The 111,944-nt window shown below is 59.1% G+C and carries 118 protein-coding genes and 2 tRNA genes (1 of these 120 running past the window's edge); 53 read left to right on the top strand and 67 right to left on the bottom strand.

The annotated features are described in order from the left end of the window. From VXL81_RS18315 to VXL81_RS18325, 3 genes are all read right to left on the bottom strand, one after another. Nucleotides 1-560 (bottom strand): GTP-binding protein (locus tag VXL81_RS18315; protein ID WP_416552717.1); only part of this gene is annotated, 560 nt, incomplete at its 3' end. Nucleotides 561-836: 276 nt separating this feature from the next. Beyond that, on the bottom strand, nt 837-1,448 hold the full coding sequence (locus VXL81_RS18320) for a hypothetical protein (RefSeq protein WP_416555542.1): 612 nt from the start codon (nt 1,446-1,448) through the stop codon (nt 837-839). 128 nt (nt 1,449-1,576) lie between these two features. Further along, a complete protein-coding gene (locus VXL81_RS18325; protein ID WP_340546568.1) occupies nt 1,577-3,925 on the bottom strand; it encodes a DNA topoisomerase IV subunit A in 2,349 nt (782 codons plus the stop codon). A 313-nt stretch (nt 3,926-4,238) separates the two neighbouring features. Between VXL81_RS18325 and VXL81_RS18330 the strand changes: the two genes are divergently transcribed. The 6 genes from VXL81_RS18330 to VXL81_RS18355 all read left to right on the top strand — a co-directional run bounded on the left by VXL81_RS18330 (nt 4,239) and on the right by VXL81_RS18355 (nt 8,660). Further along, nucleotides 4,239-4,952 carry an SH3 domain-containing protein gene (locus tag VXL81_RS18330; RefSeq protein WP_340546567.1) on the top strand — a complete coding sequence of 238 codons (714 nt, stop codon included), beginning with the start codon at nt 4,239-4,241 and terminating at the stop codon, nt 4,950-4,952. Between the two features lie 33 nt (nt 4,953-4,985). Next, nucleotides 4,986-5,816, top strand: a complete 831-nt coding sequence (locus tag VXL81_RS18335) for an SDR family NAD(P)-dependent oxidoreductase (RefSeq protein WP_340546566.1) — start codon at nt 4,986-4,988, stop codon at nt 5,814-5,816. Nucleotides 5,817-5,882: 66 nt separating this feature from the next. Beyond that, nucleotides 5,883-6,089, top strand: coding sequence for a twin transmembrane helix small protein (locus VXL81_RS18340; protein ID WP_040176068.1), 207 nt, complete (start codon nt 5,883-5,885; stop codon nt 6,087-6,089). Nucleotides 6,090-6,092: 3 nt separating this feature from the next. Further along, on the top strand, nt 6,093-6,665 hold the full coding sequence (locus tag VXL81_RS18345; protein WP_340546565.1) for a cob(I)yrinic acid a,c-diamide adenosyltransferase: 573 nt from the start codon (nt 6,093-6,095) through the stop codon (nt 6,663-6,665). A gap of 310 nt (nt 6,666-6,975) precedes the next feature. Further along, nucleotides 6,976-7,734: an electron transfer flavoprotein subunit beta/FixA family protein gene (locus tag VXL81_RS18350; protein WP_340546564.1), complete on the top strand. Its 759-nt coding sequence runs from the start codon at nt 6,976-6,978 to the stop codon at nt 7,732-7,734. After that, nucleotides 7,734-8,660, top strand: a complete 927-nt coding sequence (locus VXL81_RS18355; protein WP_416555544.1) for an electron transfer flavoprotein subunit alpha/FixB family protein — start codon at nt 7,734-7,736, stop codon at nt 8,658-8,660. The genes VXL81_RS18350 and VXL81_RS18355 overlap by 1 nt, the downstream gene beginning before the upstream one ends. A gap of 79 nt (nt 8,661-8,739) precedes the next feature. Here VXL81_RS18355 and VXL81_RS18360 read toward each other — a convergent pair whose 3' ends face one another. Beyond that, nucleotides 8,740-9,561 carry a DUF6473 family protein gene (locus tag VXL81_RS18360; protein ID WP_340546562.1) on the bottom strand — a complete coding sequence of 274 codons (822 nt, stop codon included), beginning with the start codon at nt 9,559-9,561 and terminating at the stop codon, nt 8,740-8,742. A gap of 155 nt (nt 9,562-9,716) precedes the next feature. Between VXL81_RS18360 and VXL81_RS18365 the strand changes: the two genes are divergently transcribed. Beyond that, on the top strand, nt 9,717-10,592 hold the full coding sequence (locus tag VXL81_RS18365) for a 3-hydroxybutyryl-CoA dehydrogenase (protein ID WP_340546561.1): 876 nt from the start codon (nt 9,717-9,719) through the stop codon (nt 10,590-10,592). A 120-nt stretch (nt 10,593-10,712) separates the two neighbouring features. On the opposite strand, the gene VXL81_RS18370 is transcribed toward VXL81_RS18365, so the two are convergent. From VXL81_RS18370 to VXL81_RS18400, 7 genes are read right to left on the bottom strand one after another with little or no spacing between them, the layout of a single operon-like run. Next, complete coding sequence (locus VXL81_RS18370) at nt 10,713-11,603, bottom strand: lysophospholipid acyltransferase family protein (protein ID WP_416534634.1); 891 nt, start codon at nt 11,601-11,603, stop codon at nt 10,713-10,715. A gap of 34 nt (nt 11,604-11,637) precedes the next feature. Then, a complete protein-coding gene (locus tag VXL81_RS18375; RefSeq protein WP_340546559.1) occupies nt 11,638-11,907 on the bottom strand; it encodes an HPr family phosphocarrier protein in 270 nt (89 codons plus the stop codon). Next, nucleotides 11,908-12,315 carry a PTS sugar transporter subunit IIA gene (locus VXL81_RS18380; RefSeq protein WP_340546558.1) on the bottom strand — a complete coding sequence of 136 codons (408 nt, stop codon included), beginning with the start codon at nt 12,313-12,315 and terminating at the stop codon, nt 11,908-11,910. A gap of 9 nt (nt 12,316-12,324) precedes the next feature. Further along, on the bottom strand, nt 12,325-13,215 hold the full coding sequence (rapZ, locus tag VXL81_RS18385) for an RNase adapter RapZ (protein WP_416540988.1): 891 nt from the start codon (nt 13,213-13,215) through the stop codon (nt 12,325-12,327). Then, the gene (locus VXL81_RS18390; RefSeq protein WP_340546556.1) at nt 13,208-13,645 is read right to left on the bottom strand and encodes an HPr kinase/phosphorylase; all 438 of its coding nucleotides are present in this window, start codon (nt 13,643-13,645) and stop codon (nt 13,208-13,210) included. The genes rapZ and VXL81_RS18390 overlap by 8 nt, the downstream gene beginning before the upstream one ends. A 3-nt stretch (nt 13,646-13,648) precedes the next feature. After that, nucleotides 13,649-15,361, bottom strand: a complete 1,713-nt coding sequence (locus VXL81_RS18395; RefSeq protein WP_340546555.1) for a sensor histidine kinase — start codon at nt 15,359-15,361, stop codon at nt 13,649-13,651. A 33-nt stretch (nt 15,362-15,394) separates the two neighbouring features. Then, a complete protein-coding gene (locus VXL81_RS18400; RefSeq protein WP_340546554.1) occupies nt 15,395-16,096 on the bottom strand; it encodes a response regulator transcription factor in 702 nt (233 codons plus the stop codon). A 348-nt stretch (nt 16,097-16,444) separates the two neighbouring features. Here VXL81_RS18400 and VXL81_RS18405 point away from each other — a divergent pair, with 348 nt between their 5' ends. Further along, on the top strand, nt 16,445-18,043 hold the full coding sequence (locus VXL81_RS18405; protein ID WP_340546553.1) for a phosphoenolpyruvate carboxykinase: 1,599 nt from the start codon (nt 16,445-16,447) through the stop codon (nt 18,041-18,043). Between the two features lie 70 nt (nt 18,044-18,113). Here the strand turns inward: VXL81_RS18405 and VXL81_RS18410 are convergent, their stop codons facing one another. Together VXL81_RS18410 and VXL81_RS18415 are read right to left on the bottom strand one after the other, a co-directional pair. Further along, nucleotides 18,114-19,013: a cation diffusion facilitator family transporter gene (locus tag VXL81_RS18410; protein WP_416555546.1), complete on the bottom strand. Its 900-nt coding sequence runs from the start codon at nt 19,011-19,013 to the stop codon at nt 18,114-18,116. Nucleotides 19,014-19,070: 57 nt separating this feature from the next. Continuing rightward, on the bottom strand, nt 19,071-19,859 hold the full coding sequence (locus VXL81_RS18415) for a sulfite exporter TauE/SafE family protein (RefSeq protein WP_416555548.1): 789 nt from the start codon (nt 19,857-19,859) through the stop codon (nt 19,071-19,073). Nucleotides 19,860-20,005: 146 nt separating this feature from the next. Between VXL81_RS18415 and VXL81_RS18420 the strand changes: the two genes are divergently transcribed. Together VXL81_RS18420 and VXL81_RS18425 are read left to right on the top strand one after the other, a co-directional pair. Next, nucleotides 20,006-21,691, top strand: a complete 1,686-nt coding sequence (locus VXL81_RS18420) for an acyl-CoA dehydrogenase family protein (RefSeq protein ID WP_416555550.1) — start codon at nt 20,006-20,008, stop codon at nt 21,689-21,691. A 119-nt stretch (nt 21,692-21,810) separates the two neighbouring features. Further along, nucleotides 21,811-22,215: an META domain-containing protein gene (locus tag VXL81_RS18425; protein ID WP_416540992.1), complete on the top strand. Its 405-nt coding sequence runs from the start codon at nt 21,811-21,813 to the stop codon at nt 22,213-22,215. On the opposite strand, the gene recO is transcribed toward VXL81_RS18425, so the two are convergent. The 11 genes from recO to folK all read right to left on the bottom strand — a co-directional run bounded on the left by recO (nt 22,199) and on the right by folK (nt 30,976). Then, nucleotides 22,199-22,924, bottom strand: a complete 726-nt coding sequence (recO, locus tag VXL81_RS18430; RefSeq protein WP_340546548.1) for a DNA repair protein RecO — start codon at nt 22,922-22,924, stop codon at nt 22,199-22,201. The genes VXL81_RS18425 and recO overlap by 17 nt on opposite strands. Before the next feature lie 2 nt (nt 22,925-22,926). Beyond that, on the bottom strand, nt 22,927-23,256 hold the full coding sequence (locus VXL81_RS18435; protein WP_416534640.1) for a DUF1491 family protein: 330 nt from the start codon (nt 23,254-23,256) through the stop codon (nt 22,927-22,929). A gap of 6 nt (nt 23,257-23,262) precedes the next feature. Further along, a complete protein-coding gene (era, locus tag VXL81_RS18440; protein WP_340546546.1) occupies nt 23,263-24,168 on the bottom strand; it encodes a GTPase Era in 906 nt (301 codons plus the stop codon). After that, a complete protein-coding gene (rnc, locus tag VXL81_RS18445; RefSeq protein ID WP_340546545.1) occupies nt 24,165-24,851 on the bottom strand; it encodes a ribonuclease III in 687 nt (228 codons plus the stop codon). The genes era and rnc overlap by 4 nt, the downstream gene beginning before the upstream one ends. Further along, entirely contained in the window at nt 24,848-25,684 is an 837-nt protein-coding gene (gene lepB, locus VXL81_RS18450) for a signal peptidase I (protein ID WP_416534641.1), read from the bottom strand. Before lepB ends, rnc begins: the two co-directional genes overlap by 4 nt. 63 nt (nt 25,685-25,747) lie before the next feature. Continuing rightward, nucleotides 25,748-26,179: a holo-ACP synthase gene (gene acpS / locus VXL81_RS18455; protein ID WP_340546543.1), complete on the bottom strand. Its 432-nt coding sequence runs from the start codon at nt 26,177-26,179 to the stop codon at nt 25,748-25,750. A gap of 59 nt (nt 26,180-26,238) precedes the next feature. Next, the gene (locus VXL81_RS18460; RefSeq protein WP_416538338.1) at nt 26,239-27,000 is read right to left on the bottom strand and encodes a pyridoxine 5'-phosphate synthase; all 762 of its coding nucleotides are present in this window, start codon (nt 26,998-27,000) and stop codon (nt 26,239-26,241) included. A 99-nt stretch (nt 27,001-27,099) separates the two neighbouring features. Continuing rightward, nucleotides 27,100-27,753: a DUF2062 domain-containing protein gene (locus VXL81_RS18465; protein WP_340546541.1), complete on the bottom strand. Its 654-nt coding sequence runs from the start codon at nt 27,751-27,753 to the stop codon at nt 27,100-27,102. Nucleotides 27,754-27,786: 33 nt separating this feature from the next. Continuing rightward, on the bottom strand, nt 27,787-29,919 hold the full coding sequence (locus VXL81_RS18470) for a RelA/SpoT family protein (RefSeq protein ID WP_340546540.1): 2,133 nt from the start codon (nt 29,917-29,919) through the stop codon (nt 27,787-27,789). Nucleotides 29,920-29,959: 40 nt separating this feature from the next. Then, nucleotides 29,960-30,313 carry a DNA-directed RNA polymerase subunit omega gene (rpoZ, locus tag VXL81_RS18475; protein ID WP_061049565.1) on the bottom strand — a complete coding sequence of 118 codons (354 nt, stop codon included), beginning with the start codon at nt 30,311-30,313 and terminating at the stop codon, nt 29,960-29,962. A 93-nt stretch (nt 30,314-30,406) separates the two neighbouring features. Further along, the gene (gene folK, locus VXL81_RS18480) at nt 30,407-30,976 is read right to left on the bottom strand and encodes a 2-amino-4-hydroxy-6-hydroxymethyldihydropteridine diphosphokinase (protein ID WP_416544482.1); all 570 of its coding nucleotides are present in this window, start codon (nt 30,974-30,976) and stop codon (nt 30,407-30,409) included. Between the two features lie 139 nt (nt 30,977-31,115). On the opposite strand from folK, the gene VXL81_RS18485 reads away from it, so the two are divergent. From VXL81_RS18485 to VXL81_RS18515, 7 genes are all read left to right on the top strand, one after another. Next, nucleotides 31,116-31,685 (top strand): NYN domain-containing protein, encoded by a 570-nt coding sequence (locus VXL81_RS18485; protein WP_340546538.1) that lies wholly within the window; start codon nt 31,116-31,118, stop codon nt 31,683-31,685. 188 nt (nt 31,686-31,873) lie between these two features. Further along, nucleotides 31,874-32,824, top strand: a complete 951-nt coding sequence (gene ispH / locus VXL81_RS18490) for a 4-hydroxy-3-methylbut-2-enyl diphosphate reductase (RefSeq protein WP_416555552.1) — start codon at nt 31,874-31,876, stop codon at nt 32,822-32,824. A 131-nt stretch (nt 32,825-32,955) separates the two neighbouring features. Next, nucleotides 32,956-33,573: a LysE family translocator gene (locus VXL81_RS18495; RefSeq protein WP_416555554.1), complete on the top strand. Its 618-nt coding sequence runs from the start codon at nt 32,956-32,958 to the stop codon at nt 33,571-33,573. After that, nucleotides 33,570-34,022, top strand: a complete 453-nt coding sequence (locus VXL81_RS18500; RefSeq protein ID WP_416555556.1) for a DUF3429 domain-containing protein — start codon at nt 33,570-33,572, stop codon at nt 34,020-34,022. The genes VXL81_RS18495 and VXL81_RS18500 overlap by 4 nt, the downstream gene beginning before the upstream one ends. Next, nucleotides 34,019-34,618, top strand: coding sequence for a class I SAM-dependent DNA methyltransferase (locus VXL81_RS18505; RefSeq protein ID WP_416544485.1), 600 nt, complete (start codon nt 34,019-34,021; stop codon nt 34,616-34,618). Before VXL81_RS18500 ends, VXL81_RS18505 begins: the two co-directional genes overlap by 4 nt. Then, on the top strand, nt 34,611-35,078 hold the full coding sequence (gene rnhA / locus VXL81_RS18510; RefSeq protein WP_416555558.1) for a ribonuclease HI: 468 nt from the start codon (nt 34,611-34,613) through the stop codon (nt 35,076-35,078). The genes VXL81_RS18505 and rnhA overlap by 8 nt, the downstream gene beginning before the upstream one ends. After that, complete coding sequence (locus tag VXL81_RS18515; RefSeq protein WP_416555560.1) at nt 35,075-35,698, top strand: trimeric intracellular cation channel family protein; 624 nt, start codon at nt 35,075-35,077, stop codon at nt 35,696-35,698. Before rnhA ends, VXL81_RS18515 begins: the two co-directional genes overlap by 4 nt. Nucleotides 35,699-35,718: 20 nt before the next feature. Here the strand turns inward: VXL81_RS18515 and VXL81_RS18520 are convergent, their stop codons facing one another. The 5 genes from VXL81_RS18520 to def (VXL81_RS18540) all read right to left on the bottom strand — a co-directional run bounded on the left by VXL81_RS18520 (nt 35,719) and on the right by def (VXL81_RS18540) (nt 38,541). Further along, nucleotides 35,719-35,955 (bottom strand): hypothetical protein, encoded by a 237-nt coding sequence (locus VXL81_RS18520; RefSeq protein ID WP_416555561.1) that lies wholly within the window; start codon nt 35,953-35,955, stop codon nt 35,719-35,721. A gap of 11 nt (nt 35,956-35,966) precedes the next feature. Beyond that, on the bottom strand, nt 35,967-36,872 hold the full coding sequence (fmt, locus tag VXL81_RS18525) for a methionyl-tRNA formyltransferase (protein WP_416555563.1): 906 nt from the start codon (nt 36,870-36,872) through the stop codon (nt 35,967-35,969). Between the two features lie 71 nt (nt 36,873-36,943). Next, on the bottom strand, nt 36,944-37,441 hold the full coding sequence (gene def, locus VXL81_RS18530; RefSeq protein ID WP_340546529.1) for a peptide deformylase: 498 nt from the start codon (nt 37,439-37,441) through the stop codon (nt 36,944-36,946). Continuing rightward, nucleotides 37,438-37,947: a peptide deformylase gene (def, locus tag VXL81_RS18535; RefSeq protein WP_416555565.1), complete on the bottom strand. Its 510-nt coding sequence runs from the start codon at nt 37,945-37,947 to the stop codon at nt 37,438-37,440. The genes def (VXL81_RS18530) and def (VXL81_RS18535) overlap by 4 nt, the downstream gene beginning before the upstream one ends. Nucleotides 37,948-38,019: 72 nt before the next feature. Next, nucleotides 38,020-38,541: a peptide deformylase gene (gene def / locus VXL81_RS18540; RefSeq protein ID WP_416543465.1), complete on the bottom strand. Its 522-nt coding sequence runs from the start codon at nt 38,539-38,541 to the stop codon at nt 38,020-38,022. A 97-nt stretch (nt 38,542-38,638) separates the two neighbouring features. Here def (VXL81_RS18540) and VXL81_RS18545 point away from each other — a divergent pair, with 97 nt between their 5' ends. After that, nucleotides 38,639-39,811 (top strand): MalY/PatB family protein, encoded by a 1,173-nt coding sequence (locus VXL81_RS18545; protein ID WP_416555567.1) that lies wholly within the window; start codon nt 38,639-38,641, stop codon nt 39,809-39,811. A gap of 119 nt (nt 39,812-39,930) precedes the next feature. Here VXL81_RS18545 and VXL81_RS18550 read toward each other — a convergent pair whose 3' ends face one another. After that, on the bottom strand, nt 39,931-40,293 hold the full coding sequence (locus VXL81_RS18550; RefSeq protein WP_340546525.1) for a hypothetical protein: 363 nt from the start codon (nt 40,291-40,293) through the stop codon (nt 39,931-39,933). A gap of 315 nt (nt 40,294-40,608) precedes the next feature. Here VXL81_RS18550 and VXL81_RS18555 point away from each other — a divergent pair, with 315 nt between their 5' ends. The 4 genes from VXL81_RS18555 to VXL81_RS18570 all read left to right on the top strand — a co-directional run bounded on the left by VXL81_RS18555 (nt 40,609) and on the right by VXL81_RS18570 (nt 45,065). Continuing rightward, on the top strand, nt 40,609-41,583 hold the full coding sequence (locus VXL81_RS18555; protein ID WP_416534655.1) for a glutathione S-transferase family protein: 975 nt from the start codon (nt 40,609-40,611) through the stop codon (nt 41,581-41,583). A gap of 408 nt (nt 41,584-41,991) precedes the next feature. Then, nucleotides 41,992-42,945: a threonine-phosphate decarboxylase gene (locus tag VXL81_RS18560; protein WP_416555569.1), complete on the top strand. Its 954-nt coding sequence runs from the start codon at nt 41,992-41,994 to the stop codon at nt 42,943-42,945. Next, on the top strand, nt 42,942-43,853 hold the full coding sequence (gene cbiB / locus VXL81_RS18565; protein WP_416538330.1) for an adenosylcobinamide-phosphate synthase CbiB: 912 nt from the start codon (nt 42,942-42,944) through the stop codon (nt 43,851-43,853). The genes VXL81_RS18560 and cbiB overlap by 4 nt, the downstream gene beginning before the upstream one ends. Nucleotides 43,854-43,892: 39 nt before the next feature. Next, nucleotides 43,893-45,065: a lytic murein transglycosylase gene (locus tag VXL81_RS18570; RefSeq protein ID WP_340546521.1), complete on the top strand. Its 1,173-nt coding sequence runs from the start codon at nt 43,893-43,895 to the stop codon at nt 45,063-45,065. Between the two features lie 25 nt (nt 45,066-45,090). Here the strand turns inward: VXL81_RS18570 and VXL81_RS18575 are convergent, their stop codons facing one another. The 3 genes from VXL81_RS18575 to VXL81_RS18585 all read right to left on the bottom strand — a co-directional run bounded on the left by VXL81_RS18575 (nt 45,091) and on the right by VXL81_RS18585 (nt 49,519). Continuing rightward, nucleotides 45,091-45,462 carry a hypothetical protein gene (locus VXL81_RS18575; RefSeq protein WP_340546520.1) on the bottom strand — a complete coding sequence of 124 codons (372 nt, stop codon included), beginning with the start codon at nt 45,460-45,462 and terminating at the stop codon, nt 45,091-45,093. Nucleotides 45,463-45,537: 75 nt separating this feature from the next. Then, complete coding sequence (locus VXL81_RS18580; RefSeq protein WP_416555571.1) at nt 45,538-46,005, bottom strand: YbjN domain-containing protein; 468 nt, start codon at nt 46,003-46,005, stop codon at nt 45,538-45,540. Between the two features lie 58 nt (nt 46,006-46,063). Continuing rightward, nucleotides 46,064-49,519 carry a chromosome segregation SMC family protein gene (locus VXL81_RS18585; protein ID WP_416555573.1) on the bottom strand — a complete coding sequence of 1,152 codons (3,456 nt, stop codon included), beginning with the start codon at nt 49,517-49,519 and terminating at the stop codon, nt 46,064-46,066. A gap of 620 nt (nt 49,520-50,139) precedes the next feature. Between VXL81_RS18585 and VXL81_RS18590 the strand changes: the two genes are divergently transcribed. Continuing rightward, nucleotides 50,140-50,910 (top strand): FadR/GntR family transcriptional regulator, encoded by a 771-nt coding sequence (locus tag VXL81_RS18590; RefSeq protein ID WP_340546517.1) that lies wholly within the window; start codon nt 50,140-50,142, stop codon nt 50,908-50,910. Nucleotides 50,911-50,943: 33 nt separating this feature from the next. On the opposite strand, the gene VXL81_RS18595 is transcribed toward VXL81_RS18590, so the two are convergent. From VXL81_RS18595 to VXL81_RS18625, 7 genes are all read right to left on the bottom strand, one after another. Continuing rightward, nucleotides 50,944-51,693 carry an N-acetyltransferase gene (locus VXL81_RS18595; RefSeq protein WP_416555575.1) on the bottom strand — a complete coding sequence of 250 codons (750 nt, stop codon included), beginning with the start codon at nt 51,691-51,693 and terminating at the stop codon, nt 50,944-50,946. 195 nt (nt 51,694-51,888) lie between these two features. Further along, nucleotides 51,889-52,449 carry a F0F1 ATP synthase subunit B gene (locus VXL81_RS18600; protein ID WP_260082157.1) on the bottom strand — a complete coding sequence of 187 codons (561 nt, stop codon included), beginning with the start codon at nt 52,447-52,449 and terminating at the stop codon, nt 51,889-51,891. 4 nt (nt 52,450-52,453) lie between these two features. Further along, nucleotides 52,454-52,999, bottom strand: a complete 546-nt coding sequence (locus VXL81_RS18605; RefSeq protein WP_260112726.1) for a F0F1 ATP synthase subunit B' — start codon at nt 52,997-52,999, stop codon at nt 52,454-52,456. 86 nt (nt 53,000-53,085) lie between these two features. Then, complete coding sequence (locus VXL81_RS18610; protein ID WP_008562443.1) at nt 53,086-53,310, bottom strand: F0F1 ATP synthase subunit C; 225 nt, start codon at nt 53,308-53,310, stop codon at nt 53,086-53,088. Between the two features lie 57 nt (nt 53,311-53,367). Then, entirely contained in the window at nt 53,368-54,171 is an 804-nt protein-coding gene (locus tag VXL81_RS18615; protein WP_340546514.1) for a F0F1 ATP synthase subunit A, read from the bottom strand. A gap of 27 nt (nt 54,172-54,198) precedes the next feature. Next, nucleotides 54,199-54,543, bottom strand: a complete 345-nt coding sequence (locus VXL81_RS18620) for an AtpZ/AtpI family protein (RefSeq protein ID WP_374015478.1) — start codon at nt 54,541-54,543, stop codon at nt 54,199-54,201. Between the two features lie 197 nt (nt 54,544-54,740). Further along, nucleotides 54,741-55,634, bottom strand: a complete 894-nt coding sequence (locus VXL81_RS18625; protein WP_340546512.1) for a DMT family transporter — start codon at nt 55,632-55,634, stop codon at nt 54,741-54,743. 96 nt (nt 55,635-55,730) lie between these two features. Between VXL81_RS18625 and VXL81_RS18630 the strand changes: the two genes are divergently transcribed. Next, entirely contained in the window at nt 55,731-56,078 is a 348-nt protein-coding gene (locus tag VXL81_RS18630; protein WP_340546511.1) for an ArsR/SmtB family transcription factor, read from the top strand. On the opposite strand, the gene VXL81_RS18635 is transcribed toward VXL81_RS18630, so the two are convergent. From VXL81_RS18635 to VXL81_RS18650, 4 genes are all read right to left on the bottom strand, one after another. After that, nucleotides 56,067-56,993 (bottom strand): DMT family transporter, encoded by a 927-nt coding sequence (locus tag VXL81_RS18635; protein ID WP_340546510.1) that lies wholly within the window; start codon nt 56,991-56,993, stop codon nt 56,067-56,069. The two genes, VXL81_RS18630 and VXL81_RS18635, sit on opposite strands and share 12 nt — an antisense overlap. Continuing rightward, complete coding sequence (locus VXL81_RS18640; RefSeq protein WP_340546509.1) at nt 56,990-57,868, bottom strand: LysR family transcriptional regulator; 879 nt, start codon at nt 57,866-57,868, stop codon at nt 56,990-56,992. Before VXL81_RS18640 ends, VXL81_RS18635 begins: the two co-directional genes overlap by 4 nt. Before the next feature lie 107 nt (nt 57,869-57,975). After that, the gene (locus tag VXL81_RS18645; RefSeq protein ID WP_416555577.1) at nt 57,976-58,503 is read right to left on the bottom strand and encodes a YbaK/EbsC family protein; all 528 of its coding nucleotides are present in this window, start codon (nt 58,501-58,503) and stop codon (nt 57,976-57,978) included. Between the two features lie 135 nt (nt 58,504-58,638). Next, nucleotides 58,639-60,609, bottom strand: coding sequence for an elongation factor G (locus tag VXL81_RS18650; protein WP_416555579.1), 1,971 nt, complete (start codon nt 60,607-60,609; stop codon nt 58,639-58,641). A gap of 463 nt (nt 60,610-61,072) precedes the next feature. On the opposite strand from VXL81_RS18650, the gene ffh reads away from it, so the two are divergent. The 8 genes from ffh (at nt 61,073) to rimM (ending at nt 66,644) form a co-directional block, all read left to right on the top strand. Next, on the top strand, nt 61,073-62,602 hold the full coding sequence (gene ffh, locus VXL81_RS18655) for a signal recognition particle protein (RefSeq protein WP_416555581.1): 1,530 nt from the start codon (nt 61,073-61,075) through the stop codon (nt 62,600-62,602). Between the two features lie 5 nt (nt 62,603-62,607). Next, the gene (locus VXL81_RS18660; protein WP_416538322.1) at nt 62,608-63,123 is read left to right on the top strand and encodes a GNAT family N-acetyltransferase; all 516 of its coding nucleotides are present in this window, start codon (nt 62,608-62,610) and stop codon (nt 63,121-63,123) included. Between the two features lie 67 nt (nt 63,124-63,190). Beyond that, nucleotides 63,191-63,937 (top strand): GNAT family N-acetyltransferase, encoded by a 747-nt coding sequence (locus VXL81_RS18665; RefSeq protein ID WP_340546504.1) that lies wholly within the window; start codon nt 63,191-63,193, stop codon nt 63,935-63,937. A 37-nt stretch (nt 63,938-63,974) separates the two neighbouring features. Continuing rightward, nucleotides 63,975-64,577 (top strand): GNAT family N-acetyltransferase, encoded by a 603-nt coding sequence (locus VXL81_RS18670; RefSeq protein ID WP_340546503.1) that lies wholly within the window; start codon nt 63,975-63,977, stop codon nt 64,575-64,577. A 57-nt stretch (nt 64,578-64,634) separates the two neighbouring features. Continuing rightward, nucleotides 64,635-64,943, top strand: coding sequence for a chorismate mutase (locus VXL81_RS18675; RefSeq protein WP_416534663.1), 309 nt, complete (start codon nt 64,635-64,637; stop codon nt 64,941-64,943). 41 nt (nt 64,944-64,984) lie between these two features. Then, nucleotides 64,985-65,344 carry a 30S ribosomal protein S16 gene (gene rpsP, locus VXL81_RS18680; RefSeq protein WP_340546501.1) on the top strand — a complete coding sequence of 120 codons (360 nt, stop codon included), beginning with the start codon at nt 64,985-64,987 and terminating at the stop codon, nt 65,342-65,344. A gap of 4 nt (nt 65,345-65,348) precedes the next feature. Then, a complete protein-coding gene (bluB, locus tag VXL81_RS18685) occupies nt 65,349-65,990 on the top strand; it encodes a 5,6-dimethylbenzimidazole synthase (protein WP_416534664.1) in 642 nt (213 codons plus the stop codon). A 150-nt stretch (nt 65,991-66,140) separates the two neighbouring features. Continuing rightward, nucleotides 66,141-66,644 carry a ribosome maturation factor RimM gene (rimM, locus tag VXL81_RS18690; protein ID WP_416541010.1) on the top strand — a complete coding sequence of 168 codons (504 nt, stop codon included), beginning with the start codon at nt 66,141-66,143 and terminating at the stop codon, nt 66,642-66,644. Nucleotides 66,645-66,649: 5 nt separating this feature from the next. Here the strand turns inward: rimM and VXL81_RS18695 are convergent, their stop codons facing one another. Next, the gene (locus VXL81_RS18695; protein WP_416541011.1) at nt 66,650-67,762 is read right to left on the bottom strand and encodes a phosphotransferase; all 1,113 of its coding nucleotides are present in this window, start codon (nt 67,760-67,762) and stop codon (nt 66,650-66,652) included. Between VXL81_RS18695 and trmD the strand changes: the two genes are divergently transcribed. The 5 genes from trmD (at nt 67,746) to xrtE (ending at nt 72,101) form a co-directional block, all read left to right on the top strand. Beyond that, nucleotides 67,746-68,546 carry a tRNA (guanosine(37)-N1)-methyltransferase TrmD gene (trmD, locus tag VXL81_RS18700; RefSeq protein WP_416538318.1) on the top strand — a complete coding sequence of 267 codons (801 nt, stop codon included), beginning with the start codon at nt 67,746-67,748 and terminating at the stop codon, nt 68,544-68,546. The genes VXL81_RS18695 and trmD overlap by 17 nt on opposite strands. Before the next feature lie 299 nt (nt 68,547-68,845). Then, nucleotides 68,846-69,217 (top strand): 50S ribosomal protein L19, encoded by a 372-nt coding sequence (rplS, locus tag VXL81_RS18705; RefSeq protein ID WP_014876109.1) that lies wholly within the window; start codon nt 68,846-68,848, stop codon nt 69,215-69,217. An 11-nt stretch (nt 69,218-69,228) separates the two neighbouring features. Next, nucleotides 69,229-69,450 carry a 50S ribosomal protein L31 gene (gene rpmE / locus VXL81_RS18710; protein ID WP_340546496.1) on the top strand — a complete coding sequence of 74 codons (222 nt, stop codon included), beginning with the start codon at nt 69,229-69,231 and terminating at the stop codon, nt 69,448-69,450. A 223-nt stretch (nt 69,451-69,673) separates the two neighbouring features. After that, complete coding sequence (locus VXL81_RS18715) at nt 69,674-70,483, top strand: division plane positioning ATPase MipZ (protein ID WP_340546495.1); 810 nt, start codon at nt 69,674-69,676, stop codon at nt 70,481-70,483. Further along, a complete protein-coding gene (xrtE, locus tag VXL81_RS18720) occupies nt 70,470-72,101 on the top strand; it encodes an exosortase E/protease, VPEID-CTERM system (RefSeq protein WP_416534668.1) in 1,632 nt (543 codons plus the stop codon). Before VXL81_RS18715 ends, xrtE begins: the two co-directional genes overlap by 14 nt. Before the next feature lie 44 nt (nt 72,102-72,145). On the opposite strand, the gene VXL81_RS18725 is transcribed toward xrtE, so the two are convergent. From VXL81_RS18725 to VXL81_RS18735, 3 genes are all read right to left on the bottom strand, one after another. Beyond that, a complete protein-coding gene (locus tag VXL81_RS18725; RefSeq protein ID WP_340546493.1) occupies nt 72,146-72,439 on the bottom strand; it encodes a VPEID-CTERM sorting domain-containing protein in 294 nt (97 codons plus the stop codon). Nucleotides 72,440-72,578: 139 nt separating this feature from the next. Continuing rightward, nucleotides 72,579-73,838 (bottom strand): adenylate/guanylate cyclase domain-containing protein, encoded by a 1,260-nt coding sequence (locus tag VXL81_RS18730; protein ID WP_416555583.1) that lies wholly within the window; start codon nt 73,836-73,838, stop codon nt 72,579-72,581. Between the two features lie 57 nt (nt 73,839-73,895). Further along, nucleotides 73,896-74,336 carry a MarR family winged helix-turn-helix transcriptional regulator gene (locus tag VXL81_RS18735; protein WP_340546491.1) on the bottom strand — a complete coding sequence of 147 codons (441 nt, stop codon included), beginning with the start codon at nt 74,334-74,336 and terminating at the stop codon, nt 73,896-73,898. 73 nt (nt 74,337-74,409) lie between these two features. Between VXL81_RS18735 and hmgA the strand changes: the two genes are divergently transcribed. The 13 genes from hmgA (at nt 74,410) to VXL81_RS18800 (ending at nt 90,728) form a co-directional block, all read left to right on the top strand. Then, nucleotides 74,410-75,765: a homogentisate 1,2-dioxygenase gene (hmgA, locus tag VXL81_RS18740; protein WP_416555585.1), complete on the top strand. Its 1,356-nt coding sequence runs from the start codon at nt 74,410-74,412 to the stop codon at nt 75,763-75,765. Nucleotides 75,766-75,871: 106 nt separating this feature from the next. After that, nucleotides 75,872-77,128 (top strand): fumarylacetoacetase, encoded by a 1,257-nt coding sequence (fahA, locus tag VXL81_RS18745; RefSeq protein WP_416555587.1) that lies wholly within the window; start codon nt 75,872-75,874, stop codon nt 77,126-77,128. 11 nt (nt 77,129-77,139) lie between these two features. Beyond that, entirely contained in the window at nt 77,140-78,090 is a 951-nt protein-coding gene (locus tag VXL81_RS18750) for an MBL fold metallo-hydrolase (protein ID WP_416534672.1), read from the top strand. 150 nt (nt 78,091-78,240) lie between these two features. Then, complete coding sequence (locus tag VXL81_RS18755; RefSeq protein WP_416544509.1) at nt 78,241-79,851, top strand: FAD-dependent oxidoreductase; 1,611 nt, start codon at nt 78,241-78,243, stop codon at nt 79,849-79,851. A 5-nt stretch (nt 79,852-79,856) separates the two neighbouring features. Next, nucleotides 79,857-80,072 (top strand): DUF2783 domain-containing protein, encoded by a 216-nt coding sequence (locus tag VXL81_RS18760; RefSeq protein WP_271907643.1) that lies wholly within the window; start codon nt 79,857-79,859, stop codon nt 80,070-80,072. After that, a complete protein-coding gene (locus tag VXL81_RS18765) occupies nt 80,069-80,611 on the top strand; it encodes a VOC family protein (RefSeq protein ID WP_416555589.1) in 543 nt (180 codons plus the stop codon). Before VXL81_RS18760 ends, VXL81_RS18765 begins: the two co-directional genes overlap by 4 nt. A gap of 58 nt (nt 80,612-80,669) precedes the next feature. Continuing rightward, nucleotides 80,670-81,356 carry a maleylacetoacetate isomerase gene (maiA, locus tag VXL81_RS18770; protein ID WP_416543481.1) on the top strand — a complete coding sequence of 229 codons (687 nt, stop codon included), beginning with the start codon at nt 80,670-80,672 and terminating at the stop codon, nt 81,354-81,356. 44 nt (nt 81,357-81,400) lie between these two features. Further along, entirely contained in the window at nt 81,401-82,096 is a 696-nt protein-coding gene (locus VXL81_RS18775) for an NnrU family protein (RefSeq protein WP_416555591.1), read from the top strand. 52 nt (nt 82,097-82,148) lie between these two features. After that, on the top strand, nt 82,149-83,504 hold the full coding sequence (gene hemN / locus VXL81_RS18780; protein WP_416555593.1) for an oxygen-independent coproporphyrinogen III oxidase: 1,356 nt from the start codon (nt 82,149-82,151) through the stop codon (nt 83,502-83,504). A 146-nt stretch (nt 83,505-83,650) separates the two neighbouring features. Further along, a complete protein-coding gene (locus VXL81_RS18785) occupies nt 83,651-85,201 on the top strand; it encodes a cryptochrome/photolyase family protein (protein WP_416555595.1) in 1,551 nt (516 codons plus the stop codon). A 172-nt stretch (nt 85,202-85,373) separates the two neighbouring features. Continuing rightward, the gene (locus VXL81_RS18790; RefSeq protein WP_340546480.1) at nt 85,374-85,928 is read left to right on the top strand and encodes an ImuA family protein; all 555 of its coding nucleotides are present in this window, start codon (nt 85,374-85,376) and stop codon (nt 85,926-85,928) included. Continuing rightward, a complete protein-coding gene (locus tag VXL81_RS18795) occupies nt 85,870-87,348 on the top strand; it encodes a Y-family DNA polymerase (protein WP_416555597.1) in 1,479 nt (492 codons plus the stop codon). Before VXL81_RS18790 ends, VXL81_RS18795 begins: the two co-directional genes overlap by 59 nt. Continuing rightward, nucleotides 87,345-90,728: an error-prone DNA polymerase gene (locus VXL81_RS18800; protein WP_340546478.1), complete on the top strand. Its 3,384-nt coding sequence runs from the start codon at nt 87,345-87,347 to the stop codon at nt 90,726-90,728. The genes VXL81_RS18795 and VXL81_RS18800 overlap by 4 nt, the downstream gene beginning before the upstream one ends. Before the next feature lie 403 nt (nt 90,729-91,131). On the opposite strand, the gene VXL81_RS18805 is transcribed toward VXL81_RS18800, so the two are convergent. The 15 genes from VXL81_RS18805 to VXL81_RS18875 form a co-directional block, all read right to left on the bottom strand. After that, nucleotides 91,132-91,206: transfer RNA gene (locus VXL81_RS18805), tRNA-Phe, on the bottom strand. A gap of 81 nt (nt 91,207-91,287) precedes the next feature. After that, on the bottom strand, nt 91,288-91,470 hold the full coding sequence (locus VXL81_RS18810) for a DNA gyrase inhibitor YacG (protein ID WP_416555599.1): 183 nt from the start codon (nt 91,468-91,470) through the stop codon (nt 91,288-91,290). Beyond that, nucleotides 91,467-92,489 carry a ribonuclease E/G gene (locus VXL81_RS18815; RefSeq protein ID WP_340546476.1) on the bottom strand — a complete coding sequence of 341 codons (1,023 nt, stop codon included), beginning with the start codon at nt 92,487-92,489 and terminating at the stop codon, nt 91,467-91,469. Before VXL81_RS18815 ends, VXL81_RS18810 begins: the two co-directional genes overlap by 4 nt. Beyond that, nucleotides 92,486-93,067: a Maf family protein gene (locus VXL81_RS18820; protein WP_416544523.1), complete on the bottom strand. Its 582-nt coding sequence runs from the start codon at nt 93,065-93,067 to the stop codon at nt 92,486-92,488. The genes VXL81_RS18815 and VXL81_RS18820 overlap by 4 nt, the downstream gene beginning before the upstream one ends. 175 nt (nt 93,068-93,242) lie before the next feature. Further along, the gene (gene infA / locus VXL81_RS18825) at nt 93,243-93,461 is read right to left on the bottom strand and encodes a translation initiation factor IF-1 (protein ID WP_005978431.1); all 219 of its coding nucleotides are present in this window, start codon (nt 93,459-93,461) and stop codon (nt 93,243-93,245) included. A gap of 84 nt (nt 93,462-93,545) precedes the next feature. After that, nucleotides 93,546-94,424: a carbon-nitrogen hydrolase family protein gene (locus tag VXL81_RS18830; RefSeq protein ID WP_416555602.1), complete on the bottom strand. Its 879-nt coding sequence runs from the start codon at nt 94,422-94,424 to the stop codon at nt 93,546-93,548. Nucleotides 94,425-94,483: 59 nt separating this feature from the next. After that, on the bottom strand, nt 94,484-95,074 hold the full coding sequence (locus VXL81_RS18835; protein ID WP_416555604.1) for a GNAT family N-acetyltransferase: 591 nt from the start codon (nt 95,072-95,074) through the stop codon (nt 94,484-94,486). Then, a complete protein-coding gene (locus VXL81_RS18840) occupies nt 95,074-95,469 on the bottom strand; it encodes a ketosteroid isomerase-related protein (RefSeq protein ID WP_340546472.1) in 396 nt (131 codons plus the stop codon). Before VXL81_RS18840 ends, VXL81_RS18835 begins: the two co-directional genes overlap by 1 nt. Further along, the gene (locus VXL81_RS18845) at nt 95,466-95,924 is read right to left on the bottom strand and encodes a low molecular weight phosphatase family protein (RefSeq protein WP_416555606.1); all 459 of its coding nucleotides are present in this window, start codon (nt 95,922-95,924) and stop codon (nt 95,466-95,468) included. Before VXL81_RS18845 ends, VXL81_RS18840 begins: the two co-directional genes overlap by 4 nt. A 3-nt stretch (nt 95,925-95,927) precedes the next feature. Next, nucleotides 95,928-96,407 carry a UPF0262 family protein gene (locus tag VXL81_RS18850; protein ID WP_340546470.1) on the bottom strand — a complete coding sequence of 160 codons (480 nt, stop codon included), beginning with the start codon at nt 96,405-96,407 and terminating at the stop codon, nt 95,928-95,930. Between the two features lie 158 nt (nt 96,408-96,565). Further along, entirely contained in the window at nt 96,566-97,867 is a 1,302-nt protein-coding gene (gene hisD, locus VXL81_RS18855) for a histidinol dehydrogenase (RefSeq protein WP_416555608.1), read from the bottom strand. Between the two features lie 69 nt (nt 97,868-97,936). Beyond that, nucleotides 97,937-98,479 (bottom strand): GNAT family N-acetyltransferase, encoded by a 543-nt coding sequence (locus tag VXL81_RS18860; protein ID WP_416538301.1) that lies wholly within the window; start codon nt 98,477-98,479, stop codon nt 97,937-97,939. Next, complete coding sequence (locus VXL81_RS18865; RefSeq protein WP_416538300.1) at nt 98,476-98,952, bottom strand: DUF2948 family protein; 477 nt, start codon at nt 98,950-98,952, stop codon at nt 98,476-98,478. Before VXL81_RS18865 ends, VXL81_RS18860 begins: the two co-directional genes overlap by 4 nt. Then, a complete protein-coding gene (gene murA / locus VXL81_RS18870; protein ID WP_340546466.1) occupies nt 98,952-100,223 on the bottom strand; it encodes a UDP-N-acetylglucosamine 1-carboxyvinyltransferase in 1,272 nt (423 codons plus the stop codon). Before murA ends, VXL81_RS18865 begins: the two co-directional genes overlap by 1 nt. A gap of 6 nt (nt 100,224-100,229) precedes the next feature. Then, nucleotides 100,230-100,409, bottom strand: a complete 180-nt coding sequence (locus VXL81_RS18875; RefSeq protein WP_416555610.1) for a hypothetical protein — start codon at nt 100,407-100,409, stop codon at nt 100,230-100,232. An 85-nt stretch (nt 100,410-100,494) separates the two neighbouring features. Here VXL81_RS18875 and VXL81_RS18880 point away from each other — a divergent pair. Next, nucleotides 100,495-100,569, top strand: a tRNA-Thr gene (locus VXL81_RS18880). A gap of 1,111 nt (nt 100,570-101,680) precedes the next feature. Then, complete coding sequence (locus VXL81_RS18885) at nt 101,681-102,301, top strand: hypothetical protein (protein WP_416543498.1); 621 nt, start codon at nt 101,681-101,683, stop codon at nt 102,299-102,301. Nucleotides 102,302-102,327: 26 nt separating this feature from the next. Here VXL81_RS18885 and VXL81_RS18890 read toward each other — a convergent pair whose 3' ends face one another. Next, on the bottom strand, nt 102,328-104,721 hold the full coding sequence (locus VXL81_RS18890; protein ID WP_416555612.1) for a DUF3131 domain-containing protein: 2,394 nt from the start codon (nt 104,719-104,721) through the stop codon (nt 102,328-102,330). Nucleotides 104,722-105,050: 329 nt separating this feature from the next. Here VXL81_RS18890 and VXL81_RS18895 point away from each other — a divergent pair, with 329 nt between their 5' ends. After that, complete coding sequence (locus VXL81_RS18895; RefSeq protein WP_416555614.1) at nt 105,051-108,461, top strand: glycosyltransferase; 3,411 nt, start codon at nt 105,051-105,053, stop codon at nt 108,459-108,461. A 174-nt stretch (nt 108,462-108,635) separates the two neighbouring features. Here the strand turns inward: VXL81_RS18895 and VXL81_RS18900 are convergent, their stop codons facing one another. The 3 genes in view from VXL81_RS18900 to VXL81_RS18910 are tightly spaced (at most 13 nt apart) and all read right to left on the bottom strand, a layout consistent with a single transcriptional unit that may run on beyond the window. Further along, the gene (locus tag VXL81_RS18900; RefSeq protein WP_416555616.1) at nt 108,636-109,952 is read right to left on the bottom strand and encodes an ABC transporter permease; all 1,317 of its coding nucleotides are present in this window, start codon (nt 109,950-109,952) and stop codon (nt 108,636-108,638) included. Beyond that, the gene (locus tag VXL81_RS18905; RefSeq protein WP_340546460.1) at nt 109,949-110,869 is read right to left on the bottom strand and encodes an ABC transporter permease; all 921 of its coding nucleotides are present in this window, start codon (nt 110,867-110,869) and stop codon (nt 109,949-109,951) included. Before VXL81_RS18905 ends, VXL81_RS18900 begins: the two co-directional genes overlap by 4 nt. Nucleotides 110,870-110,882: 13 nt before the next feature. Continuing rightward, nucleotides 110,883-111,944: the 3' portion of an ABC transporter ATP-binding protein gene (locus VXL81_RS18910; protein ID WP_340546459.1), read on the bottom strand. Its footprint extends 51 nt past the window's final position; only the last 1,062 of its 1,113 coding nucleotides appear in the window; the start codon falls outside the window, past its right edge; the stop codon is at nt 110,883-110,885.

The following is a 111,944-nucleotide window of genomic DNA, read 5'->3' on the forward strand; positions in this document are numbered from 1 at the left end:
TTGATCTTGTCGGCGCCGATCGCGTCGTCACGGCCTTCCATCGCCGCCAAAGCGGACCCTGCGATGATCGGGATATCGTCGCCCGGGTAGTCGTAGGAAGACAGCAGTTCGCGGATTTCCATCTCGACCAGCTCCAGGAGCTCTTCGTCGTCGACCTGGTCCACTTTGTTCATGAACACGACCATCTTCGGGATGCCAACCTGGCGGCCCAGCAGGATGTGCTCGCGGGTCTGCGGCATCGGGCCGTCAGCAGCGTTCACAACCAGGATCGCGCCGTCCATCTGCGCCGCACCGGTGATCATGTTTTTCACATAGTCGGCGTGGCCGGGGCAGTCGACGTGGGCGTAGTGACGGCCTTCGGTCTCATATTCCACGTGCGCGGTCGAGATGGTGATGCCGCGGGCTTTCTCTTCAGGTGCGCCGTCGATCTGGTCGTAGGCTTTGAAGTCACCGAAATACTTGGTGATCGCTGCGGTCAGCGTGGTCTTGCCGTGGTCAACGTGGCCGATGGTGCCGATGTTGACGTGCGGTTTTGTACGTTCAAACTTTTCCTTAGCCATTCTGTAGGCGCCCTTTTGAATTGGGGGTCGAAACCCGACCCGAATTTCCTCTGCGCGCGCGGCTTATTTGGTTTATAGGTGAAAATCAACCCGTTCCTGTGCGTCCTGTCGCAAATCACCGCCAGATCATGAACCACAGGCCACAGAGTTGCCGCCACAGGGGAATGGCAACAGGGTTCATTGCATCGGGCATGATCGGCCATGTCGGTGTCAGGGGTCTGACCGGTCAGAGCCTGGCGGAAACGGATCTGGATCCACCGCGCGCGTGAGGCGGAATCAGCCCGCCGCGGCTACCGGTGGTTCTGTCACCCCGGTGGTGCGCGGTTGGTCAACCTGTCCGGAGGTCTGTTCGGGCCCGAACCAGCCCTCTTCCTTGCGCTGCTCGACCAGCCAATCCTCGATCTGGCCCACGGCGTTGCGCGCCAGTCCCCGCATCTGTTCTTCGCGGGTCCGGGCATGACCGGATCCCACCAGGAAACTGTCTGCCGTTGTTGTCTCAAAGACGGTGAATTTCTTGACGACCTTGTTCAGTTTGGCACCTGCGGCGTCGTCCCAAACGGTCACATTGACCGCCAGAACCGATTTCGGGCTGAGCACGAGGGGTACGCCGCCGGGGGCGACAAAATACCCTTCAACGCTGATCCCGAAATGATAGATCTTGTCGCCCTGATACTGGCTGAAGCGGGCATTGACCTCATTGGTGAGGATATCGACCCATTCCTCTTTTGAGACTTTCCGCGACCCCGGCACCATCTGAACCTTGGATGCGATGACGATGTTATGACCCAGCCTGAAGTTCCCGAGTTCCTCCAGCGGTTCGTCCGGCGCAGCGGCGGTACAGGCGGCGACAGCGACCATGGCGGCCAGGAGGGTAAAGATCCGGATCATAGCAGTCTCATTTCAGTTAGAAGACACCCCCAGATAGCCGCCCGGTACGGAACCGGTAAAGCCGTCATGGCCCTACGGTTCCACCGGGTGGCGCTGAGGTCACAGGTGCAGGGCAGCCACATCTGATCCTATTTGAACTTGTAGTTGCGCGGGAACCCGTAGGGCGGCCGTTTGCCGACACCTGCGCGCTTGCCCAACCACTGGCCCAGATCGGTTTCATGACGGGTCTTGCCACCGCCCATTTCCCAGCTGAGACCGTCATCCCAGTTGAACGTGGTGACATCGCTCAAACCGCCATCCAGCTCCAGCGACCCCTGCTTGCCACGGGCCATATTGTATTTCTGCAACCGCACGCCCTTGCCACGGGACAGCTCGGGCATCTCCTCAACCGCGAAGACTAGGAATTTGCCATTCTCAGACACCACTGCAACGTGATCGCCAATCACGGGGATGCAGATCTTAGCACGGTCGTCATCCTTGACGTTCAGCACCTGCTTGCCGCCGCGTGTCTGGGCAACGATATCTTTCTCGGCGCAGATAAAGCCGTTGCCCGCATCCGAGGCGACCAGCAGGCGACCGTCTGGATTGTGGATCAGAATATCGACAATCTCGACCTCATTCGGCAGATCCACCATCAGGCGCAGAGGTTCACCCATGCCGCGCCCGCCGGGCAGGTTGGACGCGGAAATCGTATAAAACCGCCCGTTGGACGCAAAGACCAGAAGCCGGTCCGTGGTTTCGGCATGGAAGATGAAGCGAGGGCCATCGCCATCCTTGAACTTCAATTCCCGGCCCAGGTCGATGTGGCCGGTCATGGCGCGGATCCAGCCCATCTGCGAGCAGACCACGGTGATCGGTTCGCGGTCGATCATCGCTTCGAGCGGCACATCTTCGACTTCGCCCGCCTCGGCAAAGCGGGTGCGACGCGGACCACCCTCATAGGATTTGCCAAACTGCTTCTTGGTGTCCTTCAGCTGTTCGGCGATGCGGCTCCACTGGAGCTCCTCGGAGGCCAGCAATTCGACCAGACCGGCGCGTTCTTCCTGTAGGGCATCGCGTTCGCGCACCAGTTCGATCTCTTCCAGGCGACGCAGGCTGCGCAACCGCATGTTCAGGATCGCTTCGGCCTGGACTTCGCTCAACTCTCCAGGCCCGGCGGCGGGCGAGATATAATCGGCTTCGGTATAGGCGCGCGGGTGATCCAGCGCCCAGTTCTCGCGCATCAACGCGGCCTTGGGATCATCGTCATAACGGATGATATCAATCACGCGATCCAGATTGAGGAAGGCGATAATGAACCCTTCCAGAACCTCGAGCCGGTGATCAATCTTGTCCATCCGGTGCTGCGACCGGCGCTGCAACACGTCGCGACGATGATCAAGGAAGGCGCGCAGCACCTCCTTCATCGAACAGACCTTGGGGGTCACGCCGTCGATCAGCACGTTCATGTTCAGGCTGAAGCGGATTTCCAGATCCGAATTGCGGAACATCATGTTCATCAGCACTTCGGGATCCACATTCTTGGACTTCGGCTCAAGAATGATGCGGATATCCTCGGCTGATTCGTCCCGAACATCGGCCAGGATCGGAATCTTCTTGGTCTGGATCAGCTCGGCGATCTTTTCGATCAGCTTGGATTTCTGGACCTGATAGGGGATTTCGGTAATGACGATCTGCCACTGGCCACGGCCCAGATCCTCAACCTCATGGGTACAGCGCAGACGGAAGGATCCGCGCCCGGTGTTATAGGCCTTGGCGATATTTTCGCGTGGCTCGACAATCACGCCGCCGGTCGGAAAGTCCGGTCCCGGCACGTAGTTCAACAGCGTATCATCACGGGCATCCGGGGTCTTGATCAGATGCAGGCAGGCATCGATCAGTTCGCCGATATTATGCGGCGGGATATTGGTCGCCATGCCCACCGCGATACCGGCCGCACCATTGGCCAGGATATTCGGGAAGGTTGCGGGCAAAACAACCGGTTCGGTCAAACGCCCGTCGTAATTGTCACGGAAATCAACGGCGTTCTCGCTCAGCCCGTCCAGCATCGCCTCGGCTACAAAGGTCATCCGTGCCTCGGTGTAACGAGAGGCCGCAGGGTTATCGCCGTCGATATTGCCAAAGTTGCCCTGCCCGTCGACCAGCGGATAGCGGACGTTGAAATCCTGCGCCAGACGCGCCATCGCGTCGTAGATCGCCGCGTCGCCGTGGGGATGGAAATCACCCATGGTGTCGCCGGAGATCTTGGCCGATTTCAAAAAGCCGCCCGTCGAGGTGAGACGCAGGCGGCTCATCGCGTAGAGAATGCGGCGGTGCACCGGTTTCAGGCCATCGCGGGCATCGGGCAGCGCCCGGTGCATGATGGTGCTGAGAGCATAAGTCAGGTACCGCTCGCCAATCGCACGGCGCAGCGGCTCCAGTATTTCTCCGGTTGCGGGGGAATCGGGGGTGTCTTGATCATCTACCAGGTCGGTCATGCTCTGGTGATACTGCCCCCTCCGGTCTTGGTAAAGCGGGGCCGTGCGAAAATGCGGAGTTACCCCCATATATCGACCCGGCCACAACCGGCAGGGCCTGCCCGTCGCCCGACCACCTCCCGTACGACCGACAAAGCTGGCTTGGGGGAGAAAGTCGCCACCTCTCCCCTACTACGACTCGAAAAACTGCTGTAAGATCTAAGTTAAGCCGGAACAATCTGTGCAGCGGGTGCGTATTACCTGCAGCCGAGCGAATGCTCGATAATCATGAATTTGCACAGGTTTTCAGGCTGATCCTGGGGGGGATTTGTATATGTCACGCTTTGTTATCGCATCATTTCTGTTTTTGGGCTGGGGTTTTTACGAAGCCAGTGGCGGCGCTGATTTTGAGCCGCCCAAAGGCCCCTCTGCTGCCATCGACATCGCCAAGGCTGCTTTTGGCAGTGATGTCGACACCAGCGACACCGCAGCGCGCCGCACCGCGGTGACCGCAGAATCGCTGGTCAGCAAGGTGGCCCTGCGCGTGCCACAGACCGCAGCTACAACCTCAATGAACGCAAAATCGCCGCGCCCCTCCGCAGACCCCAATCTGCGTTCGCGTGTCGCGATGGCGCAGATCGCCGCCGTTGGTGAGGGGCTGAGCAACAGTGACGCTGCATTTTCCGTAGCCCAGGCTGCGGCGCCCGCCTCTGCGCGGATACCGGGTTCGGGCGATACGGCAACGGTGCAGCTGGCCTCGCTGTCGGATGGGCTGTCTGGGCAACCCCTGATTCAGGCCGCGCTCGAAGCGGATGCCGCCGAATTGAACCCGGCCGAACCCGCAGAAGACATCCGCACCATCACTGCAACCCGCGTCAACATGCGGACAGGCCCCGGCACGGTTTACCCGATCCTGGATCGGCTCAGCAACGGCGAGAAAGTCACGGTTGTTGAGGACATTGGCACCGGCTGGCTGCACCTGCGCACCGTAAAAGACGGCAAGGTTGGCTGGATTGCGGCTTCCCTGGTGAGCAAGAAACGCCCATAAAGCGCCGGTACAGGTGACCGCGCGAGGGGTTTTATGCAAAAAACGATCCTGATCACAGGCTGTTCCTCCGGGATCGGCCTGGATGCTGCGCATGGTATGCGCGAACGTGGCTGGACCGTGTTTGCCTCCTGCCGCAAACCGGTCGACTGCGACAGGCTGCGCGCGCAGGGATTTGTCAGCCCGCTGATGGATTACACAGATGCAGAAAGTCTGCGCAGCGGTCTGGCAGAAGTTCTGGAGCGCACCGGCGGCACGCTGGACGTATTGTTCAACAATGGTGCGCACGGGCTGCCCGGCGCTGTTGAGGACGTCTCGACTGAAGGGCTGCGCAGCATCTTTGAAAGCAATGTCTTTGGCTGGCACGAGCTGACCCGCAACGTCATCCCGGTGATGCGCGCACAGGGGCACGGGCGGATCGTGCAGAATTCCTCGATCCTCGGTTTTGTGAGCTTCCCCTGGCGCGGCGCCTATGTGGCGACCAAACACGCTATCGAAGGGCTGACCGATACCATGCGGGTTGAGCTGCGCGACAGCGGCATCAAGGTCATTCTGATCGAGCCCGGCCCTGTGACGTCGAAGATCCGCGAAAAGGCCATTCCCCATTTCGAGAAATACGTCGATTGGGAGAACTCTGCCCTGCGCGACCGCTATGAGGCCAGCCTTCTGAAGCGGCTCTATGAAAGCAATGGACCAGACAGATTCGAACTCCCGGCATCCTCAGTCACGGCCAAACTGATCCATGCCTGCGAGAGCCGACGGCCACGTCCGCGTTACTATGTCACCGTGCCGACCCATATCGGAGGTGTGCTAAAACGCATCCTGACCACACGCGCGATTGACCGTATCCTCGCGCGGCTTAGATAGCTGATGCGCGGCGGGCCCTGCCATGAAGGCAGCGGCTGTCGCGGCAAGAAACAAGGAATTGAGAAGATGGGCGATCCGCTCTACATCCTGGCGATTGCTGCGATCGCCGCAACCGTCATCGTGCTGGTAATCGGCATTGGTGGGTTCGGCGCCGGCGGCGCCTTCAATGCCAGAAATGCCAACAAGATGATGCGCCTGCGCATCCTGTTTCAGTTCCTCGCCGTGGTGTTCATACTCGGATATGTCTATCTTCGCGCTCAGGGAGGTCAGTAAATCATGGTCGTATTGAACAAGATCTACACCCGTACCGGCGACAAGGGCGACACCGCTCTTGGCAATGGAGACCGCGTTGCCAAACATTCCGCGCGGGTCAATGCCTATGGCACCTCGGACGAGCTGAATGCCTTTGTCGGTGTGGCGCGACTGGAGGCCGATGGTGAGATGGACGCGGCGCTGGCGCGTATCCAGAATGACCTGTTTGACCTGGGCGCGGACCTCTGCCGACCTGAAATGGACAAAGATGCCAATGCCGAATACCCGCCACTGCGTGTTGCCGATGCACAGGTTGCGCGTCTGGAGGCGGAAATTGATGTCATGAACGCCAATCTCGCGCCTCTGCGCAGCTTTGTGCTGCCCGGCGGCGCAGCTCTCTCCGCACATCTCCATGTATGTCGTACCGTGGCGCGCCGCGCCGAACGTCTGGCAACCGAGCTTGCCACGCAGGAGGACATCAATCCGGCAGCGGTGAAATATCTCAACCGGCTGTCCGACTGGTTCTTTGTTGCGTCGCGTGCTGCCAATGACAACGGCGCGCGCGATGTGCTCTGGGTGCCCGGCGCCAATCGGTAAGCGCCGCAATGACAATACCCCACGCGCCCGGCCGAGCGGCGCGTGGCAGAGCTGGTCGGTGATCGCATAGCGCTGCGGCAACCTGTCCCATCGAGATCAAGCACCGGTATAGCTGCCGCTGCGGCAGTGCAGCATTATCGGCGAAACATTCCTGCAAAACTGCTGATGCAAACCGTCAGACGCGACGTCGGAGGGCGGTAACGTGACGATTTTGCCCTGTTGCGGCGCAATCTAAGCCGCTATCAACATCGCGAGAGCATGGAGGAGAGTCGCCCCGGCGGCTTACCGTTTGTTAAGGAGAGAACGCAAAATGAAGGTACTTGTGCCTGTCAAGCGCGTGATTGACTACAACGTGAAGGTCCGCGTCAAAGCGGACGGCAGCGGTGTCGATCTCGCCAACGTCAAAATGTCGATGAACCCGTTTGACGAAATCGCCGTCGAAGAGGCGATCCGCCTCAAGGAAGCCGGCAAAGCTGATGAGATCGTCGTTGTCTCCATCGGTGTGAAGCAGGCGCAGGAAACCCTGCGGACCGCGCTCGCCATGGGTGCCGACCGCGCGATCCTGGTTGTTGCAGCAGATGACGTGCATACCGACATCGAGCCGCTGGCCGTTGCCAAAATCCTCGCCAAAGTGGTCGAGGAAGAGCAGCCCGGCCTGGTTCTGGCAGGCAAGCAGGCGATCGACAACGACATGAATGCCACCGGTCAGATGCTGTCGGCGCTTCTGGGCTGGTCGCAGGGCACCTTTGCCTCTGAGCTGGACATCGATGGCGATAGCGCCGTTGTGACCCGCGAAGTGGACGGCGGTCTGCAGACCATCAAAGTGAAGATGCCCGCCATCGTCACCGTTGACCTGCGCCTGAACGAGCCGCGTTACGCTTCGCTGCCGAACATCATGAAGGCCAAGAAGAAGCCGCTGGACGAGAAAACCGCCGCCGACTACGGCGTCGATGTCTCCCCGCGTCTGGAAATCATCTCCACCACCGAACCCGCAGCCCGTGCCGCAGGCATCATCGTGGGCTCCGTGGATGAGTTGGTCGGTAAACTCAAAGAAGCGGGGGCTGTGTAATGGCTGTTCTTCTCCTTGCCGAAGTGACCGATGGCGCCCTGGCGCTGGACGCAACCGCAAAAGCCGTGACCGCGGCAAGCAAGCTGGGCGACGTGACCGTTCTGGCCGCTGGCGCCTCTGCGGCAGCAGCCGGTGCAGAAGCCGCCAAGATTGCAGGTGTGTCGAAGGTTCTGGTTGCTGAAGACGCCTCGCTCGGCCACCGTCTGGCGGAACCGACTGCTGCGCTGATCGCCTCGCTGGCATCCGACTATGAGCACATCGTGGCGCCTGCGACCACTGACGCCAAAAACGTCCTGCCCCGCGTTGCAGCCCTGCTGGACGTGATGGTCATTTCGGACGTATCCGGTGTTGTCGATGGCGACACATTCGAGCGTCCGATCTACGCAGGCAACGCGGTTCAGACCGTAAAGTCGCGCGACGCCAAAAAGGTGATCTCGTTCCGGACATCCACCTTCGACGCGGCTGGTGACGGCGGCTCCGCCTCCGTTGACACCATTTCCGCTGCCCAAAACCCCGGCCTGTCCGAGTGGGTCGAGGACAAAGTCGCCGCCAGCGATCGCCCCGAGCTGACCTCGGCCGGTGTTGTTGTGTCCGGTGGTCGTGGTGTTGGGTCCGAAGAGGACTTCAAACTGATCGAAAACCTGGCCGACAAGCTGGGTGCGGCGGTTGGCGCCTCCCGTGCGGCCGTGGATTCGGGCTATGCACCGAACGACTGGCAGGTGGGTCAAACCGGCAAGGTCGTGGCGCCTGAGCTTTATGTTGCGGTTGGGATCTCCGGCGCAATTCAGCACCTGGCAGGCATGAAGGACTCCAAGATCATCGTTGCGATCAACAAGGACGAAGAGGCTCCGATCTTCCAGGTTGCCGATTACGGCCTGGTGGCCGACCTGTTCCAGGCCGTACCCGAGCTGATCGAAAAACTGTAAGCGCATCGCGTAAACATGTGAAAAGCCCGCGACATCTGTCGCGGGCTTTTTTTGTTTCCAACAACCTTTCGGGTCGCGATCAGTTCCTGAGGCGGGGCTGCAGATACTGCGCCACCTGCGCCGCAATTCTAACATGCTCCTTCGGGCCGACCATTCGCTGGGCCGACGGCAGATCAAGCTGTCCGTAGAACATGCCGTCAATGTCTGCGGCATCCCGCGCGGTATGGACAGGGATCTCAACAACCCCGAGCACACGCGCACGCAGTGCATCCACCATCGGCCGGTCAACCAGCGCAGGCTCATGCCCAAACAGGGCCTGATGATCGACGTCGTAATGGATCCAGAGCAAGGTCACCTCCCCATTAAGCGCCGCGATCAGCTCTCCCATACGGTCAACCCAGGTCTCTTGCAGATGATCGCGAACGGTTTCGTAACGGGTTCTGCAACAAGATCGGAGCGCGCTCAGCAGGTGCTTGTTAAAGTGATACTCCGTGAAATCCATTTCCGGATACAGATCCCGCAGCGGCTCATGAGCGCATAAGAACCTGTCATTGCGCCGGGGATGAACCTTGTAATAGCCGTTGGAGATATTCTGTGCCCCCAGCACCTGGACAAGAGATGCTTCGGCCTTGCGGGCAATATCCAGAATATCCGGATCGCTCAAAAAGCTGTCGACCCCGGCATTCACGCTGCCAAGGTTTACGCAGGGGCGCTGTAGAATCGTTTCTGCTTCGGCCACGAAGGGACGTTCGACAAAGCGTCCAAAGACCTCTGTGCCGCCGATAAATGCCAAATATGGTTCAGTCAGATTACGCGCCGGCCCGCGGACCAATAATTTCGAGCCCGCATAGCTGCAAGGCTCGCCCGCAAGCGCTGTCGCGCTCTTGAGTTCATAGCTCATAATACCCACCAAATTTCACCCGAGACTCACTTAATCCGAGATCCGTTGACGAATTGCTAATGCTCAACTTTGCCTAAAAACCCGGCCAATCGGCCTTGTGCCGCCCACGAACCCGCCAGTATGATCCGCCGGAAAACTCCCAAGAGGCATGAGCGATGGACATCCAGAAAATAGGCGTGATTGGTGCAGGCCAGATGGGCAATGGCATCGCACATGTGATGGCGCTGGCAGGCTATGATGTTGTTTTGAATGACATAAGCCAACAGGCCTTGGACAGTGCCGTGAATGCGGTGAAGAAGAACCTGACCCGGCAGGCCAGCAAGGGCAAGATTGAGCAGGCGGATGTTGACGCTGCACTAGGGCGCATTTCGACAACGCTAACGCTGGCGGATGTCGGCAAGACTGATCTGGTCATCGAAGCGGCGACAGAACGCGAAACGGTGAAGCAGGCCATTTTCGAGGATCTGCTGCCGCATCTGCTGCCGCACACGATTCTCACCTCCAACACCTCGTCGATCTCGATCACCCGACTGGCCAGCCGGACCGACCGACCGGAGCGCTTCATGGGGTTTCACTTCATGAACCCGGTGCCGGTCATGCAGCTGGTCGAACTGATCCGCGGCATCGCCACAGATGAAGCCACTTTCTCGGCCTGTCACGCGGTGGTGGAAAAACTGGGCAAGACCGCAGCAAGCGCGGAGGATTTCCCCGCCTTTATCGTCAATCGGATCCTGATGCCGATGATCAATGAGGCGGTCTACACCCTGTATGAAGGCGTGGGATCCGTGAAATCCATTGATGAGTCGATGAAGCTGGGCGCCAATCATCCGATGGGACCATTGGAGCTGGCTGATTTCATCGGTCTGGATACCTGTCTTGCCATCATGAATGTACTGCATGATGGCCTGGCGGACACCAAATACCGCCCCTGCCCGCTGCTGACGAAATATGTCGAAGCAGGCTGGTTGGGCCGGAAAACGCAACGCGGGTTCTATGATTACCGGGGCGAGATCCCAGTGCCGACGCGATAGGCGGATATCTCAGAAAGGGGGCGCTGCCCCCTTCGCAGGCGAAACCGTCTGCCAGACGGTTTCCGGGAAGCCTGCTCATCCCCCGGGATATTTCCAGCCAGAAGATGACGCGCGGCGGCTCTAGCCCTGCTTGCCGAGCGACAGCGTATGTTCGCGCAGCCAAGCCATAAAGCCGCGCGGATCGCTCTGCAGCTTTTCCATCTGCGCATCGCTAAGGGGTTCACCGACAACCGGGCTCTGCGGCTTGTTGCAGGATCGCACGATCTCATGCAGCAACAACCCCTGCCGCAGGATCGGCGAGACCTGATTGGCGATCTGGTACCAGCGAGAATTGCTGCCCGGAAAAAAGATGGGCACCACACGCGCGCCGGAGCGGCGAATGAGCTGGGCGGTGAACACGTTCCATTCCCGCTCGATTGCGGGGCCGAACCAGCTGTCCGAGGACATCACCACACCGGAGGGAAACAGCGCGACCACGCCCCCCTCTTTCAGATGTGCCATCGTTTTGGCCCGCATTTCGACCATCTTGCTTTGTGCTTCGGGGTCATGGGGAAACGGGACCGGGATCATAAAAGAGGTTGCCGCCTCGTCCAGGCCGGTCAGCACGGAGCGGGTCAGGATGCGATAATCCTGACGCACCCTGCCAATGAGATCCGCAAAGATCATCCCATCGACCATCCCATGCGGGTGATTTGCAACCACCACCACCGGCCCCTCTCGCGGGATGCGCAGGATTTGCTCCTGCGGTGTTTCCAGATCGATTCCCATGACATTGAGGGCACCGCGCCAAAATTTCTGGCCCCGGTATTCGGCGTTGCTGCGCTCGAACCGGCGCACCATCCTGAGGATCGTCAGCTTGCCCGTGCACCATTCGATGGCGCGGATCGCAAAAGACGTCCAGCGGTCGTCAAAGGAATTGGCATAGGTGAGAGTCCGGCGGTCATAGATCTCGCCGGTCTCTTCGGTCCCTGGCGTCGCGCCAGCGTCGCGATCATGCGCAGTATCCGCCAAGTGCCTTGTCCTGTTCCGTAGCTTTGAATGAGCCTCAGTAGCCTTCGCCGAACTTGTCAGCAACAAGCGTGTCCAACGCCGAGGCAAGCGCCTCTGCATCCGGGCCCGAGGTCTCGATGTCAATAGTCGTTCCTTTTGAGGCTGCCAACATCAAAAGCCCCATGATGCTGTCCCCGGAGGCCGACAGCCCGTCCCGCGAGACTTCGGCCGTGGCATCAAAGCCCTCGACCACCTCGACCAGCTTCGCTGAGGCGCGCGCGTGCAGTCCTTTTTCATTGACGATTTTCAGCGTTTTACGAACCATTTAGTGCGCTTGCTCCCCTTCGGGGTTGATATTTTGGGCGTTAATGTACTTGCGGCCCGCCTCCATGGCATGCCTGACCGCATCCGCAACAGGCAGATGGCGGGATTTTGCCAGTTTGATGAGCATCGGCAGATTGGCCCCGTAGAGGATCCGGCGATCTGGTGGCGTACAGGCCAAAAGGCTGAGGTTCGACGGAGAACCGCCAAACAGGTCCGTGACCACAACAACACCGCCGCCGCTATCGACGGCATCGGCAGCACGGCAGATCTCGCGCTGCTTCTCATCCCGGTCGTCTTCTGGGCCTATGCTGATCGCCTCCAGGCAGACCTGAGGACCCACAACATGTTCCACGGCGGCCAGATATTCTCTGGCCAGCCCCCCATGTGCAACGATCACGATTCCGATCAAGCCGGTCCCTCACTTCTGTCGCTGGCCGTGCAGCTCGCGGTGTCTAATTGACACCTGCTGCCCGTTTTCCGCAAGGTCCTTGGCCAGGGTTTCTGCCATCGTGACCGAGCGGTGCTGCCCTCCGGTGCATCCAAATGCTATAGAGAGATGCGATTTACCCTCTTCTCGATACGCAGGCAACAGCAAGCGGATCAGATCAAGCACCCGGTCAAAGAACGGCTGATAGCGGCTGTCCTCCTTAACATAGCTCTGCACCTTCGGATCCCTCCCGTCTAGGCTTCGCAAGTCTTTCTCCCAATAGGGATTGCGCAGGAACCGGCAGTCGAACACCATATCAATGCTGCGTGGCACGCCGCGTTTGTAGGAAAAGCTCTGCAAGGAAACCGCCAGCGCCCGCCCTTCGGGGGCAAAGCGGCGTTCGATATCCGCCTTCAGCTGGTGGATGTTCATCTCCGAGGTATCAAGCAACAGGTCGGAACGGTCGCGGATCGGCAGCATCAGATCAATCTCGCGAAGCACCCCGACCTCAGGATCCTCGGCCGGGGCAAGCGGATGTCGGCGCCGGGTCTCCGAGTAGCGTCGCAGCAGGACATCGGGGTCGGCATCTAGGTAGAGCACGGTCAGATGCAGATCCCGGCGCGCAGCCAGCATGTCGATAACATCAAGCAAGGCGGCGGGGGAGAAATCCCGGTTGCGACTGTCCAGACCCAGCGCCATCGGTCGGGTCAGGCTGTTGGTCTCCACCAGACCGGGCAGCAGGCGCAAAGGCAGATTGTCAATCGCCTCAAAACCGAGGTCCTCCAGCACGTTGATGGCCGTGGTGCGCCCGGCACCGGACGGGCCTGTCACCAGAACGATCGGCACCGCCGTTGGATCAGGGACAGCATCCGGGTCAGGCATCGGGATTCAAGGCTCCGTGTTTGAGAAACTGCAGCAGCGCAGGGGCGAAATGCGGGCCGTCGACACGACGCAGCTGGCGGATTGGCCGGTTGAGGATCGTGGTTTCAATCTGGGGCGGCAGGCGTTCGGTTTCAACATGATCCAGATCGACGACACCGGCCAAATGCGCCTGGTCTGCTGCCCGGGCGAACAGCAGGCCCAACCCGCGCGCCTCGATCATATTGCGCAATGGTTCCGGCGCGCTGACCACCAGAGCGTCATCGCTGGCAGTTATGATCACCTGATCATCCGCGATCAGTTCCGCCCCGAGCGCCATCATTTGCAGGGCCAGTGTCGATTTTCCACTGCCGGAGCCGCCCGTGATCAACAGACCCTGCCCCGCCACCGCGACACAGCTGGCGTGAAGCCGACAGGTCGGCGTCGCAGCCATGGGTCAGACCGGGAGGCCGACGACAAACCGAGCCCCCAGAGGTTCCGAGGTGATGTCAGCTTCGGTCGGGCGGATATTCTCGGCCCAGATCACACCACCGTGTGCTTCGACGATCTGTTTGGAAATCGCCAGACCAAGGCCCGAGTTATTGCCAAAATGCTCAACGGGCCGTTGTGAATAGAAGCGTTTGAACACCTTGCTCAGGGCCTGATCGGGGATGCCGGGACCGGTATCTTCAACCACGACCAGAACGCGGTTGTCGCGACGGCGCGCCCAGACGCGGATGGCATCGCCGTCCTCGCAGAAGGAAATCGCGTTGGTGATCAGGTTGACGAAGACCTGCGCCAGCCGGGCCTCCAGCCCCTGAATTGTTATCGGTGTCTTTGGCAGGTCGGTGATGTAGTCGATCCCCTTGCCGCGCGCATCCTCGCCAAGGAATTGATTGAGGTTGCCAAGCATATGGAGGAGATCAAAGCTCTCCTCCTCCTCTTTCACCAGCTCAGCGTCCAGCCGCGAGGCATTGGAGATATCGCTGACCAACCGGTCCAGACGCCGCACGTCGTGTTCGATGACATCCAGCAGCTTGTCACGCTGATCTTCGCGTTTGACCATCCGTAGCGTACCGACCGCCGATTGCAGGCTGGCCAGCGGATTCTTGATCTCATGAGCCACATCTGCGGCAAACTGTTCATTGCTGTCGATGCGATTATAGAGCGCCTTGACCATACCACGCAGGGCGCGGCTGAGACGGCCAATTTCATCCGGGCGGGCGCTCAGATCGGGAATGCGAATGCGCCCAGGCTTTGATTTTCGGGAGTCGCCATCGCGACCCAGCTCTGCGGCTTCTGCGAGGTCTGCGAGCGGGTTTGCGATCGTGGAGGCCAGCACCAGGCTCAACCCGATGGATACGACCAGCGCGACCACAAACATCTGCAGGACGCGCTCCTGCTCGCCGCGAACCAATGCGTCGATTTCGCCGGTTGGTGAGGCCAGCGTGACAACGCCGATCGCTTCTCCCTGAAACAGGATCGGCGTGGCAGCGGAGAAGACCGTACCGCCGCTGGTATCAACAACGGCCTTTACCTCTGTCCCGCCTACCAGCGCCTGTTGCACCATAGCGCGCAGCTGGTCCTCAAGAGGCTGGGCGGGGGTCTCCGGCGTGTCCGACTTCAACAGTCCGCCCACAAAGGACCAAACAGCCGCCAGAGCATCGCTGATCAGGGTTGCTGATGGGCTGGCGTCATTGAGAAGGTCCAGCGCGCCGCCCTGTTCGATCCCCTTGGTCTGGGCAATCAGCGTCCCTGCTGTGTCAAAGACAAACACTTCCGCACCGGCCCGCAGGCTGATGTTCTGAAGGGTCGTTACCGGATCTATCCCGTCGCCGACCGCAAGGCTCACGGTGCCCAGTTCAGGCAGCTGTGCCTCAAACACATCCGAGATCAGCATCGCTTCGGCCGCCAGGGCACCTGCGCGCTGAAGCACAAGGCTCTGACGCGAGGAATTGAGATAGAGGATACCCGACACCAGAATGATCAGCGCAATAAGGTTCAGCGTGATGATCCTGCGTGTGAGCGGCGACGCCCGCAGCGTCAGGACGCCGCGACGGGCCCGCCGGTCCTGAAGTTCACGCGCGACGTTCTGCTCCGGCGCGACCCAATCATCGCCCAGAACAACATCACTATCCCGCCGTGGACGGGTTATGCCAGAATCGCGCATCGGCGTTGTACTCCGCCTGACCCTGAGCAGGGCTTACTCTTCATTGTAACGGTACCCGATACCATAAAGCGTCTCAATCGCCGAGAATTCAGGGTCCGCATTGCGCATTTTCTTGCGCAAGCGTTTGATGTGGCTGTCGATGGTCCGGTCGTCCACATAGACCTGATCGTCATAGGCGACATCCATCAGCTGGTCGCGGCTTTTGACGAAACCCGGTCGCTGTGCCAGTGCCTGCAGGAGCAGGAATTCAGTCACCGTGAGCGATACATCCTGCCCCTTCCAGCTGACAGAATGGCGTAGGGGATCCATCCGCAGGTTGCCACGCTCCATCACCTTGTTTTCGGTGGTGGTGGCCACTGCATCGCCGCTGATCGCCTCCTGACGGCGGAGCAATGCGCGGATGCGTTCGACCAGCAGCCGCTGCGAAAACGGTTTCTTGACGTAGTCATCAGCGCCCATGCGCAGGCCCAGAACCTCGTCAATCTCATCATCCTTGGAGGTGAGGAAGATCACCGGCATCTGGGTCTTCTGGCGCAGTCGCTGCAACAGGTCCATGCCGTCCATCCGTGGCATCTTGATATCAAGGACGGCCATATCGGGCAGCTTCTTGTTGAACGCGTCCAACGCAGCCTGCCCGTCATTATAGGTCTCAACCTCGAAGCCTTCAGCCTCAAGGGTCATCGAGACCGAAGTCAGGATATTCCGATCATCATCGACTAAAGCAATCTTAGACATCTGATTGGCCCCTAATCTGCTCTTTTTTGCGTTTTTTAGACGTTCATCGCCGTTCTACCTCGGCGAATCAATGCCAATTGAGGAATCTCGACACAGTTTCGCCTCAATTGAGACAAAAATACCTTAGCAGGCGCTGAACATTCCGGCATCTACCCTCGCAAATTGTCTTTAAAAAAAATGGTTGCGCTAAACATCGCCTTGATGGCGCTAACTGCGTCAAACCGTTCTGTTCAGCCAGTAAAACCTCATGTTAAGACCACCCACATCGGCCGGTTGTGCCGATCTCTGCCCCAGGGCGCGGCTTTTATTGTTTGCGGCCTTCAATGGTCGACACAGGAGAAAGAACACATGGCATCTGGACGGGTTAACCCGCAATTCCGCCTCGAAGATCAAGGTATCGAAGGACTGGGGAACGTCTATTACAACCTCATGGAGCCAGCTCTGATCGAGGCAGCTCTGAAGCGCGACGAAGGTACTCTTGGCAACGGCGGCGCCTTCCTGGTGACCACCGGCAAGTTCACCGGCCGCTCCCCCAAGGACAAGCACGTGGTGAAAACCGACAGCGTCGCTGATACCATCTGGTGGGAAAACAACGCCGAGATGAGCCCAGAGGGCTTTGATGCGCTCTACGAGGACATGCTCGTCCATATGCAGGGCAAAGATTATTACGTGCAAGATCTGGTCGGCGGGGCCGACCCTGTCCATGCGATCAATGTGCGCATGGTCACCGAACTGGCCTGGCACGGGCTGTTCATCCGCACCATGTTGCGCCGCCCGGATCGTGAGGATCTGGATGATTTCATCGCCGACTTCACCGTGATCAACTGCCCGAGCTTCCAGGCGAACCCTGAGCGCCACAACTGTCGCAGTGAGACGGTGATTGCGATGAACTTCGATCGCAAGATGATCCTGATTGGCGGTACGGAATATGCCGGTGAGAACAAGAAATCCGTCTTCTCGCTGCTGAACTACCTGCTGCCGGAAAAAGGCATCATGCCGATGCACTGCTCCGCCAACCACGCCAAGGGCAACCCTGTGGACACCGCCGTGTTCTTTGGCCTCTCCGGCACCGGCAAGACCACCCTCTCCGCGGATCCTGACCGGGTGCTGATCGGCGACGATGAACATGGCTGGGCCGACAACGGCACCTTCAACTTTGAAGGCGGCTGCTATGCCAAGACCATCAACCTGAATGCCGAGGCAGAGCCGGAAATCTACGCCACTACTTCCAAGTTCGGCACCGTGATCGAGAACATGGTGTTCGACCCGGAGACCAAGAAGCTGGATTTCAACGACGACAGCCTGACGGCCAATATGCGCTGCGCCTACCCGCTGCACTATATCTCCAACGCCTCGGAAAGCGCCCGCGGCGGCCACCCGAAGAATATCATCATGCTGACCTGCGATGCCTTCGGAGTGCTGCCTCCGATCGCGCGGCTGACCCCAGCGCAGGCGATGTACCACTTCCTGTCCGGCTTCACCTCCAAGGTGGCGGGCACCGAGCGCGGCGTGACCGAGCCGGAGCCGACCTTCTCCACCTGCTTTGGCGCGCCCTTCATGCCGCGCCGCCCGGAGGTTTACGGCAACCTGCTGCGTGAGAAGATCGCCCAGCACGGCGCCACCTGCTGGCTGGTAAACACCGGCTGGACCGGCGGCGCCTATGGTATCGGTTCACGGATGCCGATCCGCGCAACCCGCGCTCTGCTGACCGCCGCCCTGGATGGTTCGCTGGCCGAGGCTGAGTTCCGCAAGGATGGCAACTTTGGCTTTGACGTACCTGTGACCGTTCCGGGCGTGGCCGAGGTTCTGCTGGATCCGCGCCGGACCTGGGACGATCAGGCCGCATATGACGCGCAGGCTGCGAAGCTGGTTCAGATGTTCTCCGACAACTTCGAGCAGTACCTGCCCTACATCGACGATGATGTGAAGGCAGCCGCGATCAGCTAAGCCGACCACAGTCAGATCAGAAAAGCCCCGGTCCATGGCCGGGGCTTTTTCGTGTCTAGCAATGACCGATCTACTGACCCGGTTTGATCCCGCCATCTTCCAGTTTGTGTTCCGGTTCCACGTGGATCGTAACCTGCGCTGTAGGCAGGGAGACGCGGATCGCCTCTTCGATACGATCACAGATCGCGTGCGACGCCTGCACGGTCATCTCGCCTGCGACAACCATATGGAACTCGACAAAAACCGCCTGCCCGGCGCGCCGGGTTTTTAGACCGTGCACCTGCAAGGCACCCTGCGCGGTCCGGTGGATGATCTCGGCAATCTCCTCGCGTTCGTGGGATGGCGCGGCCTGATCCATCAACCCGCCAACAGAACTGGCTACGACGCGGTACCCTTCGCGCAGGATATTGACTGCCACAAGCAGCGCCAGAAGCGGATCCAGCCATGGCCAGCCTGTCGCAAGCGCAAGACCAAGGCCGCAAAGAACCCCGGCAGAGGTCCAGACGTCGCTCATCAGGTGGCGCCCACCGGCAGATAAGGCAGGCGAGGCCAAGGCCGTACCACGCCCGATCAGAACCCGCGCCCACCAGAGATTGACCAGCATCGCCCCGGCATTCACCAGCAGCCCCAACGGGCTCCACACCAATGGCGCCGGGGTGCGCAGCGCCTCTATCGCCTCATGCAGGATCAGTAGGGCCGCGACGATAATCATGATCCCTTCCAGCACCGCCGAGAAATACTCGGCCTTGTGATGGCCAAAGGGGTGACCAGCATCAGGCGGGCGATTGGCGTAGCGAACCGCGAACCACGCCATGATAGCACCACCGATATTGACCAGAGACTCCATCGCATCGGAAAACAGGGCAATTGATCCGGTCATCCACCAGGCCAGCGCCTTCAGCACCAGCACCAGCAGCGCAACGACAATAGATGCAGTGGCCAACCGTTCCGCGCCAAATCCCTTCACCATATGCCGTCCTTCGTCTGCCCGTTCGGATCATACAGGCTCTAGTGATGGTGTTAGAGCCTATGAGATGAGGCCCCGCCGCAGCAGATTTGCCCCCGCCAGCAGCAATACAACCAAAGTTACCCGCCGAAAGGTGACCTGATTGATCCGATCCTGCAACCGTCCGCCGATCCACATTCCCAGAATCGCCGGAGGGATCAGCAACATTGAAAAGGGCGCGGTCTCGGCCCTCATGACACCGGACCCGATATGCGCCACCAGCAGCGCCACGGCGCCCAGCCCGTAAATGACTCCCTGTACCCGCATCTGCTCGCGCTTTTCGGTTCCAAGCGCCGTCAGATAGGCCACCGTGGGCGGCCCCCAGATACCGGAGAAACCACCGATGAAGCCGGCGACAGCAGCGACCGTTGCCTCAATACGCGGTGTGGCGCTGGAAATGGGGATTGGAATCCCAAACAGCTGCAACAAAGCAAACAGGGTGACCGGCCCGCCTATCAGGATCAGCATGACGTCCTGTGGCAATACGCGGACCAGCTGCGCACTGCCCAGCAGAAAGATCAAACCCACAAGCAGAAAGATCCTGAACCGCCGAATCGACTCCCAGGCCGCCATTACCCCTTGCCGCAGGGCCTGCATCCCATTGGTCACCAGCGTGGGCAGGATCAATCCGGCAAGCGCAATATCGGGCGGTAAGAACAGGCTAAGTCCTGAAACAAGGATCATCGGCATGGCAAAACCAACCATCCCCTTGACCGTGCCGGCAAGTGCTGCAATCGCAAACGCAAAGATCAAGTTTTCCAAGGTAAGACCCGCAGAGAGGAAAACGGTAAGGATCGAATTATCGGACATGATCAAACCCTTAGCACAGGTTTCCATCGCCGCGCGCACAAAATCGTTACGTAATTTTTGATCCAATCATAATGCCGCAGGGTATTTTTGTTGCGCTGCAACTGCAAAATGATTTACCACTGAGCCAGCTGAAAAGGATGTGATTCATGGCCCACGACGGACAGGACCCGCAAATGCAACCAACGCTTATTCCTGATTTGCTGGCGCTGACCGCTGCTGCGCTGGAACCGGTTGACCAGCTGCTGGAGGCGGCCCGTAGCACCGTCCGCGATCAGGTCAGCGAAGGCGGCCGGGTCTCTGGCGCGTTGGTCGAGGCCAACCAGACCGCCGCCCATGGCCTCGCCTGGCTCGCGACCTACGCCTACAGCCTGCGCCAGATGCACCGCTGGGCCAGCGACCTGCACTCAAATGGCAAGTTTGGCGAGATGGAGCACCTGCTGCTACAAATCGGTTTTGGCGAATACCTCTGGCAGATCTACGGCGGCATCCAGATGAACCAGGGCGAAATCCTGCGTTTGCAGGATCTGGGCCTGTCGCAAGAGAGCCAGCGGATGCTGATGGCTCCTGCTGTCATGACGCTCTGTGACAGCGGCAACACGCAGGCAGCGCGCGTCCGGCTGGTTGAGCTGATGCAGGAACAGGCCGGATCGGTGATGTTCGGCGCCTCGGGTCTGGACGAAGAACTGGAGATGATCCGCGACCAGTTCCGTCGCTACGCGGTCGAAAAGGTCGAGCCAAACGCCCATGACTGGCATCTGAAGGATGAGCTGATTCCGATGGAGATCATCGAGGAACTGGCCGAGATGGGCGTCTTTGGTCTGACCATCCCCGAAGAATACGGCGGCTTTGGTCTCTCCAAGGCGTCGATGTGTGTTGTCTCCGAAGAGCTGTCGCGCGGCTATATCGGTGTTGGCAGCCTTGGCACCCGCTCCGAGATTGCCGCCGAGCTGATCATCGCAGGCGGCACTGAAGAACAGAAAGCCAATTGGCTGCCCAAGATTGCCAGCGCGGAAATCCTGCCGACGGCGGTATTCACCGAGCCGAATACAGGCTCTGATCTTGGATCTCTTCGCACCCGCGCGGTGAAGGATGACAATGGCGACTACAAGATCACCGGCAACAAGACATGGATCACCCATGCCGCCCGGACCCATGTGATGACCCTCCTCGCGCGGACCGACCCCGACAGCACAGATCACCGTGGCCTGTCGATGTTCCTTGCGGAAAAAACACCGGGCACCGATGAAAACCCGTTCCCAACCGACGGTATGACCGGTGGCGAGATCGAGGTTCTGGGCTATCGCGGCATGAAGGAATACGAGCTGGGCTTTGACGGGTTTCACGTGAAGCGTGAGAACCTCCTCGGTGGTGAAGAGGGCAAAGGTTTCAAACAGCTGATGGAAACGTTTGAATCCGCCCGTATCCAGACCGCAGCCCGCGCCATCGGTGTTGCGCAATCGGCTCTCGATATCGCTATGCAATATGCCCAGGACCGCAAGCAGTTCGGCAAGCCGCTGATCGCCTTCCCGCGTGTGGCATCGAAGCTGGCGATGATGGCGGTAGAGATCATGATCGCGCGTCAGCTAACCTATTTCTCCGCCTGGGAAAAGGACAACGGCCATCGCTGTGACCTAGAGGCGGGCATGGCAAAACTGCTTGGCGCACGTGTTGCCTGGGCGGCTGCCGACAACGGCCTGCAGATCCACGGAGGCAATGGGTTTGCCTTGGAATACAAGATCAGCCGCGTGCTCTGCGATGCCCGCATTCTCAACATCTTTGAAGGCGCTGCAGAAATTCAGGCGCAAGTCATCGCGAGACGCCTCTTGGCCTGAGTTCAGTCATTAACTCCCCTGGACACTCCTCTGACCCGGTGCGTTTCGCGCCGGGTCTTTTTTATCTTTGCGCCTCCCTGGTTGGTTGACCTCGCCCCCTCATCGAGTAGCGTGCGGCGATGCGGACCAAGTTTTTCTCTCTCGTCACCCTGACTTGCGCTTTGCCCCTAACGGGCTGTTTCGGCGATGAAACCCTGCGCGGCTACGGCGGCCGTGGCGTGCTATGGCAGCTGCAGGAGATCGACGGCCATATTGTGAAAGACGCCACAACCCTGTCCTTTGATCGCGGGGAGAACGTGTCCGGCACCCTGCCCTGCAATCGTTTCACCGCGCGGCTGGACGTCCCCTACCCGTGGTTTGACCTAGCGCAGATGGCGACCACGCGCCGTGTCTGTCCGGCTCTCGGCGAAGAGGTGGCGGTTCTCGACGCCTTGCAGCAGATGCAGATCGTGGAGATCAAGGGCGACGTCATGATCCTGTCAAATGAAACCGGGCGCGAGATGGTTTTCAAGGCTGCCGACTGAGCACATCCAAAAAGCGCCCCCGCGCCTCTGGCAGCGGGATGTTGCCCAGCGATGGTGCAAGCCTGTGTTCCAGAAAGAAACCCGTGGTGGACAAAGCCGCCACGATGTCCTGCGTCTCGGCCCCTCCACGTCCCAGTAACACGTCCGGCAAGGGCAACATGCGGTCGGCCCATTCCCCTGCCCCAGCGCGCGACACCGCTCGCCCGCTTTTGGGGGAGACATAGATCAGCTCATGTCGACTGCCAGTGACGGCGCAGTGATCGAGATCCAAGCCGAAGCCCATCTCCTCCAGCAGCGCAACTTCCCAGCGCAGATAGGCCAGAGGCCAGATATCGTCACGCCCCAGAAGGTCCAGAAGCTGCGCGCTGCGCAGATACAGGTCCGGGTGCGGTTCACGTTCAGGCAGGCAGAAGGCCAGCAGCGCCGTCACCGCGTTCAGCCCGGCAAGCGCCAATCGGCTGGACATTGCCGTGGCGGCGCGGCTGCGGATCAGCTCAGCCTGATAGCTGCCAAGATGGTCTTCGAGCCGCGCGCGCCAGGTCAGGTCCAGTTGGGCACCCGGCTGCAACACCGGCGCCATCCGGCGCCCCGCGCCACCGCGGACGATCCCGGAGTGACGCCCGTGTTCGACGGTAAACGCATCCACGATGGCAGCACTTTCCCCATGGCGGCGCATCGTCAGCAATATGCCTTCGTCGCGCCACTCCATGATCAATCCAGCCCCGGCTCGTCCAGCAAATGCCGCCCATCGCGATCTTCGACCTCGATTACCCAGAGGTCAGGGTCGAAACTGCGCTGTTTGGCGATGGCGGCATCGACATCCGCCTCATCCCCCTCGGCCAGAGTGACCCAGCTGCGCAAGCCGCTCATCAGGTCATAGGAGCGGTGCAGAGCCTGCGCCCGACGGTCCAGCGTGTTCAGCTTCACCAATACGGCCCCCGCTGTGTCATCACCATGAGAGGTCACAAAGGCAGGGATATCGGCGAGCCGCAATCGGGTGAGATAGGCCTGCACCCAGAAACTGGCGGTCAGCCGCGCCATATGGGATCAATTCCCGTCCTTGAAATCGAGGCCCATCTCGGAATAGCGCTCGGATTCTTCCAGCCAGTTCGGGCGGACCTTCACCTGCAGGAAGAGATGCACCTTGCGGTCCAGGAACTCTTCCAGCTCAGCGCGCGCCGCCTGGCTCACAGCCTTGATGGTCTCGCCACGCTTGCCCAGAATGATGCCCTTGTGACCATCGCGCACGACATAGATGATCTGGTCGATCTTGGCGGAGCCATCTTTGCGCTCTTCCCAGTTTTCGGTTTCCACCGTCAGTTGGTAGGGCAGTTCCTGGTGCAGGCGCAGGGTCAGTTTCTCGCGGGTCATCTCTGCGGCGATCATCCGCATTGGCAGATCGGCGATCTGGTCCTCAGGGTAGAGCCAAGGCCCCTCTGGCAGCTGCTCCGCCAGCCAGCTGCGCAGATGGTCGACACCGTGGCCCTTCTCGGCTGAGATCATAAATGTGTCGGCAAAGGGGTAGCGGTCGTTGAGTTCCTTGGTCAGGCCAAGAAGCACTTCGGATTGAACACGGTCGATCTTGTTGATTGCGAGGGCAATCTTGCGCCCTTCGCCGATGTTCTCCAAACCTTCCAGGATGCGCTCTACCCCTTCGGTGATGCCACGATGCGCCTCAACCATCAGAACAACCACATCAGCGTCCGCAGCTCCACCCCAGGCGGCAGCAACCATCGCGCGGTCCAGACGCCGCCGCGGCTGGAACAGACCAGGCGTGTCGACAAAGACGATCTGGCTCTCCCCCTCCATGGCGACACCGCGGATGCGGGCGCGAGTGGTCTGCACCTTATGGGTTACAATCGACACCTTTGCCCCAACCATACGGTTGAGAAGGGTGGATTTGCCCGCGTTGGGCTCACCAATCAGGGCAACAAAGCCGGCGCGTGTGGTCATTTTTCCTGCTCCAATCGAGCCAACAGAGATTTGGCTGCGGCCTGTTCGGCCTGACGTTTTGATCCGGCGGTTGCGCGGCCTTCGGTGCCGTCCTGCAGCTGCACGGAGATGGTAAATTCCGGCTGGTGGTCGGGACCCTTGCGCTCAACCAGTACATAGGTGGGCGGCTGCTCTCCGCGCGCCTGAGCAAATTCCTGCAATGTGGTCTTGGGATCGCGCGCATCCGCCTCGACCCGGCCAATTCGATGGCCCCAGAGCCGCAGGATCAACTGCTGCGCGGCCTCAAAACCACCGTCCTTGTAGACTGCGGCGATGACCGCCTCCATTGCATCCCCCAGCAAGGCCAGTTTGCGTCGACCGCCTGACATGGTCTCGGAGCGGCCCAGTTTTAGCACGGCCCCCAGATCAATCTCCCGTGCCACATCGGCACAGGTTTCCTTGCGCACCAAGGCGTTGAAACGTGGCGCCAGCTGGCCCTCGGTTGCGGTCTTGTCCGTATCCAACAACGCCGTCGCCATCACCAACCCCAGAACCCGGTCGCCCAGAAATTCAAGCCGCTGGTTGTCCTGCCGGTTCGGAGACGAGACCGAGGCATGTGTGAGGGCGCGCACCAAGAGTGCCGGCTGGGAGAAATGATAGCCGATCCGCGTCTCAAACGCGCGCATTTCTTTAGAGAGTTTCACTCGATCCCCTTGAAGAAGCGATCCGCGCGCCAGGTCCAGAAAAACAGCATCGACCGGCCAGCCGAGGAGAACATGATCCGATCTGCGCGACCAATGAGATTTTCGAAAGGCACATAGCCGACACCACCGGCCGATTGCGGCAGTCGGCTGTCGGAGGAATTGTCGCGATTGTCACCCATGAAGAAATAGTGACCAGCAGGCACCTGATAAATGCCTGTGTGATCCATACCCTGATTGCCGATGTTGAGCACAACGTGCTGACTGCCGCCCGGCAGAGTTTCGATCTGGCGGGATTTCGTGCAGGTTGCCCCTTCACCCACAGGGGCGTTTTCACAAAGAGGATAAGATCCGGCAGGTCCCTGCGGCGCCATCAGCTCCTCGAACTCGCCTGCATCCTGCAGGGCAACAGCCGCGCCATTGATATGCAGGATGCCGTTTTTGACCTGGATCTTGTCCCCCGGCAAGCCAACCAGCCGCTTGATGAAATCGTTCTGGTTTACCGGGTGGCGAAAGACAACGACATCGCCGCGTTCGGGTTCATCGGCCCAGATGCGCGAGTTATCACCGTCAAGGAAGCCACAGATATCACTGCTGTCGATGTCGATGCCGACGCTGGGGAATTTCAGGCTGGGGCAGGACGCCGAAGAGTAGCCGTAAGCCATTTTGTTCACGAACAGAAAGTCGCCGATCAGCAGGGTTTCCTTCATCGAGCCCGAAGGGATCCAGAACGGCTGAAAGAACAGGGTGCGGAATACACCCGCGATCAGCAGGGCGTAGACAATGGTCTTGACCGTCTCAAGGATCGAACTTCCGACTGTTGCTTTGGCCGTCATCAGGCTCTCCGGTCTAACTGTAAACAAGGGTCCGGCGCTACATGCGGGGCCGCTCCGGGTAAGTCAAGCATCGCCCGGCGTCGCAAGCGGTTCACTGGTGATTAGGCGCGCTTCGATGACGACAAAAGCCTGCGCCCAGGGATGATCATCAGTCAATGTGACATGGATGATGGCCTCGTGACCCGGCGGAGTCATCTTTGCCAGCCGATCTGCGGCCCAGCCGGTGACATGCATGACCGGCTGGCCGCTGCGCAGATTGGAAACGGCCATGTCTTTCCAGGCGATTCCCATCCGCAACCCGGTGCCGAGTGCCTTGGAGCAGGCCTCCTTGGCAGCCCAGCGTTTGGCATAGGTTCCGGCGACATCCATGCGCCGCTCGGCCTTGCGCTGTTCGATTTCGGTGAAAACACGGTTTTTGAACCGGTCACCAAACCGGTCCAAAGTGCGCTGAATACGCTCGATATTTGCCAAGTCAGTGCCAACGCCCAATATCATGCCCCGATCAAAGGCGATCTGACCGGAACTGGCAAGACCCGTGGGCGTTGGTGGCTGTCCTAGACCCGCGCCTCATCCATCAGGCGGCGCATTTCGGCGATGGCCGGGGTCAACCCTCTGAAGATGGCCTCGCCGATCAGGAAATGGCCGATGTTCAGTTCGCGCACCTCTGGAAAGGCTGCGATCGGTTGCACACAATCATAGGTCAGACCATGGCCCGCGTGAACCTCCAGCCCCAGGGAATGGGCAAAGCTGGACATTTCGCGCAGGGCTGCCAGCTCGGCATCGCGCTTGGCAAAATCGCCCTCGGCATGAGCCTCACAATAGGCACCCGTATGCAGCTCGATCACCTCAGCACCGATGCGATGTGCCGCCTCGATCTGCCGCTGGTCAGCGGCAATGAAGATCGACACCCTGCACCCGGCATCGCGCAGCGGCGCGATGTAATGGGCGAGTTTGTTTTCCTCGCGGGCCACTTCCAGCCCCCCCTCGGTCGTGCGTTCTTCCCGCTTTTCCGGCACGATACAAACCGCATGGGGTTTGTGGCGCAGGGCGATCTTCTGCATTTCTTCGGTCGCGGCCATCTCAAAATTCAGAGGCACGCTCAACGCTTCCATCAGCCCGTCGATATCGCGATCGGTGATGTGACGGCGGTCTTCGCGAAGATGGGCGGTGATCCCGTCGGCTCCGGCTTCCTCGGCCAGCTTGGCAGCGCGCACCGGATCAGGTACCTGGCCGCCGCGTGCATTGCGAACGGTGGCCACGTGGTCAATGTTCACGCCAAGCCGCAGGTCTGTGTTGTGCGAGGAAGTCTGTGCCATGGATCGCAGTTCCCAATTGAGTGCCTTTTGCCTGACACTAGGGGTTGCGCTGGCAAGGGCAAGCCCGGAAACCGCCAAATCGCGCAGTTTGGCAGCGGCTTAGCTGCTGCTGTCGTCTGCGGCGTCCAGCGAGGCGCGTTTCTTGATCACGTCGAACTTAGCCTTGATCTTGGTGCGGCGGCGCTGCTGATAGGCGCGGATGACCGGTACACTCAGCACATAGCAGACGGTTGCGGTGATGAGGCCGGGGATCACGCCACCGACGAGATAAGGATAGAACACATCGTGGTAGAACAGGGTCAGCCCCTGCCAATCCGCCGGTCGATCAGTTACCAAAGCGATCAGGTTGTCAAAAAGATCATTCCCGGCGGCCAGAAATTTCCCGACCAGAGACTTGTCGACATCGGCGTCGAACTCTGTCCCAAGGATCCAGTGGCCGGTCTGCAGAGAGGCAACGCCGATCGGCACATAGGTGAGCGGGTTGCCAAAAAACGTGCCGCTGAGGGCGGCGAGGATATTGCCGTTCATCAGCCGCGCGATAATCGCGGCCACAACGAAATGCATCCCGTAGAATGGGGTAAAGGTGGTGAATACCCCCGCCCAGACACCGCGGGCGATCCGCTCCGGCGAATCGGGCAGACGACGCACACGATGCTTCACATAGTGAAACGCGCGCCCCCACCCGCCCCGCGGCCACAGGAAATCGGCAACCGCGCGCAGAGGCGGACGTCTATCACGGCGCCTGAATACCAAAGGTTCGCGTCCTTCCCAAATCCTACTGAACGGCTACCCGAGCTTTGGGCGGCTTTCCGGCACATCGCGGTACCGTGCAACGGCGGCGACATCGCTCTCTGCTTCCAGCATCAACATCAGCGAATGCAGCTGCTCTACATCCCGCAGTTCGACATTAATCATCAGCCGGTAAAAGTCTGGTTTCCGATCGACAAATTCAAGGTCGGAGATATTGGCCTTTTTTTCGCCGATCAATGTGCAAATACGTCCCAGGACACCGGCGTCATTGCCAATCGTCAGCTCCAGCGTCACGCCGTAGACTGCGGGGTGGGTCCCACTGTGCCAGTGCAGATCGACCCAGCGTTCGGGCTGATCCTCGACCTCTCCCAAAGCGTCGCAATCTGCAGCATGGACCACAACACCCCGGCCACGATAGGTGATGCCGATGATCCGTTCGCCGGGCAGTGGCTGGCAGCAGGGGGCCCGCTCGAAGCTCTGCCCCGGCTCAAGGCCAATCACCGCACGACGCGGCGAAACCTCATCGCTGTTGTCAGCGGCCAGTTCCGGATAGACCGCCTGAACCACATCATGCGCGGTGAGTACCGCAGCCCCCAAACGGGCCAGCAATTCATCGACCGTACTGACGCGAAGCGCACGGGCCGCCGTCTCCAACGCCTTGTCAGTGGCCTTGCGCCCGACATGTTCAAACGCGGATCGTGCCAACTCGTGGCCCAGTTTCACGAACCGGGCGCGGTCAGCCTCGCGCAGGGCACGGCGGATCGCGGTACGCGCCTTGCCGGTGGTTGCAATATCCAGCCAGCTTACCTGCGGGGTCTGGCCCTCAGCAGTGATGATCTCAACCGACTGGCCATTGCGCAGGCGTGTCCAAAGCGGCACGCGGATCGAATCCACCTTTGCCCCGACACAGGCGTGGCCGATGCGGGTGTGAATGGCATAGGCGTAGTCGATCGGAGTCGCGCCCTTTGGGAGCTTGATCACATCGCCTTTGGGAGTGAAGCAGAACACTTGGTCGGAATACATCTCCAGTTTGACGGCTTCGAGGAATTCATCGTGATCCTCCTCCGCATCAAACTGCTCCGTCAGGGACGCAATCCATTTGGCCGGATCAACCGCAAAGGGGTTCTCAGAGCGCACGCCATCGCGGTAGGACCAATGGGCCGCCACACCGGTTTCTGCCACATCGTGCATCTGCCGGGTGCGGATCTGCACCTCTACCCGCTTGCCGTCGCGCCCGGAGACGGTTGCATGGATCGACCGATAGCCGTTGGACTTTGGCTGGCTGATGTAATCCTTGAACCGCCCAGGGACAGCACGCCAACGCTGATGTATGGCGCCCAGGGCCCGGTAACAGTCTTCCTCGCTCGTTGTGATAATGCGGAACCCGTAGATATCGGACAGTCGCGAAAAGCCCTGATCCTTTTCCTGCATCTTGCGCCAGATGGAATAGGGTTTCTTGGCGCGGCCAAAAACTTCGGCTTCGATCCCGGTCTTTTCCAGTTCGGCCCGCATGTCGCCGGTGATCCGATGGATCACATCGCCGGTTTCCCGCTGTAGCGTGACAAAGCGGCGGATAATTGACTGGCGACCTTCTGGATTGAGCACGCGAAAGGCCAGATCCTCCAGCTCCTCGCGCATCCATTGCATCCCCATGCGACCAGCCAGTGGCGCATAGATATCCATGGTTTCACGGGCTTTCTGGGCCTGTTTCTCCGGGCGCATCGCTTTGATGGTGCGCATGTTGTGCAGACGGTCGGCAAGCTTCACGAGGATAACCCGCAGGTCCTTGGACATTGCCATGAACAGCTTGCGGAAATTTTCTGCCTGTTTGGTTTCGCGGCTGGACAGCTGGAGATTGGTCAGCTTGGTGACACCATCAACAAGCATCGCCACCTCTTTACCAAAGCGGCTGGCGATTTCGTCGTAAGACGCCTTGGTATCTTCGATGGTGTCGTGCAGCAGCGCCGTGATGATCGTGGCGTCATCCAGCCGCTGCTCTGTCAGGATGGCAGCAACCGCCACGGGATGGGTGAAATAGGCCTCACCCGAATGGCGGAACTGCCCGTCGTGCATCTGTTCGCCGAACGCATAAGCATCAGCGATCCTGTCCGCATTGGTCCTGGGATTGTAGTTGCGGACCAGAGCAATCAGGTCTTCTGGTGAAATCATTTCCGGTCCGCAGCCTCAGCTCATTATGTCTTGCGACGTCTTAACCCTGCCCTTGCGCCTCCATCAGCGCACGCAGCAGTTTCTCTTCCGACATATCATCCGTGGCAGGCTTGTCGCTTTCCGCGCCCATCAGCAGGGCCATCGAGTCATCCTCCGGCTCATCAACCTCGATCTGGGTCTGGTTGCTTTCGATCAGACGCTCACGCAGGGAGTCGGCGCTCTGCGTTTCATCAGCGATCTCACGCAGGGACACGACGGGGTTCTTGTCGTTGTCACGCTCAACCGTGAGCGGCGCACCAGCGGCAATCTCACGAGCGCGATGCGCTGCGAGCATCACCAGCTCAAAGCGGTTGGGAACCTTGTCTACGCAGTCTTCAACCGTCACGCGGGCCATGGGCGACTCTCCAAATCAAAAATAAGTCCAGAAGGGTGACTTCTAAAACCAAAGCTTTCTCTTGACAAGCGCCGAATGGGGCGCATTGGCGGCTCAGACCGGCGAAATCTCGGTCAAATCGGACATTGGCAGCGCCGCACAGAGCTGACGCACGGTCTGACCCAGAATCGGATGGCGCCAATCAGGTGCAACATCGCGCAGCGGCACCAGCACAAAGCCACGATCCTGAAGCCTGGGATGCGGCAACAGCAGCTGGCCCGGCGCCTCTTTCATCTGCAGATCCAGTGGCAGATCCCTCCACCGTTGGAAGGTCGCCACATCCGGACAGACCAGATCGTCATAAGCGACCAGATCCAGATCCAGTGTCCGCATGCCCCAGCGCTGCACACGTCGGCGGGCAAAATCCGCCTCCACCTCATGCAACAGATCCAACAGTTCACGCGGGGGCAGGTTTGTGCCGATCGCAATCGCTGCGTTCACATAGTCAGGACCCGAGCCCGCCGGGAAGCAAGGCGTTTGATAGAAGCGCGAGATTGCCCTCAGGCTGATGTCTGATTCGGACAACTGCCCAACAGCCCCTATGAGGGTATGCTCAACCGACTGTTCGCCGATAGGCAGGTTCCCCCCCATGGCGATAAGCGCCTCTGACCGGAATTCGGTCATTTTTGCCCTCGTTTCTTAATCCCGATACACTTGCGGCAAATGTCAAATAACCTACATTAAGTCCACCCGTTTTAGCGTATTTCAGCATTCACTCACGGAACCTCACTGCTGGGACGGACCTACCGGAAGGACATATTTGATGTTTTACAAGGACGAACGGCTCGCGCTGTTCATCGATGGATCGAACCTATATGCGGCAGCAAAGGCGCTTGGGTTTGACATCGATTACAAGTTGCTCAGGCAGGAATTCATGCGCCGGGGCAAGTTGTTGCGCGCGTTTTACTACACAGCTCTGCTGGAAAATGATGAGTACTCTCCGATCCGGCCATTGGTTGACTGGTTGCATTACAACGGTTTCACCATGGTGACCAAACCAGCCAAGGAATATACCGACAGCATGGGTCGGCGTAAGGTGAAGGGGAATATGGATATCGAGCTGACGGTCGATGCCATGGAACTTGCTCCCCGCGTGGACCATATCGTGCTGTTCTCCGGTGATGGTGATTTCCGCCCGTTGATCGCCAGCCTGCAGCGGCAGGGTGTGCGCGTCTCCGTTGTCTCCACCATCCGCAGCCAGCCGCCAATGATCTCGGACGAGCTGCGCCGACAGGCCGATAATTTCATCGAGTTGGAAGAGTTGAAGGACGTGATCGGCCGCCCTCCCCGCGAACAAAGTGACCCGCGCTCCGTATCAGCCGCCACCGGCTGATACAGATCTCTGGCCTGCCGGAGGCCACCACGACCCAGACATGGCCCGCAGCAGTACCTTCACTGTTTGCGGGCTTTTGCTTGCGCTGTTTTTGGTTTCCTTGTCCCCGGGACCGCCGCTTAATCAATTGCCACGGGGCTGGACCTCGCCGACAGAAAGCCCTAGCTCTGAGCGATAAGGAGACCGCGATGACCAAGCCCCCCCTCACGCTATATCTCGCCGCGCCGCGCGGCTTTTGTGCCGGTGTCGACCGGGCGATCAAGATCGTCGAAATGGCGCTCGAGAAATGGGGGGCACCTGTCTATGTGCGCCATGAGATCGTGCACAACAAATATGTGGTCGACGGGCTGCGCGACAAAGGGGCCGTCTTCGTTGAAGAGCTGGATGAATGCCCCGATGATCGGCCGGTCATCTTTTCAGCGCATGGCGTCCCGAAGTCGATCCCGGCCGAGGCAGACCGGCGCCAGATGATCTATGTCGATGCCACATGCCCGTTGGTGTCGAAGGTCCATATCGAGGCGCAGCGCCATGCGGAAAACGGGCTCCAGATGATCATGATCGGTCACAAGGGGCATCCTGAAACCATTGGCACCATGGGACAGCTGCCCGAGGGAGAAGTGCTGCTGGTGGAAACCCCGGATGATGTCACCACGGTGACGGTTCGCGACCCTGACAATCTCGCATATGTCACCCAGACAACCCTGTCGGTCGATGACACCAAGGATATTGTTGCAGCACTTCAGGCTCGGTTTCCGAATATTGTCGGCCCTCACAAGGAAGACATCTGCTATGCCACCACCAACCGCCAGGAGGCCGTCAAGGAAGTCGCCCCGAAGGCAGATGCCCTATTGGTTGTCGGCGCTCCCAATTCATCGAACTCACGACGGTTGGTCGAAGTTGGCGCCAAGGCGGGATGCCAATATGCACAGCTGGTACAACGGGCCGAAAACATTGATTGGCGCGCGCTTGAGGGAATTTCCTCGATCGCGATCACCGCTGGTGCCTCTGCGCCCGAGCTCTTGGTGAACGAAGTCATTGATGCCTTCCGCGAGCGGTTCGAGGTAACAGTCGAGCTGGTGGAAACCGCGATTGAACGGGTTGAGTTCAAAGTTCCCCGGGTTCTGCGGGAAACAGCCTGAGGTGGCTTGTCCCCTGCAAACGATAATGACGTAGCCGCTTTGCCGGTCTGCGGATTTCTTTGTCTTGCAACTGACCGGCAGCCGATTACCCTTGGCCTGAACCACCTTGTCTATCATAAGGAGCTGGTCAATTGATTTCACTGCAATTTCTGGTCACCGCATTTGTCGTCGTCCTCGCGCCAGGGACCGGTGTGCTCTACACGCTGGCGCTTGGTCTTGGCCAGGGGCGGCGTGCCGCGATTTGGGCAGCGGTCGGCTGCACCTTTGGCATCGTGCCCCATCTTGTGGCTGCGACACTGGGGCTGGCTGCGGTTCTGCACACCTCGGCGGTGCTGTTTCAGGCGGTGAAGATTGCGGGCGTTCTGTATCTTCTGTATCTGGCCTGGCAAATGCTGAAAACTGACGGCGCGCTGTCATTGTCCGGCGCGCCTGCTGCTCCGGATCATGGTCTAAGGATCGCCAAGCGCGGCGCCCTGATCAACATCCTGAACCCGAAACTTTCGGTGTTTTTTCTGGCGCTTCTCCCGCCGTTCCTGTCAGGCGCGGCCGCAACAGCGACACAGGAGATGGTCGTGCTTGGCTTGATTTTCATGGCCATGACTTTTGGTGTCTTTGTGCTCTACGGGCTCTTTGCAGCGCAGGCGCGAAGCTTGATCCTGGGGTCGGACACCGTGATCAAATGGCTGAATCGCAGCTTTGCTGCGCTGTTTGCCGCGCTGGCGGCCCGATTGGCGATGGAACGGGCATGAGCAGGATACCACCGGCACCGCTGGTCTTGGGGCTGGCCGGGCTGATCCCATTCGTCTGGGGAGCACTCACCACGCAGATCCCGGCGTTGCAGGTCTGGGGTGCCAGCCATCTTGGGGCGCGGTTTGTCGGCCCATATGTGCAGCTGTTCTATGGCTCTGTGATCCTCAGCTTCATGTCCGGCGTGCTCTGGGGATTTGCGACCAAGACATCGGGTATGCAGGCGGCAACTGGTTATGCCCTGTCGGTGCTACCAGCGCTTTGGGCATTTTTCATGACCGGCGGTGGACCGACCAGCGCGGGCATAAACCTGATCTACGGCTTTGCCGGCCTGTTGCTGCTGGATTATGCCTTTTACGTCTGGCGTCTGACCCCATCATGGTGGATGCAGCTGCGCCTGCTGCTGACCGGCATTGTGGTCGCCAGCCTCGCCGTCGGTGCCTACCTGTGAGCGGGCCTGACCGCGAGACACTGGAGATCTACAACAACAAGGCAGCGGATTATGCTGACCGGAACCAGACACACCTGCGAGAAGACCCACGCCTGCACGAGTTCATCGCTGCCTGCCCGCCGAACGCACGGGTGCTGGATCTGGGCTGCGGTCCCGGCACCTCCAGCGCGGTTATGGCCGCAGCCGGGTTGCGCCCTGTGGCGATGGATGCTTCCGTGGAAATGATCGCACTGGCGGAACACATGCCGGGTGTTGAGACGTGTCTCGCCAGTTTTGATGAGCTGTCGGGGTGTGACATCTATGATGGCATCTGGGCCAATTTCAGTCTGCTACATGCGCCGCGTGCCGATTTTCCTCGTCACCTGAGGGCCATCCGGCTGGCGCTGCGGTCAGGTCGGCCCTTTTACATCGCGCTAAAGCTCGGTAAGGGCGAGGCCCGCGATGCCCTTGGGCGATATTATACCTACTACGAGGAAGACGAATTGATCGATCTATTGCGCACTGCTGGGTTCACCCCGGACAACCGCACCACCGGCGAAAACGCAGGGCTGGACGGCGCTATGGCGCGCTGGATTTCGGTGGCCTGTCATGGCTGATCTCTTCGCCTACACGGATGGCGCCTGCTCCGGCAATCCTGGCCCGGGTGGCTGGGGGGTTTTGCTGCGCGCACTGGACGGCGACACTGTTGTCAAGGAAAAGGAACTGCAGGGCGGCGAAGCCGAGACCACCAACAACCGGATGGAACTGCTGGCAGCGATCAATGCCCTGGAAAGCCTGGCGCGCCCCTCTACTCTCACCGTTGTGACCGATTCAGCCTACGTCAAAAACGGTGTCACCGGCTGGATCCACGGCTGGAAACGAAATGGCTGGAAGACCGCGTCAAAGAAACCCGTGAAAAACGTTGAGCTGTGGCAACGTCTGGACGAGGCGCAGCGCCGTCACACGGTCACGTGGGAATGGGTCAAAGGCCACGCAGGCCATCCCGAGAACGAACGCGCCGATGAACTTGCGCGTGCAGGCATGGCCCCGTTCAAGACTGGCAAAGCCAAGGCATGACCATCCTTACCCTTCTGGACTATGCGTCCGTTCTGGTCTTTGCGGCCTCCGGCGCCCTGGTGGCCAGCCGGGCACAGCTCGACATTGTCGGCTTTGCTTTCGTGGCCTGCCTGACCGCCGTCGGCGGAGGGACGGTGCGGGATCTTTTGCTGGATCGCAACCCAGTGTTCTGGATCGGCGATTCTACGATAATCCTGTTGGCGGCGGTGACTGCGGTGGTTGTCTTCTTCACCGCCCATTTGGTGGAAAGTCGGCTGCGCTGGATTGTCTGGCTCGACAGTTTTGCACTGGCAATCGCAGTTTCGGCGGGCACCGGCGCTGCCTTGCTAACCGGCCAGACGCCGGTGATCGTTGTGCTGATGGGCATGGCAACAGGCACCCTGGGCGGGTTGATGCGTGATGTGGTCTGCAATGAAGTGCCGCTGGTGCTGAAACAGGGCGAGCTCTATATCTCATGCGCCATGGCAGGCGCGATTACGGCGGTGGTCAGCATGGCATTTGGCCTGCCGACCCGCTGGGCGCTTGTGGCCTGCGCGGTGGTCTGCTGGGTTTTGCGGGCGGGCTCAATCGCATTTGGCTGGCATCTGCCAGTTTATCGTTCACGACCGCCGCGCAGCTGAGCAATAGTCGGCAGGCAGGTTCAGCGGCGCCAGTGAAACGGCACGATGATCAACGCGCCGATGGATGCGGCAATGGCGTTCCAACCCGGTGCGCGAAAGCCGACGCCAAACATGATCGCCACAAAATGGAACAGGAACGCGCCGCCAACGCAGATGATGATCGACGAGAGATACCCATTGTGGGTAAAACCGGTGCGCTCCGCCAGGTAGCCGACGATCCCGGCAATAACGACGCTGCCGAACAGGGCCAGAAACATATCCGCCTCCCTTAAAGCTGTGTGCCGCGCGCTACGGGAAAGCCACGCAGGAAAATCTCGCGTTCCTGTGCTCCCTTGCCTGCCCGCTGCAATCGCAACAGCTCAACCGCGCCCTCACCACAGGCAACCCGCAGCGCATCGTCCAGAACGATTCCCGCCACGCCGGCCCCGTCGACAACGCGGGATGCCAACAGCTTTACGCGCTGACCCTCGATCTCGCACCAGGCACCGGGAAACGGAGACAACCCGCGGATCGTCCGATCAACCTCCACCGCGGAGCGTTGCCAGTCGATGCGGGCTTCGGCCTTGTCGATCTTATGGGCATAGGTCACGCCCGCGTCCGGCTGCACCTCAGCTGTCAGGTCAGACAGCCCATCCAGGGCACGGACGATCAGGTCTGCCCCCATTTCCGACAGCCGATCATGGAGCTGGGCGGTGGTTTCCTCCGGGCCAATCTCGGTCGCTTCGCGCAGCAGGACCGGGCCGGTGTCAAGCCCCGCCTCCATCTGCATGATGCAGACGCCAGTTTGACTGTCGCCCGCCATGATGGCGCGGTGAATGGGTGCCGCTCCGCGCCAACGCGGCAGCAGGCTCGCGTGGATATTGAGGCAGCCGTGTCTGGGGGCATCCAGCACCGCCTGTGGCAGGATCAAACCATAGGCCACGACCACCGCGACATCCGCCCGTAGATCCGCGAATTCGGCCTGCTGCTCGGCCCCTTTGAGGCTGACCGGGTGACGGACATCAAGACCCAGTTCAATCGCGCGGGCATGAACGGGCGTTGGTCGATCCTTCTTGCCGCGCCCGGCCGGACGGGGCGGTTGGCAGTAGACCGCAGCAATCTCATGACCCGCGTCAACCAGGGCATCCAGTACCGGAACCGAAAACTCCGGCGTCCCCATGAAAATAATACGCATCCGCTGCCCCTTACTCTCAATCCATTCGCCTGAAACAGGCCCCGAACCGCGGGTTTGTCCCCGCACGTGTCTCAGCCATTCAGCTTCTTCGCCTTGCGGATCAGCATATCGCGTTTCACCTTCGACAGCCGGTCAAAATACATACGGCCATTCAGGTGATCGATCTGATGTTGCACGCTGGTGGCCTCGATCCCGACGAAATCCCGTTCGACCACCGCGCCGGTTTCATCCATATATCGCACGGTCACCGCGCGCGGTCGTTTGATTTTGGCCGAGACGCCGGGGAGGTTGGGACTGGCCTCCTCATGTTCCCGCAGCGCGACCGAAGCATGCAGGATTTCGGGATTCGCCAGCCGGACAGCGCGGCCCCGTTCGCTGGAGCCGTCGACAACTGCCAGTCGTTGCAGGACGCCGATCTGGTTTGCGGCCAAGCCAACACCGGGCATTGCCTCCATCGTGTCGATCATATCCTGCCAGAGGGTCAGCGTATCCTCGGTGATTTCGCTCACGTCCTCGGCGCGGCTGCGCAGATGCTTGTCGGGCCAGGGCAGGCAGGGGCGCACGGTCATCGGGGTGTCTCCAGGTTAGTTTCATAGGTGGCAAGGGCCGCAGCGCGCGCCTCTGGGTCCACCCGGTCAAAAGTGACACGACCATCAAGATGATCGTATTCATGCTGCACGCAAGCCGCAGCAAACCCGTCAAACCGGCGCTGATGGCGCACGCCCTCCATGTCGGTCCAACCGAGATCTACCCAGGCTGGGCGCGTCACATCGAGACTGAGGCCCCTGATCGACAGGCACCCCTCGGTGCGTGTCGCCATCTCATCGGAAAGGGCGATGATCTCTGGGTTCAGGCAGACCAGCGGGTCGCGCGTGCCTTCCTTCCAGGTCGTATCCATAACAAATACCCGTGCCAGAACACCGACCTGGGGCGCGGCCAGTCCACGACCCGGCGCGGCATACATGGTATCGAGCATATCGCGCACCAGATCCGCAACCTCTGATGGGTCAGTCACCGGCGGAGCTGGGGTGCTCAGCACCGGGTCGGGCCAAGCCCTGATCTGGAGAACCGTCATCTTGTCCACCTTTCCGGGTCAAATCAGCCAACGTACGCCATCTTGTCCACAGACGGAGCCACCCGCCCATCGTCAGCTACCGCGTCCGCGCTCGCGCTTCAGTTTCTGCATTTTCCGTGTGATCATCTGCCGTTTAAGCGGTTTCAGGTAATCAATGAACAGCTTGCCGTTCAAATGGTCGATCTCATGCTGGACGCAGGTCGCCCAAAGACCATCAAAGGTTTCCCGCTGGGGATTGCCGTTGCGATCCATCCATTCGACGTCAACCACCTTGGGGCGTGTCACCTCGGCGTATTGATCGGGAATGGACAGGCAGCCTTCCTCATAGACATTGATGTCATCCGATGCTGCAACCACTTCTGGGTTGAACATGACCAGAGGGCGGGCCGGGCCATCCTCTTCCTTGACACAATCCAGCACGATAAGGCGGTCCAGCACGCCGATCTGCGGCGCGGCAAGGCCGATACCCGGCGCAGCATACATGGTTTCCAGCATGTCGTCGGCCAGCGTGCGCAATGCGTCCGAAAGGTCGGGAACAGCTGCACATACCTTCTTGAGGCGGGGATCAGGATGGATCAGGATCGGTCGTTTCATGCCGCTGATTTAGGCCATTGACGCCCGCCCTGCAACGGCCCCCTTGCGTGTCGCTGGATTGCCGTTAGCTTCGCCCCTGAACAACGGGAGTTCAGACATGGATTTTGACAAGATCATTGACCGCCGGAATACACATTGCATCAAATGGGACATGATGGAGGATCTCTATGGCGTGCCACGCGACGAAGGTCTGTCGATGTGGGTGGCCGATATGGATTTCGCAGTGCCATCGGTCGTGACCGACAAGATGCGGGAAATGGCCGACCATGGTGTCTATGGGTATGTGAACTGCGACAGCCCCTACCGGTCCGCAATCTGCTGGTGGATGCAGAACCGTCACGGTTGGTCGGTCGACCCCGACGCGATTTTCACGACAACCGGTCTAGTGAACGGCGTCGGTATGTGTCTGGATACCTATACGCAACCGGGTGACGGCATTGTGCTGTTCACGCCGGTCTATCACGCCTTCGCCAAGGTCATTCGCAACGCCGGACGTGAGGTGGTCGAATGCGAACTTGCCGTCAACGATGGGCGCTACGAAATGGATTTTGCGGCCTATGATGCGCAGATGACCGGTTCGGAAAAGATTGTCATCCTCTGCTCTCCCCATAACCCGGTCGGCCGTGTCTGGACCCAGGATGAACTGCGCGGCGTTGCCGATTTTGCCAAGCGGCACGATCTGATCCTGCTCTCCGATGAAATTCATCACGATCTGGTATTCGACGGTGCAACTCATATCCCGATGCAAAACGCGGCACCGGATATCACCGATCGCCTGTTGATGCTGACCGCGCCGTCCAAGACGTTCAACTTTGCCGGTATGCACACCGGTCAGGTCATCATTCCCGATCCCGATCTGCGCGCAAAATTCTCCCGCCGGATGCTGGCGCTGGCGCTGTCGCCGAACTCTCCCGGCCAATGGGCAACGGCTGTCGCCTACTCTCCGGAAGGCGCCGCCTGGGTGAATGAACTGGTGCCCTATCTGGACCGCAACCGGCAGATCTTCGATGCCGCCGTGAACGAGATCCCCGGTCTACATTCAACCCGGCTGGAAGCGACCTATCTGGCCTGGGTCGATTTCTCCGGCACTGGCATGAGCCGCGAGGAGTTCACCGCACGGGTTGAAAACGACGCGAAGATTGCGGCCAACCACGGGCCCAGTTTTGGAACTGGTGGCGGCAGCTTCCTGCGGTTCAACCTAGGCACCCAGCGCGCACGGGTCGAAGAGGCCTGCGAGCGTCTGCGCAGGGCATTCGCCGACCTTCAATAATGCCGGGTGGACAATCGGTCTCGCACAGATACGCGAGACCGAGGAGAAAAAACGGGGGCTCTATTTGAGGCCCCCGTTTTCCAATCAAATATCAATATACCCAAGCAAATTCGCCCGGCTCAGAGCCGCAGGTCATCCTGTGCAATCAGCCCCACCGGCGCGTCCGGAGCACGGTAGAAATCCAATGGTGCCTTGTCCGAGGCCGGTGTTGCGCGTTTGAACTCATACCGCATTTCGCCGCCCTCCTCATCAGAGGCAACGATCAGGCATTGGGACAGATGCCGACTGCCGTCAAACAGATCAACCAGGCCCCGCAGCTGCGGTGCATCTGCTGCCTCGATCGAAAAGCCGTCTTTCCACATGCGCAAGACCGGAAACATGTGATCGTCTACAGCCACGCGCAGGCGGCTCTTGCGTTTCATTCCATCCAGCCGCGCGGCATCCAGCGCGTCCAGCACAGACTTCGGAACAAATGTCGTCATCGCAGTGACCTTTCGATCTGGCAAACGCTGGCGTCATCGCATGGCGATAGATAATTGTTCCAGCGCGAGCGGGCGTTTTGCCCGGTTCACCACAAGTGTGAACTTGGAAAGGATAAAATCAAGTGAACTTTTTGAGTCATTTCCACATCTTGCGCGCAGCACCACTTTTGATCTGCGCGTTGCAGGCTGGATACGCCCCTTGTCGCAGCTGTGCACTGGCGCAGGGATGATGCGCGTAAACTGCGATGGGCGCGCGCGCCCGCTCAACCTAGGTTACCTCTCGACATATGTATTCACAGCATACAGGAGACGGTGATGGGCCTCTTGATTGATGGCGTCTGGCACGACCAATGGTACGACACAGCATCAACCGGTGGCGCGTTCAAACGCTCGCAGGCGCAATTTCGAAACTGGATCACCAAAGATGGTCTGGCCGGGCCAACCGGCAAAGGAGGCTTTGCCGCGGAGAGCGGGCGTTATCATCTCTATGTCTCGCTGGCCTGCCCATGGGCGCATCGTGCGCTCATCTTCCGCCAGCTCAAAGGGCTGGCAGATCATATCAGCGTTTCGGTCGTACACCCGGATATGCTGAACTCAGGGTGGAGTTTTGCCAAGGACGACCACGGCGCGACGGGTGACACGCTGTTCGGGAATGATCATCTCCACCAGATATACACCCGCGCCGACCCACAGTATTCCGGTCGGGTCACCGTGCCAATCCTCTGGGACAAAACGCAAAATACCATCGTTTCCAATGAAAGCGCCGACATCATCCGCATGTTCAACAGCGCCTTCGACGGCATCAGCCACAATGATGATGACTACTGGCCCGAAGAACTGCGCGAACCGATCGAAGCCGTGAACAATCGGGTCTATTCCACCCTGAACAATGGGGTTTACAAATGCGGGTTTGCCACCACGCAGGAGGCCTATGACGCCGCTGTTGAGCCGCTGTTCGAGACCCTCGACTGGCTGGAAGACATCCTGTCCGAACATCGTTTCCTGCTTGGCGACGTGTTGACCGAGGCAGACTGGCGGCTGTTCACCACCCTTGTCCGTTTTGATCCGGTCTATCACCTGCATTTCAAATGCAATCGGCGACGGCTGATCGATTATCCGAATCTCTGGGCCTATACTCGCGCGCTGTATCAATGGCCGGGCGTGGCTGGCACCGTCGGAATGGATCACATCGTGCGCCACTATCATTACAGCCATGAGACCATCAACCCGCATCGGATCATCCCGATCAACCCGCAGATCGACTGGATGGCGCCTCACGGCCGCGACTGACCTGTCAGCCTGCCACTGTCGCATGGTTGCTGCCGTGCCTGCCTGCAACCGCGCATTCGTGGTACGCCGAATGCGCGGGCTACAATCCTCACGTGGTTCACGGATTGTCGCCCATGGATGTTCCTTGCCGCTGTGATCGGCGATCACAACCGTCGATGCAGGAATCGGCAGTTGCTCCCGGACAGCCGGTTTCCGGCAAACGAGATATTACGTCCCTATTGTCGGGTATTCGCCAAGCACACCCATAGCGAGATTTTCCGCGCCGCAATCTCCCCGAGATTAGCGAATTGTTGATTGCATGGGGCTATGGTTGCTTTCTCGTCATTGCTGCTCCATACGGCGGTATTGGGTCAGCGGTTTTCTTGGCCCTCGGTTCTGGTTCATTTGTTAAGGCCCAAGATGACAGGCATGCTGGATCTGACAGAGGTCCCTCAGCGGGACCACGGCGGCAACCTTAGTGCCGCTATTTCGGAATATGGTGGTGTAGCCAGAGATTGGGTCGATATTTCGACCGGGATCAACCCCGTGCCATATCCGATCACTGGCCTGACATCTGCGGATTGGGGTGCCCTGCCCGACCAGGCAGCACAGGCCGATCTGGTTGCCGCAGCGCGCGCCTTCTGGAAGGTGCCGAAAGATGCAAAAATCCTCGCTGCCCCAGGCGCCTCGGCGCTGATTGCCGCCATTCCGGCCTTGGCTGACCCACGGTGGGTCCAGATCACGCCACCGACCTATAACGAACATGCCGCTGCCTTTACCACTCACGGGTGGCAGACCGTCACCGGGGGCCCGGCAGAGGCGCGGGTTCTGGTCCATCCAAACAATCCCGACGGACGCCGGTGGAGTGCTGAGGATGCACAGGCCCCGCTGGTCCTGATTGATGAGAGTTTTTGCGATGTCTGCCCTGAGGACAGCCTTATTCATCTTGCAGATCGCCCGGGCGTTATCATCCTAAAGAGTTTCGGCAAATTCTGGGGCCTCGCGGGCCTGCGGCTTGGCTTTGCTATCGGCGACCCCTGCCTGCTCGACGGTCTGGCGGCTTGGCAAGGCCCCTGGGCGGTCTCCGGTCCGGCCTTGCGCATCGGCGCGCAGGCCTTGCGGGACGAGGACTGGGCCACCACCACACGGCTGAGGCTGCGGCAGGATGCCGAGCGCCTGGATCAGATGCTCATCGCCAAGGGCGCCCAGATTGTCGGTGGCACCGATTTGTTCCGCCTATATGATGTGGACGACGCTGCGGCCTGGCAGACCCAGCTTGCACGCGCACATATCTGGACGCGTATTTTCCCCTATTCAAAAAACTATCTGCGTCTCGGCCTGCCCACAGGGGATGGCTGGGCGAGGCTTGAGGCGGCTCTGTGACAACTGCGGAACTGCTGATACCGGCCTTGCTGCTGGATGCTGTTTTTGGCGAACCACGCTGGCTCTGGACGCGGCTGCCGCACCCTGCGGTTTTGATGGGGCGTGCGGTTGAGCTTACCGACCGGTCGCTCAACACCGGCAAACAACGCAAGGCCAAAGGTGTTCTGGCCATCGTCCTTCTGGTTCTTGGGGCAGGCTGGCTTGGCTGGGTTCTGTCGCTGTTTGGGCCGGTCATGCAGTTTCTGGTAGCTGCGGTTCTGCTGGCACAACGATCGCTTTGCGAACACGTCGAAGCTGTTGCCCACGGCCTGCGCCACGATCTCGCAGAGGGTCGTACGGCGGTTTCTTTGATCGTCAGCCGCGATACCACCGGCATGACAACCCCGCAGATCGCGCGGTCAGCCATCGAAAGCGGTGCCGAAAATTTCTCCGACGGGGTGATCGCCCCCGCATTCTGGTTTCTTGTCGGTGGCCTGCCCGGGCTGATGATCTACAAGATCACCAATACAGCCGACAGCATGATTGGCTATAAAACACCGCGCCACAGAAATTTTGGTTGGGCAGCTGCACGGCTGGATGACGCGCTGAACCTGATACCGGCGCGACTGTCAGCGTTGATGATCGCAGCCGTTGGTCGCGTGCTGCCAAGCTGGCCCGAAATTGCACAGGACGCAGGCCGCCATCGCTCCCCGAATGCAGGCTGGCCCGAGGCTGCGATGGCACGCGCGCTTCAGGTCGCGCTGGCCGGGCCCCGCTCCTACGATGGAAAAATGCAGGATTTTCCTTGGGTCAATGCTGTCGGCTCCAAAAGCGCCAGTGCCCATAGTATCACCCGTTGCGTTCGCCTGCTTTGGATGTCTTGGGCGCTGGGGCTTGCGCTAACGGTTGCCATTGCCGCGCTATTGTAGCTAACAAGGGGCAGCACTCTCAAAAAGGACACGCCAACCGTGTTGCGCCCCAGCCTTCTCGCCCTCGTCTCATTCCTGCTCCCTCTTCAGGCCCAAGCACAATGTGGCGGCGGATTTCGCAATTTCGTCCAGTTGATGAAAGAAGAAGCGCTGACCGGCGGATATGATAGCGCTACGGTGAACCGGTTCTTCGAAGGTGTTCGGCAGGATCAGTCGGTCCTGAAAGCGGACCGCGCGCAGGGTGTATTCCAAAAACCGTTCATCGAATTTTCGCGGCGCCTGATTTCCAAAAACCGGCTGGACCGGGGTCTGGCGATGGCGCGCAAATATGATACGACCTTCCGCCGGATCGAGACGACCTATGGCATAGATCGCAGCGTGCTGCTTGCGTTCTGGGCCTTCGAAACCGACTATGGCGCCGTTCAAGGGGATTTCAACACGCTGAACGCCCTTGTAACCCTATCCCATGACTGCCGCCGACCGGAGCTGTTCCGCCCGCAGGTGTTTGCGGCGCTGGAACTATTTCGTCAGGGCAACTTTGATCCACGCCGCACCACCGGCGCCTGGGCGGGCGAAATCGGAATGGTACAGATGCTGCCCGGCGATATCCTCGAAAACGGGGTCGATGCGGATGGTGACGGCCTCGTCAGCCTCAAGACCTCCGCTCCCGATGCGCTGATGTCCGGGGCGAAGATGTTGTCGCATTTGGGCTGGCGGCCCGGCGAACCCTGGTTGCAGCAGGTGACAATCCCCGAAGATCTGGACCTCCGCCTGAGTGGTGTTCATCACAAGCAGACAGTCGGCGATTGGCGGGCTTTGGGCGTGCGGTCCCGGTCCGGTCGGCTGGCAGCCACCGGCACCAAGGCTGCACTCATTCTGCCACAGGGTCACAAAGGGCCTGCCTTCTTGGCCTATCCGAACTTCGACGTCTATTTCGAGTGGAACCAGAGCTTTACCTATGTGCTGACGGCGGCATATTTCGCCACCCGCCTGTCAGGAGCCGCCCCCTATGATGCGGGCGCACCTGATACAGGTCTTGTGGCCAAGCAGATGGAACAGCTTCAGCGCAAACTCATCGCGCGGGGCCATGACGTCGGCAATGTGGATGGCATCCTTGGCGCCAAGACACGGATCGCGGTGCAAAAAGAGCAGGAGCGCCTGGGCTTACCAGCCGACGCCTGGCCGACCGAAACGCTGCTGTCGCGTCTCTGATCAGCTGGTGCAGCACCCCTGATATTCACCGGATCGAGCGCACCGGGAACCTCTGACCGTCGGAGGTGATTACCACCGTGCGGTCACGGTTTGTCACATATTGATCGCAGCGTGAGGCGCCGTTGACAAAGGTTACGCATATGAGGCCGTCCGGCTTGACGCTGTAGCTGCCCCAGGCCGTACCTCCGCCATTCTTCGCAGAATATGTGTAGGCGTAGGCCCCATCCGAGCCGAACAGCGCCTCGCCATCATCGTAAAAGACAAAGGAACGTCCGGGCAGCGCCGCCAAGGCCTCGGCATCAAAAGGTCGGTCTCCGCTGCGCATCGCACCGTCTTGGGCCGACACGGTACCGAAGCCGGCAACTGCAGCAAGGAAAACATAAAAGGCCAGCAACATGGGGTATCTCATGCAGCCAGCCTAGCGGTATTTCAGAGTCTGATCTGTCACGTTTCGGTGACGAAACCTTCTGGGTCACCAATCAATGAATTCTTCGAATTCCTGAATGATCCGGGACCAGTAGCTCAAGAGCTCGGCGAAATCGTCCGGGTTCATCCCGCTTTTGCCAAGATAGACGTCCAGCTCAACCCGAGCGGATCCCTCGTCCGAGATATAAGCACGGCCAAAGCGGTTCTCCGTGTTCCATTCGTTGATCTTCGCCACACGCACGCCGCCATCCGTCTGGTAGCCCGAAAAGAACTGTATCGCATCGCAGTTCTTATTGTTCTCGCAGCCATAGAAATAGATTGAGAAGTCATTGCCGTAATAGTCGACCTTTAGCTTGGGGTCGCCCACATCGTCAGTTGTGACCTCAAAATCGACCCCTTCAGTCTCAAAAAAATTTGCAAGCGTGGTTGCATCCTTCGCAAGGATATTTTCAGCGTGCCCCAAACCAGGAATGGCGACCAGGGCTGCGGCTGTCAGTAGAGAAAGAAATTTCATTGCAAATCCTGTCATTGTCGCGACGACGATAGAACCAGCGGCCTTGTTGAACAAGGGTTCAGGCGACCAGAGATTCGGCCTTCTTGAGATCGACAGATACCAGCTGGCTCACGCCTTTCTCCTGCATGGTCACGCCAAACAACCGATCCATCCGCGCCATGGTCACCGCGTGGTGCGTGATGATCAGAAAACGGGTGTCGGTCTGTCGGCACATCTCATCCAGAAGATCACAGAAACGGGTGACATTGGCATCATCCAGAGGTGCGTCGACTTCGTCCAACACACAGATCGGTGCCGGGTTCGACAGAAACACCGCAAAAATCAAAGCCATGGCGGTCAGAGTCTGTTCTCCGCCGGACAACAGTGAGAGCGTTGACAGCTTCTTACCCGGTGGCTGGCACATGATCTCAAGCCCGGCGTCCAGCGGGTCGTCACTTTCGACCATAACCAGATTGGCCTCGCCGCCGCCGAACAGATGGGTGAACAGCATGGTAAAGCTGGCGTTCACCTCCTCAAAGGCGGTCAGAAGCCGTTCACGTCCCTCACGATTGAGGCTGGCGATCCCTGCGCGCAATGTCTTCACCGCCTCTTCCAGGTCGGCTTTCTCGGTGACCAGCTGGTCATGCTCTTCCTGCACCACACGGGCGTCTTCTTCGGCGCGCAGATTGACGGCTCCCAGCGCATCGCGCTGGCGCTTGTGACGGTTGACCTCCGCTTCCAGCTCCTCTGCATTGGGCATGTCTTCAGGCGTGGCATCAAGGCGGGCCAACAGGTCGTCCGGCACGGTCTGCTGTTCCTCACGGATCCGCGCCTCCGCATGTCCCACCGCCTCACGGGCGGCATCGCAACGCGCTTCGGAGCGGGCTCGTGCTTCGCGTGCCTCTGACGCAAGGCGCGCGCACTCGCGCTCGGCCTGTACAGCATCGCGCAACACGGTTTCAGCGCCGATCAGCGCGTCCGACGCGGCAGCCTTGCGCGCCTCTGCCTCTTCAATCGCGGCATTCAGTTCGTCATGTCTCTCCGCAATTTCAGCTGGAACCGCATGGGCCTCTTCCAGCTCGTCTTCTGTTGCCGCGCGACGCTCGGTCAGCTCGGCAATGCGCCTCTCGGCGCTGTCCAGACGATGACGCCAGCCGGAGAGCTCTTTGGTCACCTGCTGTCCGCGTGCGGTCCGAGCCTCGCCTTCGCGACGCAATTCATCCTGCGTTGATCGATGCGTCAGCATAGTGATCCGCGCGGCTTCGACCGCTTGCTTCACATCCTCGACCTTGGCGCGCGCTTCGGAGAGGTCTTCAAGGCCCTCCACCGCAGTCTCAGCCTCAGCCAGCTGCGCCTTTGCCGCCGCTGCATCCTCGTCATGGCGGGTCACTGCAATGCTGAGAGTTTCGAGTTTGCCTTCGGAGAGGTTGCGGTGGCTTTCGGCCCTGCTCAGCGCACGCGCAGCATCGGCGACGCGCTGATCCGCGACCCGGCGCGCCTGACGGGCGGCCTGATCAGCGGCGGTCACCTCCTCAAGCTTTCGCATCAGGACCTCATGTGCCGCCCTGGCGCCATCGGCACGCGCTCCTACATGCTCCATGTCCTGTTTCAGCGTCTCGAGACGGTTCATCTGCTCCAAACGCAGCGCGGCAGCACTGGGTGCATCCTCCGCCCAGGCGCGGAATCCGTCCCAGCGCCACAGATCCCCCTCCAATGTCACAAGACGCTGCCCCGGCAACAAGCGCGAATGCAGGTCTCTTGCGGCATCACTGTCGACCAGACCAACCTGCGAAATCCGACGCTGCAGCGCTGCCGGGCAGCTGACATGCAGAGACAGCGGCACAGCGCCCGCAGGCAGAGCCGCATCGCCGTCATAGGGCGGCAGGGTAACCCATCCACTTGGCCCGTCGATCTCTGCAAGAGGCGCACGCAGATCATCTGCCAACGCCGCCCCGAGTGCCTTTTCATAACCGGCGGCGACACGCATTTCATCCAGAACATGCCCGCCCTCGGCAGTGTCACGTTCCACCAGCTTCGCAAGGGCCGTCACCTCAGCACGCAGCGCACCCAGCTCTCCTTCAGCTTCGGAGCGGCGAGCACGGGCCTCTGCTTCTCGCGATTGGGTGTCATTGCGGGCTTCATCCGCCGCCGCGAGGGTTTCATCTGCCAGTTCAGCAGCCGCGCGCGCCTCTTCTTCAGCGTCGACTGCCGATTCAAATGCGGCCTCGGCTTCGGCCAGTGTTTCGCGGGCGGCCGCCATCGCCTCGCGGGAACTGCCGCCTTCCTCTTCCGCACGACTCAGTGCGCGACGGCAATCCTCAACCTGGCGCTGCGCGGACTGGTGGCGCGCGGCTAGCCGTGCCACATCTTCGGTCAAACTCGTCAGATGCTCTTCGCGCGCCTGAAGAACAGATCCGGCCTCGCGGGATCGCTCAACGGCTTCGGCCATGCGGTCATCATGGCCAATGGCCGCCCGCGCCAATTCGCGCTGTTCCCAGTCCAGCCGCTCGATTGTCTCGCCGGCATCCCGGTTCAGCCCGCTTTCACGTTCGATATCAAGGCCCAACTGCGCCACACGGTTGGTCAGCGTCTCGATTGTCTGGCGTGCCTGTGCCTCCTGATCGCTCAGCGCATCGCGCTGCACGAATAGACGTTGCAGCACCGCCGCTGCGATCGCTTCTTCCTCGCGCAGAGGCGGCAATGCGCCCTCTGCTTCTAGTCGCTTCCCATCTACGACACGGGCCAACGCCTCGGCCTTGGCGGCCTGCGTCTCACGCGCGCGTAGGACATCTTCTGCCTCATGCCGCGCATCATCGGCCTCGCGCCAGCGGCGATACAGCAACATCCCCTCCGCCCGGCGCAGCTGCTCACCGATATCACGATAGCGCTGCGCCTGTCGGGCCTGACGGGCCAGTTGCGAAAGCTGAGCAGCCAGTTGCTCGATCACGTCATCCACGCGCAGCAGGTTCTGTTCGGTATTCTTGAGCTTCAGTTCAGCCTCATGCCGCCTCTGGTAGAGTCCCGAAATACCTGCAGCCTCCTCCAGAATACGCCGCCGGGCCTTCGGTTTGGCATTGATCAGTTCGGCAATCTGTCCCTGTCGAACCAACGCTGGCGAATGTGCGCCGGTCGAGGCATCAGCAAACAGCATCTGCACGTCGCGGGCGCGCACATCCTTGCCATTGGTCTTGTAGGCACTGCCAACATCACGGGTGATGCGGCGCAGGATTTCCAGATTGTCACTTTCGTTGAACCCGGACGGCGCAAGCCGCTCGCTATTGTCGATTTGCAGGCTGACCTCAGCAAAGTTACGCGCAGGCCGGGAACTTGTCCCCGCAAAGATCACGTCCTCCATGCCACCGCCGCGCATGGCCTTCGGGCGGTTTTCGCCCATCACCCAACGCAGCGCCTCGAGCAGGTTCGATTTGCCGCAGCCATTTGGTCCGACAACCCCAGTCAGGCCATCCGCGATCAGCAGATCCGTTGGGTCCACAAAGCTCTTGAAGCCATTCAGTCTGAGTTTCGAGAAGCGCAAGCCGATATCCTGTGATTCATTGGGGTCCAAGTGTCATGGGTTTGTTACACCACTGTCAATGTGGCCGCCCCCCAAATCCGCTAGCTCAGCGCGATATCGCCACCATATATTGTGGATAACTTTCTATTTCCCGCTTAACCGGCTACGCAGTCCAATCGCCCGACCAGCACGGCCTGATCGCCCAGCACATAGCCCACGCTACACCCACTGGCCAATTCCATTGCACGGGCCGCCCGACCTCTGATCGGTCCAAGCCGCGGCGCATACTGTGGGTTGACGCGAACGGCTTCTGCCAACCGACCGCGCATCCTGACATCAAAAACGCTGCCGTCCACGGCAATCCTCTGCACGGTCTGGCCCCGAAAATGCGGACTTGCGGTATCGCAGGCGGCAAGTAATACGACAAGGAGGAATGTAAAAATCGAGCGGAATAGAACCGTGGATCTGGCCGGGTCGAACATGCGTATCACCGTGACGGTTGTGACAAATTCTTCGGTCTTGCTCTCACAGCTAGCATGGAACGCGCAGGTTGTCTGCCGAATGGATGCCGCCCTCTTGCAGCCGCACCTGCCGCGTGGTCATATGTTTTGACCAATAACGCACCTCAGAAGGCAATCATCATGCCCTTTCAAAAAGTTCAGCCCGAAAAACTCTCTGCTTCAGTGGTGCGCCAGATCGAACAGTTCATTCTGCGAGGCATCCTGACACCGGGCGAGCGGTTGCCTGCGGAACGCGAACTGGCGGAGCGTCTGGGCGTATCGCGGCCATCCCTACGGGACGCGCTGGCAGAATTGCAGAGCCGAGGCCTGCTCACGTCGCGGGCCGGTGCCGGTGTTTTTGTTGCCGATGTGCTCGGCTCAGCCTTTTCGCCTGCCCTGGTGCAGCTCTTTGCCAGCCATGATGAGGCCGTCTTCGACTACCTCAGCTTTCGCCGGGACATGGAAGGCCTCGCGGCGGAGCGCGCGGCCAAATACGGTTCCGACTATGATCTTCAGGTCATTCAGACCATCTTTGAAAAGATGGAACAGGCCGGTGATCCTGCCACTTCAGAGGAAGCGGCAGCTCTGGACGCGCAGTTCCATTCCGCGATCATGGATGCGAGCCACAATGTCGTCATGCTGCATATGATGCGGTCGATGTTCGACCTGCTGCGGGAGGGGGTCTTCTACAACCGCCAGATCATGTTCCAACAGCACACCACGCGCGAGGCCCTGCTCGCGCAGCACAGCGCCATCAACGCCGCTTTGCAGGCGCGCGACCCGGATGCAGCGCGGGCGGCGGTCGAAACCCATCTGGATTACGTGAAACAGGCGCTCAGCGACCATCAGCGCACCCTGCGCAACGCGGAAATCGCCAAACAGAGGCTTGAGCACGAAATCAGCAAGTCCTGAGCCAGGCGCCGACCCCATTCAGCACGGCCGGGGTCAGGCTTCGGGCAAGGACGCGAGCCATTTGGCCACGACCTCTTCGGGGTATCCTCGGTGGAAATGCGACTTCCACGGGTAGGCTGGCCGATCGGTGCCGTCTTTCAGCCGGACCTTATTCGCATCCCCCCTGTCGACCGCCGGGTTCCCAACCGCGATCCGATGATCTGCAACATCTCTCGTGACTGCGCTACAGGCTCCAACCAGGGCACCCTCGCCGACAGTCACCCCGGGGAGGACAGTGGTCATCGTGGCAATCACAGCAAATGACTTGATCCGAGCGCCAAGCAATACCTCGCTGGGCGGATGGGGGTCATTGGTCAGCACAACATAGGGAAAGATCCAGACATAATCGTCGATGACGCTCTTTTGGCCGATATGGACATTGCTGTGCAGCCGGACGTAATCACCAACGGTGCAATGACCCTGGATATCGCCCAGAGTGCCTATCTGGAAACCGCGTCCGGCCGAGGTCAGTTCACGGACGGTGACACGATGACCGGTCACCAGCCCCTCTCCAAAAGTCGAGCTTTCATAGAAAACACTGTGTGAACGTATGTTGGAGCGTGCCGAGATCCGCAGCGGCGTCCCATCCCCAAGCCGGGTTTCAACGCCGAGTTCGCAATTGCTTCCTATGCTTGTGCCCTCACCGATCTCGACATTGTCATGGATGATCGAGAACGGACCGATTTCCACGCTTGGGTGAATCTTGGCATTGGGGCTGACAATGGCCGTCGGGTGGGCGCGCATGTGAGTCTCCTTCGGGACTTAGAGGCCCGAGCTCCGGCTCGGGATCTTGGCTCACTTCTATCGTTCGGCCCGCGTCCGATCCACCATTTAGGTCAGCAACCGCCCCACTCCAATGGCCAAGCCCACAGCTGGGCGAACAAAAAAACCCGGCCACATGAGCCGGGTTTTTTAATACGCGCCGATAACAAGTGCAGGTTAGTGCAGCTTGGCGTCCACGTCAGCGATAGCAGCGTCGATCAACTTGTTGGCTTCTGTCGCTGTCATCTGCTTCGAAATCACAGCATCCGCCGCCGCGATAGCAACGAGGATGGCCTGATCGCGTACTTCTTTCACCGCAGAATCCTGCGCTGCCTTGATCTGCTCCTCGGCAGCCGTCATACGACGGGCGATCGAGACTTCCAGATCCGCCTTGGCCTGCTCAGCCGCCTTGGCAGCATCTTCACGTGCCGAAGCAACGATCCGGTCGGCCTGCGCCTGAACTTCCTGCTGCTTACGTTCGTAAGACGCCAGAATGGTCTGGGCTTCTTCACGCAGGGCACGGGCCTCTTCGAGGTCCTTCTTGATGCCTTCCGCACGGGCGTCAAGCTGACCCCCCAGCAGACCGGGCACCTTGGCATAGAGCAGAATACCGACGAACAGCAGGAACGCGAGCGTCACGACAAAGTCGGTGTTGCTCATCGACAGGAACGGGCCAGAAGCCGCAAACGCGGGGCTGGTGGCACCAAAGGTCAGAGCAAGAGCCAATACTGAGCGCATGTTCTTATCCTTTCATCCGGTCGGCAACCGCGGCTGCGACGGCTTTTTCGTCTGCCTTGCCACCAAATGCGGCGACGATTTCGGCGGCGGTATCTACAGCGACGGCTTCGACGCTGGCGATGGCACCGGCCTTGATCTCGGCGATGACGGCTTCTGATTCCGTTGCTTTGGCCGATATCTGTGCGTCTGCCTTGGCAATGGCCTCATCCAGATCTGCCTGGATTTCCGCACGGGTCTCAGCAGCGATGCGCTGAGCCTCGGCACGGGCATCCGCCAGAGCTTGATTGTAAGCGGTTTCGGCCTCAACGGCTTTGGCCTTCAGGTCTTCAGCCGCGGCGAGGTCGTTGGTAATGGTTCCCTGACGCTCGGCCAACACTGCCGCAATGCGGGGCAGCGCGATGCGCGACAGGATAAAATAGATCACGACGAGCGTGACCACGAGCCAGAAGATCTGGTTCGCATAGGTCGAGAAGTCCAGCTGCGGCATGCCGCCCGAACCGTGGGCAGCCTCTGCGGCACCGTGACCTGCGTCCTGCGTCTGAGTTGCCATGTCGTCCTCCTAGGGAACTTGCCGTTACACCGGGCGGCGCAGTCGTCCACACCGCCCGGCCGTAAGGAAAATGGTTCCGAAGGGTCTTAGACGGCGAACATCAGCAGCAGAGCGACCAGGAACGAGAAGATGCCCAGAGCTTCTGCAAATGCGATGCCGATGAAGAGGGTTGCGGTCTGGGAAGCAGCCGCGGAGGGGTTGCGCAGAGCGCCTGCCAGGAAGTTAGCAGCAACATTGCCAACACCCAGTGCAGCAATACCAGTACCCATGCCAGCCAGGCCAGCGCCGATGTGTGCGAGTTCGCCTTCCATTGTGTATCTCCTTACGATTGGAAGTTGAGGATCTTGTTGTTCGGACCTAACCGCGACTTAATGCGACGGATGAAGCGCGTCCTTCAGGTACACGCAGGTCAGAATTGTGAACACGTAGGCCTGAATGAAGGCCACGAGAACTTCGAGTGCGTAAACCGCGGTGATGGCAAAGATCGGCAGGAAGCTGAACAGGCCCAATGCGCCTGCAAAACCTGCGAATACCTTCAAAACCGCGTGACCAGCCATCACGTTACCTGCAAGACGAATGCAATGGCTGACGGGGCGCACGAAATAGGAAATCAGTTCGATGATAGCGAGCACCGGGCGCAGCGCCAGCGGTGCGGAGCTGACCCAGAACAGGCCCAGGAACTTGGTGCCGTGCAGCACAAAGCCGGTCACGGTCACGGTCACAAAAACCAGCATCGCCAGAACCGCAGTTACGGCAAAATGCGAGGTGGTGGTGAAGCTGCCGGGGATCAGGCCCAGCATGTTCGCGGTCAGGATGAACATGAAAAGGGTCATGATGTAGGGGAAGAACTTCAGACCGTCTTTACCGGTGACGTCTTCGACCATCTTGTAGATGAACCCGTAGGCAAGTTCAGCAACCGACTGAATGCGCGACGGAACAATCGCGCGCTTGGACGATCCCAGTACCATCAGAGCGAAGATTGCGACAATCGCCAGCCCCATCCACAGGGTCACGTTGGTCGGGGTGTAGAAGTTCAGCTCTGCTGCGCCACCCAGCGGCTTTACCAGGAACTGGTCAGTCGGGTGAATCTGGAGCCCCGGAATAGCGGGCGCAAAGAACAGCCCAGACGCAAGTACCAGCAGAAAAGCTGCACCAAAGATTAGTTTGCCCATTGTCCCGTTTCTCCTGTCGCCGGGGGATCAATCCCGGTCTTGCGCATCTTGTTCGGCCATTTCGGCCAGTTTCTTTTCCTGGATCTCTTGCGCGCTGCGGAGCATTGTCTTTACCCCGGCCGCCAAACCCAGCATTGTGAACAGCACCAGAAAGATCGGTATGGTCCCAAAAAGAAGATCCAAACCGTACCCGATGCCAAAGCCGATCATCAGACCGGCCACCAATTCAATCACCATTCTCCAGGCATCGCTTGCCGTCGAATAATGTTCGTCCACACGCGGCTTGGGCTCATGGGCCTTACGCGCCTCTGCCAGTCTGGCCTCGAGCTGCGCCAAACGCTGCTTTTCCGGCTCTTGTGACACGGGCGCCATCCTCACGTGAATTCTGATGCGGTGCTAAGGAGTCCTAGGTCCAGAGTCAACAACGCAGATTGCACTGCGGCAGGACGCGCAAGCTATTGAAAATAATAAATATTAAAGACAACCCCTCTTGGCCGCGGATGACTTTTCGTTGCGGCCCCGTGAAACTCACCCTGAAAACTCATATTCAACCAAAAGGTTGATTTTCCTCAGAGCGCGGGTTTGCGCCGGATTTTGCCAACCAAACGGCCGTCGATCATCACCAGCCCGAGCAAGATCGCAGCCATGCCCGCCAGATGCTCCACTTTAAGAGGTTCCTGAAGCACCCAGGCCCCCATCACCAAAGCCGAAACCGGCGCAATCAAGGTGGGCAGGGTAATATTGGTTGGCCCCACCCGCGGCAGAACCCAGTAGAACAGGATAAAGGCGGCGGAGGTCAGAATGAAGCCAATCACCAGCAGCGCACCCCAGGTCTCCAGCCGTGTGATGACAGGCACGCCTTCGGCCCAGATCGCAAGCGGCGCGATCGCGGCTGTTGCTCCGGTCAGGGCGATGGCAACCAGGACCACCGGATCCATATCGCGAAACTGCCGGGCAATATTGACTGAGAACGCGTAGCACAGCGGCGCACAAAGCGTCACGAGCACGGCCCATATCTCGGACTGCCGCCCCCCTTGCAAAAGCGGCAACGACAGCACCAGAATACCGAGGAACCCAAACATCACACCCATTGATTTCAGCACTGTCGCCCGCTCTCCACCCGGCCAGAAATGCGCCACAACAACTGCTAGCGCCGGGGTAAAGGCATTGAGAATCCCGGCCACGCCGCTGGCAATATGCTGCTGACCCAGTGCGTAAAAGGCAAAGGGCGCAGCGTAGCTCAATACGCCGAAGCCAAACAAAGCCAACCAGCGCGACGGTTGCTCCGGCACCCGCTTGCGGGCCGCCAAAACATAGATCCAGCATCCAAGCGCCCCAAAGCCGACACGGCCCATCGAAACCGACAGCGGCCCCAATTCGCGCAGCAGCACAGCGTTGAACATGAAGGACATGCCCCAACCGATGCCCAGCACAAAGATCGCCGCCCAATATTTCAGTGCCATGTCACGTCTCTCCGGTGCTGCAATCTCTGACCCGGGAGTTATGGGGTTCACAGCTTGGGATTGTCGACCCGCATTCTGCGGTTTAGGTGTGTCAGAATGAGCGACCCCCTTGATATTGTCTTTGCCGCGCTTGCGGATCCAACACGACGCAGCATTCTGACCATGCTGCTGGAGGATGATATGGCTGTTACAGACGTTGCGGATCCCTTTGACATGTCGCTGGCGGCAATCTCCAAACACCTGACGATCCTGAGCCGCGCCGGTTTGATCGCGCAGGAAAAACGGGGCCGGGTCAAATGGTGCAAGCTACAACCGGATGCCATGCGGTCCGCCAGTGTCTGGATGCAGGGGTTTGGTCAGTACGAGCCCGTCAATCTGGATGCGTTCGAGCGGTTCCTGGAAACCGAACTCGGAACCCCGGCGAACGATCTGTCATCGGATTGACGCCGATCCGCCAGCCTCTGCCGCTGCCATCGGTGGGCGACCTTCCCGCAGCAGAAGCCAAAGCGCCCAGATCGTGCAGAGCACGCCCAGCGCCACGATACCGCCCGGAGCCGGTCGACCCAATGCGATTTCCCACAGGATGACCCAGCTCGGCGTCAGATAGGTATAGGCCATCACCTTGGCGGACGGCAGATGAAGCGTCGCGTATTGCAGCAAGACAAAGGTCGCGGCACTGGCAATCAGCGCCACATAAAGCAGAACCAGCCAGACAAGCGGTGACAGCCCGACCCAATCCGTCGCGCGGATATCAGCCCAACCCACCACCACCAGGATGATGGCCCCGGCAACCAGCATACCAAAGGTAAACACCACCGCAGGTTCCCCGCGATTCAGCAGCCGCACCATCGGCGTATAGACGGCATGAGCCACGCAGCCCCAGAAATAGATCACCTCTCCGCGACCGACCTCAAACGCCCAGATCGCCGCCAGATCACCACGAAATATGACCCAGATCGCGCCCGCCGCGCCGATCGCCAAAGCCAACGCCATCCGCCAGCTCGTAACCTGGCGCAACAGCAGCCAGCCGAAAATGCCGCTCAGAACCGGTGTCAGCGTAAAGACGGCGGCCGCACTGACCGGCGCTGCCGTTTGCAGGCCATAGAACATCAGAACAAAATAGACCGCAAAGAAGCCGCCCAGAAGGATGAAGCGCCAGGGCGCCTGAAAATTCCGTCGCCGCAGGCCATGAGTCACCTGGGCGGCAATGCCAATCACAACCGCAGCAATTATGAACCTCGCCGCGTTCAGGGCCATCGGAGCGATGTCGTTGGCGACCATGGAGCCAAGCGAAAACGATCCGGCCACCAACGCCGAGAAGAGCAGCATAGCCAGATGGCCACGATGAGCCGGTGTCATTCGGCCCAGGCCTTGGCTTCTGCTTTCAGAAAGCTGAGGAAGCTCTGAACCTTGGTGGTGCGGTGCAGATCCACATGGGTGACCAGCCACAGATCGCCACTCCACTCGGGCAGCGGCTCCATGATCTGTGTCAGCTCGGGATGCCGCGCAGCTTCCCATTTGGTCAGAAAGCCGATCCCCGCCCCGGCCAAGAGCGCGTCCTGTATCGACGCCCCATTGACGCAGCGGAACGACAGCGCGCTCTCGGGGGCATGCGCTCGCAGCCAGCGGGAGTAAGGCGCGCGGCTGTCGATATCATCGTTACAAATGAAGCGATGATTGGGCATATCCTCAAGCCCGTTCAAGGGGCCGAACCGCTCCAGATAGGACCTGCTGGCGTAAAGCCCATGTTGCTGACGCATAAACGGCTGAACCACGTTGTCAGGCTGCTCAGGCGGAGATCCGGCACGAATCGCCACATGCGCCTCACCGTATTCCAGGCGAAACAGGCGGCTGCCGGTCAGGAACCGGATCACCAGCTCCGGATGCTGACGCTGAAACTCGGTCAGTGCAGGAACCAGAAGCGCCGACATCGACGACAGCGATGTCACGACCAGTTCGCCCGAGACAGCATCGCCGTGCCCCTTGAGCCGACCGACAAGCTGGCCAAACTGATCATCTGTGGCCTGCGCCACGCGCAGCAGATCCTGCCCGGCCTCTGTCGGTGTGTAGCCACGGGCATGGCGTTGGAACAGCTTCACGCCCAACCGCGCCTCAATAGCATCGACGTGGCGGATGACCGTGGCATGGTGAACCCCCAAAACTTCGGCGGCGCCGCTGACCGTCCCCATGCGCGCGACCTGATAGGCAGTGCGTACCTCGTCCCAGTTCTCCATGGCTATCTCTCAACTTGCGCCCCACTTACTGCAAACATGCACATTCCACCAAGGACGGCCAGAGAAAGGTTCGCAATTGCGCAAAGGTCAGCCAGAGTTTGAGCAGTTCAGACCCAGGTGATCGCCACACCCAAACGCTGCATCACATCGAGAAAGGCCGGACGGCTCAGCGCGACCGTCCGATCATTAACCAGCGGGTGCATGTAGATCAGGTCGACCTGCTGGGCAGCCTTGACCATGTAGAAATGCACATCTCTTTCGACACCATTGATCATCGCAAGCGGCGTCACCGCTCCTGGGCGCACACCGAGGGTCTGAAACAGCCGCTCTGCCGAGCCGAACGACAGCGTCCCCAGCCCCAGCTCAGCGGCGAGACGCTTCAGATCGACGTCGCGGTCCTGCTCCAAGCTGATCAGGTGGTTGCGTTTCTTCTTGTCCCGCAAATAGAGGTTCTTCAACCGCAATGCGGTCTTCCCCGGCTCTACGAACTCCGCTTCGACCTCTTTTGCCTCCTCAACCGTGCGCAGCGGTGGATGGCGGTGCAACCGGTAGCCGATGCCCCAGACATCCAGCTGCGCCAGCAGTTTATCGCAGGAAACCGGTAGGCTGTCCTGTAGCTCGGTTGATGCATCCATTGCGGCCTCATGCTGTTATCGTTCTGCAGATCACGTGATGTCAGCAGATCAATAAGAAACCCACAAGGACGCAAGGGGTAACATCATAGTTTCGTCGGCGTTTCACTGTTGGTTGGTCAGTCTGCCATAGACCGGCTACACCCGCCGTGCCTCCTCATAATGATCGAAACCGCTTGAGAACCACGCCGTACCGCGGGTCGCACTGGCCAGGCTGTTGCACAGCTGCTCCTGCGCGGCGACAGGCAGTAGGGTTTCAAACACATCCCACCCGGCGGCATCTGGATGGGCGGCAAAGCCCAGGATCTGCCCCTGCATTCCGCTCACCACGGGGACCAGCCCGCCGGTAAAGACGGAGGGTACGTGAATTTCCACGCGCATAATCGGTTGCAGCACCACAGACCCGGCCTGCGCCAATGCCTCACGCACCGCAGATTTGCCAGCGGTGCGGAAAGCAAAATCGGAACTGTCGACGGAGTGGTGTTTGCCATCCAGCAGGGTTATCTTCACGTCGACCACAGGGTGACCGCTGACACCCGCTTGCAGAGCCTCTCGCGCGCCGGCTTCGACTGAAGGAATATACCCTTTGGGTACGGCACCACCCTTGACCTCATCCGTAAACTGAATCCCTGATCCGCGCGCTGCGGGGGCGATGCTCAGCACGACATCCGCAAACTGGCCCGCACCCCCGGACTGCTTGCGGTGGCGATGATGGATTGTGGCAGGACGGGTGATCGTCTCCCGAAGGGCGGGTGGCACCGGTTCGTCACTGACCTCTATGCCAAACGACCCTTTTAGCAGCGACAGAATCCGGCGCAGGTGCAACGGCCCCTGGAGGTGGAGCAGCGCATGACCGCTCATTTCGTCCTGATCAACTCGCAGCCCCGGATCTACCTCAGCAATTCTTTCCAGCGCAGAGGTAAGGCGGACATCATCGCGATCATGTAAAGGGGTGAGGATCCGTTGATAACTTGCCGGGCGTGGCTGCGCCCAGTCCGGCAGTTCCGCAGCGTGGTCTTTAAGATAGGTATATCCAAGACTGAGATGATCAGACTTGACCACCTGCGCGATATCGCCTGGCGCCAACTCACCGGCATCAGATGAGGCACCATTGCTGCCATTCCCCGCAGATCGTGAAGGCGTCTGGACGCCTGCCCCGTTCTTTGCAAGCCCGCCATCACCGTTCAGTTGGGTCATCGCCCCCAGGTTGCCGCCACCGACCTGTGCGCCGATCCCGACAGGTTCGCTGAGCGCGCGGACCACAACTGTCTTGCCAAGATGTTTGACGAGGTCACCGATGCAGCCCACTGCAAGGGGCGTTCCGTCCCCCGCCAACCGCTGCGCAGCAACATCAACTGCCGGGGCCTCATGCCGAAGGGATTTCATAAGCCTGACAATCCCGTTGCGATGCAGCGCCGACCCCAGCAACGCAGGGATCAGGTCATTGTGCTGCAATACCCGCGTGGCGACATCATAGACCGCTTCGGTCAGCGGCTTGCGATCCTCGATCAATTGCTCCAGCAGATCGTCGTCATAGTCCGCCAGCGCCTCCAGCATCTCTCCGCGCGCCTGACGCTCGCGTGCATGGATGCTGTCAGGGAAGGCCACAAGGGCCGAGGGCTGCCCCTCCTGATACTTCCACGCCCGCTCGGAGATCAGGTCTACTGCCCCGATCACCTCACCACCCGCCCGCATAGGGATCTGACGCAGTACGATATTGTGCCGACAATAGGTTTGTAGCGCAGCAACAATATCCGCCACCCGCCCTGCGGCCTGATCCATACGGTTGATAAAAAGAAAGGCGGGAACACCCGCCTCTTCGACCATACGCAGATAGGGCGCAGCCAAGACCCCGGCGGCGGGATCAGCAGGCACGCAGACCACCGTTGCATCACTGGCGGCCAAAGCGGGCCCGGCGATGGCCAGGTTTTCAACCCCGCCGGCGATATCAATCACCCCCCAGTTTTCCTCCATGAACTGGAAGGCTCGCAGATCTGCAACGCCCGTGGCGTGCTGTGGTTTTTGCCCAGGCTCCTGAAGTGTCGCCAGTGCCGTTGCCAACTCCGTTTTACCGGATTGGGAGGGGCCGATGATCGAAAATACACGCATCTGTCATGATCCTTCTGATGGCTGCAAAGCCGCCCGATGAAGGAATGCGGCATTAGATTGCCGCAACAGATGCCTTGAGAATAACTGCCTCTCGCGTGGTGCCGCTTATTCGACACCGTAGTTTCGTCATATGGGGGAACACCCGAATAAGCGCCCGTGAAGGTGGTCGCCGAGGTGCCGTCTCCCTGCGATATTCCCTCAGGGAGGTGGCTCACGTCAACCGTTGCACCCAGCGCATGGCAGCCTCCCCCTCGCTCTGTCTGGGCGCGCCGGGTTGACTCACTCGGGACAAAGGCGTAACGCATGCTGCAAATCCGGGAGCCATGATGAGTCTTCCGGTCCCTGCCCGTGTCAGGGATCGCCCCCCACCAGCGTGTTACGCCCGTGGGGGCGATTGTGCATGGATCATTTGCTCCCTACATGTGGGGCGTCCACTTCGAAACCGGCATAGGAGGCCGCAGGCATGTTTGAAAATCTATCCGAACGCCTATCCGGTGTCTTCGACCGGTTGACCAAACAGGGCGCGCTCTCTGAAGAAGATGTAAAGACCGCCCTGCGCGAAGTCCGTGTCGCGCTGCTCGAGGCAGATGTCTCCCTGCCGGTCGCCCGCGATTTTGTGAAGCGCGTACAGGAGCAGGCAACGGGCCAAGCCGTGACCAAATCGGTCACCCCCGGCCAGCAGGTTGTAAAGATCGTCCATGACGCACTGGTTGACGTGCTGCGCGGCGACGAAGATCCCGGACAGCTGAAGGTCGACAATCCTCCCGCGCCGATCCTGATGGTCGGTTTGCAGGGGTCAGGTAAGACCACGACCACCGGCAAGCTTGCCAAGCGTCTGAAAGATAAAGAAGGCAAGCGCGTCCTGATGGCGTCGCTTGACGTCTATCGCCCTGCCGCGATGGACCAGCTGGCTGTGCTGGGCACACAGATCGGTGTCGACACGCTGCCCATCGTTCCGGGCCAGAAACCCGTCGATATCGCCAAACGCGCCAAACAGCAGGCGGCGCTTGGTGGTTACGACGTCTATATGCTCGACACGGCGGGCCGGTTGCAGATCGACGAAGTGTTGATGCGGGAGGTCGAAGACGTCCGTGATGTCGTTTCCCCCCGCGAAACCCTGCTTGTTGTTGACGGGCTGACAGGTCAGGTCGCCGTTGAAGTGGCCGAAGAATTCGATGCCAAAATTGGCATCTCCGGTGTGGTCCTGACCCGGATGGATGGCGACGGCCGTGGCGGTGCGGCGCTTTCGATGCGCGCTGTCACCGGCAAGCCGATCCGCTTTGTAGGTCTCGGCGAGAAAATGGACGCCATCGAAACCTTCGAGCCGGATCGAATCGCGGGCCGGATCCTCGGCATGGGCGACATCGTTGCACTGGTCGAAAAGGCCCAAGAAACCATCGAGGCCGAACAGGCTGAGCGCATGATGAAGCGCATGATGAAGGGTCAATTCAATATGAATGACCTGAAGATGCAGCTTGAGCAGATGATCCAGATGGGCGGCATGCAGGGCATGATGCAGATGATGCCTGGCATGGCGAAGATGGCCAAGCAGGTTGAGGATTCGGGGTTCGACGACAAGGTTCTGCGTCAGCAGATCGCCATGATCCAGTCGATGACCAAGAAAGAACGCGCCAATCCTGCCCTGCTCCAGGCGTCTCGCAAGAAACGGATTGCAGCAGGATCCGGCATGCAGGTCTCTGACCTCAACAAGCTCATGAAAATGCATCGCCAGATGGCCGACGTCATGAAGAAAATGGGTAAGATGGGCAAAGGCAAGATGCTGAAGCAGGCTATGAAAGGCATGTTCGGCAAAGGTGGCATGCCCGAAATGGCCGGCATGGATCCGAGCCAGATGGACCCAAAAGCGCTGGAAGCGGCGGCCAAGGCGATGGGCGGCAGGGGCGGTTTGCCCGGCGGTCTCGGCGGGCTTGGTGGTCTCGGGGGTGGCATGGGGCTGCCCGGCGGCCTCTCCGGTTTCGGCAAGAAGAAATAAGCCGCATGATCGCCTCCATCCCTACCCTTCAGACCGAGCGCCTGACGCTGCGCGCCCCCAAGCTTGAGGATTTTGAGCATTGGGCCGCGTTCTTTGCGTCCGAACGCGCCCGCTACGAGCGTGGCATCCTGCCGCGCGGCGAAGCGTGGAGAGTCTGGGCCGGGGATGTGGCACTTTGGACACTTCGTGGGTACGGCCCCTTCGGTGTCGAAATCCGAGAAACCGGCGCCTATGCGGGCGAGGTCGGGATTTACCAACCGGACGGCTATCCCGGCCCGGAACTGGGCTGGTTCGTCGTCCCCGAAGCTGAAGGCAAGGGAATCGCTGCCGAGGCCGCGCAAGCTGTCATGACCTGGGCGCGACAGAATTTCGGCTGGGACAGTCTGATCAATATTATCGACCCGAACAACCACCGATCAATCGCCCTGGGCCAGCGTCTCGGCGGTGTTATCGACCCCGACGCAGAGGGCGAATGCGTCGGCGACGTGGTGATCGTGCATGATCTGCGGGGACTGGCATGATGCAGATCCCGGCTATCCTTCAGCTTGAAACCGAACACTTGGTCCTGCGCGGACCGGAGGCCTACGCATGATGGCCACCCATCTTCCCACACGCGTCTTTACCCACATCCGCTCCGCTGTGGCCGCCTTGCCACAGCGCAACAGCGCCTTAACCCCTTGTTTCCCGGCATCTGGCATGATCGAGCCGTCATTGATGCCGAAACAGGTCACTGGTGCGCGCGCGGCAGGGGCCGAAACGAGTGTGGGTATGCCAGACACAGACAATCGTTTCCCTAGCCTCATGACGAAGAGGCTATTGTTGGTCTCCCCTGCGGAGGCCGGTTTTGACGCGCATGATGCCTTCCTGCGCATTGGTGCGCCGCGCTTCATCGACGCGGTCGACGATCCTGATGCGCTGTGGTGGTCGATAGCGACGATCATCGGCCACTGGCACCTGCGTGGTTACGGATTGTTCGCCCTCATCGAGCGCAATACCGGGCGCCCGGTCGGCATGATTGGCCCCTGGTTCCCGAAGGGCTGGCCAGAGCCGGAGCTTTCGTGGCACCTGACCGAGGATGCCCGTGGTAAAGGCTACGCAAGCGAGGCCGCAGAGGTCGTTCTCGACTGGCTGTTCCGCGAGAAAAACTGGAGCAGTATCGCCTCCTTCATTCCCGAGGACAACGCAGCCTCCATTGCCCTGGCGCAGCGAATCGGCGCCCGCCCAGAAAAATTAGTATCGTTCCGCCTCGCACCTGCACACAATATGCGCACCTGGCGCCATCAGCCCCGCAAACATCTGCTGGACCGGCCTGCAATCACAGGGCGCCTTCAATGATCTATTGCCACTGCGACTTCAGCGCGGGGGGCATCTGATGCCATCGTCCATCCCCGTAATCGAAACCAAGCGCCTGATTCTGCGTGGCCCGGAAGCCGTGGATTATCCCGACTTCAAAGCCACGTTCAGTTCCTATCGTGCGCGTTTCATGGGCGGTCCACTGAACCCCTATGAGGCCTGGATGCTCTATGCCGCCGAAATCGGCCACTGGCAGGTGCGTGGCTTTGGCATGTGGATGATCCACGATAAGACCACCGAGGAAACTTACGGCATGGCGGGTGGCTGGATGCCTGCTGGCTGGCCCGAGCGTGAGATCGCCTGGATCATCTGGCCCGATGCTGCAGGTAAAGGCTATGCGCTGGAAGCAACCCACGCGGCACGGAACTACTATTACAATACGCTCGGCTGGGATGGGGCGGTCAGCTATATTGACCCCAAGAACCTGGATTCGATCCGTCTTGCCGAACGGCTGGGTGCCAAGAAGGACCAGGACGCCGCAACCATTGATGGCAACGACGCCGTCTACAGGCATCCCGCACCAGAAGCACTCAAGAACAGCCAGTTGTCCCATGGGATCGAGATGGAGATAAGCCACTACGCAGATCCCATGTTCAAACCGGAGGGTTGGGCGCTTGACTGATCTATTCACCCAACGCTGCCTGATGCGATATGCCTTCATTGCCTTGTGGAGCCAGAAATGACGACAGAGCCTCAAGATCCCGTCGCCCGCGCAGCGGCGTTGCTGAAAGGCCACCGCGAGAGTATTGATCGCCTCGATGCGATCCTCGTCTACACGTTGGGCGAGCGGTTCAAGCACACCCAGGCGGTGGGCCGACTCAAGGCAGAACACGACCTTCCCCCGTCCGATCCGACGCGTGAGACAGCGCAGATCGCACGGCTCGAAGACCTGGCGAAACAGGCCGACCTGGACCCCGATTTCGCCAAGGCTTTCCTGAATTTCATTATTCAGGAAGTCATCCGACACCACAAGAAACACCAGGAATAACAGGGACTTCCCTGCAAACGCCATTAAAGGAGACTGAACCCATGGCAATGAAAATTCGTCTGGCCCGCGGCGGCTCGAAAAAGCGTCCCTTCTACCGCATCGTGGCTGCCGACAGCCGCATGCCGCGCGATGGTCGCTTCATCGAAAAGCTGGGCACCTACAACCCGCTGCTGCCGAAAGACAGCGAAGAGCGCGTGAAAATGGACATGGAGCGTGTGCAGCACTGGCTGGACCAGGGCGCCCAGCCCACAGATCGTATCGCTCGCATGTTGGAATCCGCCGGCGTACGCGCTAAGGTTGAACGCAACAACCCTAAGAAAGGCACCCCGGGCAAGAAAGCCCAGGAACGTGCTGAAGAGAAAGCAGCCAAAGCTGCCGAAGCGACTGCAGAAGCGGAGTAAGTTGATGAACATGCGGGACAATTCATTCTCTGAAGACTTCCGCATGCAACTTGATCTGTTGATGCGTGTCCGGCGCGATGTGCGCCGGTTCCGCTCTGATCCGGTGGACGAGACAGTGCTTGCGCGCTGTCTCGACACCATTCAGCTGGCTCCCTCCGTGGGTCTCAGCGAACCATGGCGGGTCATTCGCGTCGAAAGTGACGCAGCCCGGGCCGCCGCACTTGCCAATTTTGAAAGCGCAAACGCCGAAGCGCTAGCGGGTTTCTCCGAAGCCAAGGCCGAACGCTACGCCAAGCTGAAGCTTTCCGGCATGCGCGAAGCACCGGTTCAGTTGGCGATCTACTGCGACGATTCCACCACAAAAGGTCACAAGCTGGGCGCCGGCACCATGCCGGAGATGCGTCGCTATTCGGTGGTCACCGCCGTGACTCTGTTCTGGCTGGCCTTGCGCGCCGAAGGGCTGGGGCTGGGCTGGGTATCCATCCTTGACCCACAACGGTTGAACAGGGATCTGGATGTGCCAGCGGACTGGCAGCTGATCGGCTATTTCTGTGTTGGTCACCCGGAGCGGATGTCCAAGACGCCCGAACTGGAACAACTGGGTTGGGAAACCCGGCGCAACGCATTGCCGATCGAAACTCGGTAATCCGCCCATGTGGCGATTGATACGGCTTGCGGTTTTTGTTCTGATCGCCTTTACCGCAGGCGTTCTATATGAACGCAATTACCAAACAGAACGCTGCGGACTCGCGGGCGGCACTTGGACTGCTGCGCGGTTCTGCAAAGGATGGACTGAATGACTGAGCAGATTTGCGTTGGTGCCATTTCCGGCTCGTACGGAGTGCGGGGCGAAGTGCGGCTGAAGAGCTTTTGTGCGATGCCCGAGGATATCGAAGACTATTCCCCGCTCAGCACCGAAGACGGCAGCCAGACCTATACGATCACCTTGGTCCGCGCCATCAAGAACGGGTTTACCGCCCGTATCGGCGGAATCGAGACCAAGGAGCAGGCCGATGCTCTAAAGGGGGTCCGCCTGTTTGCGCCGCGTAACCGTCTGCCGAGCCTGCCGGATGATGAATACTACCACACCGATCTGATGGGGCTGGAGGTGTACGACACCGGCGGGACCCTGCTGGGGACCGTGAAATCGGTGCAGAACCACGGCGCCAGTGATCTGCTGGAAATCGCCATCCCGGCAGACAGCAAGACAGTATTGCTGCCCTTTACACTGGCTGCGGTGCCGACGGTCGATCTTGCCAGCGGACGCATCATCGCAGACCCGCCGGACGGCGTGTTCTGAGCCCGTCAGCCTTCAGCTGCCAACAGCTGCTCCAGCACATGTTCAACAGCGACCCCGAGATCCTTTGTTCTCTGTCGCGGCTCCGATAGTTTGCCGCCCAGCGCTGACCACAGCTTGAACAGGCGCCAAGTAAAGAAGAACCTAAAGATCGGATCCGTCGTCAGTTCTGCACCATAGCCGTCCTCAAATGCTGCCCAATCGGCTTTGGCAACACCTCCGAAACCAGGCGCGCGCCCTTCTGCAGCCAGGTGGTCGGGGCAGTTGGACAACCAGATATCGGCAATATCGCGCTGCGGGAATGTTCCGTCGTGGTTTGAATAGTCAATGAATGACACCTCACCATCGCACATCAAGATATTGCGTAGATGAAGATCTCCATGCTCCAATGCACCACGAAATGTCTGTGCACGGGCGCGCCGTGCCTCCCGGTGAAGCAGCGCGCAGAGGCCCAGGTACCTCTTGGGCTTCAAGACCTGGAACTCCCCGGCACGTACCGCCTCCGCCCGCGCTGAGACCTGTTTCAGAAACGGTTTTGGCCAGAATTGCATATCTCCGGCATCCGAAACCCTGTGCAATTCAGCGACCGCATGTCCAATCCGTCGAAGAACCTCTGCCCGGTCACCGAACCCGTATTCGGTCATAGCCAGCTCGCGATAGGCGGTATCCCCTTGGACAAAGTCCATCAAAACTACAGCACTATCTTGATCTCGCCACAGCACGTCAGGCGATGACACACCGCAGACCGATTGCAGGCCAAGCGCCGCTTGCTGATGCCGGTCAAGAAACCTGATCTGCCGCGCGGCGTTGGCTTCGTCAAAAACCGCCCTCAAGACATAGCTTTGCCCACTGGCCGTTTTGACCTCGAGCACACTGCGACAGTGTTGGCGCCGACTATGCACCTGTAGTCTGCGAAAACTGACCCCATCGGGCGGCAGACCTAGATCCGACGCAATACGTGGCCAGAACGCTTTTGCGCGCGCCTGCACATCGTCGATTGCGGCCTGATACTCGCGGTCGGTAACAATAAGGGCCATTTCCGAATTCATCCAAACACCAAAGCTTTTTATTGCGTGTCGTTCTAACTGGATTAAACAGCACCACATGAGTGCACAAAACAAATCTCATGGCCGCAAAGCCATTCGCCCCTCATTTAAACCGCGCGAGCTGATGACGCCGACGCCGGATCTGGTCGGCGTCTGGAAGGCCAAGATCATGACGCTGTTCCCGAATGCCTTCCCCGGCATACTTGGCGAAAGCCTGACCGGAAAGGCGTTGCAGGAAGGGTTATGGCAGCTGGAAACCATTGACCTGCGCCAATTCGGCATCGGTAAGCATCGCAATGTCGATGACACTCCGGCAGGTGGCGGCGCCGGCATGGTCCTGCGGGCCGACGTTCTTGGCAACGCTATTGAACACACCATGGCAGGCACCTCCGGTAACTGGCCCCTGATCTATCTGTCTCCGCGCGGTCGCCGGATGGATCAGGCGTTGATGCAGAACCTCGCACGCTGCGACGGGGTCACCTTGCTCTGCGGGAGATTCGAGGGTGTCGACGAGCGCGTCTTGCAGCACTATGGCATTCAGGAAGTCTCCCTGGGAGATTTTGTGATGACCGGCGGCGAGATTGCCGCCCAAGCCATGATTGATGCCACCGTTCGGCTGATCCCAGGCGTCTTGGGCAACCAAGCCTCTGCCGAGGAAGAGAGCTTCTCCTCAGGCTTGCTCGAGCACCCGCAATACACCCGTCCGGCAGACTGGAAGGGTCACCCCATACCTGATGTTCTGATGTCCGGCCATCACGGCAAGATTGCTGAATGGCGCCAGAAAATGAGCGAAGAGATCACGCAGGCGCGGCGCCCTGACCTTTGGCAGGCCTTTCTGAACCGCAAAAAGGCCGAGTGAGCGCCCGCAAGTGGACAGGCCGGTCCCAGACTGAACCTGGGCTCTTGATCCGCCAGCAAAACAGGCATAGAAGGCCCCTGTCTGGATTCGCTTCTGCGTCTATGGACCGGTGTGCTGTTGCATCATGAAACCCTCGACCCGCCTTCTTCGGCAATCCGGGGGGATGTCAGCTCGCTCTCAGGAAAGAACGGGACGATCTCTGGCGGGCTGCAAATGGCGGGACCCGATGAAGACCAAGAGCTCTCGCAACCGCGCAAAACTTCGTGGACAAAACCACGAGCAACCATAGGAGACCTGCGATGGATCTGATCGCACAGTTGGAGGCGGAACAAGTTGCCGCCCTGGGGAAAGAGATCCCCGATTTCAAAGCCGGTGACACCATCCGCGTTGGCTACAAAGTGACCGAAGGCAGCCGCTCGCGCGTGCAGAACTACGAAGGTGTCTGCATCAGCCGCAAGAATGGCTCCGGCATCGCCGGTTCGTTCACCGTTCGCAAGATTTCGTTTGGCGAAGGTGTGGAGCGTGTTTTCCCGCTGCACTCGACCAACATCGACAGCATCACTGTTGTGCGCCGCGGCCGTGTTCGCCGTGCGAAACTGTACTATCTGCGCGCCCGTCGCGGTAAATCCGCACGGATTGCAGAAGATACAAACTACAAAGCCAAAGCGTAAGGAGTGGTATCATGAAAGCCGACACCCATCCCGAATACCACTTCATCGACGTCAAAATGACCGATGGCACCATCCTCAAGATGCGCTCCACCTGGGGCAAAGAGGGTGACACTCTCTCGCTGGACATCGACCCCACCGTGCACCCCGCATGGACCGGTGGTTCGACCCGCCTGATGGACGCCGGTGGTCGCGTATCCAAGTTCAAGAAAAAATACGAAGGCCTGGGCTTCTAAGCCGATCCGGTCTTGTTCTTTCGGAAAACGCCGCTCGTTTTGGGCGGCGTTTTTTATTGGTGCCACGCCCGCCCGCGCAGCGCCCTCTCCCGTTAACGCGGGATGAACCTAGACCCTAAAACAGGGCCTAACGTGCGGATATCCCGCTTTCCATCGATTCGCGCGGGCAGTATACTCATCCCAAAATGCGCGGTATTTTGCGCAGTGATTGGGGGAAGCGAACGTGGCGCATATTATTGTCGTCGGCAACGAAAAAGGGGGCGCGGGCAAATCCACCGTTTCCATGCATGTGGCAACCACCCTGGCCCGATTGGGATACAAGATTGCCGCCCTGGACCTCGACTTGCGTCAACGTTCACTGGGGCGCTATCTGGAAAACCGCAAGGCGTTCATGGAAAAGGCCGCGCTGGACCTGCCACTGGTGGAACTGCATGAGCTGCCCGAAATCGATCCCGAAAGCCTGCAACCCGGCGAGAACATCTATGACCATCGGCTGTCTGCGGCGGTCTCCGAGCTGGAACCCAACAACGACTTTATCCTGATCGACTGCCCGGGTTCGCACACCCGGCTCAGTCAGGTCGCCCATTCCCTGGCCGACACGCTGATCACGCCACTGAACGACAGTTTTGTCGATTTCGACCTCCTGGCGCATACTGACCAAAAGGGTGAAAAGATCACCGGGCCGTCCGTTTATTCCGAAATGGTCTGGAACGCGCGACAGTTGCGCGCGCAGGCTGGCCTGAAACCAATTGACTGGATTGTGATCCGAAATCGAGTTGGCACTCAGCGCATGGTGAACAAGGAAAAGATGGAACGCGCGATTTCCATGCTTTCGAAACGGATCGGATTCCGCGTTGCCCCCGGATTTTCGGAACGGGTGGTGTTCCGGGAGTTGTTTCCGCGCGGGCTGACCCTGCTGGACCTCAAGGATATTGGCGTCAAACAGCTGAATATCTCCAACATCGCGGCACGGCAGGAACTGCGCGACATGATGAAATCGCTGAATCTGCCAGGCGTGGATGTCGATATCTGATCAGCCACAGTCGTCGCGCCCTATCGACCAGGTGTTGGGCAAGGGCAGCCGACGGTTATTCCTGATCCTCGGGTTGGCGATTGCCGAGCTGTTGCTTGTCATGGTCGCCTACCAGCTGCTGGCCAATGTGCATTGCAAATTCACCGGCGCGGATCTGGCCTGCACCACCGTGCGATCACTCGCCGGGCGCTTGCTGGCGTTGTTGACTGTGCTCAGCCTTTATCTTGTGCTGGTGCGCAGCGCCTATACTGCGCTGGCCGCATTTGTCGGGCGCGCCTCGCAACGCCCATCGGCAGTTATCCTGAACCTCGTCGGTCTTCTGATCGCGCTGGTCCCGCTGGCCCTGTTTGGGCCCAGTGGCATCAACGCATGGATTTCGCCGACCCTTATTCTGGTCTGCCTAGGCGGCGGCATCGCCGGACTAGGCGGTCTGCTGGCCGTGATGCCACTTCGAGATTGGGTTGTCTGGCTGCGCGGCTGCGGCCTGCCTCTGATCCTGGCGCTTGTTGTGGCACTGGTCATGCCCGATATCACTCGCATGATGGAGCCGATCTGGAACATAGAAGCGCTGACGTCGGTGACGTTCCTCCTCGTGACATGGGTTCTGGAAAGCTCAGGTGCCACAGTCTGGTCCGATCCGGCATTGCATCTGATCCGTGTCGACGGTTTTCTGGTGGAGATCGGCGAACCCTGCTCAGGCGTCGAAGGGTTTGCCCTCGTCACGACCTTTATGGGGCTTTATGCGCTGTTGATGGGCCGCGATCTCAGGCAGACACGATATTGGCTGTTCCTGTTTCCCGCCGCTCTGCTGCTCAGCTGGGGCTTCAATGTCGCGCGTATCGCTATACTGATCCTGATCGGCGCCTGGATTGCACCGGAACATGCGGTCAACGGATTTCACAGCTATGCCGGCTGGCTGATGTTCACCTGTCTTGCGCTGCTGATCCTGGCGATTGCCCATCGCTCTCGCTGGTTGCAGAGCAACCCCGCTAGGGTGGCCGCCGCAACCGCCGACCTGCCACCGCTGCGCGCCGATATGCTGATCGCGAGCATAGTGCCTTTTGTCGTGATGATGCTGAGCGGCGTATTGGTTTCTGCAATCTGGGCAGAACCTGCCGACGGATATCCGCTGCGTACTGCAATGATGGCAGCCGCATTGCTGTTGTTCTGGCCTGCCCTTAGGGCGCTGGCCTACAGGCCACGCGCTATGGATATCACCGCCGGGGCCGCAATTGCAGCCGTCTGGATCGTGATGGCCACACCCGACATCAGCCGTGGCAACATTACAGAGCACCGGGATATCCTATGGATTGCGACACGCCTGCTCGGGACCATAATTCTGGTGCCCATCATCGAAGAGCTGTTCTTTCGCGGGTATCTGCTGCGCCGCATGGCCGGGCAGGGTCAGGTTCTACGGGCGGTTATCGCCTTGATTGTCAGCAGCCTTCTGTTCGGTCTGATGCATGACCGCTTCGCGCTTGGTGTGGCCGCTGGCGCAATCTTTGGCGCCCTATATCTGCGTGGGGGCGGGTTACCGGCCGCCATATTGGCCCATATGGTGGCAAATGCCCTGATCGCCTATGTTGCCTTTGCGACCGGGAACTGGACACTTATCTAGGTCCAGAATGGTTGACTCAAGCGACGCCCTGGCAGCCATTGGTTCTAAACAGACCGGCGCCGGCGCAACTCCCAGCTCAGAAGCAAAGCAGCGGCGACCGCAGCCACGGCGAGCATACCTGCGCTGACGTCGATCTCAGGCACGGTCTGGCCATTGCCGTTGCCGTTCCCATTGCCCCCGCCGTTGCCCCAACCATTGCCCCAACCATTGCCATTGCCGTTCCCATTGCCCGGTCCGCCCGCGTCAGGCCATTCACCAGCCGCAAATGCCATGGGGGCAGTTGCACACAAAACGGCCGCAACGGTTATCAGGTCATGTATGCGCACTGCCAGTTTCATCACACTTTCCTCGCTGCTCTCTCAATAAAGTCAGGCATGGCAGTTCAAGATTTCTTGCACGAATCTCGTTGGCCATAATCTGTCCCAGCTCTGCTCTACGCGGAAAAAATGCGTAAATTATGGCAATTTCTACCTTTGTTCAGGCTGAACGTTGTTCTGACACCCGATCAGAAAGGCCCGCTCCGCTGCCTTCGTAAATCGTGAAGAGCTCAACCGGCTCGGCAACACCGCGCAGCATATAGCGACCCAGCGACACCAGATCGTGACTGGTCGGCTGGGCTGCCCGTTGAACCTGTTCCGAGACAATGATGCTGCGACCAACAGAGGCGTGCATACCTGACAGCCGTGCCGTCAGGTTGACGGTTGGTCCGATCACCGTGAAATCCAACCGGTTCTCAGATCCTATATTACCATAGAGGATTTCGCCGGCATGCAGGGCCAGCGTGAAATCAGCAACCGGGTTACCCTGCTGCGCACGCTCGACATTGCGATTGCGTATCTTGCTCTGCAAGCAACTGGCCGCCGCGAGCGCTGCTGTTGCATCTTCGCCGATACTGCCAAGGTCAAACATCGCCAATATGCCATCACCCATGAATTTGAGGATATTCCCTCCATGGGTCTGAATGGTCTCGACCGCCAGACCAAAGTAGTCGTTAATCATGTCGATCAATTCGGCGCCCGGAATTTGCTCAGCCAGTTGGGTAAAGCCTTTTAGATCGAAATAGCAGATCACCGCATCAATCTGGCGTGACGAGCCCCGCTGTATTTCTCCTGACAGAACCCGCTGACCAGCATCGCGACCGAGATAGACCTGAAGCAGATCCTTGGCCATCTGCTGGGCAGAGGCCGCCCGCAGCGCCAGCGCCAGATGCGGGTAGATAAAACGGATCAACGTGAGATCCGCCTCTGAGAAACCATCGAGATGATCGGTTGACCAGGATGACAGGATGCCCTCTCCCGGCCGCTTAGGATCAAAAGGGGCATCGGCAAAATCACCAAAGCGCATTGCCAGCGCAAAGTAATCCGTGGCCCCGCGCTGTTTGAACTGCGCTAGTGCAGGAAACCGCTCCAGCACATGCCCGGTCAGTTTGGTGCGAAACTCAGGCACCTGGCGTTCCAACATATAATAGAAGGTGCTGTAGAGCCACTCATCCCGCGGTGTATCGCTGTGTTCATAGAATTCATGCGACAAGCCGTCCGCGCGGGTCCAGCTAAAGCCGATACCACCGTATTTTGGGTGATAGGCACGCTGCGCCAGATGAAACCGCAGGAGCGGCACGCCGTCGTCAGCAAGCCTCTGGCAAAAGCCTTGCAGCATCTCCTGACGGCTTGCCCCTCTTAGTCCTTCAGCAGTCAGCCAGTCGATTATCGGCGTGGCGCGCAGAGCAGCATCCGTCATTGTGCACGGCCTCACATTGTGGTTCCGGCCCAATCTGAAGCCTCAACCAACGGATGTCTATGGTTCAATTCCGGCCAGTTTGCGCAGCATGTGGCGCAGCGCCTCGCTTTCACCTTCGCTGAGTCGGGATGCAAGCTGCCCATCATAGATGGCGGCCTGCTCCCGAAGATCGCGATAGGCGGCCTGCCCCTGCGGGGTCAGTTCCAGATGCTCCGATCGTCGGTCTCGTTCATCCCGGTGACGCAATACAAACCGACGCTCGGCGAGCTTCGCAACGGCACGGCTGATCTTGGTCTTATGGATTTTGGCGCGCTGGCCAATTTCCTTTGCGGTCATGCGCCCGTAGCTGCCCAGATGGAACAGGACCCGCCATTCGGTACGGAGCATCCCGTAGCGATTCTTGTAGTGCTGTTGAAACTCAAGCGAGCTCTCTTCTGCGGCGCGATTGAGGAGATAGGGTAAGAAATCCTGCAGCGCGAAGTCATCTTTTTCGGTCATGAAGGTGACCTATGCCTTGTTGGTTACAAAATCAACTATTACCGAAACAGAGAGTTAAGAAAAGGAGCGCGCCATGAATCACAAAGTCGATGCCCACGAAATGATCCAGGCCCCGTCCCTTACCGGGCCACACGAGGGCTATATGCCGGGCTTTGCCAATGATTTTGAAACCGAGGCGCTGCCCGGTGCGCTGCCGCAAGGCATGAACAGCCCGCAAAAGTGCAACTATGGTCTTTACGGCGAACAGCTGAGCGGCACCGCTTTTACCGCCGATGTGCCGGAGCGGACCTGGTGCTACCGCATCCGCCCGTCCGTCAAGCATTCGCACCGCTATCAGAAGATCGACCTGCCGCATTGGAAGTCTGCCCCCTGCGTCGATCCGGACGTGATCTCGCTGGGCCAGTACCGCTGGGATCCGGTGCCGCATTCGGATGAAGGCCTGACCTGGCTCACCGGCATGCGCACGATGACCACCGCAGGCGATGTGAACACCCAGGTCGGCATGGCCAGCCACATCTATTTGGTCACCGAATCGATGGTGGACAGCTACTTCTTCTCCGCCGATTCCGAACTCTTGGTGGTGCCACAGGAAGGACGCCTGCGCTTTGCCACTGAGCTGGGTATCATCGACCTCGCACCGCAGGAAATCGCCATCATCCCGCGCGGTCTGGTGTACCGGGTGGAGGTGCTGGAAGGCCCCTGCCGCGGCTTTGTCTGCGAGAATTACGGCCAGAAGTTTGAGCTGCCGGGCCGCGGGCCGATTGGCGCCAACTGCATGGCCAACCCGCGCGACTTCAAGGCGCCGGTGGCAGCGTTCGAGGATCGCGAGACGCCCTCCACCGTGACCATCAAATGGTGCGGCCAGTTCCATGAGACCAGGATCGGCCACTCGCCGCTGGACGTGGTCGCCTGGCACGGAAACTACGCGCCTTACAAATACGACCTGACCACCTATTGCCCGGTCGGCGCGATCCTGTTCGACCACCCGGACCCGTCGATCTTTACCGTGCTGACGGCGCCGTCTGGCCAGCCCGGCACCGCAAATATCGATTTTGTTCTGTTCCGGGAACGTTGGATGGTGGCCGAGAACACCTTCCGCCCGCCGTGGTATCACAAGAACATCATGTCGGAGCTAATGGGCAATATCTACGGCCAGTATGATGCCAAACCGCAAGGGTTCGTGCCGGGTGGCATGTCCTTGCACAACATGATGCTGCCGCACGGGCCGGACAAGAATGCGTTCGAGGGTGCGTCGAACTCCAACCTCGGCCCCGAGAAGCTCGAGAACACAATGTCCTTCATGTTCGAGACCCGTTTCCCGCAGCATCTGACAGGATTTGCCGCGAAGGAAGCACCGCTGCAGGATGACTACATCGACTGCTGGGCCGATATCGAGAAGAAATTCGACGGCACACCAGGCAAGAAGTAATCCAACGGGGGCGCTGCCCCCTCTGCGGCCTGAAGGCCGCATTCACCCTCGGAGTATTTCGGGAAAGATGACGAGAGCAGCTGCTCTCAAACGAAAAGGACCACGTATGCCTTTGACAAAATCCTGGGTCACCTCCGCCAACAGCGCGACCCATCCGTTCCCACTGAATAACCTGCCTTATGGCGTGTTTTCTGTTGATGGCGACGATCCGCGCTGCGGCGTGGCCATCGGCGACATGATCCTCGATATGCAGGCCGCCGAGGAAGCCGGCTTGGTCCAGTTGAGCGATGCGCCACTGTTCGACGTTCCGTATTGGAACGACCTTATGGAAGAAGGTCCGGCCGTCTGGACTGCGCTTCGCAACCGTTTGACAGCGCTGCTGTCCGAAGGCTCTGCCGAGCAGGGTAAGGTCGAACCTTTGCTGGTTCCGGCTACGGACGCCGAGCTGCACATGCCCTTTGCCGTCAGCGAATACACCGACTTCTATGCGGGCAAGAACCACGCCTTCAACGTCGGCACCATGTTCCGCGGTCCGGAAAATGCACTGCCGCCGAACTGGCTGCATATCCCGATCGGCTATAACGGGCGGGCCTCCTCCGTTGTGGTGTCCGGTACCGACGTGCGCCGACCCTGGGGTCAGCTGAAAGGTCCAAATGACGAGACGCCGCGGTGGGCGCCCTGCGCGCGCTTCGATATCGAGCTGGAGATGGGTGCGATTGTCGGCACGCCGTCCGATGGCCCGATCACCGTGCAGGAAGCGGATGACCATATCTTTGGCTATGTACTGCTGAACGACTGGTCCGCGCGCGATATCCAGGCCTGGGAATACCAGCCCTTGGGACCGTTCCAGGCCAAGGCCACTGCCAACACGATCTCTCCTTGGATCGTGACCAAAACGGCGCTGGAGCCGTTCCGCTGCGACACGCCCGGGCGTGAGGTGGAACTGCTGGACCACCTGAAGGATTGCGGCCCGATGCTCTATGATATCGACCTTGAGGTCACCATGGCGCCGGAAGGCAAAGAGGCCACAACCATCGCGCGGACCAACTACAAAGAAATGTATTACTCCGCCGCACAGCAGCTGGCGCATCACACCACCTCGGGCTGCCCGATGAACGCGGGCGATCTTCTGGGCTCCGGCACCATCTCCGGCCCCACCAAGGATAGCCGCGGCTCGCTCCTGGAACTCAGCTGGGGCGGTAAGGAGCCGCTGACGCTGGACACTGGCGAGGAGCGCTCCTTCATCGCCGACGGTGACACGCTGACCCTGAAAGGCGCGGCCAAAGGCGACGGCTACACCATCGGTTTCGGCAACTGCACCGGTACCGTGCTGCCCGCGCTTGAAAACCCCTACGCAAGATAAGGAAGACCACCATGGCCAAGGCTTTTGCGTCCCAAGGGGACATGACTGAAAAGAAGATCACCTTTGATGAGATCGGCGAGGGGCTTTATGCTTTTACCGCCGAGGGCGACCCGAACTCCGGCGTGATCATCGGCGATGACTCTGTGATGATCGTCGAAGCGCAGGCGACCCCACGGCTTGCGAACAAGGTGATCGACTGCGTTCGCTCTGTCACCGACAAGCCGATCACCCATGTGGTGCTAACACATTACCACGCTGTTCGCGTACTGGGTGCTTCCGCATTTGGCGCGCAGAACATCATCATGTCGGACAAGGCCCGTTCGATGGTGGTCGAACGCGGGCAGGAGGACTGGGACAGCGAATTCCAGCGCTTCCCGCGCCTTTTCGAAGGCCATGAGAGCATCCCCGGACTGACCTGGCCCTCCACCACCTTCAGCGATTCGATGACCGTTTACCTCGGCAATCGCCGGATCGACATCAAGCATCTGGGTCGCGCCCATACCGCGGGTGACGCGGTGATCCACGTGCCGGATCAGAACGTGATGTTCACCGGCGATATCGTCGAAGACCACTCAGCCTGCTACTGCGGCGACGGGCATTTCGGTGACTGGGGCAGGACGCTGGACAATATCAAAGCTTATGATGTCGACGCCATTGCCCCCGGTCGTGGAGACGCGCTGGTGGGCAAGGACGCGGTGGAACGCGCCGTCGAAAGCACCCGCGATTTCGTTGAAAGCACCTACCGCCCGGCAGCGAAAGTTGCAGCCCGCAACGGCACGCTGAAAGAAGCCTGGGACGCGGTGCGCGCAGAATGCGATCCGAAGTTTGCAGATTATGCCATCTATGAGCATTGCCTGCCCTTCAACGTGGCCCGTGCCTATGACGAGGCACGCGGCATCGACACCCCCCGGATCTGGACCGCTCAGCGCGATCTGGAGATGTGGGAAGCCCTGCAGGGGTGAGGCCCAGGCAAATTTATACTCGGGGCGGTTTGATCCAGATCGTATCGCCCCAGCAGTACCTATGAAATGTTTGACCAGAACCTCGGCGTAGCCGCGACCGGGGGCTAGTCGAGCCGTGCCTGACGGCACCCGGATTTGGGAGGAGGCCAGATGAACAAGATCTTTGAAGTTCCCTTGTATTCTTATCAACGCAGTGACGATCAGGATGCGCCCTCGCCGGTGCGTCATCCCGTCGTCGTGATCGGTGCGGGGCCGGTTGGTCTTGCTGCCGCAATTGACCTGGCCCAGCAGGGCATTGGCGTGGTTGTGCTGGACGACAACGACAAGGTCAGTTTTGGCTCTCGCGCCATCTGCTTCTCGAAACGGACACTGGAAATCGCCGATCGGCTTGGCCTCGGGGATCCGATGGTCGCCAAAGGCGTTCAATGGAACCTCGGCAAAGTCTTTTTCGACGACCGCAAGGTGTACGATTTCAATCTCCTGCCTGAGGAGGGCCACAAGCGGCCCGCATTTATCAATCTGCAGCAGTATTATTTCGAGGAATACCTGGTGAACCGGGTCCGAGAGCTGCAGGAGCAAGGCGCACCGATCGAAATCCGCGGCCGCAACAAGGTCTCTGCCATCGGCACTCACCCCAGCCATGCCGTGCTGGAAATTGACTCGCCAGAAGGTTCCTACAACCTGGAAGCCGACTGGCTGATTGCCTGCGACGGTGCTGGCTCTCCTACCCGGCAGATGCTGGGGCTGGATTTCGTCGGCCGGGTGTTCGAAGACAACTTCCTGATTGCTGATGTGATCATGGACGCGGATTTCCCGACGGAACGCTGGTTCTGGTTCGACCCTCCCTTCAACAAGGGGCAGTCGGCACTGCTGCACAAGCAGCCCGATGGGGTCTGGCGCATTGACCTTCAGCTGGGCTGGGACATCGACAAGGAGCGTGAGAAGCGCCCCGAAAACGTGATCCCGCGTCTCAAGGCGATGCTGGGCGAAGATGTAAAATTCGAACTTGAGTGGGTCTCGATCTACACCTTCCAGTGCCGCCGCATGGAGAAGTTCCGCCATGGCCGGGTGATCTTCGCCGGCGATGCCGCACATCAGGTGTCGCCGTTCGGAGCCCGCGGTGCCAACTCCGGCCTGCAAGATACCGACAATCTGTGCTGGAAACTCAAGCTGGTGATGGACGGCAAAGCGCCGGAAAGCCTGCTGGACAGCTATGACATTGAACGCGTCCACGGCGCTGACGAGAATATCCGGAACTCCTCGCGCTCCACCGATTTCATCACCCCCAAGTCGGAGATGAGCCGGGTCCTGCGTGATGCGGTTCTGGACCTGTCCGAACAGTATGAATTCGCGCGTCCTTTGGTGAACTCCGGCCGGCTGTCGGTGCCCTGCACCTATGAGGGCTCACCGCTGAATTCGGCAGACGCGCTCAACGGGCCGGAACGCACCCGGCCCGGCTCACCCTGCCCCGATGTGCCGCTGGTCGACGGGTTTCTGCTTGGCAAGCTGGGCGACAAATTCACCCTGCTGACCATCGACGCCGACGCGCCTGATGAGATTGAGGAATCCGGCATCACGGTCACCCGATTGGCGCTCTCCAGCAAGGACGACAAGACACTGGCGCTGAAGGACCGCTACCTGGGCAGGCATGAAAGCGGTGTCTACCTGATCCGCCCGGACCAGCATGTCGCCGCCCGCCGCCCCAGCTATGACGACAACCTGTTCCGGCATGCGATCCGCCGGGCCATCGGCAAGGAGTGATCACCATGACCGAAGACCAACTGATCCTGGCCGCCAACCTCGAACGCGCCGACGATTTCTATGCCGATCTGCTTGCCGCACATGAGGATTTGAGCAAGGCCGAAAGCGATGCGCTGAATGCACGGCTGGTGCTGGTGCTGGCAAATCACATCGGGAAACGCGCGATCCTGAAACAGGCGCTGGCTGCTGCCGCGCTGAAAACCGGGGAGGACTCCGCTTGAAAATCGAACAAATCCACCACGTCGCCTACCGCTGCAAGGACGCAAAGGAGACAGTCCTGTGGTACAACAAAATGCTGAACATGGATTTTGTTTTGGCCATTGCCGAGGACCATGTGCCGTCGACGCATGAACCCGACCCGTACATGCATATCTTCATGGATGCAGGCAACGGCAACGTCCTGGCCTTTTTTGAGCTGCCGACCAAGCCGGAGATGGACCGCGACCGCAACACGCCGGTCTGGGTGCAGCACATCGCCTTCAAGGTGAAGGACCGCTCGACCCTGATCCAGTTCAAGGAGCATCTGGAGGCCAACGGCGTTGAGGTGCTGGGCGTCACCGATCATTCGATCTTCCACTCGATCTATTTCTTCGATCCGAACGGCCACCGGGTGGAGCTGGCCTGCCCCGACCCGGAAGAGGAAGCGCTGCTGCAAAAGCTGGACTCCGTGAAATGGGAAATGCTGGAAGAATGGTCCAAGACCAAGAAGGCGCCGAAACATGCCGAATGGCTGCACGCCAAGGAATTGAGCGAGCTTTAGTGATCGGGCCGCGGGGCGGTGTTTCCACCGATCACTCAGGCCATGCAGGGAGACCGGAATGTCTGATGTCATACTCTACGACTACTGGCGATCATCGGCCAGCTATCGTGTTCGCATTGCCCTCAATCTCGCGGGTATCGCCTACCGGAGCCAAACCGTGGATCTGGTCAACGGCGAGCAAACCGGCCCCGAGCATCTGGCCCGCAACCCGCAAGGGTTCGTGCCGGTGCTGGAAATCGACGGGCTGCGCCTGACGCAATCGCTGGCAATCCTCGACTACCTGGACCAGACCCGAAACCTTGGCCTGCTGCCTGGCACCCCCTCAGAGCGTGCGGGGGTTCAGGCCCTTGCCCACTCCATCGCGGTTGATCTGCACCCTGTCTGCAATCTGAAGGTCGCCCGCTACGCCACCAGCCTTTGTGCAGAGGCACAGCCGCAAGATGCTGAACACTCTCTCGACATGCCCGCAGGCTGGATGCGCCACTTCATTCGTCCGGGTCTCATTGCTTTTAATGCGCTTCTGGAAAGATATCCCCCTGCGCCATATTGCACCGGAGACCGTCCGGGGCTCGCAGATCTCTGCCTGATGCCACAACTCTACAACGCCCGACGCTGGGGGGTGGATTTCAACGACCTGCCCCGTCTTGGTGAGATTGAAGCCACATGTGCAAGCAATCAGGCCTTCGCGATGGCGCATCCGGATGCAGTTCATTCCGCCACTACAACGGACAAACAGATAGGATAGTCCGCATCCAGCGGTACGGCTCCTGCCAGACGAGGGGATCATTGATGTCAACCGATTGGACGGGTTTCACCCTTGCCATGACAGTGTTTATCGTCAGCCATTTCCTGCCACGCCTCGCAGATCTGCGCGGGCGACTGATCGCAACCCTTGGTCGCCGCGCCTATTTCTCGGCCTATGGGCTTTTGTCACTCGGAGTGTTCGGCTGGGTCATCGTAGCCGCGGCTGATGCGCCTTATGTCGAACTCTGGCCGCCATCTGGTTGGTCGCGATGGGCCCCGATGCTGACAATGCCCTTGGTCTTTGTGCTGACGAGCTGCGGTTTGGGCGTGGAAACCCCCTTTACGCTTGGAGGACGGCGCAGTTCCGATCCGACGCGGGATGATCCCGGGCGCGCCGCGCTCAGCCGCCATCCGATCCTCTTGGCGCTGGCACTTTGGTCGCTGTCACATCTGCTGGCCAACGGCGATTTGGCTCATGCCATTGTGTTTGGCGGATCCTTTCTCCTGGCCGGTGCTGCAATCCTGCTCTTTGACCTTAAGGCACGCGCAACGCTTGGTGCGGACGCAGCGGCTTATTTCGCAACTACCGCCTTGTTCTCGCTACGCCCGATCCTCAACTCAGGCTGGCGGCAACAGCACCTGCGGGATCTGGCCATACGGGCCGCGCTTGGCCTGTTGCTCTGGGCGGCCGCGTTACATTTGCATGAGCGCGTGATCGGCGTTTCACCCTTGCCAGTCTAAAATTTGATTTCGCGCAAAGTCCTGCATTCAGAAATCGGTCATATCTGGCAATATGAAACAGATTGATCGCCTTCGCGAGCTGGGACTTTTTGACAGCCGCGTTCCCCGCTATACCTCCTACCCCACAGCGCCGGTATTCAGCGCAGCCGTCGATAGCGCTTTCCAGAGCCATGCACTGTCGGCGCTGGACCCGGCGGAACCTGTGTCAGTCTATATACACGTGCCCTTTTGCGAACGCTTGTGCTGGTTTTGTGCGTGCCGAACCCAGGGCACTCAGACACTCAGCCCGGTCGAAAGCTATATCGCCACCGTCGAAAAAGAACTGTCCCTTCTCGCCGAGCGACTTCCCAAAGGGTTGCAGATGGGCCGCCTGCATTGGGGAGGCGGCACTCCGACCATTCTGCCGCCAGCGCTGATACACCGGCTGGCGGAAGCGGTGAAATCTGCCATACCACCGACAGATGATTGCGAGTTTTCAGTCGAGATCGACCCGACAATGGTAGACGGCGACAAGATTGCGGCTCTGGCAGAGGAAGGCATGAACCGCGCCAGCATCGGCATTCAGGATTTTGATCCCGAGGTGCAGGCAGCAATCGGCCGTATCCAGCCCTATGACGTCACTGCCGCCTGTGTCGCTGAGCTGCGCGCGGCTGGCATTCGATCTCTGAATACCGATCTCGTCTATGGATTGCCCCATCAGGACGCGACACGCATCGCGGATACGGTTGACAAGGTGCTGACACTGGCGCCAGATCGTGTCGCCCTGTTTGGTTATGCCCATGTCCCATGGGTGGCAAAACGGCAGAAGCTGATTGATGATACCGCGCTGCCAGGCGATGAAGCCCGCTACCATCTGGCTGAGCTGGCCGCAGAGGCATTTCGATCTGCCGGATTTGCCAACATCGGCATAGATCATTTTGCGCGCCCTCAGGACCGTTTGAACCTGGCCAGCGAAAATGGCGGCTTGCGGCGAAACTTCCAGGGTTACACGGATGACCGCTGCCCGACGCTGATCGGTGTTGGCGCTTCTTCGATCTCGCGCTTTGAAGGCGGCTATGTGCAGAATGCAGCTGCTACGGCCGCCTATGTTCAGAGGATTGAAGCCGGCGAGCTTGCCGGCGCACGCGGCCATCAACTTACCCAGATCGACAAGGTGCGGGCTCGGGCGATTGAAATGCTGATGTGTGATTTCCTGCTGGATCTCACGGAACTGCGCCAGCGGTACGGGCCCATATGCCAGCAGCTGACTGCGGATCTGGAGGAGGTCACCGCGACCTACGGTGAACTGGTGACCTGGGCGGACGACGCCCTCCGTATCAAACCCGAAGGGCGCGCGCTGACCCGGATCATCGCCAGCGCATTCGACGCGCATAAACCGGAGGGTGTCCGCTACAGCCAGGCCTCCTGACGCTTTGAAAATGACATAGATCAGTCTCTAATATTGGCTTATCTGTCGCGCCTTTCTGCGCGGGACCACCCTGCCGTTGCCAGCTTTCCCCGTTGCCAGCTTTCACGGTCACGCTATCTGCTGCCAGACCAGCGGAGTACCGGGACATGACCAATAATGTGACACCTCAGGACAGCAATGACCGCGGCAGGATTATTCTGATCCTGGGTGATCAGCTGTCGCATGATCTTTCGTCTCTGCAGCAGGGTGACCGACAGAAAGACCGCCTCCTGATGGCTGAAGTTACGGAGGAAGCCAGTTATGTCCCGCACCACAAAAAGAAACTCGCCTTTGTCTTTTCCGCCATGCGGCACTTCGCGGATGAGCTGTCCGCCGACGGTTGGGCCCTGCGGTACATACGACTTGAGGATCCCGACAATTCAGGCAGCTTGATTGGCGAGCTGGAGCGTGCATTGGAGCAGACCCCGGCAACAGAGGTTCTCATCACCGAGCCGGGAGAATATCGCCTCAAAGAGGCGCTGACCAACTGGTCTGGACCGGCAAAGCTGACCATGCTTGAGGACAGCCGCTTTCTCGCCAGTCATGAGATGTTCCGCAACTGGGCGGAGGGGCGCAAACAACTCCGCATGGAGTATTTCTATCGCGAAATGCGTCGCAAAACCGGCTTATTGATGCAGGGTGACGACCCTGAGGGTGGCAAATGGAACTATGATTCTGAGAACCGCAAACCGGCCCAGAACGACATGTTCATGCCCAAGCCTGTTCACACCGATCCGGACAAAATCACGCAAGGCGTACTCGCGCTGGTGGAGCAGCGGTTTTCCAGCAATTTCGGACAGCTAACCCCCTTCTGGTTCGCAGTCACCCGCAAGGAAGCCCTGGCGGCGCTAGATCATTTTGTAGATGAGGCGCTGCCACTATTTGGCGATTATCAGGATGCCATGCTGACAGGAGAGCCGTTTCTCTACCACTCCGTTCTGGCGCAATACATCAATATTGGCCTGCTTGGCCCTTTAGAAGTCTGCCTCCGCGCCGAACGTGCCTATTATGAGGGGCGCGCTCCTCTCAATGCGGTCGAAGGGTTTATTCGTCAGATTATCGGCTGGCGCGAGTATATGCGCGGTATCTACTGGCTGAACATGCCGGGCTACACCTCAATGAATTTCCTGGGGGCAACACGGGACCTGCCAGAGTTCTACTGGAGTGGCCGAACCGACATGGCCTGTATGGCCGCAGCCATCAGTCAGACCCGTGACGAGGCCTATGCACATCATATTCAGCGGCTGATGGTCACCGGCAATTTCGCCATGCTGGCTGGAGTGGACCCGCACCAGGTCCACGAATGGTATCTGGCGGTCTACGCAGATGCCTATGAATGGGTTGAAGCGCCAAATGTCATCGGCATGAGCCAGTTTGCAGATGGCGGTTTCCTAGGGTCCAAGCCCTATGCCGCCAGTGGAAATTACATCAACAAAATGTCGGATTACTGTGCGAATTGCGCCTATGACGTGAAACAAAAAACAGGGCCCAAGGCTTGCCCGTTTACACCGCTGTACTGGGATTTTCTGATCCGAAACCGTGAAAAACTGTCAAGAAACCCGCGTTTGATGCAGCCCTATCGGACCTGGGACAGAATGTCTTCAGACAAACAGGAGGCCTATCTCAGCAGTGCAAGAAAGGTTCTGATCAGTCTCTAAATAGGCATTTTCGGGGATTTGGCCGAATATTAACCCGATTCAGGATCACGCTCCTTTCACCAAACATGTCCGTCAGAATTGGCGCTTTGCCCTCGACTGGTTTGTTGTGCGGTCTGTGCTGTTGTCAGGGCAGCCACTTTTGCAGGGCGATGTGACACGGTATAAATCGATCATGACCACTTCAACGCTCCCATATTTTCCACTCAAGCGCGGACGCGTACATGAAGTCTGCGGTCCTGGCAGTTTTGGCTTTCTTGCAGCTTTGATGGCCCAGACCTGCGGACCCACGCTTTGGATACGTGAAAGCCACCGTCCAGAATATATCAACCCTATGGGGCTAGGTGAATTTGCAGATCCCTCTCAGATGCTGGTTGCAAATGTGACGCATCAGACCGATGGGCTTGCCAGTGCCGAGGAGGCGTTGCGGGAGCGCGCTGTCGCATTGGTCGCGATCGACATCAGCAAACCTCTCAGCCTTACTGCCGGGCGGCGTCTGCAACTCGCGGCGAAGACAGGAAACAGCACCGGGCTTTGCCTTATCCCTGAAGGGATGGGCAGCAATGCCGCCGAAAGCCGCTGGCGCTGTCGACCTCTATTTCATGCACAGGACTCGACTCATTTTCACTGGAGTCTTATTAAGAACAAATCGGGAACAGTTGGATCTTGGCATGTTCGATGGAATCGCACGTCGCGTCGTGTCGATATGGTTTCACCGGTTAGCGAGTGACCGGTTTCTTCGGCAGCACCCGCTGTCCGGCCCTTTTGCGCTGACCATCAAACACAGCAATGCAAATCGGCTGTATTGCCTCAATACTGAAGCCGCGCAGCAAGGCTTGCACCAGGGTATGCCCCACTCAGACGCCCGCGCATTTTGTCCAAAACTACAAACAGCCCCTGCGGATCTCTACCGGGATCAGCAATTCTTGCTGACCCTGCGCCGATGGGCCACCCGGTATTGCCCTTGGGTAGGGTTAGAAGGCCGGGACGGCCTGGTTCTTGATATCAGTGGCTCTTCTCACCTTTTTGGAGGAGAGGACAATATGTTGAGTGATATCCGCAGAGGTCTGACACGGGCGGGCCTATCGGCACAGATCGGACTGGCCGACACACGCGGAGCAGCCTGGGCGCTGGCACATTTCGGCGAGGGACAGGCTGCACCAGGGGCTATGTTGCCAGCCCTTAAGGACCTTCCCGTTGCCGCTCTGCGGCTGGATGAGAAGACAACAACCGCTCTGATCAGATTGGGGCTGCGCAAAATCGGGGATCTTGCGACAACGCCCCGTGCTCCGCTGACACGCCGTTTTGGACCAAACGTAGTGATGAGGCTGGATCAGGCCTTAGGGCAGCAAGTTGAAGAAATCACACCTTTGGCCGCGCCGCCCCATTACGGTGTCCGCATGACATTGCCAGAGCCTATCGGCCTGATAGATGATGTCATGGCTGGCACGAAAAGACTGCTGACACGACTCTGTGCAACCTTGAAAACCCATGAGATGGGCGCCCGTGTGTTTGTCGTAACACTGCGGCGAGTGGATCAGGGACACCAAGAAGTGGAATTGCGTCTGGCCCGCCCCTTGCGCGATCCACTCCGGATTCTCCCCCTGTTCGAAAAGGGACTGTCTGAAATTGACGCTGGCTTTGGCATAGATCAGCTGCGTCTCGAAGCGACACAGACCGAGGCTCTGCCCGCGCAGCAGATGACTCACGTTGCCACTGACAGCGACGACCGGCTGGACGATCTGATTACGCGGCTCGGGACACGGATCGGTCTTGAAAACATTCAGCGTTTTCTTCCCGCCGACAGCCATATTCCGGAACGTAGCTTCATTACATCACCTGCGGCCTATTCAACCGCCGCCAGCGGTTGGGTTTGCAGGAACCCACGCCCACTCTGCCTGTTTCACCCAGAACCGATTGCAGGGGGCGGATCTTATCCGCCGACCCATTTCCGCTGGCGACGCATGTCATTGACCACAGGCAGGGCCACCGGACCGGAGCGCATCACCCCCGAATGGTGGTTTGATGACGACAACTGGCGGTCTGGCTTGCGTGATTATTGGCGGGTGGAAACCACGCAGGGGCGACGGCTCTGGCTGTTTTATACGCCTCAGAACCCCGGCTGGTACGTGCAGGGGGAATTCGCATGATTGAGGTCAACCACAAGCATCGGCAGGTTGAGGTGTTTCAGAAAGATCTGCCGGATCGACGACTGCAAAAGCAAGATTATGCCGAACTGTGTGTCACCACAAATTTCACCTTCCTGACCGGGGCCTCCCATCCCGAAGAACTGGTTGCGCGAGCTGCCGAATTGGGACTGTCAGCGCTGGCAATAACAGATCACAACTCGCTTGCGGGGGTTGTCCGGGCCTGGAGTGCGTTAAAGGAGCTGACACGGGAAACGCAGGATGCCTTGAAAATCCGGTCCCACCAGCGGATCGATTCCTCCTCTCGGCAAGAGGTAGGCCACGCATCTGCCATTCCCAAGCCGATAGCACCGGTCCTTCCCAAGTTGATTGTGGGATGCCGTCTCATCTTGCAGGACAGCGCAGTGGATTGGCTGGCCCTACCATGCAACCGAACCGCCTATAGTAAGTTGGCAAGATTGCTCACCCTCGGGAAACGGCGTGCGGAAAAAGGTAAATGTATTCTCTACACTGAAGACGTCATCAATGCCTGCCAAGCCATGATCCTGATCGCCTTGCCAAAGGGATCATTGAACGATGCTGTCCTGGATATTCAACGAATGGGGCGGCAGTTTCCGCACCATGTCTTCTTGGGGGCCGCGCCGCGCTATGATGGAAGCGATCAGGCTTATCTCGCGGCCTGCGCCCAGACAGCGCAAAAAACATGCGCTCCAATGGTGGCGATCGGAGATGTCCTGATGCACCGTGCCAATCGCAGGCAGCTTGCTGATGTTTTGACCTGCATGCGCGAGAATATCACCATCGATGAGATCGGCACCCGCGCCTTGCCAAATGGAGAACGTCGGCTCAAAGCGGGCGCCGATATGGCACGTATATTTCGTGATCACCCTGCAGCGCTCCGCCGCACGTTGGAGATTGCCAATAGATGTAATTTTGATCTGGGTGAACTCTCCTATGAATACCCACATGAAGAGGCGGACGGTGAAACAGCACAGGCCCGTTTGGAACGCCTGGTTCAGGAAGGCTTGAAACGTCGCTACCCAGATGGTCCTCCGGACAGGGCAATTCAGCTGATGGAGAAAGAGCTTTCTGTTGTCAAAGAACTGGAGTTTTCAGCCTATTTTCTGACCGTTCATGACATCGTGCAATTTGCCAAATCCAAGGGGATCCTCTGCCAAGGACGCGGGTCTGCCGCCAATTCAATCCTTTGCTATCTCTTGGGCATTACGGATGTCAGCCCCGATATGATTGCGATGGTTTTTGAGCGTTTCGTGTCAAAGCATCGGGGAGAGCCACCGGATATCGACGTTGATTTCGAACACGAACGGCGTGAAGAAATCATCCAGTGGATTTATCAGAAATACGGTCGCCATCGTGCTGGGCTTTGCGCAACCGTCATCCACTTTCGCACGCGCGCTGCCATTCGTGAGGTCGGCAAGGTTATGGGCCTTAGCCAGGATGTAACTGCAGGCCTGTCCGGACAGATCTGGGGCATGAGCAATGGCAATGTGGATCTGGATCGCATTCGTGAACTTGGGCTCAATCTAGAAGACCGCCGCCTGATGCAGACGATACAACGGATCGGCGAGATCATCGGCTTTCCACGTCATCTTTCTCAACATGTGGGCGGGTTTGTCATCACCAGTGGACGGCTGGACGAACTTGCCCCGATTGAGAATGCCGCAATGGAAGATCGTACCGTCATCTGCTGGGACAAGGATGATATTGATGCCCTGCGCATTCTGAAAGTAGATGTGCTGGGATTGGGTATGCTCACCTGCATTAAAAAAGCCTTTGCCTTGATGCAGCAACACGAGAACATAACGCACAGCATCGCAACCGTCCCCCAAAAAGATGAGGCGACCTACGATATGCTCTGTGCCGCAGATGCGGTGGGGGTCTTTCAGGTAGAAAGCCGGGCACAGATGAATTTCCTGCCCCGGATGCGGCCCCGCAAATTCTACGATCTGGTTATCGAAGTCGCGATCGTCCGCCCGGGTCCGATACAGGGAGATATGGTGAAACCTTATATTCGCAGGCGAAACGGTTTGGAAAACCCGGATCCCTTCGGACCTGCTCTGGAACAGGTAACCAAGCGCACAATGGGCGTGCCTCTGTTTCAGGAGCAGGCTTTGCAGATCGCTGTTGTCGGTGCGGGTTTTTCTGCAGAAGAAGCTGACCACCTGCGCCGTTCTCTTGCCTCCTTTAGGCGCATGGGAACAATTGGAAAGTATCGCGACAAATTCATCGCTGGAATGCTGAGGAACGGCTATAGTCAAGACATTGCCGAACGGTGCTTCGGACAGATAGAAGGCTTTGCGGACTATGGATTTCCCGAAAGCCACGCTGCAGCCTTTGCCATGCTGGCCTATGTCTCAGCTTGGCTGAAATGTCACCACCCGGCAATTTTTGCCTGTGCCTTGCTCAATTCTCAGCCGATGGGCTTTTATGCTCCAGCACAGATCATCCGGGATCTACGTGATCATGGTATCGAAGTCCGGCCGATCTGTGTAAACTGCTCCGAATGGGACAACACGCTTGAACGCCGCCCGGATGGAACATTGGCCCTGCGTCTAGGGTTTCGTCAGATCAAAGGTTTCAAGGAAGACGACGCAGGCTGGATCATTGCTGCGCGCGGAAACGGGTATATAGATCCTGAGCACCTCTGGCTGCGCGCGGGGCTTGCCCCTGCAGCCCTGGAGCGTCTGGCTGAGGCGGATGCCTTCTCGTCTATGGGTGTCCCGCGCCGAGAGGCGCTCTGGCAAGTAAAATCAATCCGAACTCCTGCACAGCTTCCGCTGTTCAACGATCAGTTCGACGGAGAAGCCATCACCGAGCCGGACGTCATGCTGCCGCGGATGCATCTGGGGGAAGAAGTCGTCGAAGACTATGTCTCAATGCGCCTGAGCTTACGCGCGCATCCGATGGAACTTCTGCGTCCGGCTCTACCCGGCCTGATCTGCCACGACCAGCTGATAACCGCGCCATTACAGCCAGTCTGCGTATGCGGCCTGGTCATTACGAGGCAACGACCGGGCACCGCTTCAGGCGTGATATTTCTGACCCTTGAGGATGAGACCGGCGTTTGCAATGTGGTGGTTTGGAACAGGATATACGAACGTTTTCGCCGCACTGTCATGGGGGGGAGATTGTTGCGCGTAACAGGCTACCTTCAACGAGAAGGTGCTGTGGTGCATGTCATCGCCCAGAATATCGAGGACGAATCTGCGAGGCTATCGGAGCTAGGCCACCCGCTAGACAGTGCAATTCAATCCGAGGGGCCACGTGCGGACGACACCCCGAAACGCACCCGCTATCCAGCCCGCGCAATGCATCCAAGGGATCAAGCCAAGAGGCTCTTTCCAAGCCGGGACTTTCATTGAACCGCAGTATCGCCTTTTCTACCACAACTGATGCGTTTCGGCTTTCCAACACCCTATTACTTTGCGACCAGCCGAGAGCTATCGACGTCAGTGCGCATCGAAGTACAAAAGGTATCTCGAAGTACATCGAGCATGACCCATCTGACGATTGGGACGCCGTGCAAGCGAAAGTAACGAGCGCGATGTCTTTGTCGCTTTTCACGGAGTTCAGTGACGATGACATCCAAGCGCTAGAGAAGCTATTCAAGAAGGAGAGTGACTCGGATTGAGTTTGCTTGCGAGGCGTGCGCACGACTAACGACGATCAAGAAGATGCAGGAGCGGCAGTTGGCACCCAGCTAGCCAGCAGATTGGTAGGAGCGTAGCGCATCTCAACTTAAATCATTGATTTATACTTATACAATGGTGCCCGGGGGCGGAATCGAACCACCGACACGAGGATTTTCAATCCACTGCTCTACCCCTGAGCTACCCGGGCACGGGAAGGCTTATCGCCTTGGGTGTGGGCCTTCTATGACGTGGGCGTGACCGTGTCCAGAGGCTTTTTCAAAGAAAATCGCTAATGTTTGGTTTCTCGGTGTTTTTCGACTTCTTCCAAAGCGTTTTCAATGTCTTCCGGGTCCGCGCTCGGGGTCGCATAGGCGCCGTTGAACCACTTCGCAAGGTCAATATCCGCGCAGCGGCGTGAACAGAAGGGGCGATAATCGCTGGAGGTTTCTCCGCCACAGATCGGGCAGCTCATGCAAGCACCTCCGCCAGCGGAATACGGCCTCGCTTACGTTGCAGTTCAAAGTGGCCAAGCGTGGTCCAGCCCACCAGAACGGTGTCTTCGCTGTCATTGCGAAAACTGGCCCGCAACGCGGTTTCAAAAGCGCGGCGATCTTTCTTGGGCATAGGAGCCGGATCAATCACGATCTGCCCGCCGAGACCGCGCAACCGCAGCGCCCGGGCCAGGGATTTTGCGCAGGCCATATTGGCTTTCACGCCAGCTGCAAGCGATGTGTCGCTGCCGGTGTTTACGTCGACAGCGATCAGCGCGCGGGTCTGTTCGATAAAAAGAAAGGCACCCCCGCTCAGAGGTTCGCGAATGCCCTGAACCGTCTCCAGTGCATCCAATACGCCCAGACGTTCAAATCCACCGGGATCGCGCTCGATATCTGCCGGATCGGTCCAGTCACGCCATGCAAGAAGATGCGGGGTGTCCCCCTCCGCCAATACTTCTGGTCCGCTACCGGAATCCTCCATGACCTGGGAGGCCAGCGCCACCATGGCGAGGATATCTTCTTCAATCTCCTCCCCGTCAGCGCCATGACAGGCGGAGCGCAGGATCAGGCCATAGCCGTGATCCCCCATCGCATCGTGGGCGATTTCCAAAAGGCGGTCCCGCTCATCCTCGTCGCGGATCGAGCGGGAAATATTAAGGCCAGGAGCCTCAGGCGTGACGATCGCGTAGCGGCTCTTGAACAGGAGTTTTTGGGAGACTGGCAAGGCCTTGCCAGCTTCGGCGTATCCTGTCAGCTGCACCAGCAACTCCTGACCGGGCGCCAACCCCTTGACCTGACGCAAAAAAGCAGGCCCGTCCGGTGTGGTCAGGAACATTCCGCCCTGCCCCTTGACGGGGCGATCTGCTCGGGCCCGGTAAATCGTACCCGGTGTCGGTGCGTCGCTGTCAATCAGCAGATCCTCAAGCTGGCCATCCACCATGAGCGCCGCGGCCTCGCGACCATCGATATGGTCGAGCACAATTGTCCGTCCCTTCATGCTGCTGTCTCCTTACTCTGTGTCCAGCCTGCTCCGCGCAACAGGGCGGCGGTTTCGGCCAATGGCAGACCGACGATTCCAGTGAAGGATCCGTTGATCCAAGGGATCAACGCTCCTGCTGGGCCTTGAATTGCATAGGCGCCCGCCTTGCCCTGCCAATCACCGGTCGCAAGATAGGCATTCAGATCCTCATCCGAGAGGCGTTTCATCTTCACGGCACTGACAACATCACGCGCCCAAATGCGATCGCCGCGGCGCACCGCAACCGAGGTAATCACCTGATGACGACGTCCAGAAAGCGCCAGAAGAAATTCCGCAGCTTCCCCGGCATCGGACGGTTTGCCCAAGATCCTGCGCCCCAACGCTACTGTGGTGTCCGCACAGAGAACCACATCCTCTGGGTTGGCAACGAGCGCCTCGGCTTTCTGCCGGGCAATACGCGCGCAATAAAGACGCGGCAATTCTCCCCTCTTGGGTGTCTCATCAATATCGGGTGGGCAGACCGCATCCGGGGTGATTCCCAGCTGAGCCAGCAGTTCCAATCGACGCGGGCTGCCTGATCCCAGAATGAATGCCATGTCCGGACCTCTTGTTCGTGTTTCTAACCCGCGGGCGAAAGCCGCCAGGCACTTCAGACTTGTCTTACTGGCTCTGCCGGACCGGGGAAAGCCCAACCCAGCACGCTGCGAGCTGCACCCAAAACAAAAGCCCGGCTCGAAGGCCGGGCTTTGTTCATATGAGGGATCGCCACGCTTACTTGAAGCGGTAGTTGATCCGTCCCTTAGTCAGGTCGTATGGGGTCATTTCAACCTGTACCTTGTCGCCAGCCAGAACACGGATGCGGTTCTTGCGCATCTTGCCTGCCGTATGTGCGATGATCTCATGGCCGTTTTCCAGCTCGACCCGAAACGTCGCATTGGGCAGGAGTTCCTTCACGACACCGGGAAATTCGAGCGTATCTTCCTTGGCCATGTTATCTCCATAATTGCGGTTTCCCGCGAGTCTGCGGGACGTGCGCTTAAATGAGCGCTTTTTCCCAGATTTTCAAGGGCGCAATCACCGCAGCTGACATATTGTGACCGATTTCTCAGGTTCTGCCCTTTCGTCCCAATGCGTGCGGTTGCGTACAACGCCATTGCGGCGCACATGGGCAATCGCCTCAAGATCAATGTCGGCATAGGTCCAGCCCGGCTTGTTCAATATGCCCTCGGCCAAGACACCAGTCGCGGGGAAGCCGGTATCAGGCGGTCCAAATATGCCACCCGTTCCGGTATTCTGATCCACGGCCTCTGACCATTCCGCAGGGCCTACGATAGACGACATCACCGAGACGCACTGATTTTCGAGCGCGCGGGCCATGGCGCCGATGCGGACCCGCCAATAGCCCGCCAGTGCCTCCGTGCAGGACGGCACCAACAATAGATCCACATCTGCAAGCGCCCGTCCCAAAAGCGGAAATTCACTATCGTAGCAGATGAGGATGCCGATCTTGCCCAGTTCGGTGTCAAACACTTTGAGTGGGCCGCCACCGACCACCTCCCATGGATCACGCTCAAACATGGTCATGATCTGCTTGTCTTGAACGCCCTTCCTGCCGTTCGGGGCATATAGGGTCGCACGATTAACCGGACGATCCCGGCCATCAAATACGGGCGCCGATGCTCCAAGAATATGCACTCCGAATTGCGCGGCGAGACGCAGGTGCAAGGCATCGACTTCAGGCATCCGGCTGGAAACCGCATGTAGGGATTGTTCCAGATTTCCGGCAACCTCGGCACCATCGAGCGTGGACAGCTCCATCGCGCCATATTCGGGAAACACCAGCAGCTCTGCTCCCTGTTCAGCCGCTTCTTCTACCCAATGGGTGATTTTGGCATCATATTCGGACCAGTCATCAAACCAATCGAGCGGATAGGCAGCAGTGGCGATTTTCATGAGATTTTCCTGTCGTTTGACATCGAACGGCTGAGAAGAGCTGAGCTGCACGAGACCGCTCAGGTCAAGCTGCGTGACCAGAATTGAAGCGGTTTTCGGGTTTCCTCCACATCTCCCACGTCACGCCACGAAAAACGAGCCATCACACCCGGCATGGGGGAGTAACCCCGTTTGTGCCAGAAACTGTGTAGATCATGGTACACCTCGGGCCTGGCGGGATGGTCGCCCGGACGTTGAACGCTGCAAAACGCGGATACGCAAAAGCCGAGATTTCGGGCATGGGCCTCCCGCATATCAAAGAAACTGTGCCCAAGCCCGCGCCCGCGATACTGTGGCAACAGCACGGATTCGGCGCAGTAGAAAACATCCGTCAGCGCCAAGCCGGTTCCGTCGAACGCAGCGGCAAAATCCTCTGCGTGATCCGCGAGAGGTGCGCCGGTCGAAGCACCAACAAGCGCCCCGCCATCCCATGCCCCAATTACGATAGACCGGTCGCTGTCCAGATAGCTTTGCAGATAACTGCGTTCGTAGGCCAAATCGCCATCATAGAGATAAGGCCAATCGCGAAAGACAGCTATGCGAAGGCGGGCGATGTCATCAATCGCTTCAGCCAAGGCCGCGCCACGCAAAACCTCCAATTGAAGGTCCATCAGCCAGAGACCTGCGCCGTCCAATCCGCCAGGTTGTAATATGTCGTCACGCGGATGATCTTGCCGTCCTTCAGATCGAAGAACGACCCGGCGGGAAGGCGGTAGCTTTGCCGATGCGCTTCGGGCAGACCTGCATCGGTTTCGAGGTAGACGCCGTTCACGATGTATTCGGCAGCCGCCCGGGTACCGTCTTCATTATCGAAAATCACCATATCGGTGAGGTTTTCGTCGTAGCAGCGGCTCATATGGGCGCAAAACTCGGCAAACAACGCCTTACCGGTGCGGATTTTGCCTTCGTTCACGTGGTGGGCCACGTCATCGGAAAGACACGACAGCATGGCTTCGGTATCTTTGGCGTTGAATGCTTCAAAATATCGGGTGACGGTACGGTTCATTTTGCCTCCAATGGGTTACCCCAGCGCTCAGTCAGGCGCTGGATGATCTGGGATCGGGTTTGCCTGTAGCTGTCTAGCTTGGCATCCCGGGTTTCCCCCAGTCCAGTTGGGTCCATAATTGGCCAATATTCGACATCGAGGTGAAAAAACCGGGTGAGTTCCAGGGCCCGTCTCTGGCTGGCAGGCGACAAAGCCACGACTAGATCAAAAGACGACAGGTCGTCGCCCCATTGCTCCATTTCGTCAAACGACCGCGAGCGATGACGCGACAATTCAACGCCGATCTCCTGGCAGACCGCGATGCAGAAACCGTCGATTTCCATATCATTCTTGACACCGACCGACTGCACATAGGTGCCAGAGCCATAAAATTGCTTCATGATCCCCTCGGCCATAGGGGAACGGACCGCGTTGTGGTCACAGCAGAACAAAATCGACTGTGGCAACTCGCTCACGCTTCAGCCCCCAAAATGCAGAACGCAAATCAGCGTGAAGAGGCGGCGCGCCGTATCCGTATCAATCTCGGCCTTCCCTTCCAGACGTTCCTGAAGAACGCGGCTGCCTTCGTTATGGATACCTCGGCGGGCCATGTCGATCGTCTCGATCTGACTGGGCGGCAGGGTCTTAACAGCTGTGAAATAGCTCTCGCAGATCTGATAGTAGTCTTTGACGACCTGACGGAACGGCGACAGTGACAGATGGAATTCCGCCGCTTTCTCCCCGGCTTCGGACGCCACATCAAACACCAACCGCTTATCCCGGATCGCAAGACCTAGATGATAGGGACCTTCTGGCACCTCGCGCTCGCCGCGCGCTGGTAGGGCAAAGCTGTTGTCCTCGATCAGGTCGAAAATGGCGACCCGGCGCTCCTGCTCAATCTCGGGCGTCGGCGGCGGCAAGTTACTGTCATCAAGGTCAATTTGGCTGATGCGGCTCATGGGTCAGATCTCTGTGCGCGGGTCATACAGATAACTGACTAGCCGATGGCCGCTGCAACGGCAATCCGCGGGGCACGATGTGCCGCAAGGATGTGTCTCTTGGGACAGTCTCGCATCTGAAGGCCGCCCCGCAATTCGTCACGGCCTTCTCCGTTGCATTACTGATTCAACCGATTCAGCCGGGCGCGGATAGACAGACCATGGGCCTGCAGGCTTTCGCTTTTCGCAAGTGTCTCGGCCGCAGGTCCGATAGCCCGCAGCGCCTCAGGCGTGATCTCACTCAGCGTCGTGCGCTTCAGGAAATCCATGACTGACAGGCCAGATGAGAACCGTGCAGATCGCGCCGTTGGCAACACGTGGTTCGGTCCGCCGATATAATCACCGATGGCTTCGGGCGTATATTGGCCAAGGAAGATCGCCCCGGCATGAATGGTCTTTTCGCTGAGCGCGCGCGGATCAGCAACACAGAGTTCAAGATGCTCGGGCGCGATGCGGTTCGAAAGCCGCGCTGCCTCTGCAAGATCCGGCACGGTAATCACGGCACCATAGTCGCGCCAGCTGGGGCCAGCGATGGCGGCACGCTCCAACGTCTTCAATCGTTGCTCGACCGCTTCCGCCACGGCCCGCCCAAATCCTTCATCATCGGTGATCAGGATCGACTGCGCACTTTCGTCATGCTCAGCCTGACTCAGCAGATCCAGCGCGATCCAGTCTGGGTCGTTGTCCTTGTCCGCAATCACTAGGATCTCGGACGGCCCTGCAATCATGTCGATGCCTACCTTCCCGAAAACACGCCGTTTTGCCGCAGCAACAAATGCGTTTCCGGGGCCGGTGATTTTGTCGACAGGGGCGATGCTCTCGGTTCCATAGGCAAGGGCCGCAATCGCCTGCGCACCACCGATACGGTATATTTCATCGACGCCCGCCAACCGCGCCGCCAGCAGAACCAACGGGTTGATCTGCCCATCCGGCGTCGGAACCACAACCGCGAGCCGTTCAACACCGGCAACCTTCGCCGGAACCGCATTCATCAGCACAGAGGACGGATAACTCGCCAGCCCCCCCGGCACATAAAGACCTGCGGCCGATACCGCCGACCAGCGCCACCCCAATGACGCGCCAGTATCATCCTGCCACGCATCATCCGCAGGCATCTGCCGTGCGTGATAGGCGCGAATTCGATCGACCGCCAGCTCAAGCGCTGCACGTTCCTCGCCAGAGACCGCCTGCACAGCCGCGTCAATTTCGGCGTCAGAGATTCGCAGCTGATCGGCTGTCAGCTGCAACCGGTCGAATTTTGCGGTCAGCTCAATCAGCGCGGCATCGCCACGGGCGCGGACATCTGCGATAATATCGGCAACCACAGCATCCACATCGGGACTGTCTTCACGTTTCGCGCCCAGAAGCGCGGTAAAGGCCTTTTCGAAATCAGCGTCGGACGCGTTTAGAAAAACGGGCATCATGGCTCTCCTTTGCGCCTGCAATATAGCCCCCAGCCCTCAGTCTCAAGATGATTGCTTGCGTTGATGTCAGCGCAGCACCCGCCGCGCCAGTTGCGATATCATGTCCGGCGGCAGAGTATCATCCAGCGGACATAGCATCAGCACATCATGTCGGGGCTCACTTCCCAACATCACCGAACGGGGGCGAAGACCGAATGGGCGAAAACCGGCCTGCTGATAGAGCCTTTGCGCTTTCTTGTTTTCCTGATCCACGCAAAGCTCGACCTGGGTCAATCCAATCTCGCGCGCGTGACCCAGAACTTGCGTCAATAGGGCTCGGGCCATCCCCTGACCTTGATAGGCACGTGAGATATAGAAAGGCCCCAGATCGGCGGTATGGGAAATGCGTGACAATCCCCCCTGCCGTAGCACGGCAAAACCCACCAACCGTTCCTCGGCAAACGCGCCCCAATAGGCGCCGCTCTCGAAGCCGCTGATCAGAGCCGCATCCGGAATGCTGTCGGCTTCTTCCACGGTCATCAGAAATGACGCAGGAAACTCTGTCAGCCCCTCGCGCCACAGGGCACGAAGATCCGCAAGATCAGCCTTGACCAGTCGGCGCAACATCATGTCTCGTGCTGCGGTGCCCGACCCGATGGTGCCTGATAGGGACGCGTCACATCGCGCAAGGTCACCTCAATCGCCTCGACAGCCAGACGGATGGCCCCATCACCGGCAAGCGTCAGGACAATATGCCCGTCACCGTCGGTACCGGGCTCAAAACTCAGCGATAGGAGAGACAGGATAAGATCGCGCTCTTTGCGATCCACCCGTTGCGACGCTACAGACAGCACCTGATCGACCACCAGTACACTCTGCACCCGTTCATAAGGGCGTCCGCGCCTTTCAGCGGCGTCCTTGTCCTCCCAGCGGAACCGGTTCAGCAGCAGGGCAAAACGCCGTTCGGTCGGGCGCCAGCTGATTTCCGTCACCGGAAACACCGCATCCTGTGCGAGCGAGGCGATGACCTGCAGATCGTCGGGACCCAGGGCACCAAGATTCAGCGGCGCTTCGCGCCCATCGTCGAAACTGGCATCTGACATCACTGCTCCTGGATCCGTTCGATCTTGGCACCGACCGACGACAACTTCCGCACCACATGCTCGTAGCCGCGGTCCAGATGATAGACCCGACTAACCTTGGTTTCACCCTCTGCCGCGAGGCCGGCAAGGATCAGGGAAACCGAGGCACGCAGATCGGTGGCCATCACCGGTGCTCCTTTCAGTTTTTCGACGCCGGTCACGGTAGCATGGCCACCATGCACGTCGATCTTCGCGCCCATGCGCATCAGCTCCGGCGCATGCATAAACCTGTTCTCAAAGATCTTCTCTTCCAGAACGCTGGTTCCCTCGGCCGTGCACATCAGGGCCATCATCTGCGCCTGAAGATCGGTCGGAAAACCGGGGAACGGTTCGGTCACGACATCCACGGCCTGAACGCGGTTACTGCCGCGGCGCACGGTCAGGCTGTTCTCATTCTCGGTGATCTCGACGCCGGCGGCCTCCAACTTATCACAGAACGCCTCGATCAAGGACCGTTTTCCGCCGAGCAGCTCAACCTCACCACCGCAGATCGCTGGCGCCAGCATATAGGTGCCCAGCTCGATCCGGTCGGTAACAACCGGATGGGTGGCGCCGTGCAGACGATCCACGCCCTGAATTGTGATCGTCGAGGTGCCTTCACCTTCGATCTGAGCACCCATCTTGCGCAAGCACTGCGCCAGGTCGACGATTTCAGGCTCCCGCGCCGCGTTGTTGATCACGGTGGTGCCTTTGGCCAAAGTCGCGGCCATCAGGGCATTTTCGGTCGCGCCGACTGAAACCAAGGGGAAATCGATAGTGCCACCTTTCAAGCCGCCCATCGGCGCCTTGGCATGGACGTAACCGTCTTTCAGTTCCAGCTCTGCCCCCAGCGCTTCCAGCGCTTTCAGGTGCAGATCTACCGGACGCGCCCCAATGGCACAGCCACCAGGCAGCGAGACAACCGCATGACCATCGCGTGCCAACATTGGCCCCAGAACCAGAATCGACGCCCGCATTTTACGCACGATATCGTAGTCTGCGGTATGATTGTTGATGTCATGGCTGGACATCGCCAGCACTTGGCCATCCTGCAGCGTCGACACCTCGGCTCCCAGCGACTGCAACAAGGTCGTCATGGTGCGAATATCCGAAAGCCGCGGCGCATTTGTCAGCGTCAGCGGCTCCTCGCTCAGCATGGTTGCCGGCATCAGCGTGAGACAGGCGTTTTTTGCACCCGCGATGGGAATCTGCCCCTTGAGCGGGCCATTCCCGGTCACCAAAATCGAATCCATCTGCCCTTACTCCTTGGAACTGCCTGTTGAGAGGTCGTCGGCCCTGCGTTCGATACTGTCGCCTTTTACCGCACGCGCCTTGGCCTGAGCCTTCCGACGGCCCATATTCGCCTTCAATGCGGCCTTCAACCGATCTTCGCGTGTGGGCGCTGACCCGCCGCTTTTTACTGTTTTCTTCTCTGCCATAGATCTTCTGTACCGGAGTGTGAAAAAACCGTCCAGAATGCTCTTGCACCCCACTTCGTTTATGCCTAAAAGCCCCCTCACCGGCGCTGCTGTAGCTCAGAGGTAGAGCACTCCCTTGGTAAGGGAGAGGTCGAGAGTTCAATTCTCTCCAGCAGCACCAGTTTCCAGAACATCGCAAGTTTATATGCTTAACAGCATATCTGAAGCCGCCATTCTCGGCCGCTACCCCCTCCGTATGCAGGGATCCTTCGCGATTGCAGAGCTTCTCCCACAGATTGTCCGCCGACAGCCCACCGGTCGAGCACAACGCCCCTCGAGACCGAATCGATCCTGAGCATTCGAACTCCGATTCGTTGCCATTTCAGCAACAACGCCGACAGCTGCTTGAGACTGTCAGCGGTTAACCGCCGTTGAATCAAATTGTCTACAGATTGCGATGCGCGAATCACTCTGGTTAAGGCTGATTTTAATTTTCAGCCGTCATTCTCATTGCCAAGGACCGCAATCCCGCGAGCTAAGCGGGGCGCGGCGCCGCAGCAGCACCCGGAACAGGAGGGTTGAATGACAAATCAAGTGCAACACGACCGCCCGCCGACCAGGACAAGGCCGGGCATCGTGCCGGCTGGTGCCAAGCGGTATGGGGTCGATCCAGTCTGTTTGGACCAAAGTGAAAAATGCGGGCCAAGGCTACGGTTTTTCAACCGACAGCTCGCAGGGCAGATCATACAGGCAAGCGTCCAACTTTCCCGGGTCCTCCCCACATTCAGCGCGTGCAGAGACAGCGTGTTTTCGTTGAGACACAGCTTGAGCGATCTATCGCATCTAGCCGAGCCGACGTTGGCGCTCTGCCTCAGGCCGCGCTGGAAACGACGATGGTGCCGCGCCGCGACTCCAAACTCTTAAAAAAATCAAGTGGCCGCCAAAATCGATGCTGCCTGAAATCCGCTTATCCATTGGAAGGTTCCCGCCAAAACCGGTGGGCTCACTTTGAGTACGACACCATATCTGGTGTATCCGCTTTGCTTCAGTCGTGAGGCGCTGCGGAACGGGACCAACGAAATGGACGCGTCATCGTTTTGCACCCCTGCCGGGAACGCCAGTTCTCGGGCCACCACACGACACCAATAACTGCCGACAGGGCAATACCGAACCCGGCCGCCTGGAACGCATCGACATGCAGTCGGTGCGCCGGGTGAGCTGTCCCAAAACCAGCGTGCTGATCTCCCTATCAGCCGCGATAGCACGAGGCTGCCCTCGACAAGGAACACGTCATGTCGACGATCTGGAACTCTATTATTCGAAAAACTGCAGTGGCTGCCGCTGCACTGACCATGATGAGCGTTTCTGCCGGAATGCTCCCGGCGCAAAGCATCAACAACAATATCAAGAGTCAGCTGGACGAATTCGTCAAACGTGGCACCGAGGTGAGATTCGAAGGGTATCTTACCGGCTACAGCTATTGGGATAACACTCCCCCCGGCAGTGCCGCCATTGCGCGCCCGGTCCTGCGGCGCCAGGCCGGCGGAACCGGCACTTATAATGACCCAATTACCATCGCGGTGGGACATGCCATTCGGCGCGGGCGCCAGACGTTGGACTTCCCGGCAGGCACACGGTTTTACATCGAGCGCCTGCGCAAATACGCAATCGTAGAAGATGTATGTGGCGACGGGCACCAGCCACAAAATGGTCCCTGCCATACCGGCAAGAATGGCCGCCCCTGGCTCGACATTTACATCGGGGGCAAGCGAAACTCTGTCCGCGACACCGAACGCTGCATGAACCGATTGACGGGGATGCAGCCCATCCGCCTCAACCCACGGCGCGGCTATCCTGTTGCACAGGGCGAAATCTCGGCCAGCGGCTGTCAGGTCTTCCGCCCGGTGAGTTAACTTGGTCGCGATCCAATTCGCTAACCCTAGCGGGCGCGGCGCTTCAGATGCGCAAGCGCCTGCAGGACGATCCCATTGGTGTTAAGGTCAGCATGGTTTGCCATTTGCCCATAGCCGTCAAGGAACAGGCCACTGCTCATGCCAAAACCATCAATTCGGGCGCGGCTCTGTGCGGTTTCCAGCATCTTCAGGCTGAACGCGCATGGCCGCACCGCATACCACAGATAAGCCGCTTTGGTTGAAAAGATCCCGTAGGGGCTGGTCGCCACAGGCTCAAAGAGCACATCGCGCCCCTTTCGATAACTGACATTCCATCGCGTTTCATGGCCAAGATCGAACCCCTGATAGACAAACCAGGGCGCTGTATCGATTGGGGTCTCTGATGGCGCCAGCAATTGCCCGGTCTGATCATAGTGATGCTTCATCGCCCCAAGGAAGATATCGGTGAGGACCGCGCATTCCGCCGAGGGCCCCAACTCGACATATTCCAGCAGCAGCGGTTCGGAGGGCAGAATACCAATCTGATCCACCGTATAGAGTAGACTGACCGTTCTGTCGGCGACGGTATCCCCGACGAAGGCCTCGCGATAAGGAGATCGCGTATCAGGCTGACCCAGCAACGGCAGAATACGCGTCTGATAGTGGGCGCAATGCGACAGATACGACGACTGGATTCGTGTCTTCAGAATATTCTTCAGCACACCACCCTGCATAAGGCCCGCAATTTCCCATTTCTTCATTAGCTGAGACGACGCCTCCGCAAGCGCCGCATGTTTCGCGGCCCGGGTCACGGCACTGCTCAGGCGTGCAAAATCACAGGCATCAAAGCCGCGGCGTTCGATAGACGCATCCCGCACATTGATCAGCGTAGGCGGATAGGCCATGTCCCCGTCAGTGATCACCGGCAGGGATGCCATGATCTTCTTGATGCGGCGATAGATCTTGTCAGCGGGCGCCAGATCCAGATCAATTGCGGCGAGCAGCCCCAGTATCAGGCTGCCGACATCCCACATCGTAATTTCATAGTTGTTGAAAGACTTACCGTTAATCTGCTTCCTGACGGTCAGCGCCAACCCGGTGGCGCTCATCTCTGCCTGTTCCAGATAGCTGTAGGCCAGTTGTGCGTCGGCCATCATGGCCTCATTAAACACAGGCGGCTCCGGCGCCAAATCAGTACTGCGCAGTGCCTCTCGCGCCTCCAGCAGCAACTCATGCGCCGGGTCAACAATTCCTGTAGGATAATTAAGGCAGATCCCATTCGCGGCCGGAATCTTGGCGGCGAGCTTGCCAACAGCGTCAACCTTATGAACGAAGACAGCATCCGGATGCCGCACGTCTCCCCGCTGCGGCGCAACCTCATCGGCAAGGAAGAGCGGGCCTTCCACCGGTTCGCCGTCAGGCCCCAGGCCCGGCGCTCCCAGACGACGCTGCTCCCCGTCACGGGTCTCCAACAACAAAGCACCATCCGCGCGACGCTCCCCGCCGCGCACCAGAGTCACACAGTCAACGCCGAGACGTGCCCGCGCCTGGCCCAGTAACGCGTCATAGCCTTCCCCACTCTCAGGGAACTCGGGCAGAATGACATAGTGCCGGGAGTGGTTTGGCAGGAAAGCACAACACCGTTTGTAGAGTTCTCGCGGCAGGACCGACAGAAGATACCCTGAAAGGCGCGCGCGATTGACACTCGCGGCGATACGTTGACCGACCTCATAAGCGCGTGCCGGATCAATCGGCAGTTCCGCCACATCAATGGCCAGCACCGTCCCGTCCCCCAATTGGGAGAAAAGCCCGGATGTCATCTTCTGCTGGGCTGATCTCAGATCAAGACGCGCCTTAAGCGGTAACATCAGAACTGCGGCCGGCCCAAGCAGCGCCTCGCGTTCGGCATCAGCAACCGCATCGTATATCACGGTCGTGCACCCTCCGGTCCGCAAGCCATCCTGCCTCAGGTCGCCCTCCATGCCATTTGTGGATACGGTCGAAAAATGCGCAGGCTGGGCCGCCGCCGCCATCGATCCCGGCAAAAGCCGATCAATCTGTGATCGCAGGCTCCAGAGTGCTCGTGCCTTGAAATATCCCGTCTTCTGCATGAGATCGCGCGTGGCAGGGACAATCTCGACGAATGTCCGGTTTTTGGATGCCGTGTCACTCAGCATCGACAAGACCGGATGAACGGCATCCGGGCTGTGTCTGGCGAAGTCATCGAACTCAACTTCAACCGCCAAAGCAACGCCTTGCGACAGGAACGCAAAGATCAGCGAGCCAAGTGCGTTCTCGGGCAGGGATGGATGCACACCTGTCAGCAGTATGGAAAACGCCCGAATTCCCTCTGCGTGATCTGTCTGCGCTTCAGCCGGCCATGCTGCACCTATCAGGCCACCTGAGGCCAACCCCAGAAACTCACGACGTTTCCACCGCATTACCCTGTCCAACTTTCTGGTTTCGGCGCTGTTTACCATAACTTGAACGAGCCGCGATGCCCATCTTGAATTATCGTTAGGACTTTGTTAAAAACTTAATTAGCGGTCGCGGAATCGAAATGGTTCGCGCGCAAGCACGACTGGCGAAAATCGCCTGCCCCCCAAACGAGTAATTGAAAAAGTAACACGTTATTTGAACGGGTTGGCAAGTGATGTACACGACGACTGATAATCGGCCGACGCCAGGGCCAAAGAAAAGCAGAGCAAAGGCTCCTGCTGCTTCAACGCGTCGTCACAAGACATTTCCGACTGAGATTCTGCCGGCCGAGATGGCTCTCTCGACCGACGCCGAGAAGCAGATCTTCAAAGCTGGCAACGCAACCCGGCCGTTTCTGGCGGTCCTGTTGTTTGTGATTGCGCTCGCCCTAGCGGCGGCGATGATCATTGCCGTGACACAGAATGTGATCACCGAGTTCAAATTGGCGCGACCATTGTTTCAGAACAGCGCGCCTGCGGATAACATCAGCCAAGATTGGCGCCGTTTCCTGCCGCAGAGTGACAATCTGGAAGGCGATGGGGGCAATGATCAGCTCGACCGCGATTACGCCAGCGCGGATATTGCGGGCGGCAGTTCCTGCGAAACCCAAACAGGCACGCCCCGCAGTGCGAGCAATAACCCCTCGAAAGTATACGCTTTTGTAACGGCGGACCTCGAAGACGTTTCCAACTCCGTTCAACGGACCTGCAACACGATCAATGTGTTTGTCCCCGAATGGCTGATCATCAGCGACAAAGGTGTCGACTGGTTGCAGTCCGGCAATCAGGATTTTAGTACGCCCTATGTCGTGCGGACCAACCCTTTTGGCGATAGTCCGATCCAGCCGCTGATCCATGTGCAGGCCAGCGCGCTCAGCAGCGAGGCGTCTGGTCACTGGTCTAATACCGCAGCGCTTGCGGCGCGGCAGGGATGGTCCGGTCTGTGTTTTGATATGCGCCGGCTTGAGGTGCAAAACCTGCAAAAGGCTCTACTCCATCTCGATGGTGTGAAAGGGGACTTCGCGGCAGCAAACCTGGAAACCTGTGCAGTTATCGCGCCAGACCAGATCGAAACCCTTGCCTATGGCAGCGCATTGCCCGAGCGGGTGATCCTGCCCGCCATTCAGAACAGCTACCGTCTCGGGATCTACGAAGAATCGCCAGCTCCGCTTGATTGGTTCCAGTCCGTTCTCGAACGTGCGCGCACCACTATCCCTCAGGATAAACTGGTGATTGGTCTCGCGGCTGGTGGTGTGCACTGGACCACTGGCACGAGTGCACCGGAGTTTATCAGTTATGCAGATGCAATGTCCCAGGCCGACCAATATGGCGCCTTCGCGGGCTATGCACCCGAAAAAGGTCACGGGCTGATCTCCTATATGGACGCTGGTGGCGAGCGAAACATGATCTGGTATCTGGATGCCGTAAGCCACTACAGCCAGTTGCTGAGTGTCGCAGAAGCTGGCATCGACGGTGTTGCGATCTGGGGGCTGGGGCAAGAGGATCCCTCCATTTGGCCTCTGCTCGCCGAGGAAGATATCCTGTCGGACGAAGCCTTTGCCACGTTGCGTGATATCGATCTGAACAGCTTTGTCTCGTATCGTGGCACCGGCCCATTTCTGCGGTTCAGCGAAACCGAAGTCGTCGGCCGTCGCCACGTGACCCGCGATTCCGAAACTCTCATGGTCATCGATGCGATCACCGATCCGCTGCCCTTGCCGGTCATCGCGGACCGTTACGGGGTCTTGCCAGACAAATCCATTCTCCTGACCTTTGATGACGGGCCGTCGCAGGACCACACGCAGGAGATCCTCGATATCCTGAATGCCGCCAACGTCCCTGCGACGTTCTTCATGGTCGGCAATCAGATGTTTGAGCAAAAGAACGTCGTCAACGCACTCGCCGAAGCCGAATTCGACTTCGGGCTGCACACCTTCTCTCACCCGCAGCTCAATCGCGCCTCCCCTGCGCGGGTGCAGGTTGAACTGGCTTTGCAGTCAAGGATCTTTTCCTGGCTGACCGGCCGCACACCAGTTGTTTTCCGCGCGCCCTATATGCGTGGTCCCGGACCGCTGGAGGGCGATCTGGCGCGGCGGCTGAAGACCATTATCGATCAACGTTATCACCTCCTGGGTGCCGATATCGTGCCACCGGATTGGCGCAGCCTGAGCCCGAAGCAACTGGTAGACTACACTCTGGGAGCCTTGGACGGCAGCGGTCAGGTGCTGCTCATGCACGATGGCGGAGGTCCGCGCAGCAGTACCATCAGCGCCCTACGCCTGTTGCTGCCCGAGCTGAAAGCGCGCGGCTATCAGTTTCTGACGCTAGAACAGGCAATGGCCGGGTTTGGAAGCCCCTACGAGACGCGGCAGGTCGCCAGCCTTGAACCCTTCGAAGCGCTGGCCTTTACAGGTGTGGGAAACAGCGCCACGTGGGTGGCATTTGTGGTTCCATTTGCAGTGCTTCTCGGGGTCATCCGCGCTCTTGTCCTGTTCATAATGGCGATCCGTTCCCGCCGTGCCGACCGCATGGATCTACGCCACCGGACAGGTGATTTTTCCGCCCCGGTGACGGTGGTGATCCCAGCCTATAACGAAGAGAATAGCATCCTGAAGACGATCTACAGCGTGCTGGAGTCAGACTACCCCAACCTATCAGTGCTGGTGGTGGATGACGGGTCGACGGACTCCACCTATGAGCTGGTGACAAAGACTTACAAAGGCAACCCGAAGGTACAGATCCTGCGTCAGCCCAATGGCGGCAAGTGGAAAGCATCCAATCTCGCCTTCTCGCATGTCACCACCGACTTTGTCGTTGCGATTGATGCCGATACCATCGTCGCGCCGGATGCTATCCGCCGTCTGATGCAGCCCTTGCGCAACCCCAACGTTGGTGCAGTGGCTGGCAAAATCATGGTCGGCAACTCTAACAACCTTCTGACAAAGCTGGAAAAGCTTGAGTATACGGTCGCCCAGAACATCGACCGCCGCGCCTATGAAACGATCAATGCGATCATGGTTGTACCCGGTGCATTTGGCGCCTGGCGAACCGACGCTGTGCGCAAATGTGGCTACTACAGCAGCCAGACGCTGGCAGAAGACACCGATCTGACCATCTCACTCCTGGAAAAGGGGTATGAGGTCCGTGCCGCGGAGCGTGCATATGCCTACACCGAGGCGCCCGCATCCGTCGGAACGCTGATGAAACAGCGGATGCGCTGGTCGATCGGGATCCTGCAATCCGCATGGAAACATCGCGGCACCATCCGTCAGGGCCATGCTGTCGGCTTGGTCGGGCTTACGGATCTGGTTGTCTTCGGAGTGATCATGCCGCTTCTTGGCCCGATTATCGACCTGTTGCTGGTGCTCATGTTGGTGCGGTTCGTGTCCAGCTTTGACGGCACCACCTTTGACGCCTTCACCGTTCGTGATTATGCCGTGCTCGCCATTTTCCTTGCGCTACCGCTGCTGGAAATGATCATGGCTGATTATGCCGTACGGTCCGAGCCATCGACCCCGCGTGCCATGGTGCTGCTGTTGTTGTTGAACCGCTTCATTTATCGCCAATTGCTGATCATCAATGTCTATCGCTCGCTGTGGCGGATCCTGACAGGGCGGTTGACGGGGTGGCACAAACTACGTCGATTTGGATCCGTTCAGGCGCCGGTCCGGCCAACAGTTGCAGCCCGGGCCCATCTCAGCTGACCTGCGGACCGCATGACAACCGGCCTGCGGGATCGGGCAAATCGCGGCCTACCCCTCTCACGGGCTCGAGGAACCAGATTGATCTGTCACCAACCTGGACTGGTCTGGCATGAAATAAGCCCTGCCCAAGAGAGAACCTTGGGCAGGGCTTTGTCGTTTTACACGCAGAGTTGCTCAGTTGCCGTCAGACGTGCTTTCACCCGAGAGCGCATTGGGATCGAACGCGCCACCGAAGGCGGAGTTTCCGCCGCTTGCCGGTGCCGAGCTTTCGTCTTCGCCTTCAGGGGCAGCGCTGTCTCCGCCACCCAGAGCATTGGGGTCAAATACCCCGCCAAACCCAGAGCTATTACCACCGCTGCCAGATGGCTCAGATGTTGGGTCTCCGGCATCAGAGCTCCCGTTTTCGGCTTCTTCAGCTGCTCGGCGAGCAGCGTCTTCGGCACGGCGCTGACGCAATTGCTGAATACGCAGCTCGGTTTCCAGCCGTTTCTGCTCCTTCACTTCGGCGATACATTGGGCTGGGCTGTAAACAGTCGCCGTGCCGACAATCACAATGGTGAAGCAGGCAACCCCAACTAGCCCAAGAGCCGCCCAGTTCGAACTGAGGAACCCCGGCAGCCGAAGTCGGCCACTTTCCAGCTCTTCCACCGTCGCGTCCTTGCGGGCCGCCGCGACCAACTCACGCCGACGGATTGTTGCCTCGTTGAACAGCGCCGCAAAAACCGTCAGCACAACGATGATAAATGCCAGAGCAGAGATCGCCGGAGTGATACCGTAGCGCACCTTTTGCGCCAGTTCGATTGTCAGGGTCGGATATTCGCCGAAGGTGAAAGTAGTGGTGTTGTAGTTCTCAAAACTAGCAAGGAAGGCAAGAACCGCCGCCGACGCAATTGCCGGTTTCATGAATGGCAACAGAACCTTGCGGAACGCCTGCGCATGGGTCGCCCCCAGATCAAGCGCCGCCTCAGTCAGCGCGATGTCGTAACGCTGCAGACGCGCCACCAGCACCAGCATACAATAGCTGGCGATGAAGGTGGATTGGCCGATGATGGTCAAGAACAGCCCATTGGACAGGAAACTATCCGCCCCCAGACCAACCATACGGTTGATACGATCCCAGAACACCAGAGTCGAAATACCGATCACCACGCCCGGTATCAGGATCGGTGCGATGATGACGGTGTAATAGGTCGCCCGGAGCTTCGGCCAGATCTGCGTTAGCATCAAAGCGCCCGCCAGACCCATTGCCACCGACAGCACCACCGTGCCCGCGCCCACCAGAATAGAATTCCAGATGCCATTCAGAATGCGCTCGTCCTGGAACAGGGCAGAGAACCATTCGAATGTCAGGCACTCCCATGGCGTGGCTTGCGGAAAGCCCGGCGAGTTGAAGGCGGTGACCGACATGATCACCAGCGGCCCCAGAAGATAGGCGAAGAATATCGCCAGATAGAACCAGACGCTCAGGCGCAGAAAGGAGAAATTCTTCATTTGCCGATATCTCCCATATTCACCTTGAACAGGCGCATGACGGCCAGGACCAACAGGATACAGGTCACAAGCAGTACCACCGCATAGGCAGCACCCTGCGGCCAGTCGGAGTTGTCATTGAACTGCTGGTAGATCAACTGCGTGAACCACAAGGACGAGGGGCCGCCCAGGATCTGCGGCGCCGCCAGAGCGCCCGCCGAGAGCATGAACACCATGGTGCACCCCGAGCTGATACCTGGTTTGGCATAGGGGATTACAACACGTTGGTGGATCTTGGCCCAGCTGGCCCCCATGTCTCGAGCGGCCTCGATCTGGTTGCGATCCAGGCTTTCGATCACGTTATAGATCGGAAAGATCATCAACAGGATGTAGGCATAGCCAAGCCCTGCATAGAGCGCGATATCATTGCGAATGAAATCAAACGGCGTATCGAAAACCCCCATCCCGACGAGGGCCGTGTTCAAAACACCGCTTTCCCCGAAAATGATGCGCAGGGCAAAGGCCCGCAGGATTTCATTGATCCAATAGGGGATGATCAGCATCAGGGCAAAAATACGGATGTGATTGCCCTTGGTCTGCGCGAGATAATAGGCGATCGGATAGCAAAGGATCAGGTTGAACACCGTGACACAGACCGCAGCGACGAGCGTGCGGAAGAATACCCGCAGATCAACTGCATTGTAGTCTTGGCTACCGCCCTCGGGGCCAAAGACCAGATATTTGTAGTTCTCCAGCGTATAGACGTCCTTTGGCCCGCCGATCTCTGGTGGAGGCAGGTTCGGTCGGAATGAAAAGTCGAGCATCGACAGCTGCGGCAGAATGATGAGGCCGATAGTCCAAAACAGGACGAGACCAAGCATCAACGAACCCAGTCCGTAGCCGTTGCGATTAAAGAATTCCCTCAGGAATCTTGGCATGATCTGGCCCTCCTTATTCTGCGGCCAGCTCACCCGCGGGCACGACGACGGCATTCTTCGTCTCGTATTCCAGGGTGATGTTTTGACCTGTGTGATCGTCGAACGACTGACCAAGGTTCGGGATGGAAACCTTCAGCTCCTTACCGCCGTCTCCCTCCATGAAGATGTTGAAGGCATTGCCTTCAAATTCCTCGTGGTTGACCTTGGCGGTCACAAAATGATCACCGGTGGCCCCTTGCGGCGCCAAGGCAAAAGCTTCGGGGCGAATAAACATCATCGCATCATCGCCCTCTTTCATCTTCCCCTGATTGGCAGAAGATATCCGCGCGACAAGATTACCGGACCGGTTCGTCGCTATGAGCGCTTCATTCCCCATTACCCGCTTCACCTTGCCGCGGAACACGTTGTTCTCCCCGACAAAGGATGCGGCAAAGGCCGTTGCAGGATCGTTATAGACCGCCTTGCCGTTGCCGATCTGGTCGATCACGCCGGCGCGCATGACGGCGATATTGTCGGACATGGTCAGCGCCTCGCCCTGATCGTGGGTGATATAGATAAACGTAATGCCGACCCGCTGCTGAATTTCGCGCAGTTCGGTCCGCATGTGCTGACGCAGCTTGAGATCAAGTGCCGACAGCGGTTCATCCAGCAGGAGCACATCCGGCTCAGCGCAGAGCGCGCGCGCGATGGCAACCCGCTGACGCTGACCGCCAGACAGTTCCGACGGCAGTTTGTCCCCCTGCCCCGGCAGTGCAATCATGTCCAGAAGCTCATCCGCGCGCTTGCGCCGATCCTTTGCCGACGCGCCGTTGATCTCCATGGAGAAGGTGATGTTTTCCCAAACCTTCATCAGCGGGAACAGCGCAAGGTTCTGAAAGATCAGCGCGGTCGGGCGCTTGTTCGGGCCAATCCCGCGCATGTTGTTGCCGCCAATCAAGACGTTCCCTTCGCTTGGCTCCAGGAAACCGGAAACCGCGCGCAAGATTGTCGTCTTGCCACAGCCAGACGGGCCCAGGAACGAAAAGAAATCGCCTCCGTTGATTTTGACATTTGCGTCGCGCACGGCGACGAAATC

Source organism: Phaeobacter sp. JH204B (genome assembly GCF_048055755.1).
Taxonomy (GTDB): Bacteria; Pseudomonadota; Alphaproteobacteria; order Rhodobacterales; family Rhodobacteraceae; genus Phaeobacter; species Phaeobacter bryozoorum.

What these genes read in the sequence shown, in the direction of transcription:
- VXL81_RS18320 (WP_416555542.1), bottom strand. Translation starts at nt 1,448, where the DNA reads ATGATCCGGATCTTTACCCTCCTGGCCGCCATGGTCGCTGTCGCCGCC.
- VXL81_RS18325 (WP_340546568.1), bottom strand. Translation starts at nt 3,925, where the DNA reads ATGACCGACCTGGTAGATGATCAAGACACCCCCGATTCCCCCGCAACC.
- VXL81_RS18330 (WP_340546567.1), top strand. Translation starts at nt 4,239, where the DNA reads ATGTCACGCTTTGTTATCGCATCATTTCTGTTTTTGGGCTGGGGTTTT.
- VXL81_RS18335 (WP_340546566.1), top strand. Translation starts at nt 4,986, where the DNA reads ATGCAAAAAACGATCCTGATCACAGGCTGTTCCTCCGGGATCGGCCTG.
- VXL81_RS18340 (WP_040176068.1), top strand. Translation starts at nt 5,883, where the DNA reads ATGGGCGATCCGCTCTACATCCTGGCGATTGCTGCGATCGCCGCAACC.
- VXL81_RS18345 (WP_340546565.1), top strand. Translation starts at nt 6,093, where the DNA reads ATGGTCGTATTGAACAAGATCTACACCCGTACCGGCGACAAGGGCGAC.
- VXL81_RS18350 (WP_340546564.1), top strand. Translation starts at nt 6,976, where the DNA reads ATGAAGGTACTTGTGCCTGTCAAGCGCGTGATTGACTACAACGTGAAG.
- VXL81_RS18355 (WP_416555544.1), top strand. Translation starts at nt 7,734, where the DNA reads ATGGCTGTTCTTCTCCTTGCCGAAGTGACCGATGGCGCCCTGGCGCTG.
- VXL81_RS18360 (WP_340546562.1), bottom strand. Translation starts at nt 9,561, where the DNA reads ATGAGCTATGAACTCAAGAGCGCGACAGCGCTTGCGGGCGAGCCTTGC.
- VXL81_RS18365 (WP_340546561.1), top strand. Translation starts at nt 9,717, where the DNA reads ATGGACATCCAGAAAATAGGCGTGATTGGTGCAGGCCAGATGGGCAAT.
- VXL81_RS18375 (WP_340546559.1), bottom strand. Translation starts at nt 11,907, where the DNA reads ATGGTTCGTAAAACGCTGAAAATCGTCAATGAAAAAGGACTGCACGCG.
- rapZ (WP_416540988.1), bottom strand. Translation starts at nt 13,215, where the DNA reads ATGCCTGACCCGGATGCTGTCCCTGATCCAACGGCGGTGCCGATCGTT.
- VXL81_RS18390 (WP_340546556.1), bottom strand. Translation starts at nt 13,645, where the DNA reads ATGGCTGCGACGCCGACCTGTCGGCTTCACGCCAGCTGTGTCGCGGTG.
- VXL81_RS18395 (WP_340546555.1), bottom strand. Translation starts at nt 15,361, where the DNA reads ATGCGCGATTCTGGCATAACCCGTCCACGGCGGGATAGTGATGTTGTT.
- VXL81_RS18400 (WP_340546554.1), bottom strand. Translation starts at nt 16,096, where the DNA reads ATGTCTAAGATTGCTTTAGTCGATGATGATCGGAATATCCTGACTTCG.
- VXL81_RS18405 (WP_340546553.1), top strand. Translation starts at nt 16,445, where the DNA reads ATGGCATCTGGACGGGTTAACCCGCAATTCCGCCTCGAAGATCAAGGT.
- VXL81_RS18410 (WP_416555546.1), bottom strand. Translation starts at nt 19,013, where the DNA reads ATGGTGAAGGGATTTGGCGCGGAACGGTTGGCCACTGCATCTATTGTC.
- VXL81_RS18415 (WP_416555548.1), bottom strand. Translation starts at nt 19,859, where the DNA reads ATGTCCGATAATTCGATCCTTACCGTTTTCCTCTCTGCGGGTCTTACC.
- VXL81_RS18420 (WP_416555550.1), top strand. Translation starts at nt 20,006, where the DNA reads ATGGCCCACGACGGACAGGACCCGCAAATGCAACCAACGCTTATTCCT.
- VXL81_RS18425 (WP_416540992.1), top strand. Translation starts at nt 21,811, where the DNA reads ATGCGGACCAAGTTTTTCTCTCTCGTCACCCTGACTTGCGCTTTGCCC.
- recO (WP_340546548.1), bottom strand. Translation starts at nt 22,924, where the DNA reads ATGGAGTGGCGCGACGAAGGCATATTGCTGACGATGCGCCGCCATGGG.
- VXL81_RS18435 (WP_416534640.1), bottom strand. Translation starts at nt 23,256, where the DNA reads ATGGCGCGGCTGACCGCCAGTTTCTGGGTGCAGGCCTATCTCACCCGA.
- era (WP_340546546.1), bottom strand. Translation starts at nt 24,168, where the DNA reads ATGACCACACGCGCCGGCTTTGTTGCCCTGATTGGTGAGCCCAACGCG.
- lepB (WP_416534641.1), bottom strand. Translation starts at nt 25,684, where the DNA reads ATGACGGCCAAAGCAACAGTCGGAAGTTCGATCCTTGAGACGGTCAAG.
- acpS (WP_340546543.1), bottom strand. Translation starts at nt 26,179, where the DNA reads ATGATATTGGGCGTTGGCACTGACTTGGCAAATATCGAGCGTATTCAG.
- VXL81_RS18460 (WP_416538338.1), bottom strand. Translation starts at nt 27,000, where the DNA reads ATGGCACAGACTTCCTCGCACAACACAGACCTGCGGCTTGGCGTGAAC.
- VXL81_RS18470 (WP_340546540.1), bottom strand. Translation starts at nt 29,919, where the DNA reads ATGATTTCACCAGAAGACCTGATTGCTCTGGTCCGCAACTACAATCCC.
- rpoZ (WP_061049565.1), bottom strand. Translation starts at nt 30,313, where the DNA reads ATGGCCCGCGTGACGGTTGAAGACTGCGTAGACAAGGTTCCCAACCGC.
- folK (WP_416544482.1), bottom strand. Translation starts at nt 30,976, where the DNA reads ATGACCGAATTCCGGTCAGAGGCGCTTATCGCCATGGGGGGGAACCTG.
- VXL81_RS18485 (WP_340546538.1), top strand. Translation starts at nt 31,116, where the DNA reads ATGTTTTACAAGGACGAACGGCTCGCGCTGTTCATCGATGGATCGAAC.
- ispH (WP_416555552.1), top strand. Translation starts at nt 31,874, where the DNA reads ATGACCAAGCCCCCCCTCACGCTATATCTCGCCGCGCCGCGCGGCTTT.
- VXL81_RS18500 (WP_416555556.1), top strand. Translation starts at nt 33,570, where the DNA reads ATGAGCAGGATACCACCGGCACCGCTGGTCTTGGGGCTGGCCGGGCTG.
- rnhA (WP_416555558.1), top strand. Translation starts at nt 34,611, where the DNA reads ATGGCTGATCTCTTCGCCTACACGGATGGCGCCTGCTCCGGCAATCCT.
- VXL81_RS18515 (WP_416555560.1), top strand. Translation starts at nt 35,075, where the DNA reads ATGACCATCCTTACCCTTCTGGACTATGCGTCCGTTCTGGTCTTTGCG.
- VXL81_RS18520 (WP_416555561.1), bottom strand. Translation starts at nt 35,955, where the DNA reads ATGTTTCTGGCCCTGTTCGGCAGCGTCGTTATTGCCGGGATCGTCGGC.
- fmt (WP_416555563.1), bottom strand. Translation starts at nt 36,872, where the DNA reads ATGCGTATTATTTTCATGGGGACGCCGGAGTTTTCGGTTCCGGTACTG.
- def (WP_340546529.1), bottom strand. Translation starts at nt 37,441, where the DNA reads ATGACCGTGCGCCCCTGCCTGCCCTGGCCCGACAAGCATCTGCGCAGC.
- def (WP_416555565.1), bottom strand. Translation starts at nt 37,947, where the DNA reads ATGACGGTTCTCCAGATCAGGGCTTGGCCCGACCCGGTGCTGAGCACC.
- def (WP_416543465.1), bottom strand. Translation starts at nt 38,541, where the DNA reads ATGAAACGACCGATCCTGATCCATCCTGATCCCCGCCTCAAGAAGGTA.
- VXL81_RS18545 (WP_416555567.1), top strand. Translation starts at nt 38,639, where the DNA reads ATGGATTTTGACAAGATCATTGACCGCCGGAATACACATTGCATCAAA.
- VXL81_RS18550 (WP_340546525.1), bottom strand. Translation starts at nt 40,293, where the DNA reads ATGACGACATTTGTTCCGAAGTCTGTGCTGGACGCGCTGGATGCCGCG.
- VXL81_RS18555 (WP_416534655.1), top strand. Translation starts at nt 40,609, where the DNA reads ATGGGCCTCTTGATTGATGGCGTCTGGCACGACCAATGGTACGACACA.
- VXL81_RS18560 (WP_416555569.1), top strand. Translation starts at nt 41,992, where the DNA reads ATGCTGGATCTGACAGAGGTCCCTCAGCGGGACCACGGCGGCAACCTT.
- VXL81_RS18575 (WP_340546520.1), bottom strand. Translation starts at nt 45,462, where the DNA reads ATGTTGCTGGCCTTTTATGTTTTCCTTGCTGCAGTTGCCGGCTTCGGT.
- VXL81_RS18580 (WP_416555571.1), bottom strand. Translation starts at nt 46,005, where the DNA reads ATGAAATTTCTTTCTCTACTGACAGCCGCAGCCCTGGTCGCCATTCCT.
- VXL81_RS18590 (WP_340546517.1), top strand. Translation starts at nt 50,140, where the DNA reads ATGCCCTTTCAAAAAGTTCAGCCCGAAAAACTCTCTGCTTCAGTGGTG.
- VXL81_RS18595 (WP_416555575.1), bottom strand. Translation starts at nt 51,693, where the DNA reads ATGCGCGCCCACCCGACGGCCATTGTCAGCCCCAATGCCAAGATTCAC.
- VXL81_RS18600 (WP_260082157.1), bottom strand. Translation starts at nt 52,449, where the DNA reads ATGCGCTCAGTATTGGCTCTTGCTCTGACCTTTGGTGCCACCAGCCCC.
- VXL81_RS18605 (WP_260112726.1), bottom strand. Translation starts at nt 52,999, where the DNA reads ATGGCAACTCAGACGCAGGACGCAGGTCACGGTGCCGCAGAGGCTGCC.
- VXL81_RS18610 (WP_008562443.1), bottom strand. Translation starts at nt 53,310, where the DNA reads ATGGAAGGCGAACTCGCACACATCGGCGCTGGCCTGGCTGGCATGGGT.
- VXL81_RS18615 (WP_340546514.1), bottom strand. Translation starts at nt 54,171, where the DNA reads ATGGGCAAACTAATCTTTGGTGCAGCTTTTCTGCTGGTACTTGCGTCT.
- VXL81_RS18620 (WP_374015478.1), bottom strand. Translation starts at nt 54,543, where the DNA reads ATGGCGCCCGTGTCACAAGAGCCGGAAAAGCAGCGTTTGGCGCAGCTC.
- VXL81_RS18625 (WP_340546512.1), bottom strand. Translation starts at nt 55,634, where the DNA reads ATGGCACTGAAATATTGGGCGGCGATCTTTGTGCTGGGCATCGGTTGG.
- VXL81_RS18630 (WP_340546511.1), top strand. Translation starts at nt 55,731, where the DNA reads ATGAGCGACCCCCTTGATATTGTCTTTGCCGCGCTTGCGGATCCAACA.
- VXL81_RS18635 (WP_340546510.1), bottom strand. Translation starts at nt 56,993, where the DNA reads ATGACACCGGCTCATCGTGGCCATCTGGCTATGCTGCTCTTCTCGGCG.
- VXL81_RS18640 (WP_340546509.1), bottom strand. Translation starts at nt 57,868, where the DNA reads ATGGAGAACTGGGACGAGGTACGCACTGCCTATCAGGTCGCGCGCATG.
- VXL81_RS18645 (WP_416555577.1), bottom strand. Translation starts at nt 58,503, where the DNA reads ATGGATGCATCAACCGAGCTACAGGACAGCCTACCGGTTTCCTGCGAT.
- VXL81_RS18650 (WP_416555579.1), bottom strand. Translation starts at nt 60,609, where the DNA reads ATGCGTGTATTTTCGATCATCGGCCCCTCCCAATCCGGTAAAACGGAG.
- ffh (WP_416555581.1), top strand. Translation starts at nt 61,073, where the DNA reads ATGTTTGAAAATCTATCCGAACGCCTATCCGGTGTCTTCGACCGGTTG.
- VXL81_RS18660 (WP_416538322.1), top strand. Translation starts at nt 62,608, where the DNA reads ATGATCGCCTCCATCCCTACCCTTCAGACCGAGCGCCTGACGCTGCGC.
- VXL81_RS18665 (WP_340546504.1), top strand. Translation starts at nt 63,191, where the DNA reads ATGATGGCCACCCATCTTCCCACACGCGTCTTTACCCACATCCGCTCC.
- VXL81_RS18670 (WP_340546503.1), top strand. Translation starts at nt 63,975, where the DNA reads ATGCCATCGTCCATCCCCGTAATCGAAACCAAGCGCCTGATTCTGCGT.
- VXL81_RS18675 (WP_416534663.1), top strand. Translation starts at nt 64,635, where the DNA reads ATGACGACAGAGCCTCAAGATCCCGTCGCCCGCGCAGCGGCGTTGCTG.
- rpsP (WP_340546501.1), top strand. Translation starts at nt 64,985, where the DNA reads ATGGCAATGAAAATTCGTCTGGCCCGCGGCGGCTCGAAAAAGCGTCCC.
- bluB (WP_416534664.1), top strand. Translation starts at nt 65,349, where the DNA reads ATGAACATGCGGGACAATTCATTCTCTGAAGACTTCCGCATGCAACTT.
- rimM (WP_416541010.1), top strand. Translation starts at nt 66,141, where the DNA reads ATGACTGAGCAGATTTGCGTTGGTGCCATTTCCGGCTCGTACGGAGTG.
- trmD (WP_416538318.1), top strand. Translation starts at nt 67,746, where the DNA reads ATGAGTGCACAAAACAAATCTCATGGCCGCAAAGCCATTCGCCCCTCA.
- rplS (WP_014876109.1), top strand. Translation starts at nt 68,846, where the DNA reads ATGGATCTGATCGCACAGTTGGAGGCGGAACAAGTTGCCGCCCTGGGG.
- rpmE (WP_340546496.1), top strand. Translation starts at nt 69,229, where the DNA reads ATGAAAGCCGACACCCATCCCGAATACCACTTCATCGACGTCAAAATG.
- xrtE (WP_416534668.1), top strand. Translation starts at nt 70,470, where the DNA reads ATGTCGATATCTGATCAGCCACAGTCGTCGCGCCCTATCGACCAGGTG.
- VXL81_RS18725 (WP_340546493.1), bottom strand. Translation starts at nt 72,439, where the DNA reads ATGAAACTGGCAGTGCGCATACATGACCTGATAACCGTTGCGGCCGTT.
- VXL81_RS18730 (WP_416555583.1), bottom strand. Translation starts at nt 73,838, where the DNA reads ATGACGGATGCTGCTCTGCGCGCCACGCCGATAATCGACTGGCTGACT.
- VXL81_RS18735 (WP_340546491.1), bottom strand. Translation starts at nt 74,336, where the DNA reads ATGACCGAAAAAGATGACTTCGCGCTGCAGGATTTCTTACCCTATCTC.
- hmgA (WP_416555585.1), top strand. Translation starts at nt 74,410, where the DNA reads ATGAATCACAAAGTCGATGCCCACGAAATGATCCAGGCCCCGTCCCTT.
- fahA (WP_416555587.1), top strand. Translation starts at nt 75,872, where the DNA reads ATGCCTTTGACAAAATCCTGGGTCACCTCCGCCAACAGCGCGACCCAT.
- VXL81_RS18750 (WP_416534672.1), top strand. Translation starts at nt 77,140, where the DNA reads ATGGCCAAGGCTTTTGCGTCCCAAGGGGACATGACTGAAAAGAAGATC.
- VXL81_RS18755 (WP_416544509.1), top strand. Translation starts at nt 78,241, where the DNA reads ATGAACAAGATCTTTGAAGTTCCCTTGTATTCTTATCAACGCAGTGAC.
- VXL81_RS18760 (WP_271907643.1), top strand. Translation starts at nt 79,857, where the DNA reads ATGACCGAAGACCAACTGATCCTGGCCGCCAACCTCGAACGCGCCGAC.
- maiA (WP_416543481.1), top strand. Translation starts at nt 80,670, where the DNA reads ATGTCTGATGTCATACTCTACGACTACTGGCGATCATCGGCCAGCTAT.
- VXL81_RS18775 (WP_416555591.1), top strand. Translation starts at nt 81,401, where the DNA reads ATGTCAACCGATTGGACGGGTTTCACCCTTGCCATGACAGTGTTTATC.
- hemN (WP_416555593.1), top strand. Translation starts at nt 82,149, where the DNA reads ATGAAACAGATTGATCGCCTTCGCGAGCTGGGACTTTTTGACAGCCGC.
- VXL81_RS18785 (WP_416555595.1), top strand. Translation starts at nt 83,651, where the DNA reads ATGACCAATAATGTGACACCTCAGGACAGCAATGACCGCGGCAGGATT.
- VXL81_RS18790 (WP_340546480.1), top strand. Translation starts at nt 85,374, where the DNA reads ATGACCACTTCAACGCTCCCATATTTTCCACTCAAGCGCGGACGCGTA.
- VXL81_RS18795 (WP_416555597.1), top strand. Translation starts at nt 85,870, where the DNA reads ATGTTCGATGGAATCGCACGTCGCGTCGTGTCGATATGGTTTCACCGG.
- VXL81_RS18800 (WP_340546478.1), top strand. Translation starts at nt 87,345, where the DNA reads ATGATTGAGGTCAACCACAAGCATCGGCAGGTTGAGGTGTTTCAGAAA.
- VXL81_RS18810 (WP_416555599.1), bottom strand. Translation starts at nt 91,470, where the DNA reads ATGAGCTGCCCGATCTGTGGCGGAGAAACCTCCAGCGATTATCGCCCC.
- VXL81_RS18815 (WP_340546476.1), bottom strand. Translation starts at nt 92,489, where the DNA reads ATGAAGGGACGGACAATTGTGCTCGACCATATCGATGGTCGCGAGGCC.
- VXL81_RS18820 (WP_416544523.1), bottom strand. Translation starts at nt 93,067, where the DNA reads ATGGCATTCATTCTGGGATCAGGCAGCCCGCGTCGATTGGAACTGCTG.
- infA (WP_005978431.1), bottom strand. Translation starts at nt 93,461, where the DNA reads ATGGCCAAGGAAGATACGCTCGAATTTCCCGGTGTCGTGAAGGAACTC.
- VXL81_RS18830 (WP_416555602.1), bottom strand. Translation starts at nt 94,424, where the DNA reads ATGAAAATCGCCACTGCTGCCTATCCGCTCGATTGGTTTGATGACTGG.
- VXL81_RS18835 (WP_416555604.1), bottom strand. Translation starts at nt 95,074, where the DNA reads ATGGACCTTCAATTGGAGGTTTTGCGTGGCGCGGCCTTGGCTGAAGCG.
- VXL81_RS18840 (WP_340546472.1), bottom strand. Translation starts at nt 95,469, where the DNA reads ATGAACCGTACCGTCACCCGATATTTTGAAGCATTCAACGCCAAAGAT.
- VXL81_RS18850 (WP_340546470.1), bottom strand. Translation starts at nt 96,407, where the DNA reads ATGAGCCGCATCAGCCAAATTGACCTTGATGACAGTAACTTGCCGCCG.
- hisD (WP_416555608.1), bottom strand. Translation starts at nt 97,867, where the DNA reads ATGCCCGTTTTTCTAAACGCGTCCGACGCTGATTTCGAAAAGGCCTTT.
- VXL81_RS18860 (WP_416538301.1), bottom strand. Translation starts at nt 98,479, where the DNA reads ATGATGTTGCGCCGACTGGTCAAGGCTGATCTTGCGGATCTTCGTGCC.
- VXL81_RS18865 (WP_416538300.1), bottom strand. Translation starts at nt 98,952, where the DNA reads ATGTCAGATGCCAGTTTCGACGATGGGCGCGAAGCGCCGCTGAATCTT.
- murA (WP_340546466.1), bottom strand. Translation starts at nt 100,223, where the DNA reads ATGGATTCGATTTTGGTGACCGGGAATGGCCCGCTCAAGGGGCAGATT.
- VXL81_RS18875 (WP_416555610.1), bottom strand. Translation starts at nt 100,409, where the DNA reads ATGGCAGAGAAGAAAACAGTAAAAAGCGGCGGGTCAGCGCCCACACGC.
- VXL81_RS18885 (WP_416543498.1), top strand. Translation starts at nt 101,681, where the DNA reads ATGTCGACGATCTGGAACTCTATTATTCGAAAAACTGCAGTGGCTGCC.
- VXL81_RS18890 (WP_416555612.1), bottom strand. Translation starts at nt 104,721, where the DNA reads ATGCGGTGGAAACGTCGTGAGTTTCTGGGGTTGGCCTCAGGTGGCCTG.
- VXL81_RS18895 (WP_416555614.1), top strand. Translation starts at nt 105,051, where the DNA reads ATGGCTCTCTCGACCGACGCCGAGAAGCAGATCTTCAAAGCTGGCAAC.
- VXL81_RS18900 (WP_416555616.1), bottom strand. Translation starts at nt 109,952, where the DNA reads ATGAAGAATTTCTCCTTTCTGCGCCTGAGCGTCTGGTTCTATCTGGCG.
- VXL81_RS18905 (WP_340546460.1), bottom strand. Translation starts at nt 110,869, where the DNA reads ATGCCAAGATTCCTGAGGGAATTCTTTAATCGCAACGGCTACGGACTG.